Raw genomic sequence first — 115225 nt, 5'->3', positions numbered from 1 at the left:
TCTCAATTGCGTCTAAATTTTGTCCGATAAAATTCGGATAAATTGATTTGTTATTTTGAGAACATCCCAAAATACAAAATGCTAAAAATAATGATGTTAGAATTCGTTTTTTCATATTTGTGCCAACAGAAGTATATTCTTTTGCTAATTGTAAATTTAATGCTACAAGCTGGCAAGTTTCTGGGAATTTAATAAAAGTTTGGTCTAATAGTACCCATATTGGGGTAAAACCTAGAAGTGGTGTAACTTTTGGTGCAGCAATGATAACAGCTAAAAACGGGAACAATATCATAAAAAAACAAGTTAATGTTGGGTATCATCTGTTTACAAACATAACAGAAATACCATCTTCTTCTATAAACCATATTTTACCTATTGCACCTGGTGGGGCAACAGATATTGGTTTAAAACTAAACTTTAATGCTTCTAATACAGAAATAGAAAAAATAGAATGGCAAAAAGTAGGTAGTAACTTTGTATGGTCTCAAGACAACAATTTATATGGTAATGATAATAGAGTTATAATATCTAAAAGTTGTAATGGGCCTATTCAGTTTAAAGTTAGAGTTAAAAATAGTTGTGGTTGGTCTAATTGGCAAGATATTACTTATAATATTACAAGTTGTTCTACCAATTGTAGTGGAGTTGGTTCTGGCACAACTACTGGTGTAAATAGCACAAATTTTGAGGTGTTTCCTGTTCCTTCAACTATAAACTTAACTGTTAAGATAAAAAACCAATCTTCTGCAATTTTACAAAACGGAGAGTTTTTTATGGTTACATTATATAATAAAGTCTTTAGAATTACTAGAGAAGTTAATGGTATTGCAAATTCTATTACGGTACCAACTTCAGATTTACCTACGGGTCTTTATATTTTAACAATACAGTACAATAGTATTTATGAAAGTTATACAATAGCAATAGATTAATAATTGAAAAAGAGAAGTATACTTCAGAAAAGCGTCATTAAAATTTTAATGGCGTTTTTTCTTATTCAAAATATTTTTAAAACAATACTTTTTAATACAATTTCTAATTTACTATCTTGCTTTCAATTCTTTTCTAAAAATTTATGAAGCAATTTTTTACGCTATTTATTTTATCTCTTTTTCTTTCTACAAACGCACAAGACGTTGCTATTTTAAAATACAATGGTGGTGGAGACTGGTATTCTAACCCAACTGCAATTCCTAATTTAGTTGCATTTGCAAATACAAACATTAAAACCAATATTTCTAAAAACCCTCAAACTATTTCTGTCGCTAGTGAAGATATTTTTAATTTTCCAATGTTATTTATGACAGGACATGGAAATATTTTCTTTTCTGATGAAGATTCAGAAAACTTAAAAAACTATCTAATTTCTGGCGGTTTCCTGCACATTTCTGATAATTATGGTTTAGATAAATTTATTAGAAAAGAAATGCAGAAAGTATTTCCGAAGTTAGAATTTAAAGAAATCCCCAGTAATCACCCTATATACAATCAGACTTATAAATTTCCAAACGGAATGCCAAAAATTCATGAACACGATAAAAAAGCAGCACAAGGATTTGGAATTTTCTACGAAGGAAGAATGGTTGTTTTTTACGATTATGAAACCGATTTAAGTGATGGTTGGGAAGATGAAATTATACACAACAACCCAAAAATTGTTAGAGAAAAAGCATTAAAAATGGGCGCAAATATTATTGAATTCACTTTTAAGAATTAGCAGTATGCAGTATGCAGAAATAAAAATTTTAAAACTACACAACTTTGTTTCTAATTTTCACTTTGAAACTTTGAAACTTTGAAACTAAATTAAATAAAATAAATGCAAAACCAAATAGATATAGATTCCATAAAAATAAACTTCGATGAAAGCGGTTTATGGGTTTTAAACATTGCCATTGCCATTATTATGTTTGGTGTAGCATTAGGAATTAAAATCGACGATTTTAAACGACTTTTTAAAAAACCTAAAATAGTTTTTGTAGGCGTTTTATCCCAATTTATTTTATTACCAGCATTTACTTTTTTAGCTATTATCATTATTGAACCTCACCCTAGTTTTGCTTTAGGAATGATGATGATTGCCGCTTGTCCTGGTGGAAATGTTTCTAACTTTTTTAGTAAAATGGCTGGCGGAAACGCTGCATTATCAGTAAGCTTAACTGCTTTTGCAACTTTAATTTGTATTGTAATGACTCCTTTTAACTTGCAGTTTTGGGGAAGTTTATATGCACCTACAAATGAAATTTTAAAAACCGTTTCTTTAAATCCGTTTGATTTGTTTAAATTGGTTTCTTTAATTTTAGGAATTCCACTTTTCTTTGGTATGCTAATAAAACATTACCATTCTGAAATGGCAAAAAAAATAGAAAAAATTTTAAAACCATTGTCAATGCTCGTTTTTATAGCTTTGATTTTTATTGCATTCTCACAAAATTTAGATGTGTTTGTAAATCACATTCATCATGTAATATTCTTGGTTATTTTACATAATATTTTTGCATTCATTTTAGGTTTTTATACCGCAAAAAGTTTTGGGTTAAATGAACAAGATCGTAAAACAATTTCTATGGAAACGGGTATTCAGAATGGTGGTTTAGGTTTGCTTTTAATCTTTGGCTTTTTTGAAGGTTTAGGCGGCATGGCTTTATTGGCTGCTTTCTGGGGGATTTGGGATGTCTTTTCTGGAATTATTTTAGCAACTTATTGGGGAAGAAAAAAGCCAGCTTCAATTAAAAACACATAATTCATGATTCAAAAAATTTGGTTTACACTTGTTTGGAGTTATATAAAGTTCGGATTGTTTTTTTACAGCAAAAAAATAAAGGTTTTAGGTAGAAAGAATGTTCCAAAAAAAGGTGCTGTTCTGTTTGCGGTAAATCACCCAAACGGGTTGGTAGATCCATTATATGTTACCACAACAAACAAGAGACAGAATCATTTTTTGGTAAGAGCAGCTTCGTTTAAAAACCCAATGATAAAAAAAGTTTTAGAATCATTGTATTTAATGCCTATTTATAGAATTCGAGATGGAATTCAGCAACTCGCAAACAATCAAGAAATTTTTGAAAAGTGTTTTAAAATTTTAAATGAAGGTAAAACTTTAATGATTTTCCCTGAAGGAAGTCATGATAAAAAAAGAACAATTAGACCTTTAAGCAAAGGTTTTACAAGAATTGTTTTTGGCGCTTTAGAAAAACACAAAGATTTAGAAATTAAGGTTGTTCCGGTTGGTATTACTTATCAAAACATTTCTAGTTATCCTGTAAAAGTGACTATAAACTATGGTACACCTATTGAAACAAGAAATATTTTTGAAATAAATACTCCTGCAAAAGCTATTAATATTTTAAAAGCTAAAGTAACAGAACAACTAAAAGAATTAAGTGTTTGTATTGATGATGATGAAAATTACGAAATCACTTTACAAAAACTAAATGATGCTCAAGTTGATTTTACTGAAGTAGATAAAGTAAATGAGATGATTGCAAAAAACACTTTTCCGAAGAAAAAGCCACCTCAAAACAACTATTTAAAACCATTACTTTATTTAATTATTTTGAATAGTATTTTTCCTTTTTTACTTTGGAAAAAAGTTTCTAAAAAAATTGATGAAATTGAATTTATTGATACTTTTAGATATAGTTTTAACTTGTTTTTATGTAGTTTTTTTTACTGTTTACAAGGTTTTGTTTTAAGTCATTTTTTTGGAAATACAATTGGTTTATTTTATATAACAATTTCTGCTTTTTGTGTTTTAGTATACACCAAATTGGCTCCTACAAATGCAAAAAAACATATAGAATTTAATGAAGCTGGCAAACAAGTCTAGCCCAGATTGAAAAGGCATCCTTTTTAATTGTCAGTTCTAGTAAATTTTTGAAGAATGAAAAAAATTATATCTATAACAAAATTAAAAAGATATAGTGAAAAGCAGGAAATAACTTCTAATCTATAATTGCATCTTGAATAATCTGTTGAATTTTGGTACGTGCGTTACTTTTAATTAAGCCTCTATTACTCATTGTTGGGTACACTCTGTTAGACAAAAACACATACACAATTTCACTTTTTGGATCTGCCCAAGTATAAGTTCCTGTAAAACCAGAATGCCCAAAACTTTCATCGGAAACACAACCACAAGTAGCTTTCACCTTTGGGTTAAGTTGTGGTTTATCGAACCCTAAACCTCTACGCACCTTTTTATCAGAAAAGTATCTGTGATTAAATTTGTCTATGGTTTCTGTTTTTAAATAACGTTTTCCGCCATAAAATCCTTTTTGCAAATACATTTGCATAATTTTTGCAACATCATTTGCATTGGCAAACAAACCTGCATGACCGCCAACTCCGCCCATCATTGCTGCGCCCATATCATGCACATAACCCTGTAACAATTGGTTTCTGTAATAATCATCTTTTTCTGTAGGTACAATCTCGTTTTTAGTAAACTTTTGCAATGGTAAATAGCTGGTTCTATCTGCGCCTAAAGATTGATAAAATGTTTCGTCTACCAATTTATTAATTGGTTTTTCGTACTTTTTTTCTAATGCTTCTTTAAAAATATAATAGCCTAGATCGCTATATTTATAACCAACTCTCTCTCTTTGGTCTGCTTCTTTTATGTATTTGTAGATACTGTCTTTATAGTTTTTACTCAAGAATAAATTTTCTGCAACCTTTATATTAAATTTATTTGTTTTTTTCTTTCTGTAAAACTTTGCTAAATTTAAGCCAGAAATACTGTCTTGTGTATCTTTATAAAAAGGAATCCAAGCTTTTAACCTACCAAAATGAGATAAAATTTCCTTAACTGTAACCTTACCTTTATTTGAATTCTTAAAGCTTGGTAAAATATCTCTTATGTTTGCTGATAAAGAAATTTTATGATCTTCTTCTGCTTTCATAATTAACGGAAGTGATGCTAAAATTTTCGTTAATGATGCCAAATCATAAACATCAGAATTTTTGACTATAAATTTTTTATCGTCTGTATGATAACCATAACTTTTATTAAAAATAATTTTTCCTTTTCTTGCTACTAAAACTTGAAAACCAGGTGCCATTTTTTTTCTCAAAATGATGTCTGCTATTTTGTCTATTGCTGCTAATTTTATAGAAGATAGTTTTGCATCTTCTGGTATGGTATATTCAAATCTACTTAAACTAGAAGTTATTAAACCATGTCCTTCTGCAAACTCTTTTTTGATAGAAACTGGTAGTTTCCCAGATGCACCAAAAGCGCCAAAAATAAGTTGTGCAGAAAGTTCTTGCGCCAATTTACTATTTTGAAATGATACAACAATCCCTTCTATATTTGTATATGTTTTAAGTTGTAATAAGCTATATGGACTTGTAAAAACATCTAAAATAATTTCTTTTTCCCTGGCAATTTCCTGTAACCAAACCAGTTCTTTAGTAGAAAACTTATAGCTTTTCCAAGGATGTAAATTTGATTTATGAAAACCGATAATCACCAAATTATAAGGCTTTAGTTTTTTTAGAACTCCATCTAAATTTGTATCAGAAATAACATCTACTTTTGTATAATTTTTCATCATTTCTACAAAAGAATCGCTAGAGTCATCACCTAATTTTATATACGCAATTTTCTTTTTTTCTAGATCTCTTATTGGTAAATTACTATTAATATTTTTTACAAGTGTTAAAGAATTTTTAACCAGTTTTCTATGTAATAATTCGTCTTCAACTGAATTTAAATCTTCATGAAGATTTTCTAGTTTTACAGGTTGGTAATTATTTAAGCCTGCCCAATATTTTGCTTTTAAAATTTTACGCACAGAAAAATCTAACCTTTCCTTTGTAAGCGTTTTTAATTCTAAAGCATTTTTCATCAACTTTACAGTTGCTGGAACGTCTTGCGGAATTAATAGCAAATCATTACCTGCTAATATTGCTGCCAAATCAATTTCTGCTGAAGTTGCATAATTAGAAGCACCTTTCATGTTTAAACCATCTGTAATAATCAAACCTAAAAAACCCATTTTTTGTTGCAGCAAATTGGTTACAACATTTTTAGATAATGAAGTTGGCAAACTTGTATCTGACTCTAAACTTGGTATGCTTAAATGAGCAGTCATAACACTTGCAACACCAGCATCAAACACTTTTCTGTAAGGGTATAATTCAATGGAATCTAAACGCGCCATATCAAAATCTAAAAAAGGTAATGTATGATGAGAATCTGCAGCAGTATCTCCATGACCTGGAAAATGTTTTGCATTTGCTAGAACGCCAAAACTTTGCATTCCCTGTGTAAAAGCAATTGCTTTATCGGTTACATTTTCTTTACTTTCTCCAAAAGAACGGTTACCGATAATAGGGTTTTCTGGATTTACATTAATATCTACAACAGGTGCAAAATTTATGTGAATTCCCAATCGTTTACAATGTCTTCCTAAATGCTCTCCAAATTGTTTTACCAAAGAATCGTTTCTAATAGCCCCCAAAGTCATGTTCCAAGGAAACCTGTAAGTGTTTTTTAAACGCATATCTAAACCCCATTCTCCATCAAAACCAATCATTAAAGGAACTTTAGCTGCTGACTGATATTTATTATTAAGTTGAGCTTGTTTCTTTGGTGTACCCTGCATAAAAATCAAATTACCAACATGATATTTTGTTATCATTTCAGTAATAAAATTTTCGTGTTTTTGGTCCAAATTAGAATACGCTTGCACCATAAATAATTGCCCTATTTTTTCATCAATAGACATAGAATTCATTATACTATCTACCCAAACCTGTTGCGCTTCAAAATCTTTAGTTCTTAAAGGATCTACACTTTGCGCAGCAAAATTGTAGCCAAAAGCGATACATAAAACTAATAGTAATATTTTTTTCATTTTAATTTTTTTTGAATATTTTTTTGGACGTTTTAACAGGCTTTCGCTACTCGCTTTTTTTAGGTTTGTTCTCGATACAATTTTTCTTCCTTTGTCAGAAAAACCACTCGAATTAACACCTAAAAAAGAGCTCAAACAAACCGCTCAATCCTTAACGCAGCTTAACTAATAGCTTAATACTATTACTAAAATCAATAGTTATACCAAAAAGCGTTTGTGCCAACTTTGTTTTGCAGGAACTTCCCAATTAGCCTCAAAGTCTTCTATGGTATTTACCATATTGTTAAAAACAATCGTTTCTGAAGTTACTTTTTGTTCTTTTGCAAACCTCTGAAAATCAGATAATTTTACTAGATTAATAGTGTCATTATCTTTAAAAGTAATGTTCATTTTATCCATTAAATCTAATTGTAGTTCTTTTTGTAATTCTTGTACAAAACGAACTGAACTATCTATAGAACAACCAGAAACATTGTTAAAACTCTCGTCTACTGCTAGTACTAAAAACTGATTATACTTTATTGTAAACGATCCTTTTAAATCATCTCCATGACGTGTCCATTGATTTATAAAATTTTCTGCTTTCGCAGAAATAAATACTATTTCTTTATTGGTAAATTCTCTATCGGATTGGTAAATCCAAACGCGAGAATTATTTGGTAAATTTTTATATTCTGTAAACATGTTTGTTATGTAACTTTTAAATTATTTAATTTGTAAGCTTTAAAGAAATTGCTGGAGCGTATTTACGCATCATTTTTATTTTACTTAATGGAGACAATCTCCATTTCCCTTTTACAAAATGATACATATTATCATTTCTATCTTTCTTACTATATTTTGAATATCCTATAATTGGTGTATAAAAAAATTCATTTTCTGTATCTAAATCATTTTCTCCATATTCATTAAAAGGAATAAATAATTTTTCAAAAACTATAAAAACACCATTTTCTGGCATTTCCAAATTATAATTGGAAATATCAATTATAGTCGTTTTTTGTCCTTCTTTAATTTCTATTGGTAGGTTTACATTTAAAATATCTTCTTTAGGTAAACCTGTTTTTTTGTCTTTTTTTAAAATTCTTATTCTAAATTTTGCTTTTTTTCGTTGATTATTTTTTTCAGAAAAATGGATTTCTATTTTTTCTAAATAAGCACAACAATTTGCTCTTTTATCATTCGGAAAATACTTTGCCAACATCCTCATTCCTGAAGTATGAACTCCTTGTACTTTATTTTTCACTTCGCCTAAAACAATAGATTTTTCTATTCTTTTTGTTAAAATAATTTCACCTAACACTTCTGCAATAGGTTTTAAGTACAACGTTTTCTGGTAAATATCTTTTGCTAAAACAACAGTATCTTTATAATTTAAGCAAGAAATATGAACTTTTGAGTTCAAATATCTTTCTTGTAAGTTCATAGAAAAAAGTCCTTCTTCCGTAGTTGAAATTCCTTTATTAGAATCTAGAAAACTAATGTTTGCATATACAATTGGCTCCTTTGTTTCTTTGTCTGCCAATTTTCCTTTAAAATTGACTTTCTGCGCAAATACTTGCGAACTGATAAATAGTAAGAAAATTAGTTTTTTCAAATTGTCAATTTTAAGAAGTTAGCATACTCATTTTTAATAATTTTACCTCAAATTAAACTTTTGCTGCAAAGCTTCTAACTTTTCTTTGTCTGACAGTTGCTTTTTTGGAGCTGTCATTCTTTGCTTAATTTCTTTTAAAACCTTTTTTGTGTATAATGGAAAATCCGCATTCTGCATCCAGTTATTATAACCCGGGTTTTCTTTAAATACTTCTTCTACGGTTCTTCCTTTATACTTTCCGAAAGAGAAAATTTCTTGTTTTTCGTCATTCATCAAAATAAAACCAGCAAAATCTGCTCTTTCTCCGTGTGTAGAATACTCACTTAAAGCATCTACAGTATTTTCTATATCCGTATATTTATCTAATTGTGCTAACAAAATTTCATAGGTTGCATTAGTATCTGCTTCTGCACCATGAGCACCTTCTAGTTCTTTTCCGCAATAAAATTGATAACCAGCACTTAAAGTTCTTTGCTCTTTTTTATGAAAAATTACCTGTACATCAATTGCTTTTCTATTTTTCATATCAAAGTCAATTCCTGCACGCATTAATTCTTCTGCTAATAAAGGAATATCAAAACGATTAGAATTAAAACCTGCTAAATCAGAATCTGCAATCATCTCATTTATTTTTGGCGCTAATTCTTTAAAAGTTGGTTCTGTAACTACTTTTTCATTGGTAATTCCATGAATATCGATAGAACCTTTCGGAATTTCCATTTCTGGATTTACCAACCACGTTTTACTTTCTTTATTCCCGTTTGGAAACACTTTTAAAATTGCTATTTCTACTACTTTATCTGTAGCTATATTTACTCCTGTTGTTTCTAAATCGAAGAATACAATTGGCTTTGTTAAGTTTAATTCCATTACTCGTTGTTTAATTGATTTTTAAATTCCTTCACTTGTTCTTGTACTTTTACAGGAAGTGTAGGTTCTTTAAAATTATATTTTTTTAATTCTTTTAATAAAATTTTTGCTAAAATTAACCTTACTGAAGGTTTATCATCCGCTGGTAATATAAACCAAGGTGCATTTTCTTTAGACGTTCTGTTTAATAAATCTTCGTAACAAAATTGATATTTATCCCACAATTTTCGTTCTTTTAAATCTCCTTCAGAAAATTTCCAATTCTTTTCTGGGATGTTTAATCTTCTTAACAATCTGCTTTTTTGTTCATCTTTAGATAAATTTAAAAAGAATTTTAAAACAATAGTTCCGTTTTTTGCTAAATGACTTTCAAAATCATTTATTCTTTCCATTCTATCATGATAAAAAGCATCGTCTAAATTTTCTAAACTTTTTACAGCAGGGATGTTTTCTCCAAAAACATAACCAGGATGCACTCTTGTTACCAAAACATTTTCATAATGCGTTCTATTAAAAATACCCATTTTTCCTTTTGCTGGCAAAGCAATATAATGTCTCCACATAAAATCATGTTTCAACTCTAGTTCTGTTGGCACTTTAAAACTAGTCACTTCTACTCCACTTGCATTTACATCTTTAAAAACCTCTCTAATTAAACTGTCTTTACCAGAAGTATCCATTCCTTGTAAACAAATTAACACACTATACTTACCTTCTGCATACATTACGTTTTGAAGCTTACTTATTTTTTTTCGAAGTTTCTTTAATGCTTTTTCGGCATCACCTATCACTTCTTTTGTATTAAAACTCTCTAACTGAATTTTACTATTTACTTTATATTTTTCTAAATTCATCTTCCTTATTAATATTCCCTAAAGATAAAAAAAATAGTGGTTTATCTATTGATTTTCTCTTGGCATTTATCAATTAAAATGATAATTATTTCACAAAATATCCCTTTTAATATTGAAATTTATCAAATGAAAAAAACAATCATTATTCAAGGCAGTTCTAAAAGTTTAGGGAACACACATAAAGTTGTAAATTATTTAAACAAAGACAATCAATTTGATGTTGTTGATTTAAAAACAAAAAATATTGGTTCGTTTGATTATGAATTTGCAAATGCTGATGATGATTTTCTACCATTAATGGAAGAAATAATTTCTAAATACGATACTATTGTTTTTGCAACACCCGTTTATTGGTACTCTATGAGTGGAATTTTAAAAGATTTTTTTGATAGAGTGTCCGATTTATTACATTATAAAAAAGAACTAGGCAGACAATTACGTGGAAAAAATTTAGCGATGATTAGCAACTCTACAGAAAATGATTTAAAAAATGGATTTACAATGCCATTTATAGAGAGTGCAAACTATTTAGGAGACACACATTCTTGGCTTTCTAATAACAATATCGCAAACGATGCAAAAGTAAAAATTGATGCTTTTAGAAAAATTATTTCTTAATTTTACTTTTTAATATTTACTAGATGCCAAAGAAAGGAAAAGGGAAAGCAAAAAACACCGTTAATAAAGCGAAACACACAAGGTTGATGAATCAAAAAATCAACAAAGTGAAGTTAGAAAAACAACTAACTAGAGAACGCTTAAAAGCAATTATTAAAAAAGTGAATGAAGAAAAAGAAAATGAACAGTAAATTACAGTACTTTTTAGGTGCTATTGTCTCTGTGCCTTTATTACCCCTTTTGCTTTTTCTGGGCAAAAACATTCGTAAAAAAGTGATGGTTATATGGAAGGTGCCGTTTATAAAGGAGACCAGATTGTAACACAACTAACAAATAAGTTTCAATAAATAAAAAACCTCAAGCTTTAACTTGAGGTTTAAATATACTTTTAAGACAGTAAGAACAATTAATCAATAGAACCTAAAACACGTTTCATAAAAGCATTTAACGCTTCCTTTTTTGGTGTACCTTCTTTGATCATTTTATCTACTTCTATTGCACCGTACATATTAGAAATTAACTCACCAATAACATCTAATTCTTCATCTTTTAAAGACGGAACTTCTGTTAATGCTTCTAATGTTTCAATGGTTTCTAGAACATAATCTTGATCGTTTTCTTCTATAAAATTAGTTAAGTGTTTTATTACAGGTAGTTTCATAATTAAATAACTTCGTTAACTAAATCTTTTAACACTTCAAACTTATTAGTTTGCGTTTGATTTACAAATTTACCATCTACAAAAGTTGCAAATGTTGGTAAATTACTAACGTCTGCTAACTTTCTACTTTCGGGAAATTTTTCTGCATCTGCAATAACAAAAGTAACTCCTTCATTTTCCGAAGAAAGTTTTTTGAATTTCGGCTTCATAATTCTACAATTTCCACACCAAGTTGCAGCGTATTGTACTACAACAGTTTTGTTTTCTGAAACTATACTTGCCAAATTATCTTGATTTAATTCTTGTACCATTTTTTGTTTTTTTTGTCATTGCGAACGTTAGCGAAGCAATCTATTCTTTTAAATGAAAAAGATTACTTCGCTAACGCTCGTAATGACGTAATAGTTAGTGAGAAGCTAAATATTCTGCAGTTCCTTTTGCATTCGGAGACATTGCATCTTTACCTTCTTCCCAGTTTGCTGGACAAACCTCTCCATGAGATTGTACATGTGCATACGCATCAATTAAACGTAAAAATTCATTTACATTTCTACCTACTGGCATATGATTAATTCCTTCATGAAAAACTGTTCCTTCTTCATCTATTAAATAAGTAGCTCTATAAGTTACATTATCTCCTTCTACTTGTATAGTTTGCGAAGCTTCATCAAAAGTTTCATTAGTAATGTCTAAAATACCTAAAATAGATGATAAATTTCTATTACTATCTGCTAAAATTGGATACGTAACACCTTCAATTCCACCATTATCTTTTGATTGACTTAACCAAGCAAAATGTACTTCTGGAGTATCACAAGAAGCACCAATTACAATTGTATTTCTTTTTTCGAATTCACCTAAAGCTGCCTGAAAAGCGTGTAATTCTGTTGGACAAACAAATGTAAAGTCTTTTGGGTACCAAAATAATAACACTTTCTTTTTGTTATTAACTGCTTCTTCTAATACATTTACTTTAAATGTATCTCCCATTTCGTTCATTGCATCTACATTTAAATCTGGAAATTTTTTTCCGACTGCTGTTGCCATATTTTTAATTTTTATATAATTAATATTCTATTTGTTTTTCTATTACAAAGATAGCAATACAACTATTCTAAATGAAAAAAGTTGATGAGAACTTTTTATATCCTCATCAACTTTACTTATACTAACTTATATTTTCTATAAATTTACACTATTTACTTGCGAAAAGTTTTATATCATTCGCTGACACTTCTTTTTCACCAAGAATTATTAAACGCTCTACAACATTACGTAATTCACGAATATTACCTGTCCAATCATATTCTTGTAAAAGCTTAATTGCTGTTAATGAAAATTCTTTTTTAGGTGTTCCTTGTTCTTTTGATATCTTTTCTGTGAAGAAGTTAATTAGTAAAGGAATATCTTCTCTTCTATCATTTAATGAAGGAACTTGAATTAAAATAACTGCCAATCTGTGGTATAAATCTTCTCTAAATCTACCCTCTGAAATTTCCTTTTTTAAGTCTTTATTGGTTGCAGCTACAATTCTAACATTTACTTTTATATCTCTGTCAGAACCTACACGTTGAATTTTATTTTCCTGTAAAGCTCTTAAAACTTTTGCTTGTGCAGACAAACTCATATCACCAATTTCGTCTAAGAAAATAGTTCCACCATTCGCTGCTTCAAACTTACCTGCTCTGTCTTTATTTGCTCCTGTAAAAGAACCTTTAACATGGCCAAATAACTCACTTTCTATTAATTCAGACGGAATTGCAGCACAATTTACTTCAACCATAGGTTTTTTTACTCTATCTGATTTTTCATGTAACCAATGCGCAACTAATTCTTTCCCTGTTCCATTTGGACCAGTAATTAAAACTCTTGCATCCGTTGCTGCTACTTTTTCTATGATATCTTTAATGTGAGAAATAGCGTCACTTTCACCAATCATTTGGTAACTTTTGCTTACTTTTTTCTTTAATCGTTTATTTTCTACAATTAAGACTTTCTTATCCAAAGCATTTCTTACCGTATTTAAAAGTCGGTTTAAATCTGGTGGTTTAGAAATATAATCGAAAGCGCCTAAACGCATTGTATTTACGGCAGTATCTAAATCTCCGTGACCAGAAATCATAACAATTGGTATTTCTGGTTTTATTTTTTTCGCTTTTTCTAACACCTCTACGCCATCCATTTTTGGCATTTTAATATCACATAAAACTAAATCGTAATCATTATTTTTTATCATTTCGATTCCTAACAAACCATCTTCTGCTTCCTCTACATTATAAGCTTCGTTTTCTTCTGAAATGATTTTTGTTAAGACTCTTCTAATTGCAGCTTCGTCTTCTATTATTAAAATCTTTGACATCTTTTTTTTTATTTTATAAGGTGTACATCTCTCTGTGGAAATGGAATTGTAACATTATTTTCTCTAAACTTTTTATCAATTTCAAAACGTAAATCGCTTTTTATTGTTAAATGTTCGTAACTATGATTAATCACAAAAAGTAATTTAAACTGTAAAGCACTATCTCCAAAGTCAGTAAATAACACTCTTGGTAAGGTAGTTTTTAAAACTTTAGGATGTGCTTTTGCTACATCAATTAAAATACTTTTTACTAATTCAACATCAGAACCGTAAGCAACTCCTATTTCTATACCTTCAGTTGTTTGAACTCCATTTTGAGTCCAGTTAAATAAGCTATTCGTTAAAAATTTATGATTGGGTATAATTAAAACTTTATCATCTATAGTAACTGCTCTAGTGGTTCGCAATCTAATTTCTATTACTTTCCCTACTTTGTCTTCTATTTCTATAATATCATTTACATGTAAAGATTTATCAATCAATATAAAAATACCAGACATTATATCTTGAAACAACGTTTGTAACCCTAAACCAATACCAACTAATAAAGCAGCAGAACCTGCTAAAATTACTCCTACTTTTATTCCTGAAGATTCTAAAGCTATTATTAAAACAATTGTATAAACAAAATATTTTACAAAAGAAAAAACGGCTTTAAACTTCCCTTTATCTTCTTCATTTAACTTTCTATTGACAATTTTTTTTATCAATTTCAAGAATAATCCTGTTAAAATAAAAACAACAACTACAAACAGAATTGTCTTTACATCTAGATGAATACTTTCTGTAATATTAAATGAAAAATTAAGAAACTCTATTAGCTTTTCCATTAAATGCTATCCTTTATATTTTAACCATTTATATAAATCTTTATAGGTTGGTTTTTTACCATACATTAAAATACCAACTCTGTAAATTTTTGCAGCCAACCAAACCATAAATACAAATGTAACTATTAATAAAGCCATCGATATTAACAATTCGTACCAAGAAACGCCAAATGGTACTCTCATTAACATTACAATAGGACTCGTAAACGGAATGTGAGAAAACAATACAGCAATTGAACCATGTGGATCATTAATTACTGTTGCAAAACCAACATAAACCCCTAAAACTAAAGGTGCCATTATTGGTAACATAAATTGTTGGGTATCTGTTTCATTATCTACAGCAGCACCAACTGCAGCAAAAAGAGAACTGTATAACATAAAGCCTCCTAAAAAATAAAAAATAAATAACACAAACATTTTTAAAATTGGTAATCTTAAAATTTCTTGAATTATCAATTGAAATTTATCAATATCAACCGCTTTTTTAGCTGCTTCTAATTGTTCTGCGGGTAACTTTGAGGTTTGCATTTCGACCATATCAATTCCAAAAACAGTAGAAGCAACAAACCAAATAATGGTAAGTAAAACTCCCCAAATAAAGAATTGTAATAAACCAGCGGATGCGTTTCCTAAAATTTTACCTAACATCAATTGAAAAGGTTTTACAGAAGAAACAATAATTTCTATAATTCTACTTGTTTTCTCTTCAATAACACTTCTCATTACTGATGTACCATAAATCATAACAAACATCATTAGTAAATAACCAGCAATTGCACCAACACCAATTTTTAATCCGTTTATTAATTTAGATGATTCTTCACCAGAAAAATTAAACATTTTAATATCCGATTGAATTCTAGAAGCTTTAATTTTTTCTAAATCGATACCAAAGTTATTTAGTTTTTCATTTCTAATTTTAGATTCAATTTTATTTTCTAATGAACTTATTACAGACATTCCCGGAGAATCTTTAGAATAGAACTCTATAGATTTTGCTAACAACTCTAAACTATCTTGTTTAGGAATAATTAATGCTCCATAATAATTACCTTCTTCCACCTTTTTCTTGGTTTCATCAACTCCCAAAGCAGTAAAATCTTGATAATGAATAGTTTTAGTATCTTTAAAATCGTCTTTTGTAAATAATTTAGATTCGTCTACATATACAATTTCTTTAACTTTCTCGTCATTCTTTTTCATTAAAAAGAAAACCAAAGCGCCCATACCAACCATTAATAAAGGGCTTAAAAAAGTCATCATTATAAATGATTTATTTCTAACTTTCGCAATAAACTCTCTGTGTATAATTAATTTTAACTTGCTCATTTTCTTACTTATTTTTATTTATTGCTTGAATAAAAATGTCATTTGCACTTGGTATTAACTCCACAAAATGTTGCATTTCTCCGCTATTTGTTAAAAAAGATAATAATTCGTTTGCCGAATTTGTTGCTCCTAATTTTACATTCATCGTCAACTCGTTTCCTAATAATTTAAAATCAGCAGGAAAAACTTCAAAATTCTCTTTTAGCTTCGCTTCAACTTCTTTTGGGTTTACTGTATTTAATCCTACTTGAAACGTATTGGTTCTAAACTCACGCTTAATATCATTCAATTTACCATCTAAAATTTTGTTAGATTCATCAATTAAAGCAATTTCATCACACATTTCTTCAACAGATTCCATTCTGTGCGTAGAAAAAATTATGGTTGCTCCTTCATCACGAAGTTGTAAAATTTCTTTTGCTATTAATTGTGCATTTATTGGATCGAAACCAGAAAAAGGCTCATCAAAAATTAATAGTTTTGGTTGATGTAAAACAGTTACAATAAACTGTACTTTTTGCGCCATTCCTTTAGAAAGTTCTTCAATTTTCTTATCCCACCAAGCTGCAATATCAAACTTATCGAACCAATATTTTAAACGTTTTTTTGCTTCAGATTTACTTAAACCTTTTAATTGTGCTAAATACAAAGCTTGTTCACCAACTTTCATTGATTTATACAAACCACGTTCTTCTGGTAAATAACCAATATCTGCTGTATGTTTTGGCGATAATGCCTCTCCGTCTATAAATATAGAACCGCTATCTGGCATTGTAATCTGATTGATAATTCTTATTAAAGATGTTTTTCCTGCTCCGTTTGGGCCCAATAAACCAAAAACACTTCCTTTTGGGATATGAATGGAAACATCATTTAAAGCTGTAAAATCTCCATATTTTTTTACAACATTATTTACTTCTAATAAATTCTTCATGGATAATTGTTAATTTTCTTGAAAGTCTACTATAATTACAAACTTACATATTTTATAGGTATTAGTATTCTTTCTTACCTATTTGTTACAAGTAAAAAAAATAAATTTACTATGCATGCATAACTTTTTTCGTAATTTACTATGCGTGCATAATAAATTTTTATATCTTTGAGGCAATGGATAAAGATAAATCGATAGATCATCAATTAAGAGCAACGTGGCAAGCTGTTGCAAAACTCTATAATGAGCAAGCTGCAAACCGTGGAAGCACAATGGCTACAGCTTTTGTTTTATTAAATATTGATGCAGATAATGGCACACCTTCTACTTCTTTAGGTCCTTTAATGGGAATGGAACCAACTAGCCTTTCGCGTATTTTAAAAGCGATGGAAGATAAAGGTGCTATTTGTAGAAAAAAAAACCCAGATGACGGTAGAAGTGTTATTGTTAAACTAACAGAATATGGTAAAGAAATGCGAGAAGTTTCTAAAGGATACGTTTTTCAGTTTAATAATAAGATAATAGAAAATGTTACAGAGCAAGATTTAGAATCTTTCTTTAAAGTAACCTCAACTATAAATAAATTAATTGCTGACAAAAAGATTTATGAAGACATCAATTAAAAAGCAATATAAATAAACCAATAACAAATGACAAGAAGAATTAAAAAAGTAGCAATTATCGGTTCTGGAATTATGGGATCTGGTATTGCCTGTCACTTTGCAAACATTGGCGTAGAAGTTCTTTTATTGGACATCGTTCCAAGAGAATTAAACGACAAAGAGAAAGCAAAAGGATTAACGTTAAAAGACAAAACTGTTCGTAATCGTTTAGTAAACGATGCATTAACAGCTTCATTAAAATCGAAACCTTCTCCTATTTATAGTAAGAAGTTTGCTGAAAGAATTACCACAGGTAATTTAGAAGATGATATTGCTAAAGTTGCAGATGTAGATTGGATAATGGAAGTTGTTGTTGAACGATTAGATATTAAAAAAATCGTTTTTGAAAAATTAGAGAAATACAGAACTCCAGGAACTTTAATTACTTCTAATACTTCTGGTATTCCTATTAAATTTATGAATGAAGGAAGAAGTGAAGATTTCCAAAAGCATTTTGCGGTAACTCACTTTTTTAATCCTCCAAGATATTTAAAACTTTTTGAAGTTGTTCCTGGACCAAATTGTGATCCTGCAGTTACTGATTTCTTAATGGAATACGGTGATAAATTTTTAGGTAAAACATCAGTTTTAGCTAAAGATACACCAGCATTTATTGGGAACAGAATTGGAATCTTCGGAATTATGAGTTTATTTCACGTTGTAAAAGACATGGATTTAACTGTTGAAGAAGTAGATAAATTAACAGGTCCAGTTATTGGTCGTCCAAAATCGGCAACCTTTAGAACTATTGATGTTGTTGGTTTAGACACATTGGTTCATACAGCAAATGGTGTAAAAGACAATTGCCCCGAAGATGAAATGAGAGAGCAATTTGTGATTCCTGATTTTGTAAACCACATGATGGAAAACAAAATGTTAGGAAGTAAAACCAAACAAGGTTTTTACAAAATGACAAAAGATGCTAATGGTAAAAGAAACATTTTAACATTAGATTTAAATACATTAGAATACAGACAAAAGAAATCTGCAAAGTTTGCAACATTAGAATTGACAAAAACAATTGATAATGTTACGGATCGTTTTAAAGTACTAGTTGCAGGGAAAGATAAAGCTGGTGAGTTTTACAGAAAGTCTTTCGGAGCAATGTTTGCCTATGTTCAAAATAGAATTCCAGAAATTTCTGACGAATTATATAGAATTGATGATGGATTAAGAGCTGGATTTGGTTGGGAACATGGACCTTTTCAAATTTGGGATGCAGTTGGTATTGCCAAAGGTGTTGAGATTATGAAAGCTGAAGGACATGAAGTTGCCTCTTGGGTTACAGAAATGTTAGAAAAAGGAGAAACTTCTTTCTATTCAGTAAAAGAAGGAGCTACATTTTATTATGACATTCCTTCAAAAAAGCAAATTAAAAAACCAGGTCAAGATTCATTTATCATATTAGACAACATCCGAAAATCAAACGAAGTTTGGAAAAACTCTGGTGCTGTAATAGAAGATTTAGGAGATGGAATTATCAATTTAGAATTCCAATCTAAAATGAATACTATTGGCGGAGACGTTTTAGCTGCAGTTAATAAAGCAATTGATTTAGCTGAAACAAACTATCAAGGTTTAATCGTTGGTAATCAAGCAGCAAATTTCTCTGTTGGAGCAAATATCGGAATGATATTTATGATGGCTGCAGAACAAGAATATGCAGAGTTAAACCAAGCTATAAAATATTTCCAAGATACAATGATGCGTATGCGTTATTCTTCAATTCCAACAATTTCTGCTCCTCACGGAATGGCTTTAGGTGGTGGATGTGAAATTTCATTACATGCCGATAAAGTTGTTGCAGCAGCAGAAACTTATATGGGATTAGTAGAATTTGGAGTAGGTGTTATTCCAGGTGGTGGTGGTTCTAAAGAAATGGCGTTACGTGCTTCAGACACATTCCGTAAAGGAGATGTTCAATTAAACGTATTGCAAGAAAATTTCTTAACAATTGGTACTGCAAAAGTAGCAACTTCTGCTTATGAAGCGTTCGATTTAGGGTTACTTCAAAAAGGAAAAGATGTTGTTGTTGTTAATAAAGATCGTCAAATTGCAGTTGCAAAGAAACATGCAATCTTAATGGCAGAAGCAGGTTATACACAACCAGCAACTCGTAATGATGTATTAGTACTTGGTAAGCAAGCTTTAGGTGCATTTATGGTAGCTACAGATTCTATGCAAGCAAGTAGATTTATATCAGAACACGATCAAAAAATCGCAAATAAATTAGCCTATGTAATGGCTGGTGGAGATTTATCAGAACCGACTAAAGTTTCTGAACAGTATTTATTAGACTTAGAACGTGAAGCGTTCTTAAGTTTATGTACAGAGCGCAAAACATTAGAGCGTATTCAACACATGTTAAAAACTGGTAAACCTTTAAGAAACTAAAATTATGAAAACAGCATATATAGTACAAGGATATAGAACAGCCGTAGCAAAATCTAAAAGAGGCGCGTTCAGGTTTAAAAGAGCTGATGAATTGGCTGCTGAAACTATCCAACATTTAATGAAAAATTTACCAGAATTCGACAAGACAAGAATTGACGATGTAATTGTTGGTAATGCAATGCCAGAGGGCTCGCAAGGATTAAATATGGCACGTTTAATCTCTTTAATGGGGTTAGAAATTGAAGAAGTTCCTGGTGTAACCGTAAATCGTTTTTGTTCTTCAGGATTGGAAACTATTGGTATGGCAGTTGCAAAAATTCAGTCAGGAATGGCAGAATGTATTATTGCAGGTGGAGCAGAAAGTATGAGCTCTGTACCAATGACAGGTTTTAAACCAGAATTAAACTACAATACTGTTGCTGCAGGGCATGCAGATTATTATTGGGGAATGGGAAACACAGCAGAAGCTGTTGCAGACCAATATAATGTCTCTCGTAAAGATCAAGATGAGTTTGCTTTAAACTCTCATTTAAAAGCATTAAAGGCACAAGCTGAAGATCGTTTTCAAGATCAAATAGTTCCTATTGAAGTTGAAGAAACATATGTTAATGCTGAAGGTAAAAAAGTAACAAGAAAATATACTGTAAACAAAGATGAAGGACCTCGTAAAGGATCTAACATTGCTGGTTTAGAACGTTTACGTCCTGTATTCGCAACTGGCGGAAGTGTTACAGCTGGTAATTCATCACAAACAAGTGATGGTGCAGCATTTGTAATGGTTATGAGTGAAGATATGGTTAAGGAATTAAACATAAAACCAATTGCAAGAATGGTAAGTTATGCTGCTGCAGGTGTTCCTCCAAGAATTATGGGAATTGGACCCGTTGCTGCGATTCCAAAAGCATTGAAACAAGCCGGATTAAAACAAGAAGATATTAGCTTAATTGAGTTAAATGAAGCTTTTGCTTCGCAATCTCTAGCTGTAATTCGTGAATTAGGCCTAGATGCAGACATTATTAACGTAAATGGTGGTGCAATTGCATTAGGGCATCCTTTAGGTTGTACTGGAGCTAAATTATCAGTTCAATTATTTGATGAAATGCGCAAGCGTAACATGCAAGGAAAATACGGAATGGTAACAATGTGTGTTGGTACTGGACAAGGTGCTGCGGGTATTTTCGAGTTTTTAAATTAACAAAAAATCAAGATTAAAAGTATATAGAATGGAAGCAAAAGAGAAGGAAATTTTAAGAGGAGGTCAGTTTTTAGTAAAAGAAACTGCATGTGAAGATGTGTTTACTCCTGAAGATTTTTCAGAAGAACAACTAATGATGAAAGATGCCGTTAAGGAATTTAGCGAGCGTGAAATCATTGCACATAGAGACCGTTTCGAAGCAAAAGATTTCAAGCTTACTGAAGATGTAATGAAAAAAGCTGGAGAACTTGGTTTCTTAGGTGTTTCTGTTCCTGAAGAATATGGCGGATTAGGAATGGGCTTTGTTTCTACAATGCTTACTTGTGAATATATTTCTAGCGGAAATGGTTCCTTAAGTACTGCTTTTGGTGCACATACCGGTATTGGCACAATGCCAATTACTTTATATGGCACAGAAGAACAAAAGAAAAAATACGTAACTAAATTAGCTACCGGAGAATGGATGGGAGCTTATTGTTTAACAGAACCAGGCGCAGGATCTGATGCTAATTCTGGTAAAACTACGGCTACATTATCTGAAGATGGTAAATCATACAAAATAAACGGGCAAAAAATGTGGATTACAAATGCAGGGTTCTGTAATTTGATGATTGTTTTTGCTCGTATTGAAGATGATAAAAACATTACTGGCTTTATTGTTGAGTATGATGCTGCAAAACCTAATGGAATTACTTTAGGTGAAGAAGAACACAAATTAGGAATTCGTGCAAGTTCTACTCGTCAAGTATTTTATAATGACACTATTGTACCTGCAGAAAATATGTTATCTGTAAGAGGTGGTGGATTTAAAATTGCTGTAAATGCATTAAACGTTGGTCGTATTAAATTAGCTGCAGCCTGTATTGACTCTCAAAGAAGAGTAACAGAAACTGCTTTACAATATGCAACAGAACGTAAACAATTTAAAACTCCAATTGCAAATTTTGGTGCTATTAAAGCTAAATTAGCTGAAATGGCAACAAACTGTTATGCAGGAGAATCTGCATGTTATAGAGCTTCAAAAAACATTGAAGACAGAATTGCAATGCGTTTAGAAGCAGGAAATTCTCATTCAGAAGCAGAATTAAAAGGTGTAGAAGAATATGCAATTGAATGCTCTATTTTAAAAGTTGCAGTTTCTGAAGACATACAAACATGTGCAGACGAAGGGATTCAAATTTTTGGAGGAATGGGATTCTCTGAAGAAACATCAATGGAAGCAGCCTGGAGAGATGCAAGAATTACCCGTATTTATGAAGGAACTAACGAGATTAACAGAATGTTATCTGTTGGTATGTTAGTAAAAAAAGCGATGAAAGGTCACGTAGATTTATTAGGCCCTGCAACTGAAGTAGGAAATGAATTAATGGGAATTCCATCTTTTGATACTCCAGATTATTCAGAATTATTTGCTGAAGAAAAAGAAATGATTGCTAAATTAAAGAAAGTCTTTTTAATGGTTGCAGGTTCTGCAATTCAAAAATTTGGACCAGATTTAGATAAACACCAACAATTGTTAATGGCTGCAGCAAACATTTTAAACGAAGTGTATATGGCAGAATCTACATTATTACGTACAGAGAAAAACGTTAAACGTTTTGGTGAAGAGAAGCAAGAAGGTCAAATTGCAATGGCAAGATTATATCTATACAACGCTGTAGAAATTATTGATAAAAATGGTAGAGAAGGAGTTATTTCTTTTGCAGAAGGTGATGAACAACGTATGTTATTAATGGGCTTAAAGCGTTTTACTAAATATGCCAATTATCCTAATGTAGTTGCATTGCGTAACTTAATTGCAGAAAAATTGAAAGCAGAAAATAAATACTGCTTCTAACAATATTTAAAATTTTCTTAAAATATCAAGTTTTAAGAATTAGTTGTTTGTTTAAAAGACCATCTTAATTGATGGTCTTTTTTTATATATAAAAACTGTTAATTCTATTTTTCTATTCCTATTAATTTTGGTTTTGTTGTAGATTAGTCCAAATTCCTTTAAAATGAAATCATATATGAAAATTTCTATCCCAATAATTACAAGTCTTTTATTCATTTTTTGTTCAAATATTGATGCAAATAAATCAGTATCAAAAATAAATAGCATCAAAAAAGGCTCAAAATTTAATGAGTATTGGTACAAAGGAAAAGCAGAAATAACTTCTTACAAATTAACACAAGCAAGATATGGAGGTGTTTACGAAGGAACTGCTGTAAATATTTATGTTACTGAAGATTTCCTTCCAGTTAAACAAGTAAAAGCAGATTCTAGAAATGCTAAAAACATTCCAATATTAAAACTAAATAGCACCAAAAAGTTTACAACAGGAATTTATCCATATTCTATAATGACGAGCACCTTCTCTCCTATCGACATTAAAAAACAAGCAATAAAAGCTAGCTTTTCTGCACAAGAGTGGTGTGGAAATACATTTATTCAATTAAATAATAAAGATACGTTTGAGATCGATTTTCATTCATATTTTGAAAGTAATTCAGATAAAAAAGTATCCTTAAAAAAAGATCCTTTAGAAAATGATTTTTGGAATATGTTAAGAATTAATCCTTATTCAATAAAAAAAGGGAGATATAAAGTAATTCCTTCTTTTGAGTTTTTAGCTTTGAATCATCAAAAAATTAAAGCTTATGATGCAGAAGTAAATTTGATAGAAAAAGGAAAGTTTATTAATTTCTCGGTATATTATCCTACGTTAAAAAGAAAAATAACTATAAAATTGATTAAAGATTTTCCACATACTATTGAAAGTTGGGAAGAAACATACACTAAAAGAGGAAAAAAAAGAACAACAAAAGCAGAAAAAATAAAAACCATTTTATCTCCTTATTGGAACAAAAATGGAGTAAAAGACACAAAAGAAAGGCATGAGTTAGGCTTGTAAAACTTGTTCTTCTTAATTAAAAACTAACAAACTATGAAAACCAAATTTTTATTATTATTCCTTTTTACGATTGCAATTATAAGTTGCAATACTGATAAAACAATTACTATTAACAACGCAATGCTTTTAGAAAGCATTAAAATTCTTTCACATGATTCTTTAGAAGGAAGAGGTTTTTCGAAACCAGGAAATTATAAAGCGCAACAATTTATTGCCAATCAATTTAAGGAAATTGGTTTAGAAAAAATAGCTGGACATGAATATGTTCAGGAATTTCCATATACTTTTTCTGGAAAAAGAAGACAAAGAATGTTTCCCATAAAAAATGCGAATGAAGATTTTTCTAATGTTACAGATACTACCGTGATTGGTGGAAATGTAGTTGGAAAAATAGCAGGAAAAATTAAAAAAACCATTGTAATTACTGGTCATTTAGATCATTTAGGAATTAAAGGTGGGAAAATTTATAATGGTGCAGATGATGATGCTTCAGGAACTGCAGCTTTGTTTGCAATTGCAGAATATTTCAAGAAAAACAAACCACAACATACATTAGTTTTTGCAGCAGTCGATGCTGAAGAAATTGGTTCTTTAGGTGCAGATTATTGGTTGAAAAACTATAAAAATAAGCAAGACATTGTTCTAAACATTAATATGGATATGATTGCACACAACGATTCTTTAAGATTATTTGCTGCTGGTTTGTATCATTACCCGCAATTAAAAAAACCTATAGAAAACATAGAATCACCAATTACATTGTTGTTTGGTCATGATAATCCAAAAAATAAAAAGTTAGAAGATTGGACTTTTTCTTCTGATCACAGAATTTTTCATAAAGAAAAAATTCCATTTATTTATTTTGGTGTCGAAGATCACAAAGATTATCATAAACCAACAGATACTTTTGAGAATATCAACAAAGAATTTTATATAGATGCTGTAAAATTGATTATTAATGCCATTGAAAATTATGATAATTCTCTAAATAAAAATCTTTAAAAAATTTCACCAACATAAGTATCATAATTCATTTAATATCAATACTTTTGCACGCAATTTGAAAACACAAGAATGAAACGTATAAAAGAATATAAAAAACTTTTTAAAGTAGAAGGAGCTATTGATCTAAAAGAATTAAAAAAGTCTTACAGAGGCTTAGTAAAAGAATGGCATCCAGATAAATTTACTGATGAAGCTAAAAAAGAAGAAGCAGATATTATGAGTACTCAAATTATTGATGGGTATCATTTTCTAGTAAGTATTGCTCCTGAAACAAAAGCAGCAAATTTAGATGCTTACAAAACTACTATTACAGAATTTCAAGTTGCTGATTGGCATCATAAAAGTATGCTGTTAGAAGTTACTTTTACAGATGGTAATAAATACGAATTCTTTGGTGTTAGCAAAATACTTTTTGGGAAATTTGTAAACGCAAAATCTATGAATAATTTTGGTAAGAGAAATATATTTAATTCTTTTACTTACAGAAAATCTATGAAAGCTTCTGTAGTAGCTTAATAATTTTTCTTAAAATAAAAAAAAGAGATTACTTATAAAGTAATCTCTTTTTTTTATTTTATTATTTGTTGTTACTCTAAAGCACCTAAATAACGTTCTGCATCTAAAGCTGCCATACAACCTGTACCAGCAGCAGTAACAGCTTGCCTATATTCTTTATCTTGAATATCTCCAGCTGCAAAAACTCCAGGTAAATTTGTTTTAGTAGATTTTCCTTTTGTAATTAAATACCCAACATCATCCATATCTAAAACTCCTTTAAATAAATCTGAATTAGGTTTATGACCAATTGCTATAAACAAACCAGTTACAGCAATATCAGTTGTTTTTTTTGTTTGATTATTAATAGCCCTAACACCTTCAACAACATTAGATCCTATAACTTCATCTATCTCTGTATTGTATAAAACTTCAATATTCTTCGTTTTATTCACTCTATGTTGCATCGCTTTAGAAGCTCTCATAAAATCTTTACGAACTAAAATTGTTACTTTATTACAAATATTTGCTAAATAAGTAGCTTCTTCTGCAGCAGTATCTCCTGCCCCAACAACAACAACATCTTGTCCTTTATAGAAAAAACCATCACAAGTTGCACAAGCAGAAACTCCACCACCAATTAAACGTTGTTCACTTTCAATTCCTAAATATTTTGCAGTTGCTCCAGTACAAATAATTACAGTTTCAGCTTCAATATGCTTAGACTCATCCACAATAACTTTATGAATTCCGCCAACCACTTCACTTAATTCTACTTTAGTAACCATTCCAAAACGAACTTCAGTACCAAAACGCTCTGCTTGTTTTTGTAAATCATTCATCATTGCCGTACCATCCGTACCATTTGCATATCCCGGAAAATTATCAACCTCTGTAGTCGTTGTTAATTGTCCCCCCATTTGTAACCCTGTATACATAATAGGTTTCATATCTGCTCTAGCAGCATAAATTGCAGCTGTATAACCCGCAGGTCCAGAACCTATAATTAAACATTTTATTTTTTCTATTGTATCTGACATAATATTTTCTATCGAATTTAGAATTGTAAAAATATAGTTTTTTAACACTTATAAAAGCGAATGTTTATAAGTTTTAACAATGAAAATATAGTTAGATTTAATCGATTAATTACATTTAATAATAATTAATAAATTGGTTGCTTTTTTATAAAAAGGATGTATATTTGCAATCCTTAAATGAGCAATCATTTTCGGGGTGTAGCGTAGCCCGGTCATCGCGCCTCGTTTGGGACGAGGAGGTCGCAGGTTCGAATCCTGCCACCCCGACTAAACCTTCTAAATCTTAAGATTTGGAGGGTTTTTTTTATTTTATTAAAATTTCGCTTGTTACTATAGTTCAAAAACTAAAGTAACAGAAACTAGAACTGTTTTTTTTCTTTTTTAGTTAAAATTTCAAGTAAATAGTAAAATTTAAAATCTTTATAAAACTATCAATAAAATCTATTAATTTAGAATTATATGGTACAGTAATTGAACCAAATAACCTGAAAACTATAAAACCTATTTTCTTTAAAAAAACATATTATTTCTGATTGAAATAAAAAATGTTAGAAAAAATAACGTAGAATTCAAACAAGATAATATAACATAAATAATAAATAATGGAATTAATAAAAAAAGCATTAGAATTTGAAACTAGAAAAATGAGATTTCCAACAACTAGTGACCGTGTTTTAGCTGCTAGAGAGGCAAAATCTTTAATTTTAAGTTTGAATGAAGTTTATAAAGAAAACAAAGATTCTGAAATTATGGACATCATGAAACGTCTAACTGTAATAAAGCAAAGAATTGAAAGACGCTTAAAAGGAAAACCATTAACTGCATAATTAATTCAAATTTACGTTGCTTATTTAAGTTTTATAATTATATTGGAAAAATTATAAAAAAAGACAAGTTAATAGAATGAATTTATTAGAAAGAGCAGAAGAGTTTGAGAATAGAAAGTTCTCATTTAAAACAACAAGTGATAGAATTTTAGCTTCTAGAGAGGTAAAAGCTTTAATTTTAGAACTGAATGAAGTATATAAAGTGGAAAAAGATCCGGAAATCATGGACCAAATGAAGCGATTAACAACTGTTAAACAAAAGATAGAAAAACGTTTAAAAGGCAGAAAATAAATAACTAAAAACTTTTCTATATAACCCTAAACTAAAATGGACAACTCTATTTACAGCATAAAAATCTGCAGTTTACAAGGTAAATCCATTGAACTATCAGACTATAAAAACAAATTTATATTATTTGTAAACGTAGCTTCTAAATGTGGTTTTACACCACAGTATAAAGAATTAGAAGAACTTCATAAAACTTACAAAGATAAAATTGTAGTTATTGGTGTTCCTTGCAATCAATTTGGCCAACAAGAACAAGGAACCGCAAGTGAAATACAAGAATTTTGTGAAGTAAATTATGGCGTTTCTTTTCTTATTACAGAAAAGATTGATGTAAAAGGCACCAATCAACACCCGTTATATGCTTGGCTAACTTCCAAAAAATTAAATGGTAAAAAAAGTTCATCTGTAAAATGGAACTTTCAAAAATATATAGTTTCTCCAGAAGGTAAATTAATAGATTATTACTTCTCTATTACAAAACCATTAAGTTCTAAAATTACAAGACATTTAAATTAAACATTATATTTAATTGTTTAAGAAAAGTTTATTCACAAGATAATTGTAGATCTTCCCCTTCTTTAAATTCAAATAATAAAGTTATTACAAGAAGCTGGAACAAGTTTTATTCATCAAGAATTAGAACGTATTAATCAGCTATTTATAAAAATGGATTATTTACTTTTAATCTTCTGAATTATACCTATAATTATTTTAAAAGAGTTGTCTAAAAAAACAGACACTGTATAGATTTTTTAAAGATTATAATTACAAGCATTCTGCTATAAAAAATGAGTTAAAAAACAAAAGAAACTTCAATCTAAAAATTAATTATTTTATTTTTCATAAACTTAGACAATCAATAAAAAATAAAAATATAATGACACACTCGAAGTAGCAACAAAATGGAAAGAAATGTGTCTAAATGGTAAATTTAGAATGCATTAATGAATTATATGCAGAAAATGTAGTTAGTAAAGAAATACCTGGTGCTCCTCATGGAGAATTTGTTTCTGGCAAATAAAATGCTTTAGAAAAAAGCAAGCAATGGCTAGAAGATGTTGTTGAATTTCATAGCAATGAAACACCCGAGCCAATTATTGCAAATAACCATTTTACAAGTAAAATGAGCTTCGATGTAACTTTTAAAAGTAGAGGAAGACAACAAATGGAAGAAGTTTGTGTCTTTGAAGTACAAGCAGGAAAAATAATAAATGAGCAGTTTTTCTACAGCATGTAGAAAAATATTTTATCGTTAAAAAGCTTCAATATTTATTGAAGTTTTTTTTGTTATAATTTATTGTTTTTTTCTTGCTCAGTTTTAATTTTAGTGTTTAATTTGCCAACTCTTAATTAAAAGCCGATGTAGCTCAGCTGGCTAGAGCAGCTGATTTGTAATCAGCAGGTCGTGGGTTCGAGTCCCTCCATTGGCTCTAAGATTAAAAAGCCTCAATTTATTTTGAGGCTTTTTTTTATTCTTTTAAATTAAATATTCTTTTTCAAAATTAAACCAATTAAAAGTGTTCATTTAAAAACAAATAAAGAAAAAAAGAATACTTATTTCTTATCTAAAAATATTTTTAACCTCAAATTTAAATCGATTTCGCTAAATTCATATTTAGCTATTAAATCTGATGATTTTTATTTATCTTGCAGAGTTGCGTATATATCTTGCAACAATTTTTTAATCAATTTTTGACTTATAGAGTCAGTTAAATTTATTTAAATAAATGGCAAAAAAGGTAATCACTGAACTTCTACAGGACGCAATAGAAACGTCTGCACAACAAATATCGGGACAAGATGCAACTTTTTTATATGCAGACTCACCTTCTAGTCCAATGCATATTGCAACCTTAACAATTGTAGAAGACTCATTAAAGTTTGATGATTTTAAAGAATTAGTTGCATCTAAACTTCATTTAATTCCAAAATTTAGAAAAAGACTTTTAAATGTTCCGCTAAAGTTAGATTATCCTTATTGGGTAGATGACCCAAATTTTGATATTGATTTACATTTAAATCGTGTAAAACTACCAGATCCAGCAAACTGGAAAACTTTAAGAGATCTAACTTCTAATATATTTAGTAGCTCTTTAGACTTAAAAAGACCATTATGGTCTGTTTACTTTATTGAAGGTTTAGATGAAATCTCTCATATACCAAAAGGTTCTGTTGCCATTGTAACAAAAGTACATCATGTAATGATAGACGGTAGTTCTGGTGTAGGAATTATGGGAATTCTTTTTGATAAAGAAAATGATGGTAAAAATACGAAACCGTCGAAACCTAAACCATTTGATCCAGAACCATTACCAGATGAATTAAGTTTACTTTTAAAAAGTACATATGGTTTTTTTAAAAACCCTTTAAAAATTCCGAAATTAATTAGTGAAACTGCAGTTTCCATGATGAAAGGGAAGTTATCAGCACAATTAAAAAATAAAAAAACTTTTCAAAAAAACACATTTCCGGTTCCGAAAACAATTTTCAACAATTCCATTTCACCCAAAAGAACTTGGGGTACAGCTATTTTATCTTTTGATAGAATAAACACGCTTCGTAAAATAATGGAGGTTAGTATAAACGATATCATTTTAGCTATTTGCGCTGGAGGAATTAGAAGATATTTAGAAGAAAGAGATGAGCTCCCTGCACAACCATTGGTAGCAAATGTTCCTATTTCGATTCGCGTTAAAGGCGAAAAACAAAAAATGAACAATCAGATTTCTAATATGATGGTAAGAATTGCCACACATATTAAAGATCCTATAGAAAGATTAGAGTACATACAAGATCAAACAAATTTAGGGAAAACAAGACATAAAGCAGTAGGCGCAAAAGCTTTAGCTAAAATGGCAGATGCAGTTCCTTTTGGTTTGGCAAATTTAGCTGCCGGTTTATATAGTAAATACAATATTAAAGAGTTCCACAGACCTCCTTTTAATGTAACTATAACTAATGTTCCTGGCCCAAAAGGATTACTTTATATTAAAGGTCATAAAATAGTTGGTATTTTTGGATTGACACCCGTTTTAGATGGTTTCGGATTGATAATCGCAGCATTTAGCTACAACGGACAAGTTACAATTACAACAACTTCCGATGCTAAAACAATGCCAGATGCAGATAAGTTTTCGCGTTATATTAGAGAATCTGCTAATGAGCTTGAAGAAATTATTCTTAAAAAAGGTAAAGAAAAAACGATAGAAAAAATTATTAAATTTAAAAGCGCTTCTTTCTTTACTGCTTTTAGAAAACATTTAAAAGAAAACACTTCTTTAAATAAATCGAGAAAAGCTATTTATAATTTCGAAATTCATCAAGGCAGCAATAAAGCATACTGGACTTTAGATTTCTCTAAAAAAGAAGTTTCATTAACAAAAAGAAAGACTTCTAAAGCGAACCTAAACATTATTATTGATGATGCCATTTTATTTGATTTATTTAAAGGAAAACTGTTAATTGAAGAACTTCAAATTCAAGAACGAATAACTTTTGAAGGAACAAAAAAAGATACAAATACCTTCATTAAATTAATTTCAAGTTTTTTAGAGAAGAAATAAATGATGTATACTACAGATACATATAAAACAAAAGATGAAGAAACCATCTTTTACTATAAATGGGAGACAAGTAAAAAACCAATAAAAGGTGTTGTTCAAATTTCTCATGGAGTTGGCGAACATGCTGGCCGCTATCATTCTATTGCAAAAGTGCTTCAAAATGATGGTTATGTAGTATATGCAAATGACCACAGAGTTCATGGTAAATCCGTAGAGAATATAAAAGATTTAGGTTTTTATGATGGTGATAATTACTTTAATGACGCAATAAATGACATGCGTCAACTAACAGAAATAATCAAAAATGAACATCCAAATAAAAAAATAATTCTTTTTGGTCATAGTATGGGATCATTATTAAGTAGAGAATATGTTACAAAATATGGTAATGACCTTGAAGCTTTAATACTTTCTGGCACCGCAAGTTTCATGAAAGGTCTTGGTACTTTCGGGCTTATTAGTACAAAAGTAATAAGTACTTTTAAAGGACGAAATAGAAGTAATGAATTATTGAAGTCGGTATTTTTTACTCAATTCAATAAAAAATTTAAACCAAACAGAACAAAAGTAGATTGGATTAGTCGCGATGAAAATGAAGTTGACATATTTGAAGCTGATCCATACAGAATAGAAGATTTTTCTTTAAGTGTTTTTTTAGACATTTTAAAAGGAAGTAAAAAAATTAACAAACAATATACTTTTAAAAAAACACCAAAAAAATTACCAATATTTATTTTCTCTGGTGATAAAGATCCTGTTGGAGAAATGGGAGAAGGGGTAAAAAGAGTTGTAAAAAACTACAAGAAAGCGGGTATTAAAGACCTTACTTTAAAATTATATAAGGGCGGAAGGCATGAAATGCTGAATGAAGTAAACAAAAAAGAAGTAGAACAAGACGTTATTAATTGGCTAAATACCAAAGTAGAAACCGCAAATTAATTTATGGAAAACAATAAAATATTATATACATCATTTACAAATATTGCTCTGAAGGTAGCCATGTCTAAAGGAATGACTCTTCTAAAAGCAAAAGAAATTGTAGTTCAAAAATTTGAACGTCATCCTTTTGAAAAAATGATTATTAGCCTTATAGATGATAAAAAAATAATTAAAAAAGATGTTAATATATTATTGAACGAATGTATTTCTGTTTGCGAAGATTTTGGGCCAGATAGAGATTATGTAACGTTATTAATTGTTCTTAAAAGAATTGATAAAATAAAAGCAACCAAAAAAGGAACAGATACAGTTTCTTCAAGAATTTTATTGACTTTTAAAAACCAAATTGAAATAATTAACAAACAGATTGAATCTCCTCCACTCTTTAATGTTTTATTAGAAGGAAGATCTGCATTTGAATGGACTACAATGTTTGGAATTTATCCATTTATACCAAAACACAAAGCAAGTAAAAACAAGCCGGTTTTACTGATGCCACCTTATTTAGGTAATGATTTATCTACGACTTTTGTAAGAAAATATTTAAACTCTGTGGGATTTAAAACCTATAAATGGGAATTAGGTGTTAATATGATTAACTCAAAATATTTACCAAAACTGATAGAAAGATTAGATGAAATTTTCGAAAAACACCAAGAGAAAGTAAACCTTGTTGGCTGGTCTGGTGGTGGAATTTTCGCTAAAATAATAGCCAATAGATATCCTGATAAGGTTGCTCAATTAATAACTATTGGATCACCTGTTTGGGGCGTAAAAAACATGAATACTCCATTAGTAAGAATGTTAGAGTTTTTAAGAGGTAAAAAAATAAGAGAAAGAAATGATAAATTTATAAAAGAATTGGAAGAAATTCCTGATGTACCAATTACTTGTATTTACACAAAAACAGATGGACTTTTACCTTGGAAACATTGTATGGAAGCAGAAACTTTAAGAAATGATATCAAAAATATAGAGGTTTTTGGAAGTCATTGTGGTATGGGTGCAAATGCTTCAGTTTTATTAACCGTTGCTAACTCCTTAAACACAAATATTACAGGTAAAAAACCAAAAGGAATTACAACAAAAATTGAAAGTCTATTTTTTCCTAAATTCTGGGAACAAAAAGGAGTATCTAAATTCACTAATTTATTTTTCAATTAATTATGGAGCACAATATGCAAAATATTATTCAGCATTCTGAATTTCAAAAAAACCTAAAAGAGATAGCATTAGAGCTAAAATTAGATGTTTCTGAAGTTCAAAATACTGCCGCAAAATGTATAGAAGAATTATATTCTCAACAACATCCTATCGCAAATATGATGTCTGTAAAAGGGTTTCAATACTTGCTATCTAAAGCATATGATGATAAAATTGATATTGATCCTCAAGAAATAAAAAAGCTAATGAAAATTATGCGACAAAACTCTGTTGCATTCATTTTAACACATAAAACATATTTAGATACAGTTGTTTTAGTAAGTACATTAGCTCGTTACGGAATGCCAATTCCTTTTTCTTTTGGAGGAATTAATTTAGCTTTCCCTGGCTTAAAACAAATTGGAAAAAAGTCGGGTTTAATTTTTATTAGAAGAAGTTTTAAAGACGATAAAATTTACAAAACGGCATTAAGGCACTACATCGCTTGTTTAATTGAAAACGGAGATCATCTTACATGGAACATTGAAGGAACTCGCTCTAGAACAGGAAAAATTGTCTACCCTAAAATGGGAATTCTAAAATACATTCTAGAAGGTGAAAAACAAAGCACCAAAGACATTAAATACATACCAGTTTCTATAGTGTATGATTTAATTCCGGATGTAAAAGAAATGATGGAGGAAGGAAAAGGAAAGGAAAAAGGCTCTGAAAACGTACTAACTTTTGTAAAATACTTTAAAAAATTAGGAAATCAATTTGGTAGAGCAGCCATTCGGTTTGGTGACCCTGTAGATGATAGTGCTCATAAAAATGCTATTATTCCAGATATTGAAGAAGATAGTTACAAAGATAAAAACACATTGCCTCGTTTTGCTTTTGAGTTGATTCATAAAGCAAATATGATAACACCGGTAACTACAGTCTCTTTAGTCTGCAATGTTCTTTTAAGTAGTTTTGCCCTCACAAAAAAAGAATTAGAATTTAGTGTTTTAAAGTTGATGAACTATATAGAACAACGAAAAGAAGATGTTCTAATTGATAGAGGGTATAGCATTGCAGTTACCGTACAAAAAGCACTAAATTTATTAAAAAGTGCTAACATAGTTCAAAAAAATAAAGCAGGTTATAAAACACAATATAGTTTAACTCAAAACGAATTCTTAACAGCAACTTATTACGCAAATATGGCTTCTGGTCATCTATACCATAGAGCTTTTATTGAAATGGCTTTGGTGAAAATTAAAGACGAAAAAACAGATAGAATTTTATCATTTTGGAACGAAATAATGCGTTTAAGAAACTTATTTAAGTTTGAATTCTTCTACACTAATAAACCAAAGTTTAGTAGCGAAATTGAAGCTGAATTAGAATTGTTTGACAAAAACTGGAGAAACATAATTAGTGATCCTGAAGGAAATATAGACAAACTATTATCTAAACAAGAATTATTTGTTTCTAAAGCATTGCTGCAAATTTATCTAGAAGCAAATAAAGTAGTTTGCCACACATTACATACTTGGGATTTAGAAGATGATTTCAATGATAGTGATTTTATAGAACTATGCCTTTTTAAAGGAAAAGAATTACATTGGCAATCTAGAATTAGTAGATTAGACAGTGTTTCTAAACCATTTTTGGTTAGCGCATTAAGATTAGCAAAAAACAGCAACTTTACTCCTATTGATAAAAAAATAAACTTTAAAGAATTAGATATTTGGATGAATTTGTTAGACAATCTAACAGAACGTCTTAATTATTTAAGAAAGCTAGAAATTGTAATCAATAAAAAAAGCAATCAAAAAAGTAATCAAATTGAATCAGAAATTGTTCCTGGTTCAGAAATAAATAGTGTTTCTAAACAAATAGAAAAACAAGAAGAAGGACCTCATATTGCTGCCTTTTTTGATTTAGACAGAACTTTAATTAATGATTTTTCAGCAAAAAAATTCTTACAATCTAGATTATTAAGTGGTAAGTCTACTACAAAAGAATTACTTTCTCAATTTGCAACAATATTAATATATGCAGCTGGTAACAGAGATTTTGAAACATTAACAAAAATATCTGCATCTGGTGTAAAAGGCATTAAAGAAAAGGATTTTTACGATTTAGGCGAAGAAGTTTTTAAAAATCATTTGGCAACTACAATTTACCCAGAATCTAGAGCATTGATTCAATCTCATATAGATAAAGGACATCAAGTTGTTATTATTTCTGCAGCAACTCGTTATCAAATTACGCCAATTGCCAATGAATTAGGCCTTAAAGATATTTTCTGTACAGAAATGGAAGTTAGAAAAGGAAAATTTACTGGTTCAATAAATGAAATGTGTTGGTCTGAAGGAAAAGCAAAAGCTGGAAGAAAATTCGCAAAAACGAATAATGTAGATTTATCAAAAAGTTTCTTTTACACAGATAGCGTAGATGATTACCCGTTATTAGAAATTGTTGGTAATCCGGTAGCAACAAATCCAGATAGTCGATTGTCTCAAATTGCATTTGAAAGCAATTGGCCAATTCTTCGCTTTAAGCAAACTCAAAAGAAACCAATTATTAACAGTGTAAGAACAGCATTGGCTGGTGCAAGTTTATATCCTTCAGCAATAAAAGGTATTGCAAAAGCAGCAATAACCATGTCTCGTAAAGAAGGAGTTAATACAACCATTTCTAGCATTGGAGATTTAGGAACTAAATTTGCTGGGTTAGATATTGCTGTAAAAGGTAAAAATAATTTAGAAGATTTTAGACCTGCCGTTTTTTGTTTTAATCACCAATCGTCTGCAGATTTTTTCATCATTTTAAAATTATTAAGAAAAGATGTTACTGGAATTGCTAAAAAAGAATTGGAAATGACTCCTTTTGGGCCAATATTTAAAGCAATGGGCGCAATCTTCATTGATAGATCTGATAAAAAGAAAGCATTAGCTTCAATGAAAAATGCAGCAGATACACTTAAAAACGGAACTTCAGTAGCAATTGCTCCTGAAGGAACAAGAAGTGGTAGTAAAACTTTAGGTAAATTTAAAAAAGGTGCATTTCATTTAGCTATGAAAGCCGGTGTACCAATAATTCCAATAGTAATAAAAAACGCATATATGGCAATGCCAAAAGGAAGCTCTGTTTTTAAACCTACACATATAGAAGTAGTTGTTTTAGATCCAGTAGATACTTCTGAATGGAAACCTAAAAACATAGACACTTATGTAGATGAAGTAAGAACCCTGTTCTTAAAAGAGTTAGAAAACTAATAAAATAAAAATGCTTATGAAACTTAAAGTAGGATTACTTGGTGGTGGTTCTTGGGGAACAACAGTTGCATCATTAACAGCAAAAAATACTCCAACAATTATCTGGGCCAGAAACCCAAAAGCAGTTAATGAAATTAATGAGTTCCATACCAATGAGAAATATTTACCGAACGCAAAACTCACTAAATCTTTAATAGCATCTAATTCAATAAAAGATACTGTTGAAAATGCAGATGTTATTGTTATGGGTGTTCCCTCTCAAAGTTTGCGTAAAGTTTTAGAGGAAGCAAAACCACACATTAGACCTTGGGTACCAATTATTAATCTTGCAAAAGGGTTAGAAATTAGTACTAAGATGAGAATGACAGAAATTATTGAAGAAATAATGCCTGGTCATCCTACAGGTGTTTTAACTGGGCCAAATTTAGCAAAGGAAATTCATTTTGGTAAAGCAGCAGCGGCAGTAATTGCAATGGTAGATAATACAATTGCTAAAAAATTACAAACTGTTTTTAGTTCTGGTTTATTTAGAGTCTACACAAATAATGATGTTATTGGCTGCGAACTTGGTGGTGCACTAAAAAACATTTATGCAATTGCTACAGGAATGGGAGATGGAGCAAACGCAGGGGACAACACACGTTCTGCTTTAATTACTAGAGGATTAGCTGAACTCACTAGATTAGGAATTGCAATGGGAGGAAAAAAGAGTACTTTTTCTGGATTAGCAGGTATGGGAGATTTAGTTGCTACTTGCTCTAGTTCTAAAAGTAGAAATCATCATGTTGGCTTTCAAATAGGACAAGGAAAAAGCTTGGAGCAAATTATTAATGAAATGAATGAAGTTGCAGAAGGTGTAAAAACAACAAAAGTTGTTATGGAACTTGCAAAAGAGTATAAAATAGATATGCCAATAACTGAAGAAATATACAAAGTTCTCTACGAAGGAAACAATGTAAATGATGCTTTTAAAGGTTTGCTGCAATATGAGATTGGTTCAGAAAAAGAACCAGGATAAAATGAAACGAATTCTAATTACTATTTTACTTTCTTGTTCCAAAGAAAAATTTGATTCAAAAAAGAGGATTACTTCTGATGTAATTTACGAAGGAGCAAGAGCAAAGATGATAAATAATTTAATTGAAAATCATTTAGATTTTAGGATGAGTTACAGTGAAATAAAAAAGAAATTTGGAAACTCTATTAATAAGGATTCCTTAATTTTAAATACCTTATTGAAGAAAAATATGGAAAAGTTGACCTTATTGGACATCAATTTTTTAAATTAGAATTAAGTCAATAGAATATTATTGAAACTGGCTTTAAAGAATGAAAAAATGACAAAAAAACAAGAACAAACTGCATCGTTTATGGTACGTTTTAATCAGCGTATTTTTGAAGAAAATGGAGAATCTTCCGTACAATGGCGTGGAAAAGTCTCACACATTCAAGATGGTGAAGAAGAGCGTTTTACAGATTTTAATGATGCACTTTCTTTTATGCAGAAAAAGTTAGCTGCTTTAACAGAAGAAGCAACAAAACATGAATCTACAGAAAAACAAGAAAGTATTTTAGACAAAAGTCTTTCAATGTGGAAAACCATAAAATATTTTGGCCCTAAAGTAATTAGGGATACTTTAAAGGACCCTAAAAAACAGTTAACACACTTACAAGATGAAATTCAGGATAAAATAAGTTCTTTTGGTGAAGAAATTGGTGATAAAGTACATATTGATCAATGGAGAAATGCCTCAAGATCTGACTTTAATAAAATTCAAAATCAGATTACAGATTTATCATCAGAATTGAAAAATTTGACTGCAAAAATCGACAAATTGAATAAAAAAAAGTAATTCCTATTTATGTCAGATTTACTTCAACAATTACAAAAATTAGAAACCTTTCAAGAGAATGCAATTATTCGTATTCAAACTTTAGGCGGATTTAATTTGTGGAGAAATCAACAAAAAATAGATACTAAAGAATGGGGAAGAGATAAAACCGTTCAACTTTTACAGTATCTAATATCTTATCGTCAACGAAATGCACTTCATAAAGAAAAAATTATGGATCATCTTTGGGAAGATTGGAACGATAGGGATTTTAAAGTCGCATTACACGGAATAAATAAAGTATTAGAACCCAACAGACTACCTAGGACAGAACCTATATATATTACTAGACAAGGAGTAAGCTATCAAATAGAATTAGAATTGGTTTTTATCGATACAGAAGCCATAGAAAAATATATAATTATTGGCAACCAAACTTTTTCAACAGACTATTCTTTGTCAAAAAAAGCTTATGAAAACGCTATTGGTTTATACAACGGTTCTTATTTACCAAATAGAGTTTTTGAAGACTGGACTTCCGAAGAAAGAGAAAAAAGTCAGTTATTAATTTTAGGTGCTTATATTGCTTTGGCAGAAATTTTGATTAACGAAAACCCATTGGAAAGTATACGATTAGCACAAAAGGCACTTTCAATAGATAATACCTGGGAAGACGCTTACAGAATACAAATGCAAGCGTATATCAAAAAAGGAAATAGACCACAAGCTATTAAAACTTACATGAAATGTGAGGTTATTCTTGAAGAAGAATACGGTATTTCCCCACTACCAGAAACAAAAAAACTGCTTAAAGAAATAGAGTCAATCAGCTAGAATATAATCACTTAACATCACTGCAACTCATTTGCAACTTCCGTTTTTTATGTTTGCATCAAAAATTAGTAATTAAAACTAAAATAAGATGAAAACAATTTCTACAAGTAATATAAAAGAAAACACATTAAAATTAAACGAATTGGCATTAAAGTCTACTGAAAAAGTAGCTTTAAAAACAATAAATACTGTTGGAAACTTTCAAAGTTACACTTCTAAAACTATAAAGAACAGTTTAAATTTCACAGCAAAACAACAAGACAACTTCTTTAACAATATAGAAAATGCTAAAGAAATAATTTGGAAAAACTTAAACAAAGGATTAGATTTTTTCAGCAAAAACTAGAATGCAACTCATTTGCAACTCACACAAATTATATTTGCAGTATCAAATAAAAATAAACGCATAAAATTATATATCATGGCAACAAAAAAGTCTAAAAAAGTAAACAAATTAGGAAAAGCAAAAGCAATCGTTAAAAAAATTAATAGCGATTTAATTGATGCTTCTTTCAACGCAATTGAAACTACAGTAAAAACTGGAGAGAAATGGCAAAAATTAACTTCTAAATTAATTAAGAAGGCAGAGCCGTTAACAAAACAACAAATTAATATGGTTGTTGAAACTGCCGAATCTATAAAAGGTCAATTAGAAAACGGAACTGATCGTTTAAAAACATTAGTTGGTTATGACCCAAAAATGTTAGATAATGCAAAGAAAATGATTTCTGAAAATCCTTTAGTTGAAAAAGCTGAAGAAATGAAAGATAAAATTGAAAAAGAAGTTTCTAATAATAAATTAGTAAAGAAGGCAGAAAAAATGACTTCTAGACTTAAAAAGAATATTACAGAAACTATTGAAGATGTAAAAGAAAGAATAGAAGACTATACAGGTGACATTATTGATGATGTAAAAGAGAAAGTAGAAGAAGTTACTGGTACAAAAAAGAAAAAAACTACTTCAAAGAAAAAAGCAGCAACAAAAAAAACTACTCCTAAAAAAGCAGCAACTAAAAAAATAGTGGCTGAAAAAATAGTAGTTGAAAAAACAGATGTAACAAACGACTTAAAAGTTATTAAGGGAATTGGACCTGTATTAGAAAAATCTTTAAACGATTTAAATATTACTTCTTATGCACAGATTGCTAAAATGACAATTAAAGACATTACTAAATTATTAAATGATGCAGGCATTAATGCTAAAATTTATGATTTATCAGGTTGGAAATCTGAAGCAAAATTAGCTTTAAAAGAAGAAACTGTAGTAACTGCTAACTAAAATAAGTTAGGTTTTAAACATTTAAAAAATTATAACATGAGTACAAAAAAAATAAATATTACAGAAAAGGTTGTTAATGTTGTAGAAACAGCAAAAACATCTGTAAAGAAGGCAAACATCTATGCTTTAAACACAACAGAAGATGTTGTTTTAGAAACTATCACTATTGCTACTCAATGGCAAAAAGTAACTCAAAAAGCTTTAAAAGGTAGTGTTAAATTAATGGCAAATCAACAAGATTTAATCTTTGATGCGTTAGATAGTTTTAAAGCAAATCTTTTAGATGGAAAGAAAAAGATAAGCAAAATTTTTGCTTAAAAAAAGTCCCTCAATTTTTATAAAAGACCAAGTTAATTTTTAACTTGGTTTTTTTTGTTTTATACAAGTAGTTCTTCTAAAAACTACAAAAGGTTTCGTATTTTTGATGTATAACTTTAGGTATGGCAAAAAAGAAAAAAGTTTCTAAATTAGACATTTTAACGCTCTATATGGATTTTGTAGTTGAGCAACAAACAAAACCAATAGATATTGATGGTTTTTGTGATATCGTAAACATTGAAAGCACTAATTTCTACAAGTATTTTAAATCTTTTAAAAAGGTTGAGAAAGCTATCTTTAAAGAGCTTTTTAAAAACTCTCTAGAAGTTTTAGATGAAAGTGAAGAATTCCTCTCTTTTGACAAAAAAAACAAACTAATAAGTCTCTACTTTACTTTTTTTGAAAACTTAACACTCAATAGAGCATTTGTAGCAATTGCTTTAAAAGGCTGTGAAAATAAAATAAAATCATTTAGTACGTTTTCTGATTTAAAAAAGAATTTTATAAAATTTGTAGATCAGTTAGATCTTTCAGAAAGTATTCTGCCTATTGAAGGGTTAGAAAAAGTGCAAAGAAAATTTGTAAATGAATCTGCTTGGGTTCAGCTTTTTTTAACCATAAAATTCTGGTTAGACGATACTTCTGAATCTTTTGAAAAAACAGATATTTTAATTGAAAAATCTATCAATACAAGTTTTGAACTTTTAGAGAATAAATTTTTTAAAAACGCTTTAGATTTAGGGAAGTTTGTTTATAAAGAGAAGTTTCAAAAAAATGCTAAATAACTATGAAAAAAGCAAGTAAAATTCCTATTTCTAAAATACAAAGAGCTTCTAAACTAGTTACAACTGGCGCAAAAGTTGGAGTTAATTATTTAAAATATTATGGCGATAAAATTATTAACTCCGAAGAAGTTGCTAGAGAAAAACTAAACAAGAGTAACGCTGAGGATATTTACGACAGCTTAAAGGATTTAAAAGGAAGTCCGCTTAAAGTTGCACAAATGTTAAGCATGGAAAAAAGCATTTTGCCCAGAGCCTATGTAGAAAAATTCTCTTTAGCACAATTTTCTGTCCCACCACTTTCAGAAGCATTAGTTTCTAAAACCTTTAAAAAGAGTTTTGGTAAGTTTCCTAGTGATATTTATGATTCTTTTGACTTAAAAGCTTACAATGCTGCTAGTATTGGGCAAGTTCATAAAGCAGAAAAAGATGGGAAAAATCTGGCCGTTAAAATTCAATATCCAGGAGTTTCTGATAGTATAAAATCTGATTTAGCTTTGCTAAAACCATTTGTTATCAGAATGTTTAACATGAAAGGAAAAATGTCTGATGAATATTTTCTTGAGGTTCAAAATAAATTATTAGAAGAAACAGATTACATTTTAGAAGTACAACAAAGCAAAGAAATTGTTGCTGCTTGTAAACAAATTCCGAATTTAAAATTTCCAAATTATTACGAGGAATTATCGTCTAATCAGATAATTACAATGGATTGGATGTGCGGAATACATCTTTCAGAATTCACAAACATCAACACAGATCAAGAAAAGGCAAATAAACTTGGGCAAGCTTTGTGGGATTTTTATATGCACCAAATTCATAATTTAAAAAAGGTACACGCAGATCCGCATCCTGGAAATTTTTTAATATCAGAAAAAAGTGAACTCATTGCTTTAGATTTTGGTTGCATGAAAACAATTCCTTTAGAATTTTATAATCCTTATTTTGTATTAGCAAAAAAAGAAACACTTTCTAATGAAAAATTATTTGATGAGAAAATGTACGAACTAGAAATTTTAAGGGAAGACGATAGTAAAGAGGAGCTCACTTTTTTTAGAGCTATGTTTCATGAAATGCTTTCTATTTTTACGCAACCATTTCACGAAGAAATTTTTGATTTTTCTGATGTCATTTTTTTCAATAAAATATCTGAATTCGGTGAACGTTATTCTAAAAGCACAGAATTAAAATCTTACAATGGTAGTCGAGGATCCAAGCATTTTATTTACATGAACAGAACCTTTTTTGGACTCTATAATTTAATGTTCGACTTAAAAGCAAAAGATATAAAAATTAATAATTTTAATTCTTTGTAAAATCTTTAGTATTTTAGTGTTTTATTTACAAAATTCATAATTTTTATATGTTAATTATAGGTATTGCTGGTGGAACTGGAAGCGGAAAAACAACCGTTGTAAATCAAATTGTAAAACATCTTCCTACGGATGAAGTCTGTGTAATTTCACAAGATTCATATTACAAAGCCACAGATAATCTTTCTTACGAAGAAAGAACAAAAATTAATTTCGATCATCCAAGAGCCATCGATTTCGATTTAATTGTAAAACATCTAAAATCGCTTAAAGTTGGTGAAATAATAAACCAACCAGTCTACTCTTTTGTTACGCACAATAGAACAAAAGACATCATAAAAACACATCCTAGAAAAGTAATTATTGTTGAAGGTATTTTAATTTTTAATAGTGAAGAATTAAGAGATTTATTCGATATTAAAATCTTTGTTCATGCAGATACTGATGAGCGTTTAATAAGAAGAGTTCGAAGAGATATTACAGAAAGAGGAAGAGATATTGATGAAGTTTTAAATCGTTACCAAAACACACTAAAACCTATGCATCAACAATTTATAGAACCAACAAAGAATTTTGCAGATATTATAATACCAAATGACAAGCACAATACAGTTGCAATAGATATTGTAAGAACCGTAATTAATGAACGCTTATAAATAATATGTCTTTCATTAAAATCAGAAACAATAAAGCAGTAAAAATTTTTACAAATACTTATGTAATTATTTTAACTTTTTTTCTCATTTGGATGTTCTTTTGGGATGACAACTCATACTTTGTACATAGCAGATTTAATGCTGAAATTAACGATTTAGAGCATGCAATTGCCACTTACGAAACCAAAATAAAGGAAGATAAAGCAACCATAAAAAAGCTACAAGATTCTTTACAATTAGAACGTTTTGCAAGAGAGAAGTATTTAATGAAAAAAGAAAACGAAGATATATATATTATAGAATTTGATACCATAAAAAAATAATGAGTAATTTTCTATTTAATGAGTTTGAAGGAAGTTCTGTAACCGCTTGGAAACAAAAAATACAAGTAGATTTAAAAGGCGCAGATTATAATGAAACGCTACTTTGGAAAACTAATGAAGATATTGTTGTAAAACCTTTCTACACTTCTGAAGATAGAACACATCAACAAGTAAATGTATCAAAAAAAGGATTTTCTGTTTGTCAAACTATTTTTATTGATGATGAAAAAATAGTAAATTCATTAGCTGTAAATGCGTTAAAAAGAGGTGCAAATGCAATTCAATTTAAAGCAAATTCAAAATTTGATTATAAAACAGTTCTTCAAAATATAAATATTGAAAAAACAATAATTTACTTTAGTTTTTCCTTTTTACATGATGAATTTCAAATTGAATTATCAAACTTTCTCAATTCAAAAAACGTCTATTTTCAAACAGACATAATTGGTAATTTAGCCGAAATTGGTAATTGGTTTGTCAATTTAAAAGAAGATCATAAAAAAATAGAAAACATTGTAGAAGTTACAAATAACTGCATTTCAATTTCAGGTGATTTATATCAAAATTCAGGTGCAAACATTACACAACAATTAGCTTATTCTTTAGCACATGCAAATGAATACCTAAATCACTTTGGTGGTGATATTGCGCACAAAATTCATTTCAAATTTTCTGTTGGTGGTAATTATTTCTTCGAAATCGCAAAATTAAGAGCCTTCAGAATTCTTTGGAAAACATTATTAAGTGAGTACAATATAGAAAATATAGAAGCTCATTTATTTGTACAGCCAAGTTTGCGTAACAAAACATTGTACGATTATAACGTAAACTTATTAAGAACAACTTCTGAATATATGAGTGCCATTTTAGGAAGCGCAAATACCGTTTCTACAATTTCTTATGATGCTATGTATCATAAATCAAATGAATTTGGTGAACGAATTGCAAGAAATCAGCTATTAATTTTACAACAAGAAAGTGAATTAGCAACCGCGCAAAATTTTGCAGACGGGACATATTATATAGAATCTTTAACTGCACAATTATCAGAAAAAGCACTTGTAATTTTTAAACAAATAGAAAAAGGTGGTGGTTTTTTACAACAGTTAAAAGAAGGAACTATTCAAAAGAAAATTAAGGAAAGTGCTATTAAGGAAGAAAATCAATTAGTTGAAAACAAAATTTCTCTTTTAGGTACAAATTTACAGCAAAATAAAAACGATACAATGAAAGACAATTTAGAACTGTATCCGTTTGTTAAACAACGAAATATAAAAACCTTAATTCCACCTATAATCAAAAATCGAATTTCTGAAAATTCAGAAAAAGAAAGATTAGAGTTAGAAAAAAGATAAATAAAAGAATATGGACAGTAAAGCCCACGAAATAGTTAAACAACAGGCACAGCAAAAAGTATTAAAAAAAGAAGTAGAAAGTATTAAGAAAAAGATGCCGACTTATATTGTAGGTTTTATTTTTTTTACATTTTTAGCACTTTATTTATTTGAAGATAGATTTTACCAATTCTTTGGAAATAGTGTAGATTTTTTTAGAGGAACTATTATTCTTTTAGGAATTTTTTGTTTAATATTTATCTCTAAAAACTATTTCTCAATTAAGAAAAAAGAAAAAGAAATAAAAAACTTAAGTAATAAATTGTATGATTTAATGAAATTAGATACGAAACCTGAAAATGAATAGAAAAGAGGTTCAACATATAAAATTAAAGGATAGCAATACTAAACCAAAAGTAACTTTTTTACACGAAAATTTTATTGCTGGTATTGCACCCAATCTACGTGGACCATACTCTACTATGTATGTTAGAAGGCCTTGGACTATTAGACAATATGCGGGTTTTTCTACAGCAGAAGAAAGTAATGCTTTTTATAGAAGAAATTTAGAAGCTGGCCAAAAAGGACTTTCCGTTGCTTTTGATTTAGCAACACATAGAGGTTATGATTCTGACCATGAACGCGTGCAAGGAGATGTTGGTAAAGCTGGTGTTGCAATTGATTCAGTAGAAGACATGAAGATATTGTTTGACCAAATTCCGTTAGATAAAATGTCTGTTTCAATGACCATGAATGGAGCCGTTTTACCTATTCTAGCTTTTTACATTGTTGCAGCGGAAGAACAAGGCGTTTCTGCAGAACAACTTTCTGGAACCATACAAAATGACATTCTAAAAGAGTTTATGGTTAGAAATACTTATATCTATCCTCCAGCTCCTTCCATGAAAATAATTGCTGATATTTTTAAATATACCAGTAAAAATATGCCAAAATACAATTCAATTTCAATTTCTGGTTACCACATGCAAGAAGCGGGTGCAACTGCAGAAATAGAATTAGCGTATACGCTTGCAGATGGATTAGAATATATTAAAAAAGGAATAGAAGCAGGAATGGATATCGATTCTTTTGCCCCAAGATTGTCTTTCTTTTGGGCAATTGGCATGAATCATTTTACAGAAATTGCAAAGTTAAGAGCCGCAAGAATGTTATGGGCTAAAATTGTAAAAAAATTCAATCCTAAAAATAAAAAATCATTAGCATTAAGAACACATAGTCAAACAAGTGGTTGGTCTTTAACGGAACAAGATCCTTTTAATAATGTTGCTAGAACAACCATAGAAGCAATGGCTGCTGCTTTTGGCGGCACACAAAGTTTACATACAAATGCATTGGATGAAGCAATTGCATTGCCAACAGATTTTTCTGCAAGAATTGCTAGAAACACTCAAATATACTTACAAGAAGAAACTTACATTACAAAAACAGTTGATCCTTGGGCTGGAAGTTATCATTTAGAAAAATTAACAGAAGATATTGCTAATAAAGCGTGGGAACTCATTAAAGAAGTAGAGGAACTTGGCGGAATGACCAAAGCAATTGAGAAAGGAATCCCTAAAATGCGTATTGAAGAAGCTGCTGCAAAAAAGCAAGCTAAAATTGATAGCAATCAAGATGTAATTGTTGGTGTAAACAAATATCAATTAGAAAAAGAAGATCCATTACATATATTAGAAGTTGATAATGAAGCGGTTCGTAAATCTCAAATTGAAAGATTAAAAAAACTAAAATCAGAGAGAGATTCTGTTGAAGTTAAAAAATCTTTAGTAGCTTTGACTGAAGCTGCAAAATCTGAAAATGGTAATTTGTTAGATTTAGCTGTAAAAGCTGCAAAAAACAGAGCTACTTTAGGTGAAATTTCTGATGCATTAGAAGAAGTTTTCGGAAGACATAAAGCTGTTCATAAAACAATTTCTGGTGTGTATAGTAAAGAAATAAAAGACGACAACCTCTTTAAAAAAGCAAAAGAATTAGCAGACAAGTTTTCTGATTTAGAAGGAAGACGACCAAGAATTATGATTGCAAAACTTGGGCAGGATGGTCATGATAGAGGCGCTAAAGTAGTTGCCACTGGTTATGCAGATTTAGGTTTTGATGTAGATATTGGTCCACTTTTTCAGACTCCACAAGAAGCTACAAAACAAGCCGTAGAAAACGATGTTCATATTTTAGGAATTTCTTCCTTAGCTGCAGGTCATAAAACATTAGTTCCACAAGTAATTGCGGAATTAAAAAGACACGGAAGGGAAGATATTATGGTCATTGTTGGAGGTGTAATACCTGCACAAGATTATCAATTTTTATTTGATGCTGGCGCTGTTGGCGTATTTGGTCCTGGAACTAAAATTGCACAAGCAGCTATAGATTTATTAACTATTTTAATTGATAGTGTTGTGGAGTAGTTTAGTTTGTTTCTAAACTTTTAAACTCGTCTTTTTTTTAACATTAAAAAACCGTAAAACCACAACTGTTTTTTGTGCTTTTATCCGTAAATTCGCAAGACTTTTAAAGCAATACTTAAGGATGAAAAATCTATTCAATTTCCTATACTCTACTCGTTTAATGGCTGTATTATTTATTCTATTTGCTACAGCAATGGGAGTAGCTACTTTTATAGAAAACGATTTTGGCACACAAACCTCTAAAGCATTAGTTTACAACACTTGGTGGTTTGAAGCTATTATGATATTCTTTGTAATTAATTTCTTTGGAAATATATTTAGATATCGCTTATATAAAAAAGAAAAATGGCCAGTTTTAATGTTTCATGCATCATTTTTAATGATAATTATTGGCGCAGGAGTTACAAGGTATGCTGGTTTTGAAGGAATTATGTTAATTAATGAAGGAGAAACTACCAACGAATTCCTATCAGAAACCACCTACGTAAATGTGGTTGTAGACAACAGTAAAGTCCAAAAAACAAGACATGAAAAAATTCTTTTATCCGCTTGGGGAAATAATAATTGGTCTTTTTCTGATCAGTTTAAAGGAACAGATTACAAGGTAGATTTAGTAGATTACATTCCATGGGCAGAAAGAAAATTAGTGGAGGACGAAAACGGAATTGAACACTTATTTTTTGTAGAATCTTCAGAAGGAACTAGACATGAACATTGGATTAAAAAAGGAACTTTACAAAACATACATGGAATTTTAGTAGGTTTTGATGCTGAAGATGATAATGCTTCTATCAATTTTAAAACAATTGAAGGTAAGTTAAAAATGTCTGCAAAAGCAGATGGAGATTGGTTTAGAATGGCCGATCAGAAAAAAGGAAATATAACAAAAGATTCTATACAACACTTTCAGTTTTTAACACTGCACAATATTGCTGGTTTGCAATTTGTGGTTCCTAGACCTGCTGAAAAAGGTATTATGACTACTGTTAGCGGACCAAAAGATGATAAAAAATTAGATGTAATTGTTTTAGATATCACTGCAGACGATAAAACCAAGCGAGTAGAACTTACAGGTGGTAAGTTTAGTAATGATAATGCAGAGCAATTTACGGTTGGTGATTTAAATTTTAGGCTTTGGTACGGTGCAAAAATTATGCAAACTCCTTTTAGTGTAAAACTAAATGACTTTCAGTTAGAAAAATATCCTGGATCAGAAAGTGCTGCTTCTTATGCTAGTGAGGTTACTGTTATTGATGGTAAAGATAAATTTGATTATAAAATTTTTATGAATCATATTTTAGATCACAAAGGTTATAAATTCTTTCAATCTAGTTATGATTTATCTGGTGAAACAGAAGAAACACACTTGTCTGTAAATCATGATTTCTGGGGAACTTTTCTTACCTATTTAGGATATTCATTTTTATATACAGGTCTAATTTGTATTTTATTTGCCAAACACACACGTTTTGATGACTTAAAAAACAGGTTAAAAAAAATTAGAAAGAAAAAACTAACAATGTCTATTGTTGCAACTTTATTCTTATCAACTATTAGTTTTGCACAGCATACAGAACATCAGCCAAATAAAATTACCAACCAACAAATAGACTCAATTTTAAAAGCCAATTTAATCTCATTAGAACACGCAGAAAGTTTTAATAAATTGGTAATACAAGATGCTGGTAGAATGAAACCTGCACATACTTTTGCTTCTGAATTAGTTAGAAAAGTAAGTAAAACAGAAAACTTTAAAGGAATGGAACCTAGTCAGGTTTTACTTTCTATTATTGAAAACCCTAGGCTTTGGTTTGATGTTCCTGTAATTTATTTAGAAAAAGGAAACACCAAAATTAGAGAGTTTATTGGAGTTCCACAAACTGCTAAATATGCTGCATTATCAGATTTTATAACACCAAAAGGTGTATATAAAATAAAAGAAAAAGTTGCAGAATCTCAAAAGAAAAAAATAAGAAATAAGTTTGAAAAAGATTTAATTAAAATTGACAGAAGAATTGGTTTACTTTACAGTGCAATTGGTGGTGGAATTTTAAAAATTTACCCAATTCCTAATGATGAAAACAATACATGGGTTTCACAACCAGAAACTTCAACTGCCAATTTTAAAGCTACGGACTCTGTATTTGTCCGTCAATCTTTACCCGTTTATATTCAATTTTTACAAGAAGGAAAAAGGACGAATGATTATTCAAAAGCAAATCAAATTTTAGACGGGATTAAAAAGTTTCAGAAAAAATTTGGTGCAGAAGTTATTCTTTCAGAGAAACAAGTTGATTCAGAAATTTCTTATAATAAATTTAAAGTTTTCAATCGATTAATAAAATATTACGGCTTTACTAGTTTATTACTAATAATATTTGTTGTGATGCAAATTTTCAACAATAAAAAATGGATTAGAACAATTATAAAGTTTTTAATTATTATTACAATATGTTTTTTCTTATTGCATACTTTAGGTTTAATTACTAGATGGTATATCAGTGGTTACGCACCTTGGAGTAACGCATACGAGTCTATTATTTTTGTAGCTTGGGCAACCATGTTATTTGGTTTACTTATAGGTAGAAAATCTGCTTTAACAATTACGGCAACTGTATTTATATCTGCAGTTACATTGTTTTTTGCAAGTCAAAATTGGTTAGACCCAGAGATTGCAAACTTACAACCTGTTTTAAATTCTTGGTGGCTTTTAGTACATACCTCTATAATTGTTGCAAGTTATGGTCCACTTTCTTTAGGTATGATTTTAGGAGTTTTTGCACTCTTTTTAATCATTTTTACTACAGAAAAGAACAAAAATAAAATGGTTTTAAATATTAAAGAAATTACCATAATTAATGAAATGACCGTAACAATCGGTTTAATCATGCTTACTATTGGTAACTTTTTAGGCGGTATGTGGGCTAATGAAAGTTGGGGACGTTATTGGGGTTGGGATCCTAAAGAAACTTGGGCGCTAATTTCTATTATGATTTATGCTTTTGTTTTACATATGCGTTTAATTCCAGGTTTGCGTGGTAGATATACTTTTAATTTATGGACTATAATTGCCTATGCTTCTATTATGATGACATATTTTGGAGTAAACTTCTATTTAGCTGGTTTGCATTCTTACGCAAGTGGAGATAGAGTTATAACGCCCACAGCTATATACTATTCTTTAGGTTTTGTTGCTGTTTTAGGAACATTAGCCTACATTAAACATCTAAAGTTTTACAAAAAATAATTTTAAAGATAAGTAACCAACTATTTTCATAAGAAAATGTATTTTTGCTCCTCAAAATAAATCTTAACAAACACTATGTTTCATAAAAATATAAAATTAATTTTAGCTGGTTTAATTACAGTTTGGTCAGTTTATCAATTTAGTCAAGGTAATATTATGAATGGAATTTCCATCTTATTACTAGCAGGAATCTTTGTCTTATTATACTTTAAAAATGAGTTTATCTTATTAGCATTTTTACAATTACGTAAGCAAAACTTCGAAGGAACTAAAAAATGGTTGGGATATATTAAAAACCCTGAAGCTGCTTTAATTGTAAAACAACAAGGTTATTTTAACTACTTACATGGAATCATCTTAAGTCAAACAAATATTACACAAGCTGAAAAATATTTAAGAAAGGCTGTAAAATTAGGCTTGGCAATGGATCATGATTTAGCAATGGCAAAATTACAATTAGCAGGAATTGCAATGACAAAAAGACGTAAACGTGAAGCAACTAATTTAATGGCAGAGGCTAAAAAACTAGACAAACACGGAATGTTAAAAGAACAAATGACAATGATGAAAAATCAAATGAAGAAAATTTAATACTTCACTTTACTCCATAAAAAAAATCCGCTTTTCAGCGGATTTTTTAGTTTATATATTTAAAATCTATAATTACTTTAGCCTTGTTAAGCTTAAATCATTATTGTATTGTACTATGAACAAGCCTTTGTTTTCAGTTATACCTAAAAGCTTTTTATTATAATCGAATTTAGACTCTACTCTATACGAAGCTCCTTCATTAAAAGTTGCTGTAAGTTTTTCTCCTGATGCCAATCTAATTAAAATATCATAAGTGATATCAAAACCCTTTGTAGCATAAAAAGAAGGCAATGCTTTATTTTTACTATAATATTGTTGGTTAAATAATTGAGTTGTATGAGATGCTTCATCTACATATTCATCACTTACATAAGTAAAACCAATTTTAGCTAGTTTTAAGTTATCTATTCTATCAAAAGCTTTTCCTTTGTCAGCAGTAAAAACCTTAACTTTTGTTGAGTCTGGTAAACTTATTAAACTATTTAAAGCATCTGCAACCATAACATTGTCATTGGTCGTTAATACTATCCAATTTTTCTGGTTTGGTTTTAATATTTTTAAAAAACGTTCTTTATTTATATAACCATTGTTTGGTTTTAATAAATGGACTTTAGAGATAGAATCATGCGCTTCTAAAGACTGAATAATCTTACTACTAGATATGTTTGAACTGGATTTACCATCACCGACAATTATCAAATTTCCTTTTTTGAAATTCTCTTTAATAAAAGAAACTAACTCCTCTCTAAAAACTTCTTTTTCTGGAGTAGTTTTTATCAATTTAGAAGATGAAAAATTAGACTGTTTTTTTGAATAAACAGGAAATACAACTGGTACTTTTACTTTATCAGCTACTATTTCTGCTTCTTCAGAATATAAAGGGCCAATAATTACATCATTACTGTTTAAATCATTTTCTGAAAGAATCTGTCTTATTTTAGTGCTATTTTTTTGAGTATCAAAAACATTTAATTCAATCTTAACCCCTTGTTTTCTTAAAGAATCTACGGCAATTTCTGCCCCTAAATAAAAATCTGTTACATAATTTGCTAAAGCACTCTTGTTAAATATATTTTTATGAGAAATAGAATCAAATTCATTTGCTTTAAAAGGTAATAGCATAGCTACTTTTAATGAAATATCTTCTTCAATAAAATCTTCATAAATAGAATTCTCTACAACTTCTCCTTCTTCAATTGCTTTAATCTTTATTACTTGACCTGTTTTTAATCCTTCAGATAATTCAGGATTTAAAACAATTAATTCTTCTTGAGAAACATTATAAAAACGAGTTAGGCTGTAAAAAGTATCTCCTTTTTTCACTTCATAAATAACAAAGTCCTTTTTTAGATCTACTAAAAGAGTGTCATTAATCTCTTTTTCTGTATTATTTACCACCTCATCTACTACTTCATCAGTAACTATTGTTTTTACCGTTTTATCAGTAGTGATCATTTTTTTATTAGGAACAACAATTACAGTATTTGCATTTGGTTTTCTACTAACATCAGGATTTAAACGAAGTAAATCTCGAGTTTTCATATCCAAATTTTTGGCAATGGTACGCATTGTTTCGCCTTCCTTTACCTTATACTCTATGTACTTTTTCTGTTGTCCACAGGAAACTGTAAACGTTAAAATACACAGAAAAACAAAAAACTTTAAATGTTTCATATATTCTATTCCCATTCTATTGTTGCGGGTGGTTTTGAGCTAATATCATATACAACTCTATTTACACCTTTTACATTATTTATAATTTTATTAGACGTTTTCTGCAGAAATTCATAAGGTAAATTTACCCAATCTGCAGTCATCCCATCTGTACTTTCTACTGCTCTTAAAGCAACTACTTTTTCATACGTTCTTTCGTCTCCCATTACCCCTACAGAGTTTACAGGAAGTAACATTGCGCCAGCTTGCCAAACTTTATCATATAAACCATCTTCTCTTAATCCATTGATAAAGATAGCATCTACTTCTTGCAAAATACGAACTTTTTCTGGAGTAACATCTCCTAATATCCTGATAGCCAAACCTGGACCAGGGAAAGGATGACGTCCTAACAACTCTTTATCAATTCCCATAGAAGCGCCTACTCTTCTAACTTCATCTTTAAAAATCATACGTAATGGTTCTACAATTTTTAATTTCATAAAATCTGGTAAACCACCAACATTATGATGACTTTTAATTGTTGCAGATGGACCACCATTTACAGAAACTGACTCAATTACATCTGGATATATTGTTCCTTGCGCCAACCATTTTACATCTTTAATTTGATGCGCTTCATCATCAAAGACTTCTATAAATGCATTACCAATTGCTTTTCTTTTCTTCTCTGGATCAGATAAACCTGCCAAAGCAGTTAAAAAACGTTCAGATGCATCTACACCCTTAACGTTTAAACCCATTCCTTCGTATTGAGTAAGTACACTTTCGAACTCATTTTTTCTTAAGAGACCGTTATTTACAAAAATACAGTACAAGTTTTCTCCAATTGCTTTGTTTAATAAAACTGCTGCAACTGTAGAGTCTACACCTCCAGAAAGCCCTAAAACAACTTTATCATTCCCTACTTTTTCTTTAATTTCTTTAACCGTTTCATCTACAAAAGAATCTGGTGTAAAGGTTTGAGCAACTTTAGCAATTTTCACTAAAAAGTTCTCTAATAATTGTTTTCCGTCTGTAGAATGATATACTTCTGGGTGAAACTGAATTGCAAAAGTATCTTCTCCTTCAATTTTATATGCGGCATTTTGTACATCTTTTGTACTTGCTAAAAGCGTGCCATTTGTTGGTAAATCTTTAATTGTATCTGAATGACTCATCCAAACTTGACTTCCTTCAGAAATATTTTCAAAGAAAGTTTCACCACTTTTTATAAATGATAGATTTGCTCTACCATATTCTCTTGTGTTTGATGGTGCTACTTTTCCGCCAGAAAAATGGGCTAAATACTGCGCTCCATAACAAACAGCCAAAACAGGCTTTGTACCTCTAATTTCTGATAAATCTGGATGTAAAACATTTTCTCCTCTTACCGAATTTGGGCTTCCTGATAAGATAACCGCTTTAAATTCTGATAAATTTTGTGGTGGTTTGTTATATGGGTGAATTTCACAATAAATGTTTAATTCTCTTACTCTTCTTGCAATTAGTTGTGTGTATTGCGATCCAAAATCTAAAATAAGTACGTGGTGTTGTTGCATGCGCAAAAATACTATTTCAGATTAAATTTTTATACTGAAAATGAGGTTTTTTTACGATTAATTAGAATTCGTAGTTAATGCGAAGTAATTCGTATAAAAAATTAGTATTTATATACGATTGCATTGATATTCATACCTGCTCCTACAGAAGCAAACATAATTATATCACCTTTATTTACTTGATGATTTTCAACTTTACCTTTTAATACCAAATCTAACAAAGTAGGTACAGTTGCTACTGAACTATTCCCTAATTTATGAATACTCATAGGCATAATATTTTCTGGCGATTTTTGCTTATATAACCTATAGAAGCGCTTTACAATAGCTTCGTCCATTTTTTCATTTGCTTGATGAATGAAAATTTTCTTAACATCATCTATTCCAACTCCACTTTTGTCTAAAGCAATTTTCATTGCCGCAGGAACTTTTGTAATAGCAAATTCATAAATTTTTCTTCCTAACATTTTTATATAACGAACATTTTCATCTTCTTCTTTATTAAAAGACTTTCCGAAATACAAATAATTAGCTTCTACTTTAGAGAAAGTTTGTGTTGCATGACTTATAATTCCTGAATCTGCTTCGTTAGTTTGCTCAACAATACAAGCTCCTGCTCCATCACTAAAAATCATTGAATCTCTATCGTGCTTGTCAATAACTCTAGACAAAGTTTCTGCGCCAATTACCAAACATTTTTTTGCAATTCCTGCTTTTATAAATGCTTGCGCTTGTATAACTCCTTCTACCCAACCAGGACAACCAAAAAGAATGTCATAAGCGACACAATTAGGGTTTTCTACACCTAATTTATATTTTACCCTAGTAGCTATACTTGGTAGTATATCACTTTGGATAGTTCCTTGTTTTACATCTCCAAAATTATGAGCTACAATAATGTAATCTAATTCTTCTGGATTTACTTTTGAATCTTCTATAGCTTTCTGCGATGCAAAAAAAGCCAAATCTGAAGTTGTATATTCTGGTTTAGCATAACGTCTTTCTTCAATACCTGTAATGGTTTTGAATTTGTCTATAATTATATCATTTTCTGATGAAAAAGTAGAGCCATCTTCATTTAAAAAATGTTCATTTTCAAATGCTGCATTTTCCTTTTTTAAAGATGGAATATAAGTACCTGTTCCTGTAATTTTAGATAAAATCATATTGTAGATTATATTATAAAACAAAAATAACAAAATAAATCTGCATTAATTTACTATGCACGCATAACAATGGGAAACTCAAAATAGGTTCAGTAGCAATTTCGATTTTTAAAATAGAGAAGTTATTTTTTAAAAACATTCATTTTTAGTTGCATTACAGTAGCTATAGAGGTCGCTCTATTTTTCATGTTGTGTGCAATTATCCCACTAAAGTTAGCGTCAATAGTTTGAAATAAATACGATGTCCAAATTGCAAAATGTTCTTTTTCGAACTTTATAAAAGCATTTTTATCTATGTGTTTTTGCATGGTATTGTTCTTATAAGTAGTTGTATCAAACAAAATATCATTCCAAAAATCTGTAATAATTTCTAAATGTTCTTCTAAATGATTTTGCGCAACAATGTCCTCAAAAAAAGGAATCATTTTTTTATCTACTAATAATAGATCGTAAAATTTAGTGATGATTCGTTTTAAGTCTTTTCGTGAAGAAATATCTGGTTTCATAATTAATTTCTAATTTTTCACTACCAATTCATGAATTTTTGAATTATGAGGTTCCTCCTCATTCTTGGTTCGGAATGACAGCTTACCTCTATAAATAAGAACTATCAAAAGAAAAAGGCAATAAAGAAAGTAAGGACTCTGTTTTTACAATCTCGCCAACTTCACCCATAAAAATTACTGGAAAAGGTTGTTTTTGATTAATTTCATATTCAGACAGTGTTTGTCTACAAGCTCCACAAGGGCCTACAGGTTTATCAACTTTAGAAATTAAAGAACTTGCAGATATTGCTAATTTTTTGATTTTTACTCCAGGAAAACTAGATCCGGCTTTCCAAATAGCAACTCTTTCTGCACACATTCCGGATGGATATGCAGCACTTTCTTGGTTATTTCCTAAAACAATTTCATTATTCTCTAGTAACAAAGCTGCACCTACATTAAATTTAGAATATGGTGCATATGCTGTTTTTCTAATTTCGATTGCTTTATCCATCAACACTTTATCTTCTGAAGAAAGTTCTGTAATATCTTTAAAGATGGTTGCTGATGCTGAAAATTCAATTTTTCTCATAAAAGTATTTTAGTCAAAAAAAGCAGTCTGTAGTTGACTGCTTTTTAATATTTTATAAACTTACTAAATTTTAATGACTTCTAATAATCTTCATAAACCTCGCCTAAATCAAACGATAAAGAAAAACGAAGTGAGTTTTCTAAAGGATTGTTTACATCAGAAGCATTAATTAAATACGATAAATCAATATTTAAAGCGTTGGTTTTAAAACCACCACCTAATGTAAAGAATTGTCTATTTCCTTTCGTTTCACTTTCGTGAAAATATCCTGCACGTAATGCAAATGCATTGTTGTATAAATATTCTGCACCTAAAGCGTACGTAAATTCTTTTATTTCTTCGCTAAATCCGCCTTCTGCATCACCAAAAGAGCTAAACATACCTTCAATCCATCCTTTTGTTTGGTCTGATCCATCTGTTTGTGGACTTGGAACTAAAAGTTTTGTAAATTCAATATTAGTTGAAATAATATTGTAATCGTCTAAAATAAAATCGAAACCACCACCTAATTTTAAGTTGGTTGGTATAAAATCGTTTTGATCAGTTCCCGGAACATAAGAAACTTTTGGACCTATATTAGCAATATTGAAACCCAATCTATAACGCCCGTTAAAGTTTCCGTAATTTTCTTCTAAAGATTGATAATAACCAGAAACATCTACACCAAAAGAACCTATTGGTTTTAAATTACCAAAAACTCCTGTAAGAGTTAAGTTAGAACGTAAATATTTTAAAGAAACTCCCATAGAGAATGTTTCACTTAACTTTAATGCATAAGAACCTGTAAATGCCAATTCATTCGGGTTAATTGTTCCGTTTGATAAACCGTTTTTATCTGTTAAATCTATTTGCCCCAAAGAAAAATATTTTAAATCTGCTCCCCAAGCTGCGTTTTCACTAAAACGGTTCATGTATGTTAAACTTCCAGTAAAAATATCGTCCGTTAAATTACGTAACCAAGGAGAATAGGTAATACCCGCTTTTACTTGTCTATTACTAAATGCCATTTTAGATGGATTGTGAAACAAAGAAAAAGCATCTGCAGAAGTTGCTACCCCCATATCACCCATTCCACCAGCTCTTGCATCTGGTATTATTAATAGAAATGGCATTGCAGTTGTAATTCCGCCAATCTGTCTAGTATCTATTTCTGTTTGCGCATTCATTTTTGCAAATCCAAAAATGCAAATTAGTATACAAATCCCTGTTTTTTTCATCCTCTTTTCTTCTTATTTATATTGTAAATATGTAACTTTTATTGGAGTATTACTAATTTTTCATACTTTTCTGAAACCAAATTACTAATTGTTGATTTTACTTTTAATTTATATATATAGACTCCTTTACCTATTTTATTTCCAAAATCGTCTAAACCGTTCCAATTAATATTTCTTGATAAATTACCCGTTGTCTGTACATTTTGGTTGATTGTTTTTACTAATTTACCAGAAACTGTAAAAACTTGCACTTGAACTTCTAATGGTTCGTTTGGTTTATTATGATTGAACCAAAACTCGGTGTAATTTACAAAAGGATTTGGGTAATTTAAAACATTTTCTAAATTTAATATGGCATCACTAACAACCACGAAGTTTAACGTTGCTTCAGAGGAATTATTGTAAGTGTCCCAAGCTTTTAATTTTAATGTGTGAGGACCAACTTCTAAATCTCGCAACTTGTAATTTACTTTTCCTTTGGTAAAATCATTTAATTCTGTTTGATAAAAATCATTTAAAATTATTGGGTTTGTTGTATCTCCATCTAAAACACCAACAATATCATGATCTACCGCAGTAATAGAAGTGTTAATTCCGCTTGCATCAGATAAAACTGCAATTAAATTAGGAGATGCATTAGTATTTCCTCCATCAATAAAAGACTCATCATTCATAAATAGTTTTATTTCTGGGCCTAAAGTATCTTCTGGTGCATTTTCATTTATACCACCAACAACTACATCAAAGTTATAACCTGCTTTATCAGTTTCACCATTTTCAGCATAAAAGCTCAATTTTCCTTTTCCATAGGCAATTTTAATATCTTTTGGAACAATAAAATCGAATTTAAAAACACCGTTTTCTATGGTAGATTTACCTCTAAATAATTTACTATCTTGTGTGTCAAACGTCATTTTAATTCCGAATCCATCATTATCTAAAGTTGTTTTATCTAAAGATTTGTCAAAAACGGTAGTTGACAAAGAACCATTAAAATCTGTTAAAATCACATCTGAATTATCTACCACAACACCTTCAAAACTGACTTTAGAAAGTGCTTTTAACGTATCTAAAGATTGTGTAATATCTTTATCGTTCATTTTAGTAATACGAACATTTGCTTCTGGAACCGCTAGTTTCATTGCAGGATCTCCGAATGAATAAATAAAGAATTTCTGCGTATTTGAAAACTGATTTTTCACTTTCACTAATGATTCTGCAATTGTTAAATCTTCATTATTAAATTCTAATAAAACTCTAATTAAGTCTTCATTAAAACTTTGTCCAACAGAAATAAAAACCTCTCTTGTTGTGGTAATCATACTTGCTGCTCCACCAGAATTATTCCACAATGTTAATTCTCCTGCAGTAATTCTATTTGGGTTATCGAATCTAGAAAAATCGCAAGTAACGGTAATTAAAAGCGGCAATGTATTTGGGTTGCTAAAATCTTGAATTTGAGGTTTTACTAAGATTCTTTCTGATGCAAAACCATCTTCACCTCCATGACCAAAGTAATCGAAAACTAAAGTTCCTTTTTCAATGGCGTTTGTAATTGCTGCATTTACTTGTGGGTAGCGTTCACCTCCAGAAGCATTTTCTTGTACATAAGCATCTGCATAAATTTTATTAATATTGAAAATTGGCTTGGTAACTTTAATTTCATCAGCAATAGATTCTACTCCTTGTTGTAAAACTTCTTCACCTACTTCATCTATATCATCTGCCAGTAAAGTAATTGTATTACGCCAATCGCCAATTGATTCTTTACTATAATAAGTAAGAATTTTATCTACAACGTCTTTTGCTTGTGTAATAGTAGAAACAGGAATTCTACTAGAAACAACATCGATTGTATGAGATGAAACCATGTTTCCTTCATTATCATCTAGCATAACAAAAAAATCGTCAGTAACATATGAACTTGCTAAATTAAAACTACTCTCGGATAGTTTTACGGGCACAATATTGTTGTTCCCAGAAATTCTGTCTTTATAATCGAAAGAAGCATCACCAAAAAAGCAAACATATTTTAATTTTTTGTCCGCAGATGAATTTGTGTTATAAACATTTTTGATAAAATCTCTGATACCAGTAATATCTTTAGACCCAGAAGAAAACTCGTTATAAATATCATCTAACTGTACCACTTTTGTAGTTAAATTAGAGTTATTTTGATGATAATCTGCTAATCTTTGAGCTTGATTTGATAGTTCAAAATTTGTAATTACAATATAATTGATATCTTTTAATGCATGTAAATTTTGATTTTCAACTTTTGAATTTTCAATTGTTTTAGGAATGTAAAAATCATTTTCATTTAAAACAATGTACTCTTTTAAAATTCCTGCAGCATCTTTAAAGCTAAAATCAGAAGCAGCATTTTCATTTACAATATTTGTAGGATTTATTGAATTGGTAACGTCCCAAATTTGAAAAACATTATTTGCGTTTTTTATTTGAAAACCTACAACTCCTGCTGTATTTGCTTGATCGAAACTTCTAAAAGAGAATTGTTTTCCATCTGCAACTAATTGTTTCTTTCCTATAATTTCAATAAAATCTAAAAATGTATTTGCTGATGGGTTTCCATTATTATTATATGTCATAGAAATATCTATAACATTAGAAGAGTTTACAACACTAGCCGTTCTTTCTGATGTATTTGCTTTTGTTAATGAAGATGGATTTACGGAACTAAATGTAAGATTATATAATTCCAAATTGTTTGCCTTAACATTTAAAGTCGTTGAAACGACAGAAGTAGAAACTCCTCTAACTCTAATTTTAACTTCCTCATTTGGAACTGCATTCGGAAAAAGTATTCTAAAATTCTGTGTATTTTCTATATTAAGATCTTCGTTAAAAAACCATTGTGTACCTGCAGATAAAATATTTTTCTCCTCTTTTTCATAAAAAGTAAAATCATCAAAATTGATAATTTGTGTTGTTGCACTTGCTGTTATTGGCGATTTGGGCTGAATCCTCTTTCCATTGTCATTAGTAACAGTTATAAAATAGTAGGCTTCTTCTGTATAAATATTTTGTCTATGTCTTGCTGTTCTGTTTGTGGCATCAATAGTCCAATCATGAGGTCCTTTAGCGTAAAAAAGAATAAAATCAGAATTATCAAATACACCATCACTTTCTCCATCTATATATATAGCATTCTCTTGTAAATCATCATATCTAAAATCTGAATTTAATGTTGGTAAAAGTGTGCCACCATTACCATAAACATGAATTTTTTTAGGATTTAACCCATTTGTAGAAATACCTATTTGTTGTAGAAGGTTTTTATCAATTTTAAAAACACCTGTTGTATCTACAGAAAACTTAAACCAATCTCCAGAAGATAGTACAGAATTGTTAACTTGAGAGAAAGTTAACTGCATAAAAAAGCTAAAAAAAAGTAGTAAAAAGAGTCTTTTCATAATCGTATTCAAATAACGCAAATTATTTGAAGATATTTTAGTACTAATAAAGATAAATTATACTAAATTTAAAAAGCAATCGTTTAATAATTTGTGAACTAAAAAAAGGAGCGTTAAAATTTATATTTTACTTGTTTGAATGTATAATTATTGTAAATTGCATCGCTATAACAAAACCCTAACACTTTTCAATTAGGAAATGAGAAACTTAATAAAAATATCTTTAGTTGTTTTAACAACTATACTTTTAACTAACTGTAATAGATCTACCTCTGGTAAATCTAAATTAACAGGTTTAGCTTTTAACGACCCTAACAATGGTAACTTCATAAGAGGTAATTCTTTTGAAGGGCAAAAACCGCCTTTAGGCATGGTTGCTGTTGAAGGTGGTTCATTTACAATGGGACAAGTTCAAGACGATGTAATGTTCGACTGGAACACTACACCAAAGAAAATGCACATCCGTTCATTTTTTATGGACGAAACTGAAGTTACAAATTCTGAATACTTTTTATATGTACAATATATGAAGCAAGTTTTCCCTCCTTCGGAAGAGAAATACAAGCATGTATATAGTTCAGTTCTGCCTGACACTTTGGTTTGGAGAAAAAGTTTAGGTAATACAGACATTTTATCTGACAATTATTTACGTCATCCAGCATATGCAGATTACCCTGTTGTAGGTGTAAGTTGGTTACAAGCAAACCAATATTGTAAATGGAGAACTGATGCGGTGAACTTACAAACTTTAATTGCAAAAGGTCATCTTAAAAATATTTTTAAAAATGATTCTATAAGAAACCATTTTGATACGGATGTATTTTTAGCAGATTCAGACAAATTGTTTGATGGAGATACTACCGTTTATAAAAGAGGAGTTGGAAGAACTGCTAGAGGTGCTAATAAAGGTAGTTTTCAAGGAAGAAAAATAACACAAGCAGATGGTATTTTAACTCAAAAATTTAGACTTCCAACTGAAGCTGAATGGGAATTTGCTGCAAAAGCAAATATCGAAAATAGAGAATACAACAATGTTAGAGGTAGAAAAAAATATGCTTGGAATGGTAAATACTCTAGAGAGAAGAATAAAAGGTTTAGAGGAGATCAATTAGCTAATTTTAAACAAGGTCAAGGTGAGTATAGTGGTTTATCTGGTTGGAGTTCTGATGGTTCTGATATACCAATTAGAGTAAAATCTTATCCTCCAAATGGGTTTGGATTATATGACATGTCTGGAAATGTTGCAGAATGGGTTGCAGATGTTTATAGACCAATTATAGATAATGAAGCAAATGATTTTAATTATTTTAGAGGAAACATCTTCACTAAAAAAATGATTAACGAAGAAGGTAAGGTTGTAATTGCTGGTGTTTCTGAAGGAGCTGAAGTAGAATATGATACTTTACCAAATGGAAAAATTATACCAAAACAAATTCCAGGTTCTGTTAAATACATTCCTATTACTAAAGATGATACTACCTTAAGAAGAAATTTTTCAGTGTCAGATAATACAGACATTACAGATGGAGATTTAAACTCATCTCGTTTTTACGAAGATGATGAGGATGAATTTGCATCTAAACCAAGTATGTATAACTCACCTAAAAGACCTACAAGAGAGACTGATGAGAACGGAAGAGAGGTTTTAGTTAATGATTCTAAAAAGAGAACAACTCTTATTAGTAATAGAACTAGAGTTTACAAAGGTGGTTCTTGGTCCGATAGAGAGTATTGGCTAGATCCTGCTCAAAGAAGATATTTACCAGAATATATGGCTACAAACTATATTGGTTTTAGATGCGTTACTGATAAAGTAGGACCAATGACTTATAAAAAGAGAAAAGCTAGAGGCGTTCGTAGATAAAATAAATCTTTCAAAAAAAAATATAACCTCATTGTTCTTTTTACAATGAGGTTTTTTTATATTTAAAAAATGGAAATTAATACACTTTATAATTTATATTCTCAACACTATTTAGTTGATACAGATACACGAAAAATTCGTAAGAGCACTGTGTTTTTTGCCTTAAAAGGAGATAATTTTAACGGTAATAAATTCGCGAAAAAAGCTTTAGAACTAGGTGCAAACTTTGCTATAGTAGATGAGAAAGAATACAAAACAAGTGCTAATATTATTTTAGTTGATAATGTTTTAAAAACATTACAAAAATTAGCAAATTACCATAGAAAACAATTAAAGCTGCCAATAATAGGTTTAACCGGTAGCAACGGAAAAACGACTACCAAAGAACTTATTAATACTGTTTTAAGTGCACAATACAATACAACGGCAACAATAGGAAATCTAAACAATCATATAGGTGTTCCACTTACATTGCTTTCTATGACGCCAGAAACTGAAATTGGTATTATAGAAATGGGTGCAAATCATCAAAAAGAAATTGATTTTCTCTGTAATATTTGTGAACCAGATTTTGGTTACATTACAAATTTTGGGAAAGCACATTTAGAAGGTTTTGGTAGTATTGAAGGTGTTATAAAAGGAAAAAGTGAGCTTTATAATTATATTAAAAATAATGATAAAATTGCTTTTATAAATATTGAAGATAAAATACAGGTTGAAAAATCAAAAAATTTAAAGCTTATTCCATTTTCTGAAACATTAAAATTTGTTGGAGTAAACCCGTTTGTTAAATTATCTTATAACTCAACTACAATTCAAAGTAATTTAATTGGTTCTTACAATTATACAAATATTGCCGCTGCAATTACTATTGGAAATTATTTTAAAGTTAGTTTAATTGATATAAAAAACGCTATTGAAGAATATGAATCTACAAATAATAGATCTCAAATTATAAAAAAAGAATCTAACCAAATTATTTTGGATGCTTACAATGCAAATCCCTCGAGTATGTTAGTAGCTTTAGAAAACTTCAAGAGTTTAAAGGATAAATATAAAACTATAATTCTTGGTGATATGTTTGAATTGGGTTCAAGTAGTTTAATTGAACATCAAGTAATTGTTGATTTAGCAACAGAATTAGATTTTGATAATATTTATTTTGTAGGTGAGAATTTTCATAAAACAAAGACAAATAAACATCAATTTAAAACTTATGATGACTTATTCCTTTTTATAAAAAATAATCCTCTAGAACATCAATCAATTTTAATTAAAGGCTCAAGAGGAATGCGTTTAGAACGAATATTAAAGTTAATTAATTAATATTGTTTTTATGATATTCTAATAAGTTATCAATTGGTCTTTTAATAACGTCAGTAATTTTTAAATTATTTTTTTTAGCAATTTTATCTAAAATATCTCTAAAATAATAAGCAATTGAACCAATAAAGTAAATTGGAGTTTCGGTAGTTTTATTATAAGGTAATATTCGATATTTAAAAAACTCCTGAAACCCTTTTTTAATAATTCTTTTAATATATGTATCTTCTTTAAATTCAAACATAAACTTCGCAAAAGATGCTAAATACATATTGGGGTTTGACTCTCTGTAAAGATTCTTTTTTATATAATCTGCATCTAAATTAAATTCTTTATCAAATTCTTTTGCAATTTTTTTTGGCATTTTTCCATAATAATAATCTATCAATAATTTTTTACCAAAATAATTACCACTAGCTTCATCCATTAAAATATACCCTAAAGACGGTACTAACATCTCCATACTAACTCCATTAAAATAACAACTATTAGAACCAGTTCCAAGAATACAAACTAAAGCTGGGTCTTTACCCGAAGCGGCATAAACAGCAGCTAACATATCTTCTGCAATAAATATTTTAGCATTTACAAAAATAGATTGTAAAATATTTTTTAAAATTTCAATTGGCTTTGGTGTACCACAACCAGCTCCATAAAAATGGATTTCTGTAACATCATCTTTTATACTCGTAAGCTGAAACATATTAATGATTCTGTTATGGAGTTCTTTCTCTGGAACAATAGCTGGATTCAAACCTAGTGTTGTTACTCTAAACTCTTCATTTTTATCATTGTTTAAAGCAATCCAATCTGCTTTTGTAGACCCCCCGTCTGCAATTAAAATCATAATTAAATATATTTTTACTCAAATATATTACAAGTAAACTGCATATACAAGAGTAGAATAAACTTCAATCGTTTTCGTTTGTATTAAAATATTGTAAATTTGTATAAAATAACTTTTAATGATTTTTTTCAAAAAAAAACAGATTCCTTTAACAGATTTTTTTCCGAAAGACTTTGTAGATATTCACTCTCATTTATTACCTGGCATTGATGATGGAGCAAAAAATTTAGATAATTCTATAGAAATGATTTCTAAAATGAGTTCTTATGGAATTAAGAATTTTATTACTACACCGCATATATTGGGTGATGTTTATCCAAATTCTTCAGAAACTATAAAGCAAAAATTAAAAGAAGTTAAAGACGAGTTAATAAAACGAAATATAAATGACATCTCTATAAGTGCAGCTGCAGAATATATGATGGACGAACAATTTTCCAAACGATTGGAAAATGATGATATTCTAACTTTAAAAGACAATTTTATACTTGTTGAAATGTCTTATTTTAGTGCGCCTATTAATTTGTTTGAAATTCTCTTTGAAATTCAATTAAAAGGGTATAAACCAATTTTAGCACATCCAGAAAGATATAATTTTTACCATAATAATTTTGAAGCCTATTACAAGTTGAAAAAAGCGGGGTGTTTGTTTCAGTTAAATTTACTTTCTTTAACTCCTCAATATGGAAAGCATGTTCAGAAAATTAGTAATCAGTTACTAAAGGAGAATATGTACGATTTTGTTGGTTCTGACACACATCATCTTAATCATTTAGAACTATTAAAAACTATTGGAAACAACAATAACTTAAAAAAGGTTAATGATTTATTAAATAATAACAAAAAATTTAAATAAAAAAAGAGCAACTTTATTTGCTCTTTTTTTATTTAAAATATGCAAATCTTCATATATTAAGAGAATATTTTTTTATACCAAGGTTTTTTCACTTCCTCTAGGTAACCGTAACCATAACCGTAACCGTAACCATAGCCATAACCTCTATTCATATCTGTATCATTTAAAACAACAGCCATGTTTGGTAATTTTTTTTCCAAATACAACGTTTGAGGAACAGCTAACATTCTTTTATCTAAATAATTAGCCCTTGCTACATACAAAAACATGTCTGCATATTTAGAGATCAATAAGGTATCAGTTACAAGATTTACTGGAGCAGTATCTACTATTATATAATCATAACCCTTTTTTACTTCATCAAATAACTCTTTAACTTTATCAGTTAAAAGCAATTCTGCGGGGTTTGGAGGAATTACACCAGACGCGATAATATCAAGACCTTTTATTTCTGGAATTGAAAACTTTACATCCTGTAAAGTAATATCATTATTAGTTATAAAATTGGTGATTCCTTTTCTTTCTGGTATACCTAAATATTCAGTAACCTTTGGAGCTCTTAGATCCATACCTAACAAAAGAACTTTCTTATTTGATAATGATAATGCAGCAGAAAGGTTAATAGATATAAAAGATTTTCCTTCACCACTTGTAGTGGAGGTAATAAATATAGTTTTACCTAATTTATTTTCAGATGATTTTGGAAGCATGAAGTCTAGATTCGTTCTAATTAATCTAAATGCTTCAGCTGTACTTGACCTTGAATCATTACCAATGACTATTTTTTCTTTTGTTTCAGAATGAGGAACATCACCCAAAAATGGTACATTCGTATATTCTTCAATATCTTTTCTTGAATGTATTTTAGTATCTAATAAGTTTTTAACATAGATAATAATAAACGGTATTATTAAACCTAATAAAATGGCCGCCAAATATATTATTGTTCTTTTAGGAGAAACGGGAACGTTTGAACCATAAGCAACATCAATAATTTTAGCATTAGCAACTGCAACTGCAAGTGATATAGCCGTTTCTTCTTTTTTCTTTAATAAATAAGAAAACAGTCCTGCTATAATTTCTTGCTGCCTTGCAATGTCTATAAAGCCTCTTTCCGTAAGAGGTATTGCCGCCTTTTTAAAACTTATTTTACTTTGTTCTCTTTTTAACGCCTTATATTGAAGTTCTAAAGAAGTAGTGAGGTTATTTAAATTTTGGTTTAAGTTTAATTTAAGATTAACAATTTGTTTTTGAAGTTCAATTAATTGAGGGTTTTTCTTACCCGCGTTTACAACTAATCTATTCCTATTCATTATAAGCTCATTATAATTACCTATCGATTCGGAAATACTGATATTATCAAAACCTAAATTCGCAGGTAATAAATCTCCGTTAATAGATTGCTTTTCTAAATTTTCTTTAACCCACTTTGCTATACTCAATTGAGTTTGAAGAGATAAAATACTCTCATGATTTCTAGATAAACTTTCTAAAATTAATTCCCCTTCATTAGTTACTCCTGTAAAACCAGTTTTACTCTTAAAATTTTTTATACTATCTTGAATTAAATTAAGTTCTCTTCCTACACTTCCAATACGGTCATCAATAAATTCTTTTGTTTTACGAGAAACTTCATTTTTATCATTAATTGCGTCAATATTATATTGTCTAACAAGTTCATTTAAAAAATCTTCAGCTTTTGTTCTTATTGGATCGTTTAAAGACAAGTTTATAACAGATGAATTTTTGTTAACTGTTGAAACACTCACTAGATACCTGTAACTACTAATAACTTTATATCTTGGAGTAATTTTTATTATTAATTCATAATCTTTAACTTCTTTATTTTGAGCATTCGTATTTTTTTGAATTTTAAAAGTTCCTAATTCAGAATTTAAGATTTCATCAAAACTTCCTTGGGATACAATATCTCCAATTTCATTCTTTAATTTTAAACGATTATTAGATACTAATATTGATATCAAGGTATCTTTCACTAAAAGATTTGGGTTTTTCTCAATAAAAACTAATTTAATAGGAGAACTTTTATAAATCTCTTTCACCTTAATCCTTCCTTGAATAAAATACGAAATATCAAAATTAAGGCTATCAATAACACTTCCGATAATCTTTCTAGATTTCAATATTTCAATTTCGTTATCAGTATTATTACTTGAACCTCCACCAACAATCCCTAAATCTTCAAAAGCAGCTAATTCAGCAGAAATCCCAGATTTATTATTATCTTTTATTAAAATAGAAGTTGAAGCTTTATACTTTGGTGTTGAGTAACGTAAATATATAAAAGCAAAAGCAATTGAGAGCATTACAAAAACAACAAACCATTTCCAATGAATTAAATACTTTTCTAATTCTTCACGAAGATTTAATGTATCATTCTGTGTTTGTAGAATATGAGAATTTATAGAATCTTTATTCATCGTAGCTTATCGAGTTAAAATAGTTATTAATGATATTAATATAGAACCTATAGAAATAAACAAACCGGTATTTTGATTGTAACTTGCTGATTGAGACGCAGCATAATTAGGTTCAATATAAACAACATCATTTTGCTGTAAATAATACACTGGAGAAATATTTATTTTATTAGACAATAGATTAACTCTGTACTGAACTTTTTTACCTTCTTCCTCTCGTTGAACCATAATATTATTACGCTGACCTGATATGTTTATATCACCTGCCAAAGCAATAGCTTCTATAATAGTAATTCTTTCGTTGGGTATTGTATAACTACCAGGTTTCCTAACATCTCCTATAACACTAATCTTATAATTTGCAATTCTAATATTAATATTCGGGTTTTTAATATAGTCCGGTTCCAGTTTATTTTTTAATAAATTAATAACGTCATCTCTAGATAAACCACCAACTTTCAATTCCCCTATAACTGGAAAATCAATTTCACCATTATTATCTACTAAATAATTTTGTTGCTGTGCAACACCAATTGCCGAATTTGACGTTGTCGAATAAGTAACAGCAGACAAGTTAAAAGGTTTAACAGCTTCAGCGTCTTGAGCTGTAATCGTAATTTGTAATAAATCATCAGGTTTGATAATCGTCTTGTAACTATTACTTACTTTAGACTGGTCTATTTCATCATTTTGAAAATAAACGATATTCTTTTTTGAAACACACGATGTAAAAAAAAGTAATAATAAGAAAACTCTAATAAAATATTGAGTTTTAATTTTAATCCTAATCATAATTATTTTATTTTGGCAAAAATACTATAAAATTTAAATTCTAACTAACTTTATCTAATTTTTCAAATTCAGAATTATTAGAAACATATTCAGGAACTAAATCCTTCATTAATAATACAAGTTCTTTATTATTTAGTTTATTAAAATCACTTGATAACTCTTCTATCTTTAATCTTAATCTAGAATCATCAAATTCTTGAGTTTTCGCAATCATAATTTTTTTATGATAAGTCTTTGTTGTATTCTCACCGTCTGCCAATAACTCCTCGTATAATTTTTCTCCAGGTCTTAAACCTGTTATTTTTATATCTATATCTTCCGGATATTTTAACCCAGATAAATAAATCATTCTTTTCGCTATTTTAAAAATCTTAACAGATTTCCCCATATCAAAAATGTAAATCTCCCCCCCTTTGCCCATTGTACCAGCTTCTAAAACTAAACTACATGCTTCAGGAATGGTCATAAAGTACCTTGTAATATCTTTGTGGGTTAACGTTAAAGGTCCTCCATTATCTATTTGCTTTTTAAATAAAGGAATAACAGATCCATTGGATCCTAAAACATTACCAAATCTTGTTATTGTAAACTTTGTTTCCTTGGATTTCTTACTCAGGCAACCAATATATAATTCTGCAATTCTTTTAGATGCCCCCATAACATTAGTTGGATTTACTGCCTTATCTGTAGACACCATAACGAACCTTTCTATATTGTTTTCAATTGATAAATCAGCTAAATTTTTTGTCCCTAAAACATTTACTTTAATTGCTTCATAAGGAGATTTCTCCATTAATGGCACATGTTTATATGCAGCTGCATGAAAGACTCTTTGCGGATTATATTTTTTAAAAATCCTAGACATTTTTTGTTTATCCCTTACGTCAGAAACAATAGCGACAAAGTTTGTAATCTTTTTTTGAATTAACTCTTGTTGAAGATCATAAAGCGGAGATTCTGCTTGATCTATTAAAACTATTAGTTTACATTTATATAAACTTAACTGTCTAGAAATTTCACTTCCTATTGACCCTGCAGCTCCAGAAACTAATACTACTTTATTATTAACTTCTCTTTGTATAATTGGGTTATCTATAACTATTGGAGCCCTGTCTAATAAATCTTCAATATTAATTTGTTTTATTTGATTAGCTTGTAAATCCCCACCTATCCATTTAGATAAGGGAGGAACAATCTTGACCTTCAAATTTAATGCGATCAATTTATCAGTGATATCTAGAAGCTTACTTGGTTTTATTTTTTGAATTGAAATAATAACTTCACTTATATCGTTTTTCTCTATAAACTCTTTATTAATTTTTGAAAGATTATAGATTTTGGTTCTATCAATTTTTTTATTTATTTTATTTTTATCATCATCAATAAAACCTAAAATCTCATAATTACTTTCTCTTTCTCTATTTAAAGCTCCATAAGTTATAATTCCAGAATCTCCTGCACCGTAAATTAATGCATTTGTAATAATATCTAGTTCTGTTGAAATAACTTCATAAAAAGCTTTAAAGACATATCTACTGATAATCAATATAAAAACCGAGACTAAATAATGAATTAATATTATTGATTTTGGGATTGTAAAACTTTGATCGATTTTAAATAATTGATTTATAACGACAACAAAACTAATAATTAAAGTAAAAATGGTAACCCCTATGAATACATTAAAAGCATCTTTTGTACCGGTATGTCTTATAATACCTTTGTAGGATCCAATTGTTAAAAAACTAATAGTAGCTGTTATTCCAACAAGTATTAATTGAAATATTAAAGTAGAAAAATCAAAATTAAAACTAATATCAAACCTGATTGAATATGCTAAAATAAATGAAAAACAAATAAGTAAAATGTCTATAACTAAAACAATCCACTTTGAAGCATATTTATTAAGTGCTTTTAAAAAAAAATTTCTTATCATTGTTTTCTAATAGTTTGCGACAAATTTACAAAATTTTCTTAATTGAATTTGTAATTCGTAAAAAATCATTTTTCGTAAGATTAGAACTAGAAGGTAAACACAAACCAATATTAAACAAGTTATCACACACTGAGTTCCCATAATAACTATATTTCATAAAAACAGGTTGTAAATGCAATGGTTTCCATAGAGGTCTAGATTCTATATTATCTTTCTCTAGTTGTAATCTTAAATCTTCTCTAGAAAAACCAGTAATATTTTCATCAATTAAAATACAACTTAACCAATGATTAGAAAAAAAAACATCATTTAGTTCTTTAAAAACACTAATTCCTTCAATTCTGTTAAAAAAAAATTGGTAAAGCTGATTATTACTTCTTCTTGCAGTAACATGTTTTTCTAACAAATCTATTTGATCAATTCCTATTTTAGCTAATCCTGTACTCATTCGATAATTATAACCCACTATAGAATGTTGATAGTGAACAGATGTGTCTCTAGATTGTGTTGCTAAAAAAATTGCTCGCTGTTTTTCTTTAACGTTTTTACATATTAAAATCCCCCCACCTAAAGTAGAAATAATCTTATTATTATTAAAAGAAAAAATTCCAAAATCACCAAAAGTACCACATTTTCTCCCTTTATATTCTGCACCTAATGCCTCAGCAGCATCTTCAATTAAAACTATTTGATACTTATTAGCTATTTTAACAATTTCATCAATCTTGGAAGGCATCCCATATAAATGAACGAAAATAATTGCTTTTGGTTTTTTTCCTTTTAAAATCCTATCCTTTATTGCTAATTCTAAATATTTAGGGCAAATATTCCATGTTTCTTTCTCACTATCAATAAAAACAGGTGTTGCATTTTGATAGATAATTGGGTTCGCTGATGCAACATAAGTAAATGACTGACATATAACTTCATCGCCTTTTTTTACACCGCTTAAAATTAATGCCAAATGAATTGCAGATGTTCCTGAGTTTAAAGCTACAACCTTCTTTTTATTTTCTAAATATGTCTCTATTTTTTCTTCAAACTTTAAAATAGGTTTTTTGTTATTGGTTAGAATTCCTGAAGATAACTTCAAGAAAATTTCTGAACTTGATAAATCAATCCTGTCATACATTTTTTAACAATTCTTTTTTCTTAAGACTCTAAATAGTATTACATAAATTAAAATAAGTAGAAAAACCAATCCGAAAAAAATTGAAAATTGAATTGGTAAATCTAACTTATAAGTTTTAAAAACAATCCAGTTAACAATTAATTGTAATACCCCATATGTGACAGAAATTTTTAAATGAGAAATTTTATAAATATCTGCTATTTTTTGATATACGTGATACCTATGTGGTTCAAAAATACTTTCATTAGTATAAACCATTCTATAAAAAACAGTACATGCAACATCTGCTCCATAGACTATAATCAATAATAAAATTAATGGAGAAGATAATTTTATTGCAAATAAAAACCCAATAAAAAAGATAAGTACACCTATAGCAATACTTCCAATATCTCCAGCAAAAAAGAGTGCTTTTTTTCTGAAATTATAAAAACCAAAAATAAGTAAAGATAGTATTGAAAAGACAATTAAATCTTCATTAACTAAATGCTCATCTAAATTAATAAAATACAAACCAGACAATACTGTCATACTATAAATACCAGTTATACCATTAATACCATCCATAAAATTGAACATATTAATAATTCCAATTCCAATAAATAAATAAAGACCCCATAAATGTAACGGAGAAAAAGGTAAACCTACCTGATATAGAATTAAAAATATGGCTAAAAACTGAAATGGAAATCTAAATTTAGAACTTAATGTATAAATATCGTCTAAAAAACTGACAAACGATATTAGAAAAACCCCAAGAACAAAGTAAGGATACTCGTAATCATTAAAAAAAAAGAATAACAAAATTGCTATTGGGAAAATAATTCCCCCTCCTCTAACTGTTATTTTTGTATGAGAACTTCTTTGGTTAGGTTTATCAATAATTTTAAACTTTATAGCAAGTTTTAAATAGATAAAAGAAGCTATAGTCAAAATAATAAAAATCGATATATATAAAATCATAAATTACGGGTAAATAAGAATTATTTATACATAGCTTCATAATATTTAGCATAATCTCCAGAAGTTACATTATCTAACCAAACTTCATTATCTAAATACCATTTAACAGTCTTAGCTATCCCTTCTTTAAATTGTAAAGAAGGCTCCCAACCTAATTCATGTTTTAATTTAGTAGAATCAATAGCGTACCTTAAATCATGCCCTGCTCTATCTGTAACATAAGTTATTAATTTTTCTGAAGCACCTTCTTCTCTACCTAAATACTTGTCTACTGTTTTTATAATAACTTTAATTAAATCGATATTTTTCCATTCATTAAAACCACCAATATTATAAGTTTCACCTAATTTACCTTCATGAAAAATTACATCAATAGCTCTTGCATGATCATCTACGAAAAGCCAATCTCTTACATTTTCACCTTTTCCATAAACTGGTAATGGTTTGTTTTGACAAATATTATTGATAAATAAAGGAATTAATTTTTCTGGGAATTGGTATGAACCATAATTATTCGAACAATTAGATATCACAGTAGGAAATTGATAAGTGTCTTGGAAAGATCTTACGAAATGATCTGATGATGCTTTAGAAGCAGAATAAGGAGAGTGTGGATCGTAAGCCGTCGTTTCTAAAAAGAAGCCTTCTTTTCCTAAAGACCCATAAACTTCATCTGTAGAAACATGATAAAACAATTTATCCTTAAAGTCATCATTCCAATATAATTTAGCTGCTTGTAATAAACTTAAAGTTCCCATTACATTTGTTTGAGCAAATGAAAAAGGATCTTTAATAGACCTATCTACATGAGATTCCGCTGCCAAATGAATAACATTATTTATTTTATAATCGATAAAAACATTTTTAACTTTCTCAAAATCACAAATATCACATTTTACAAAAGTATAATTTTCTTTATTTTCTATATCTTTTAAGTTTTCAAGATTTCCTGCATACGTCAATTTATCCATATTAATAATATTATAATTGGGATATTTATTAACTAATAGTCTTATTAAATGAGAACCTATAAAACCTGCACCTCCAGTAACTAATATATTTTTTTTCATTTTAATTTTATTTGTTTTTCAATTTTGATATGCAATCCGTTAAAGAATCTCTCCAATAAGGGATTTCAATTCCAAAATCGTTTTTTATTTTTGTTTTATTTAAAACAGAGAAATGTGGTCTTTTTGCTGGTGTTGGATAATCTTTTGTTTCAATTGGTTTCACATTACACTTAACATCTCCTATAAACATAATTGCTTTTGCAAAATCATACCAAGAAGCAACACCTTCGTTAGAAAAGTGATACATTTTTCCGTTTGAACTAATCTTATTTTCTTCACTATTATCTAAGATATTTAGACAAGCTAAAGCTAAATCTCTAGCATATGTAGGCGAACCAACTTGATCAAAAATAACACTTAATTCATCTCGATTTTCTCCTAAACGCAACATTGTTTTTACAAAATTATTTCCATATGAAGAATAAAGCCAAGAAGTTCTTATTACAAGTCCATCAACATCTGAATTAAGAACAGATAATTCTCCCTCTCTCTTGGTATTTCCATATACTCCTATTGGGCTTACACCATCTATCTCTTTATATGGTATAAAGCTCTCACCATTAAAAACGTAATCGGTAGAAATATGAATTAATTTTGCATTTATTTTTTTTGATATATTAACAAGGTTCAAAACACCTTCTTCATTTACTTTTTTAGCATTTAGAATATCTTCTTCTGCTTTATCGACAGCTGTATAAGCTGCACAATTAATAATTGAATCAATTTTATTTGAATTAAAAAAAACATCTAATTCCTTTAAGTTACAAATATTTAAATCTGATGAACCTTTAAAAAAAAACTTTAAATTGGTAAAATGATCAGTTAAACTCTTTATTTCTGAACCTAACAGTCCGTTAGCTCCTGTTACTAAAACATTCATTTTTAATAGTTAAAAGGTGAATCTAGGTCAGAGAAAAAAGTTAAGCTTTTATCTTTATCAGATAATTTAACCTCGCTATCCTCTATACCCCAATCAATATTTAAATCTTTATCATTCCATCTAATTCCGAAATCATACTCAGGAGCATATGTGTTATCTACTTTATATGCAAAAACAGCAGTTTCACTTAAAACAGAAAAACCATGAGCGAACCCTCTAGGTACAAACAACTGTTTTTTATTCTCTCCTGTTAACTCAACAGCAACATGTTTACCATATGTAGGAGAACCTTTTCTGACATCTACTGCAACATCCATTACACGTCCCTCTACACAACGTACTAATTTAGCCTGATTAAAAGGTGGTGTTTGAAAATGTAAACCTCTTAAAACTCCTTTAGAAGATTTAGACTCATTATCTTGAACAAATTTTATTTTACAAACGTTTTCTTCAAACTTTTCTAAATTAAAAGATTCTAGAAAATAACCTCGTTCATCACCAAATATAGGTGGTTCTATAATAAAAACATCTGGAATTTTTGTTTTAATAAATTTCATTTTTTTTATTTAGCTAATTTTAATAAATATTGACCATAACCATTCTTTTTTAATGGTTCTGCTAACTTTTTCAATTGAGTTTTATCTATATAGTTCATAAAGAAAGCAATTTCCTCTAAACAAGCAACCTTTAAACCTTGTCTTTTTTCTATTGTTTCTATAAATTGACCTGCTTCCATAAGAGAATCGTGGGTACCTGTATCTAACCAAGCAAAACCTCTTCCCAATAACTCTACTTTTAACCTTTTCTTTTTAAGATATTCTTGATTTACAGTTGTGATTTCTAATTCTCCTCTGTGAGAAGGCTCAATTTTTTTTGCTATTTGAACGACATCATTTGTATAGAAATACAAACCAACCACAGCATAATTAGATTTTGGTATTTCTGGCTTTTCTTCAATAGAAGTCACATTCCCATTCTTATCAAACTCTGCAACACCGTATCTTTCAGGATCACCAACATAATATCCAAAAACAGTAGATTTTTTTTCTTCTTCTACATTTTTTCTTGCAGATTGTAGCATCTCTGTTAGCCCATGACCATAAAAAATATTATCTCCTAACACCAAACAAACATTATCATCTCCTATAAATTCTTCACCAATAATAAATGCTTGTGCTAAACCATCTGGATTTGGCTGAACTTTATAACTTAACTGTATCCCTAAATCAGTACCAGAGCCAAGTAATTTTTCAAAATTAGGTAAATCTTCGGGAGTAGAAATAATTAATATTTCTTGGATTCCAGCTAGCATTAATACCGATAAAGGATAATAAATCATAGGTTTATCATACACTGGTAACAATTGTTTTGAAACACCTTTGGTAATTGGGTATAAACGTGTACCACTACCACCTGCTAAAATTATTCCTTTCATTTTAATTTAATTTAGATATTTTCTCTAATAACGATTTATTCATTTTTCTACGTTCTACATCAAAAACCCAACCATATTTGTTAAAGTATTTAATTGCTGATATAATCAAAGCCTTTAAAAGTTTTTTATTAACTCTGGATTCACTTCTAAAGCCATGCAAAATTTTCACTTCTGGAAAAAAAATAGTTTCAAAGTGTCTATGAAAACTTCTAGACAAATCTAAATCTTCCATATACATAAAGTACCTATCATCAAATAAGCCTACTTTATGAAAGCAACTTACTCTACAAAACATAAAACATCCAGATAAATAAGGAACATTAAGTATTTGATTATAATCAAAATTATGCAACTCTAGACGATTGTTAATGCTTTTTTGAAGAGATTTAAACGGTAATCTTTTTCCAAACAGTTCAAATACTGTAGGCACTTTTTTACATAAATATTGTAAATCTCCATTTTTATATAACACTTTAGGCATAGTCATTCCACATTTTAAATTACCTTCCATATATGAGTGTAATTTTTCTAAAACATTTTCCTTAAACTCTACATCAGGGTTTAAAATAAGGTGATACTTAAACCTTTCTTCTTCTGATAATTTAATTCCAATATTATGAGCTCTACCAAACCCCAAATTTGAATTCTGAAACAAATACACAATCCTTTCAGTGTCCAATTTTATTAATTTTTTTAGAGCATTAGTAGGTGAATTATCAATCAAATAAACTTTGCCAACAAGACTCGATTTAAGCGCAGAATTTATTGCCAAAGTTAATTCAACTATATCATTGCAATACATAACTAGTGAAACTGAAAGTTCTTTTTTATACATTAATCTATATTTTAATCCATTTTTTTTGTGTGTGATTAAACTGCTTAATTACCTTTGCTGGGCTACCGACTGCAATTGAAAAAGGTGGAATACTTTTATTCACTACAGACATAGTACCTATTATAGAACCTTCTCCAATTGTTACACCTGGTAAAACAGAAACAAATTCACCTAACCAAACATTCTTCTCTATAATAATTCCTTTTGAGTAAATTGGTCTTTCTTGTGGTATACTATCAGGTGAGTCCTGGTTTTTACCTGAATAATTTCCGTGATTGTGGTCCGTGATAAAAACTTTACTAGCAATAAGTACATTGTCTCCAATACTTATACTATCAACTGCACCAATATGTACATAATCATTAATTTGAACATTATTTCCAATATTAATTACAACTTTATTATCATTTACATTGTAAGCATCTATTCTACAGTTAAAACCAGTTGTAAATCCTTTTCCTACTTTTATTAGTTTACGGCCTCTAACTCTTATTGGAAATCTAATTATTCTTGCATTGGCAAATACAAATTTGGTTCTAAATTTAAAGATTATTAATTGAAGGACTCCAAAAAGCCCGTAGGTGTTTAACATTTTTTTCATCTTAAGATTTATTTCTTGCAATTTCTTGACATATTTTTATGTACTTTTCTGCCTGACCTCTCGAATCATCAAAAATCTCCAACCTTTCTTTTCCTTTTTTCACTAAACTATTATACAAATCTTTATCATGAAAAAGGTTTATTATTTTTTCAGAAACATCTTTAGCATTTAAATTATCAAAGTATAAAGCTGAATCTTCGCAAACAGTTTTTGCAAATGAAAGGTTAGATGTTAAAATAGGTCTCTCCATTTTCATGGCTTCCGGATATGATGCTGAAAAACATTCTAAATGCGCGGGTAAAAACATTGCGTCACAATCATTATATAATTGTGGGCAATCTTTTGTTAAAACATGTCCATGATTTTTAACCCATTGTTCTTTACCTTTGAAAACTCTTTCATAATCTTCTTGTTTTATCGTTATGTGAAATTCATAATTGAAAAAATCATTTTGTAAATAAGGTATTACCTTATTTATAATTTCAAAATTTTTACTAGGTCTAAAGGTACTAATCATCAACAGTTTTTTAACTCCCTTATTATCGGGTGCTTTTACCTTAACCCCCTTGTATTGAGCTCCAATACCATTAGAAACTAAATATATCTTAGCAGAGTCTACATTTATTTTTTTTGCCAACCGTTCTGCTACATCTTGTGTTTGAACAACATAGAAATCTGCTTCTTTTTTTGTCCAATACTTCTTATAAAACATTTCAAGTTTTATCTTAAGTGAAGATTTTTTTACATATTTATAATCATCATAGACTATATGCGGAACACCAAAACCAACTAAATGAGGACTTTTGGCCCTCCAATAGCATGGGCCTACAAAAGAAAAAACGACATCTGGCTGCACTTTATTTTCTATGGTATTAAACCTTTTAATTATTTCTTTTCTAAATTTTAAAGAAGCAGGTGTTTGTTTAAAAAAATAAAACTTAAAGTTATAAGGGAAACCATTTACATCTATTTGTTTGCCTATATTTTCATTGTAAAAAACATGATAGTCATCTTTACCAATCTCTTTTAATTCTTTTAAGAATGATATAGAGCGTTGAAATGCACCTCCTATTTTAAGATTTACAGTATTAATAATTAATTTCATCCTCTAATATAAAATTTAAATACTTATCAGTTATAATTTTCAACGAATACTTTTCTTTTACTTTTTTAGCCTCTTTCGAAAAAGCTTCTCTTAATGCTTCAGAATTCATTAAGTTATTTAACTTTTCTTGAAACTGTATTTCATCACTCAAATCTACTAAACACCCATTAACATTGTCTATAATAACCTCTCCAGGTCCAGTAGGGCAATCATATGACACGCAAGGTAAGCCATGCGCCATTGCCTCAATTAATGCATTTGGAAAACCTTCATACAAAGAGGTAAAAGCAAATACATTAGCTTCAGAATAAAAAGTATCAACATCTTTACTAAAACCCAATATCTGCACATGCTGTTGCAAATTTAATTCTTTAATTTTAGCTATTAACTCTTGATGTAAAGGACCATTACCTAAAATTTTTAATTCCCAATTTTGATAATTACATTTACTAAAAATTTCTAATAATTCGAGTTGGTTTTTTTGAGGGACATTTCTACCAACATTTAAAATTACTTTTTTCGAATTTGAATTAATGTGTTTATTTACTGAATTAATTTTACGCAGTGGATTAGGTATTACTCTTATATTTTTATTCTTTGTATTAGTACTTAAAACTTTTTTTGCAGTTTTAGTTTGAGCAATTACCCCAGAAATATTTCTATACAAAATGTTTCTTAAAAAATGATGAACTTTTCCAATATTCATAAAGGGATTATTTCTGTCTGAAACAAAAATTTTAAATTTTGTAAATAATAAGGCTAGCAATACAATATTGTTATACCGCTCATTAAAGCTTAAAACAGTTTTAGTTTTAATATTCATACATGTAAATCTAATGTAATATAATATCCATAATTTATAAAAGATCTTACTTAAAATATTTTTTTTATATTTTTTTTTTGGTGTAACTACTTTTACGCGAGAATCTATTTCATAGAAAATTTCTTGATTCGTCAACAAAATTAAAAAAACTTCAATATTCTCTTTTCTACACCAACTATTTGCCAGTTCACTCATCACTCTCTCCGACCCACCATTTCTCATCGAAGGAATAATAAGTACTATCTTTTCTTTTAAATTAATCTCATTCATTACTACTGATTATTAAAATATTTTTGTATTCAGGTTCTTTTTAATGTAATTCTTATTACTAATGAACCAAAATAACAAAAATGTCCAAACTATACTTCTCAAAGGGAAATCAAACCCGTAACGTGATAATTCCGAATAATACCCAATTAAAATTAAATAAATAAAAATCCATTGTGCATTATTTGGCTCGTTTATAAGTTTATACTTAACAAACCCACCAAAATAACCAAATAAATACATAATTACAACAACACCAATAATTCCAAAATCTAAATAAGCATCAGATATAATATTTGTACCTGTACCCCAAGAAGCATTTGACCCAATCATATCTTCTTTTAAAACATTAGAACTACCAGTATAAGGGTCATTCTTATCGAGAAAAAACCTACTAGAATAAGGCACTATAGATGTTAGGGAAACAAATTTAAACTTCCCTAAAAAAAAACCTTGATTCTTTTCAATAATTTTGAAAGTAGCTCTTAAACCTACGGTTGTAATTCCAAAAGAACCTATGTCGAGACCCTCTTCTTCTACATTTGTTTCTGTCATTGCAAGCCATATTGCTTCTAAATTCCTTTCTTCACTTACTCTACTCACTTCTACAACTTGGTACAAAAAAAGAACTGGAAAAAGAAATAGAATTATTTTTTTTCTTGTAATACCTCTTATAAAAGTAAAATAACCAGAACCAATTACAATAGCAATAATAAAGAAGGTATTTCTATCTCCAATAACCAATAATGCAAGACACCATATTACAGAGATACTCAATAAAATAATTGAAATCAAATTCAATTTTCTAAAATTTATAAAATAAAACAATACTGCTATAACGGAAAGTATAATGAAATAAGTGACCAAATTAAATATTGCATCATAGGTCACATCGCCAGTTTTAGACCCTGCATAAGAACTAGCAAACATGGCAACCATACCCGTTTTAGCATACAGGGCTAAAATAAAAACTGTAAATACTGCTACTATTCTATTTAATTTTTTAAAATATTTTTTAGGATATACTATTGAAATACTAACCTTTTTAAATTTAAAAACTTTATGAAAACCAATTTGAAAGGATACTAAACCAATAGTAGCTGATAAAATTGCTGGGTTCGTATATTGAGCATATGCTTTATATAAAAAATCACTATAACTTAAGTCTTGTATATTTAAAACATGAAGTTGATAAGGATAAAAAAAAATAATGTAATAAAACATCATAAAAAACAAATCTATTTTCATAAATGTTTTTATGTGTGGCAGAATAGAAATAGGTTTACTTACAGACTTTATAAAATAAATGTAAAATATTAATAAACAAAACCAGATGACTCCTTCATTAATACCCGTAGGATATAAAGTAAACAAAACAAAAAGCACCGTTAATAATGTTAAGTTTATAATAAAATATATTTTTTTTTTCATTTAATAAGTTTAAAACTTGTTAAAAGTTCATATTTAAAAAATCAACAATGCAAACTTCTGTTTATAATCTATTAATTATTTTTATCCCAGCAATTTCCATTATTTTTCTTTTACTATGCTTCGACAAAAACAAATTAAAAGAGATTAAAAATAAAAATAAACAAGTTAATACTCCTATAACAATGAACAACAACCAGCTTTCTACGTACAAAAACACTTTACTTAAAAAGAATAATAACAATAAATAGATGTACAGAATTATTTTTTTGTTTGATCTCATAACCAACATTTTATCAACTAATTTTTGAAAAACAAAAACATGTAATACTCTTCCAATCAATATTCCAAGAAAAATCCCTTCGATACTCTCTCCTAACAATTTGAAACCTATTAAACCCAAAACAAAGCATAACACAGCAAATAAACCACCATAAATAACCTTATTCTTTATTTTTAAACTTAAATCTTGTACCTGTCCCTCAATACGGAACATTACTAAATGCACCATAATTAAAACAATTAATAGATTAGAATACTCACCTATAAAATAAGCTTCTCCCATCCATAAAGAAACAAAGTTTTTATTGAGCAATAAAATTACACCTCCAAAAAAGGCAGCAATAAACATAATAACGTCTCTTAAACTTCTAGTAATCCCTCTGGCTTTATCAAGTTCTTTTGCTCCAATAATTTTCCCAAGACCGGGTGTAATTGCACTTCCAGTAATTAAAGATATAGATATGGCTAACTGCACAATGTAAGTTGTAAAAACATAATTAGATACTATTTCTGGTGTTAAAAGGAAACCAATTAGTAAAATCTCTGTAGACAATATTAATTTTTGAACAAATGACCATAAAAAAACCCAAAAACTAAAACCAAAAAAATTTTTTACTTGGTGTTTACTTGGCTTTTCAATACCAAACCATGGAATGTTTTTTTTACAAATAAAAAAAATTAACACTGCATTCATTGCCGTTATTAACAGTATTACTGAAGCCAAACCAACAACTCCGTAACCTAAATAGGCTACATATACCATTAAGCAATTAGAAAGTACGACGCCAATTACTTGAATACTTGTAGACTTATATCCGTTATTGGTTCCTACCAGAATAGCGTCTGGTATTGCTAATAAAGGGTTTATTAACATGTTTACCCCCAAAATCAATCCAACCAAATAGACCGATTCATACATGTTACTATCCAAATTATTAATCAAATATGGCAAATTCCAAACCAATAAAGCAATGATTAAAAGCATAAAAGGTAAAAAAAACGCCCATACTTTTAACGAACTACCAATAGCCTGTTGTTTTATTCTATAGTCATCATTATCTTCTTCATTTGCAATTACCCATTTTAAGGCTTGTGTGGCTCTACCATCTGCAACGGTTGCAAACGTTAGTATTTTTTGAATGGATTTCCAAACACCAAAACTATAACTTCCCAAGAAACTTACTAAATAAGGGCTTAATAGAAAAATCAAGATTGAACTAATACCAAAATTCAAATAACTAGCTATAGCATTCCATTTAGCTTTAAACAAAAGATTTGATGCTGCCATATGCTTTTTTCTTAAAAGATTTATACACTTCTTTAATGGACTTTCCCTCTGTATTTATTTTTTTTGAAAATCTAGATTTCTTACGAACAAATTTATAGCTTTTTTTATAATTGTTACAAAAATTACAAAAATCTTCAAAACACATATGCTGTCCTCTGCCGTCTGAACTTTTTCTATTGTTTACTCTTTCATACAAAACTTCATTGGAAGCTGTAAGTGTAAAAATTAGTGGAAAAATTTCTTGTAATTCTGATATGTATTTTAAGTATAGACTTTTGCTAATACATTTTTCTTTATAAAGAAGAGCTGCCTGAAAATAAGGACCTTGATCAAAAATAAAGTTTTTAGAAGGTATCCTATTTTTTTTATTCCAAAATTTTAATAACTGTAGAGAAATTATCAGGTGAAAATAATTTCTTAATAAAGAAGTGTTTTTTGTTTTAAAATACATTTTAAAAGCAGGTGAAAAACTAAAAAACAACCCTTTAATGATTAAAAAAGGATAATCTTTAACTGGCATTGATTTTATAACATTTGGGTTTTTTTGTTCAATTTTTTTAAACAACGTAGATTTTCCAGTTCCATTAACACCAATAATTTCCGCACGAATAAAAGGAGTATTAAGATTTTTCCAAACCTTTTTTAGTAAAATGTTTTGAACTTGTTCTTGATTATTTTCACCAGTATTAATTTCATAAGCAAAAGGAGCTACCCAGTTATTATTCCATATCTGTCCAGATCTAATTCTTAATTCATCTGGATCATCTTCAGGGCGTCTTTGCAAAGCTATTTCTGGGTCAAGCTTCATTACAAAAAGCATATCAACACCTTTTATTGATTGATATTGCTTTTTTTCAAATTTAGAAAGCTTCTTATATTTTCCATTTAGCAAGGTATGCACTCTTGGGCAATCCATAGCAGTAATACCTTCTAGCGGTATTCTATCTTGCAAAACAATAACCCCTTTATCTCTTAATTTACAAGCTTTTTTAAATTCATTTTTTCTATTAATAGCGATAGAAACATAAAATAAGGCTTTTGAAAGATTTTTTAACCTAATTATAGAGAACATTTTACTAATGACTCTAAAAACTAAACCTTTTAAAGTCATATTTGGTTTCCCAACATGGATCGATTTTAAAGAAAATTGGCTTTTTATGGTTTTTCTTAAATTAGAAATTGTTGTTGTTTTTCCTGCACCATCTCCGCCGACAAAAGCAATAATTCTCCCTCCGTTTTCAGCTTTCTTTCCTTCGATTTTATTATAAATACTAAATCTCCTCAACAAAGAGAAAAAACGAATGGAATATAGTCTAACAAATGCTTTCCTTATTGAAGTAAACTCATTATAATCTCTATATTCTTTAAGTTCTTTTTTCAGTTTTCTACCTGCTTTAAAAAAGGCGAAGACACTTGAATTATCATTTAGTATCAATTCTAAATAATTGAATGTTTCTTTTGATAAAAAACTGAAATTATTTTCTAAACAGTTTACAATTTTTCCAGAGTCAATTTTACTTCTTAGATCAATGAACTCCCTGTAACCTCCTCCTTGAATAACACCTAGTGATTTGGCGTATTTAAACAAATTAATTTGCCTGTGAGGCAGCATTAATAAAAAAGGTGTTAGAGCATTTTTAAGCACCAACCGTATAATTAAAATACAATACTCATTTTCATAACTAGGTAAGAAAACATTATTCTTGTAATTTACACTGTTCTTTATGTATTTCTCAACAATTGGGAGCTTAAAACATTTATCATAATCATAACCAAGGGACAGTTTATAGTGCAAATGAACGTGAACTAATTTTTTAGAAGGAATATCTAATCCTATATAATGAGTTATCCCATCTTGCCATTTATCTTTCGTAGAGAATGCTCTCAAAAACATCAAATCATTAAATACAATTTCTAATTTATTTTGATCAGCTGGGTCAACCAATATGTCTAAATCATCAACTCCTCCAAGAGCTTGTTCAATATTTGTATTACTCTTCCAATGAACATATTTAATATTCGAAGACTCCAAGGTTTTTAAAAAAGTACTTATCATTTTCATAATAACTAAATCAGTGCTAATTTAATTTAATTTGACTCGTTATACAATTTAAACCATTGTACGAAATTTTGAACACCTTCATTTATTTTGGTTGTACTTTTATATCCTAATTTTTCAATTTCAGATATATCCGCCCATGTTTTTGAAACATCACCAGCTTGCATTGGTAAAAATTCTTTTTTAGCTTCTACCCCAAAACTAGCTTCAATAGCTTTTATAAAATCACCTAAAGATTCTGGGCTACCATTACCGATATTAGACACTCTATAGGCCGGGTTTTCAAAAGATTTTTCCGGAGGGTTTGCTAATAAAATTTCAATACCACTAATAATGTCATCAATAAAAGTAAAGTCTCTACTCATATCACCTTTATTGAATACCTTTATTGCACGATTCTTCGAAATTGCATCTGCAAATAAATAAATTGCCATGTCTGGTCTTCCCCAGGGGCCGTATACAGTAAAAAAGCGAAGACCGGTTGTAGTTATATTAAATAAATGGCTATAAGTATACGCCATTAATTCATTACTCTTTTTAGTAGCTGCATACAAACTAATTGGACGATCTACATTATCTGAAGTAGAAAAAGGAATTCTTTTATTTTGCCCATAAACACTAGAACTACTTGCATATAATAAATGTTGAATATCGTTATGTCTACAACATTCTAAAACATTTAAAAAACCAACAACGTTACTATCAATATAGGTTTCGGGATTTTCTATACTGTATCGAACTCCAGCTTGCGCAGCTAAATTACAAACAACATCAAAATTATTTTCTTTAAAAAGAATTGGTAAATTTTCACGATCTTCCAAATTCATTCTAATAAATTGGAATGAATTATTATATATTTCCCCTATTGATTTATTTAAAAACGTCTCTGCTTTACTTCGAGCTATTCCTAACTCATTTAGGCGAGCAAATTTTAAATTTATATCATAGTAATTATTAATATTATCTATACCAACAACTGTATGACCTTTACTTAATAAAGATTTTGATAAGTGAAAACCGATAAAACCGGCAGCACCTGTTACAAGTATTTTCATTATTATTGTTTTCCTATTTGATGATATTCAAAACCTTTCTCTTCTAGGTTAAAAGCATTGTATTGATTTCTACCATCAAAAATAATTGGAGATTTCAATTGTCTTTTAATTTCCTCAAAATCAGGAGAACGGAATTCTTTCCATTCAGTCAACAAGATCAAAGCTGATGCATTTTTCAAGACCTCATATTTAGATGAGCAGTAATTAACACCTTCAACATCTTTTAAGTAAAACTCCTGTGCTTCTTCAATTGCTTTTGGGTCATAAGCTTGAATTTTAGCTCCTCGTTTCACCAATTCTTTTATTACATAAATAGCTGGTGCCTCTCGCATATCATCAGTTCCTGGCTTAAATGCCAACCCCCATAAGCCAAAAGTAAGACCTGTTAGGTCATTCCCATATTTTTTAATTATTTTATTTGCTATCACTAATTTTTGTGCATCATTTACATTCTCTACTGATTCAATTAGTTTAGCTTTATAGCCATTTTCTTCAGCTATTTTTTTTAGAGCTTTTACATCTTTTGGAAAACAAGACCCTCCATAACCTGCTCCGGGATAAATAAAACTGTACCCTATTCTGGCATCAGAGCCTATACCAATTCTAACTTGATTAGCATCAGCACCAACTCTTTCACAAATATTAGCAATTTCATTCATAAATGAAATTTTAGTAGCCAACATTGCATTTGCTGCATATTTTGTCATTTCAGCTGAACGTATATCCATTGCAATGAACCTATCATGAGACATACAAAATGGATGATAAAGCTGTTTCATTTTTTCAATAGCATAATCATTATCCGAACCAATAATCACTCTATCTGGCTTCATAAAATCAGCTATTGCGGCACCTTCTTTTAAAAATTCTGGATTTGAAATTACATGAAATTCTAATTCGGAATTTCTAGCATCTAATTCTAACTGAATAGTTTTTTTAACTTTATCCGCAGTACCTACAGGAACAGTAGACTTATCTACTATTATTAATCTTCTCTGCATTGTTAGCCCAATGGATTTAGCAACAGCTAGAACATATTGTAAATCCGCAGAACCATCATCTCCCATCGGAGTACCAACTGCTATGAAAACAATATCGACATCACTAATCGCTTTACTTAAATCCGTAGTGAAAAAAAGATTTTTATTCTTCACATTCTTTAACACCATTTGTTCTAAACCAGGTTCAAAGATTGGAATAATTCCGTTTTCAAGTTTTTCTATCTTTTTGAGATCTATATCTACACAAGTTACTTTATTTCCCATTTCTGCAAAACAAGTCCCAGATACTAAACCAACATAACCTGAACCTACAACAGCTATATTCATGCCTTTTTATCTTTTAATTTTAAATTTTCTTTTTCTTGAACCTCTTTTCTCAATCCACTGCTTGAAAAACGATGCTCCCTTTTATTGAAATATAGATCTATCCCTTTTTCTTCGCAATATTGTTTGCCTGTAAACTTTTTACTGGCATATTCATCTCCAATAACTCTTACATCTATTTTAAACGAACGTAATATATCTTCTAAATCCTGTTCTGTTGCATAAGGTACAATCTCATCTACATATTTACAACCTTTTAATTGAATATATCTTTCGACAACAGACTGTACTGGTCTATTTTTTTCTGGTCTATCTATGGTAGGATCTGTTTGTAAAGCACAGATTAAATAGTCGCATTCTCGCTTTGCCTCTTCTAACATTTTTACATGTCCAGCATGAAATAAATCGAATGAACTAAAAGTAATTCCAATTTTCATTTAACTTTTTTTTTGCAAATATAGATTATTTTTTTTTCAAAAAAAAAAGTATTCTCTATTACTAAATTAGAACTTGTCTAATATAATTTTAAATTCCACAAAAGTTTAAAACGATTTTATCAGAATCAATAATTAATCTTTTAAACTCATTATGTCCGACCAAAAAAACAATAATATCAGATTTCTCAATAGCTATTTTATAATCGGTTAGCTTAAAAACTTTATGTTCTTTTAAATTTGGCTCTACAATAAAGCACTCACCATTATTGTCATTTTTCAGAACCTTGTTTACAATGTATTTTGCTGGAGATTCTCTTAAATCATCAATATTTGCTTTAAAAGAAAGCCCCATTAAGGCAATACTTGGTTTTCTACCATGCTTTAATTCAAACTTTAATTTTTCTGTTTGAATTTTTTCTGCGCACCAAAAAGACTTGTAATTATTTACTTCTCTAGCTGTTCCAATAATTTTTGATTCCATTGGATAATCTGAAACAATAAAATAAGGATCTACTGCTATACAATGCCCTCCAACGCCACATCCAGGCTGAAGAATATTAACTCTGGGATGTTTATTCGCTAAACTAATTAGTTCCCAAACATTAATATCTGCTTTATCGCAAATTAATGAAAGTTCATTAGCAAAAGCTATTTGTACATCTCTCGAAGAATTCTCTATTAACTTGCACATTTCAGCAGTTCTAGAATTCGTTGCATGTAGTTCTCCTTTTACAAATTGCTTATAAAACTTTAATGCTTTCTGAGTAGACTTTTCATCAACGCCTCCAATAACCCTATCATTATGAACCAATTCATGCATTACATTTCCTGGCAAAACTCTTTCTGGGCAATATGCTATATTAAGCTTTCCTTTTAATTCTGGTCTTTCATCAAAAATTAATTGCATCATCTTTTCTGTAGTACCAACTGGTGAAGTCGATTCAATAATATATAAATCAGCTTCTTTTAGTAATGGAATAATATTTCTAGTGGCTGATTCCACATAAGAAATATCTGGCTCATGATTTCCTTTAAAAGGCGTTGGAACAACAATTAAGTAAACTTCAGCCTCAACTGGCTTAACATCAGCTTTAAAAAAGCCTTTTCTCACTGATTCTTCAACTGCAACACCTAAATCTGGTTCAACAATATGTATTTCACCTTTATTAATTATATCAACTACTTGTTGATTGACATCAACGCCGTGAACTCGAATTCCATTTTGCGCAATTAACGCAGATGTTGGCAACCCAATATACCCTAAACCTATAGTTACTACTTTTACCTTATTCATATTTTTATAAACTTGCGATAAATTCGATTATCCGTTGACATGCTTTTCCATCTCCATAAGGGTTATGTAAAGAACTCATAGAATTGTATTTATCTAAATCATCTAACAACCCTTGTGTTTCTGTAATAATTTTTTCAGTATTAGTCCCTACTAAAATAACGGTCCCTGCATCAACTGCCTCTGGTCTTTCTGTAGTTTCTCTCATTACCAAAACTGGTTTACCTAAACTTGGTGCCTCTTCCTGCACACCTCCACTATCCGTAATAATTAAATAAGACCTACCCATTAACCAAACAAACGAAGGGTAAGAAAGTGGTTTTATTAAGTGAATATTATTTACATTCCCTAAAAGCTCATTTACAGGCTTTAATACATTCGGGTTTAAATGTACAGGGTATATAATTTCAACATCTTGATTTCTAATTGCTATTTCTTTTAAAGCTGCACAAATATTAATAAAACCTTGACCGTGATTTTCTCTTCTATGACCTGTAATTAGAAGTACTTTATTTTTAAAATCTACTTTTGACTTTAACTCAATAACTTCTTTATTTTCTAAATCCTCTACTTTATTTGAACTCTCTAATAATGCATCAATTACCGTATTACCAGTAATCAAAACATTCTCTTTTTGAACATTTTCTTTTAGTAAGTTTTCTTGAGACTTTATTGTTGGTGCAAAATGATAATTTGCAATTCTACTAGCAACTTGCCTATTCATTTCTTCTGGAAAAGGGGACAACATATTATTTGTCCTTAAACCAGCTTCTACATGACAAACTTTTGCACCGGAATAAAAACCAGCTAGACTTGCCGCCATAGTTGTAGTTGTATCTCCGTGAACATAAACAAAATCAGGTTTAAAAGATTCTAAAATTGGTTTTAATCCAGAAATAACTTCGCCAGTTAAATTATAAAGATTTTGATTAGGCTTCATTAAATTTAAATCGTAATCTGGCGTAATTTCAAAAAAACTCAAAACCTGATCTAACATTTCTCTATGTTGACCGGTTACACAAACTTTAGTTTCAAATCTATTATCTTTTAAAAACTGATTAACAAGTGGAGCCATCTTAATTGCCTCTGGTCTTGTTCCAAAAATTATAAGGTTTTTTTTTCTTCTCAATTTTCTATTTTTTAGAGACAAATGGATGATATTCCCCCTTTAACCTGATCAGTTCAGAGTTTCTGATTTCATGTACAATATCTATAGATCTTCTACAATCTACCAAACCAAATCCTTTTCCTTTTAAAATCTCTTGATAACTTTTAGTATGTAAATCTGTAAAACCAGAACTAAACTCTAATTCTTCTCCATCAATTTCAATAGACCTAAAAGTTTTTTGCCCTACAACCTTTACTCTACCTGGTAAATCATTTTCATCTATTGACAAAAACCACCTCACTCTAGCATTTTCAAATTCTAAATACCCAGCTGATTTATGACTCTCCCTCAAATGAACAATATTTTCTTGTACATCACCAAAAATCCAAGAAAGCATATCGTAAAAATGAACTCCAATATTTGTTGCAATTCCACCAGATTTACTTTCGTCTCCTTTCCAAGAAATATCATACCATTTACCTCTAGAGGTTATGTACGTTAAATCTATATCATATTTTTTATTTTTACTACCTGAAGTTATTTTTTGCTTAAGCTTAATAATACTTGGATGCAATCTTAATTGTAAAATTGTATTAATTTTATTTTCAGATTCTTTCTCAATATCCATTAATGCTTCCAGGTTCCATGGATTAAGAACTATTGGCTTTTCACAAATTGCATCAGCTCCTCTTCTTAATGCCATTCTAATATGTGAATCATGTAAATAATTAGGAGTACAAATACTTACATAATCTAAATTAACGTTATTACGTTTTATTTTTTCAATATATCTATCGAATCTTTCAAATTCAACAAAAAAATCTGCATTAGGAAAATAACGATCCATTACACCTACACTATCAAATTTATCCAGTGCCGCAATAAGATTATTATTTGTATCTTTTATTGCTTTTAAATGTCTTGGAGCAATATAGCCAGCTGCTCCTATTAAAGCGAAGTTTTTCATTTTTATAATGATTTGTCTACAAGTTTTGATGGAAGAAAATTCTTAACATCATATACTATAGCATTATCTTTCTTCAATGATATTATATCTAACTCTAAAAACTCCTTATGTGCAACTGTTAAAACAATTGCATCGAATTTTTTATTTGGAATTTTATTTTCTGATATAATATTGTATTCTTTTTTAACAGCAATTGGATCAGCATTTGGGTCAAAAACTGTAACTTCAATTCCAAAATCTTCTAATTCTCTTACTACATCTACCGATTTTGTATTCCTAACATCTGGGCAGTTTTCTTTAAAAGTAATACCTAAAACTAACACATCGGCATCTTTAACAACACTGCCTTTTTTAATCATTAGTTTCACTACTTCAGAAGCAACATACACTCCCATACCATCATTCATCTTTCTACCTGCCAAAATAATTTCTGGATGATAGCCGTGTTCTTGTGCTTTTTGCGCTAAATAATAAGGATCTACACCTATACAATGTCCACCAACTAAACCAGGTTTAAATGGTAGAAAGTTCCATTTTGTACCAGCCGCTGTTAAAACATCTTGTGTATTAATATTCATTAAATTAAATATTTTTGCCAATTCGTTTACAAAAGCAATATTAATATCTCTTTGAGAGTTTTCTATCACTTTTGCTGCTTCTGCAACCTTAATATTAGGTGCTAAATGTGTACCCGCGATTATAACTGACTTATATAAGTCATCAACTTTTTTACCTACCTTAAGAGTTGAGCCAGAAGTTACTTTTAGAATTTTTTCGACCGTATGTTCTTTATCCCCGGGGTTAATTCTTTCTGGCGAATATCCTGCATAAAAATCTTTATTATAAACTAAACCTGAAGTTTTTTCTAAAACAGGTACACAATCATCTTCTGTTGCTCCTGGGTAAACTGTAGATTCATAAATTACAATATCATCTTTTCCCAAAACCTTACCTACTGCTTCACTCGCTTTTAATAATGGTGTTAAAACTGGTCTGTTATTTTTATCAACTGGAGTTGGTACAGTAATAATATAATAATTACAGTCTTTAAGGCTCCCTAATGAAGTGGTACAAAAAAGTCCATTTTTATCAGAAATCTCATCAACTAAAACAGATTGTAATACTTGATTAGAAACCTCTAAAGTAGTATCTATACCAGAAACTAATTGAGCAACTCTTTCTCTATTAATATCAAAACCTACAACAGAATACTTTGTTGCAAATAATCTTGCTAAAGGCAAACCAACATAACCTAACCCTAAAATTGCAATTTTATTTTTTTTCATTTTTATTTTATAAATTACCCCAATACCATTTAATAGCTTCTTTCAACCCTTTTTGTAAGGAAAACTGTGGATTATATTTTAATAATTCTTTGGCTTTATTTATGCACGCATGAGAGTGCGGTATATCTCCTTGCCTTTTTGAACCATAAATAATTTCAACATCTTTAATCTTTGGATTATATTCTGATAAATACTCTTTTAAATAACTCATTAAATCATTTAAAGTATTTCTATCTCCATAAGCCACATTATATACCGTATTTACTGCTCTTACATCTGCAACTAAACTTAAAATATTTGCCTGTATTACATTATCAATATATGTAAAATCTCTAGAATAATTTCCATCTCCATATATTGTTGGTGATTCTAAATTCATTAATTGACTAACAAATTTAGGTATCACTGCAGCATATGCTCCATTTGGATCTTGTTTTCTACCAAAAACATTAAAATAGCGTAAACCAACAGTTTCCAAGCCATAGGTTTTAGAAAAAACATCTGCATACAATTCATTAACATATTTTGTAATTGCGTAAGGAGAAAGCGGTTTACCAATTACATCTTCAACTTTTGGTAAAGATTCAGAATCGCCATAAGTTGATGAACTTGCAGCATATACAAAACGCTTAACACCACTATCTCTAGAAGCAAGCAACATATTTAAAAAACCATTTATGTTTACATCGTTAGTAGTAATAGGGTCTTTAATGGATCTTGGGACAGAACCAAGTGCAGCTTGATGCAATACATAATCAACTTCTTTAGATGCCTTTAAACAGTCTTCTAAATTTCTAATATCACCTTCTATTAAAGTGAAGTTAGTATTATTAATTATAGTGGATAAATTTTCTCTTTTACCAGTAGAAAAATTATCAAGACAAATAACTTTATTATTTCTCTTAAGGAGTTCTTCACACAAATTAGACCCGATGAATCCAGCACCTCCAGTTATAAGAATTCTCTTTTGAGAAAGATTTATATTCATTTTTAGAATTGTATTTTTCTTAATTATGCTTTAAATATGAATAAAACAAATAACCCTTTAGAGAACTTAAAGTATCTTTCTATTATTCATTAAAATAATTCAATCTGAATAACAATTACTCTAATCTACCCACTAAACTATTTTCTAATTTATATTTTTGCTTACTTTCTTTACAAGTTGCAATGTTGTTATCATTAAAATCTAATCTATGTCCGTATTCACTAACCCAGCCAATTTGCTTTGACGGATTACCAACAACTAACGCAAAATTAAGGACTTCTTTCGTAACAACACTACCTGCTCCAATAAAAGAATACTCACCAATATTATTTCCGCAAACAATAGTAGCATTTGCACCGATAGTAGCTCCTTTTTTTACTATTGTTTTTAAATATTGATTCTTTCTATTTATCGCACTTCTAGGGTTAATAACATTTGTAAAAACCGCAGAAGGGCCTATAAAAACATCATCTTCACAAGTTACACCTGTATATATAGAAACGTTATTTTGTACTTTAACATTGTTTCCTAAAATTACCTCAGGAGAAACCACAACATTCTGCCCAATATTACATTCTTTACCAATTATACAATTACTCATTATATGAGAAAAATGCCAAATTTTAGATCCTTTTCCTATTTGACAATTATCATCAACAACAGAAGTTTCGTGAGCAAAGTAATGACTTTCTTTCATTTCTATATTTTTGATATCTAATAAACCTTATTGATTGCACATCAAAAATACGAAAACGTATTATTCTTAAAACTATAAACAAAAAAAAACTTCTACATTTCTGTAGAAGTTTTAACTAAGTGGGCAATGAGGGATTCGAACCCCCGACCCTCTCGGTGTAAACGAGATGCTCTGAACCAACTGAGCTAATTGCCCTTAGCGGGTGCAAATATAACACACATTTTAATATCTCCAAAATAAAAAGTAACTTTATTTTAAATTATTTCTGCAACAACAAATGTACTTCCTCCTACATAAATTATATCTTGTTGATTTGCATTAAGTAACGCACTTTTTAATGCTTTTTTAACAGATGAATATTTTTCTCCAAATAAATTAAATTCTTCCGCTTTTTCTTGTAAAACAACTTCAGAAAGCCCTCTTGGTATGTTTGGCTTACAAAAATAGTAGCTTGCATCTTTTGGAAACATTGGCAAAATTTCTTCCAATTTCTTTTCTGAAACTAATCCTAAAACAATATGAAGCTTTTTAAATTGTTCTTTTTTAAGCTGATTTAATACAATGCTCAAACCTTCTTTATTATGAGCTGTATCACAAATTACTTTTGGTTTGTCTTGTAAAATCTGCCAACGCCCTTTTAAATTAGTGTTTTTTACAACATTTAAAAGTCCGTTTTTTATATTTTCTTCAGAAACTTGAAATTCTTGAAGTTGTCTTATTGCGACTACAGCCGTTTTTGAATTATTTTTCTGATAATCCCCCAACAAATCTGTTTGATAAACTTCTCTATTATTAGAAGCAAAGTAAACTGATGCTTTTTCATCTTTGGCTTTAATAATAAAAACCTCTTTAACTTCTTTTTGCTCTTCTCCAATAATTACAGGAATTTTGTTTTTTATGATTCCTGCTTTTTCAAATGCTATTTCCGGCAACATTTCACCTAAAAACTGTGTATGGTCTAAACCTATGTTTGTAATTACAGATATTTCTGGAGTAATAATATTTGTAGAATCTAATCTTCCTCCTAAACCAACTTCTACAATAGCAATATCTACATTTTCGGAAGCAAAATAATCAAAAGCCAGACCAACTGTCATTTCAAAAAAAGACAATTTTTGTTTCTCTAAAAAATCTTTTTGTTGATTTATAAATGATGATACTTTTCGTTTTGGAATTTCTTTACCATCAATTCTAATTCGTTCTGTAAAACTCTTTAAATGTGGCGATGTATATAAACCAACTTTATAACCAGCTTCTTGTAAAATTGAAGCTAACATATGGCTTGTAGACCCTTTACCGTTAGTCCCACCAACATGAATCGACCTAAACTTCTTTTCTGGATAATTTAATTCTTCAGAAAAAGCTAAAATGTTCGTTAAATCTTTTTTGAATGCTGCTTTACCTTCTCTTTGATACATTGGCAATTGCGCAAACATCCAATTTAGAGTTTCTTTATAATTCATAGAAATAACTTGTGAATCTTATTTTAAAGTTTTTTTTCTTTTATAATTAAATTTTCCTTTTCTTGAACCTCTCTCCTCAAACCACTGCTAGAAAAACGATGTTCTCTTTTATTAAAATATAAATCCACACCTTTATCTTCACAATATTTTCTACCCGTAAATTTCTTACTGACATATTCATCTCCAATAATTCTAACATCAATTTTAAAAGAACGTAAAATATCTTCTAAATCTTGCTCTGTAGCATAAGGTATAATTTCATCCACAAACCTACACCCTTTTAACTGAATGTAACGTTCCACTACAGATTGTACTGGCATATTTTTCTCTGGACGATCTATAGTAGGGTTTGTTTGTAAACCACAAATTAAATAATCACACTCTTGTTTTGCTTCTTCTAACATCTTAACGTGACCCGCATGAAATAAATCAAACGAACTAAAAGTTATACCTACTCTCATATTCTTACTCTTTATTTAATAACCAAGATGATGATTGTATTTTATCGCCAAGACCATCTATTAATTGAATTTTTAATTCTTTACATACTGGAGCTTCTGGAATTGAGTTATTATCTTGATCACCACCGTTTGCAAATCCTAATTGATATTCTTCATCATATGTTTCGAAAACAGTACGAATCGACTCACAAACAGTTCTATCTTTATCAACTGAAATCATTGCTCTATCTACAGCTTTAATATTCTGTACAATAAACAATCGTTCTTCTTCTTTTTGAAACTCTTTAGATCCTTTTAATTCTCTTTGAAAATCGCTATTAACAATTACAAATAGTTCATCTGCTAATGCTTTTGCGTTATTAAAATACTCTAAATGTCCTTTATGAATTGGGTTAAAGTACCCAGAAACTATAATTACTTTTTTCTTCATTATGTGTGTATTCTTTTTTTTTTAATAAATACTAATTATTATAATACAAATATCTAACAGTATTTTTTGAATAAAAGCTCAACTATCTATGAAGAGCAAATTAGATTAGTTGATTCGCTAAACACTTACGCTCAACCTACAAGTTATAAAAGTAAGAGGTTTCTTAAGAAGGTTGATTATTTTGACAAAGTAAACTTATAAATAATAGTTCCTGTTTGAACTTTAGGCGCATCTTTATCTGAATTCCATTTTGTTTTTAAAGCCGCTTCTTTTGCTGGCTTAAACAAGCAAGGTGCGGAATTTGTAGTTCCTTTTACCCCAGGAGTAGCTCTAATTACTCTTCCGTTCTTATCAACCGTAATTCTAACAACTACTATACCTTCTTCTTGACAATCTGGTTGTTCTTTAGGTTTAGATAATGCTTTTCTTCCTGCTAGATTATAATTTCCTCCAGAACCATTTCCTGTATTTCCATAATACTTATTAGAAGTAGGATCGCCATCTTTTTCACCCTTTACACCTTCAACCTCATCATCTCCTTCACCTTTTGGTTTACCATCTGAAGAATTTCCATTTAAAAGTTTATTCAATGCATCTTGATTTTCTTTAGATGGCTTTGGCTTCACTTTTGGTTTTACTTCTTCTTTAACAACTTCTTTTATTGGCTCTTTCTTTTCTTCTTTTACTTTTTCTACAACAGGAACATCTTTAGAAGTATCATTTGTAATAATTTCTTCTTTGATAATTTCTTTAGGTGTTTCTTTTACCTCTTCTACAACTTCTTCTTTTTTTACAACTTCTTTTGAAGCTGCCTTTTTTGATGTTACAACTGGTTTTCCGCTACCAACATTTGAGTCACCAAAATTTATTGTCAAACCATATTCTTCTGGAGGATCTAAATATTGCATTCCGTAATTAAAAATACCGAAGATTAAAAGCAACAGAATAAGCGCAGTAATTACTGCTGATTTACGTTTATGTTTGGTATCTAGAACTGGCATTTTATTTACCTTTTACAGCTAAAATCATTTTTAATTTATTCTTATTTGCAATATCAATAACTTTCATAACATTTTTATAAGGCGCATCTTTATCACCTCTAATAATAATAGTTTTCTTCTTATCTGTACCAACTTCTTTTAAAATTTCACTTTCTAAATTAGCTGAACTAACTTTTGTTTTATTAATATAAAAAAGCGATTTATTTGTAATTGAAATTGCAACAGATTTACTGTTTTCAGTTTTTCCACCAGCTTTTGGTAATAAAACATCAATAGCACTTACAGTAACTAATGTTGAAGTAAGCATAAAAAATATCAACAATAAAAAAACAATATCTGTCATGGATGACATATTGAATGTTGGGTCTACTTTATTTCTTCCACGTAAGTTCATATTTATACTGGTTCGTTTAACAAATCTAAGAACTCAACAGATTTAGCTTCCATTTGATATACAACTTTATCCGTTCTAACCACTAAATGGTTATAGGTTATGTAAGCAATAATACCTACAATTAACCCCGCAACTGTTGTTGTCATAGCAGTATACAAACCATCTGAAAGTAATTTTATATCAATCTGACCACCAGCGTTTGCTATTTCGTGAATTGCAACAATCATTCCAATAACAGTTCCTAAAAAACCAATCATTGGTGCTGCGCCAGCAATAGTTGCTAAAACACTTACATTTCTTTCAAGTTGATAAACTTCTAACTTACCTGCAGTTTCAATAGCAGTATTTATGTCGTCTAAAGGTTTTCCTATTCTTGAGATTCCTTTACCAATCAAACGTGCCGTTGGTGTATTTTTACTTTTGCAAAGCGCGTCTGCAGATTCTAATTTCCCATTAGAAACATATTCTCTAATTTTATCCATAAAGTTTTTATCTACTTTAGAAGCTGCTTTTATGGCGAAGAATCGCTCAAAATAAATATACAAACCAACAGTTAATAACACAAAGAGGATTGCTATTATTATTTGCCCTCCTAAACCTCCATCCATAATTAATTTATAGATTGATAATGTTTTTTCTTCGGAAACTGCTTCTTCTAACAATTCTTTATTTTCTTGGAAAAATGACAACATTTATTATTATTTTTTAGTTCTTACCTACTAACGACTTTTATTTTTTAAAATTGTTTTAAAAATTAAAGAATCAATTTTTCTTAATATCAAAAAAAATGCCATTCTGTAATTTTACAAAATGACATTTTAAATTTATTTTATTTCTTTTAGACAAATGATCTAATTATTACAAAAGCTAATGAACCTACTAAAAAACCAATTAGTGCTAACCAAGATATTTTCTTAATATACCAGAAAAAATCTATTTTCTCCATCCCCATTGCAACTACACCTGCTGCAGAACCAATAATTAACATAGAACCTCCTGTACCAGCAGAAAAAGCAATAAAGTGCCATAAAGGATTATCTAACCCTTCAGAAAACATTCCTAAACTTGCTGCCACTAGTGGTACATTATCAATAACTGCAGAACCGATTCCTAATAAAATCACTACTAAATCAGAAACAACTGTTCCATCTAACTCTGAACCAATTAATGGAATCCCTTGTTTTAAACTATCTGCAAAGTTAAATAAAATCCCTAAAGACTCTAAAGCTGCTACTGCCATTAAAATTCCCAAGAAAAATAAAATACTTGGCATTTCAATTTTAGATAATGATGCATGAACTGGACTATGATGTGCTTCTGAAGCATGTTCTTCTGCCTCTTCTCCTTCTATACTAGAAATAGAAAATTTAGAATTACTATAAATTTCCGCAAATGTAGCTACAATCCCTAAAGACAACATCATACCCACATAAGGTGGTAAATGCGTAACTGTCTTAAAAACAGGTACAAATAAAATTGCTCCTAAACCTAAATACAGCATTCTTGCACTGTGTTGGCTTTTTGGTTTTTCAACTTCATTTTCATCAAAATCTATTTCACCTTTAAATGCAGGTAAAAAAGTTGCAATGAAAGTTGGTACAACCATACATAACAATGAAGGAATAAATAAATAAGTAAATAACATTCCTGTACTTACTTTATCTCCAATCCAAAGCATTGTGGTTGTTACATCTCCAATTGGAGAAAAAGCTCCACCTGCATTTGCAGCTATAATAATCATACCTGCAAACCAAATTCTATCATCTCTTGTTTTAACAATTTTTTGTAAGATTGAAATCAATACAATAGTTGCTGTTAAGTTATCGATAATTGCAGATAAAATAAATGCTAAAATTGAAAACATCCACAAAAGTTTCTTTTTACCCTTAAAGTTTACATACCCTTTAATAGTAGAAAAACCATCGAAATAATCTATAATTTCAACAATAGTCATTGCTCCTAAAAGGAAAACTAAAATTTCTGCAGTTTTTCCTAAATGATGTAATAACGTTTCTTCAACTAAATGTAACTTATCATCATGCGCCATTGATGCAAAACCATCAACTAAACCATGATTAGCGGAATCAAACCAATTAGAAAAATTATCAACTCCAAGAGATACCAAAGCCCAACAAACTGCCATCATAATTAAGGCAGGAATTAATTTATCTAATTTTAAATTATGCTCTAGTGTAATGGCTAGATACCCCATTACAAATACAATAATAATTACTGATTCCATTTTTAGTAAGTTTAGTTTATATTAATTGTTTTAATGCTATTTCAAATGCTGTTGAACAAATTTTAGTTTTTGACGCACTTTTATTAAATGTTTTCTGCAAAGCCTTTTTAATGATATTTGAAGTATCATCAAAAATTGCTTTGTCTTGCATTGGTAATTCTACTCTTGCTTCCATTAAATATGCAAAAACTCTAGCAATACCACAGTTAGAAATAAAATCTGGTAACAAACTTAAATGTTTATCTGTATATTCCATAATTGGGCCAAAGAAAATCTCTTTGTCTGCAAAAGGAACATTTGCTCCTGGAGAAATTACCTCTAAACCAGTATCAATCATTTGCTGAACTTGGCTTTGAGAAACTAACCTTGATGCAGCTGCAGGAATAAAAATTTCAGCAGGTAAACTCCATACTTTTTGATTGATTTCATCAAAAGGAATCATATTTTCTGAAACTAATTTATTACCGTCTTTAGACAAAAATAAAGCTGTCATTTCTTCCATAGAAAATCCTTCCTCATTAATTACACCACCATCTCTATCTATAATTCCAACAACTTTAGCACCTAATTGTGTTAAATAATAAGCTGCTGCGGAACCTACGTTTCCAAAACCTTGTACGATTGCTCGTTTTCCTTCAATTTTCCCTCCGTAAATATCGTAATAATGCTTTACCGCTTCAGCAACACCGTAACCAGTTAACATATCTGCAACTGTATATTTTCTTAATAAATCTGGCGAAAACTGTTTGTCTTCAAGTACTTTTATAACTCCTAGACGTAATTGTCCGATTCTATTAATTTTATCTGCTTCAGATGGTTTAAAATGTCCATTAAAAATTCCTTCTTGCGGATGCCAAACACCACAATCTTCTGTAATAGGAATTACATCTTTATCTGCATCCACATTTAAATCTCCTCCAGTTCCATAATAATGTTTTAACAAAGGTGTAACCGCTTTATACCAGCGTTCTAAAACACCTCTTTTTCTTGGATCATTTGGGTCGAAATTAATTCCTGATTTTGCACCACCAATTGCGGGTCCAGAAACGGTAAACTTCACTTCCATTGTTTTAGCTAAAGATAAAACCTCATTTTTATCCAAACCTTTTCTCATTCTTGTTCCACCACCTGCTGCTCCACCTCTCAATGAGTTTATAACTGTCCAACCTTCTGCATTCGTTTCTTGGTCTTTCCAATGAAAAACGATTTCTGGTTGCTTATTCTCGTATTTTTTAAGTAATTCTTTCATTTCTTTATTTAATGGTATTCAACTTTTAGTTTAATTTTTTTCTTACAATTTTCCGAGTTATTATATCTTTAAAAAGTTAAAGTTGATTCATAATTATAAAATAATTTTAATTAGTTTAAATTAATTCTAACAAACTTACTGTAAAAAAGTGATTGTTCAAATTATTTATTTTAATAATTATTTAGGCATAAAAATAACACCTGAAGAGTGATTCTCTCTTGCGCCGGTTACCGATTTTAAACAATTAACCTGATTATCAATACGTAACAGCCCTAAAAGAGCAAAAATTAATGCTTCTTTAAAATTAATTATTTTTGCTGAAGGAATAATTAAGGTTGTTTTTTTCTTTTGTTTAATTTTTGAAATCAAATAATCGTTAAATGCACCACCACCTGTAACCAAAATTTTTGCGTTTTTTGGCAGTTCATTTGCAACTGCCCAAGCTATATGATCTGTAAATGTTCTTAACAAATCTTCTGGTTTTTGATTTGATGATTCTAACCTTGGGAAAATTTCTTTTTTAACCCATTCTAAACCTAAAGATTTTGGCGGTTTCTCTTTATAATAAGACAATAAACGCAAATCAGACTCCAAAGCCATTAAAAATATTCCGTTAGATGCAATTTTTCCTTTATCATCATACTCAAAACCTAATTGTTCTGCATATTTATTCAACACAATATTTACAGGACAGATATCATAAGCAATTCTTTCATTTCCTTTTTGGAAAGAAACGTTTGCAAAGCCACCAAGGTTTAAACAGTAATCATATTCAGAAAATAACAACTCATCACCAACTGGAACTAAAGGTGCTCCTTGGCCGCCTAATTTTACATCTTGAGTTCTAAAATCGCAAACTATTTTTTGCTTTGTTATATCTGCAATAATTTGCCCATCACCAACTTGAAGCGTAATTCCTTTTTCTGGTTGATGCAAAACAGTATGCCCATGAGAAGCAATAAAATTGATATTATCAATATTAAATGTATTAATAAAATTATTTATTATTCCTCCTAATAATCTTCCATAGTCAAAATCTAATTTTTTTAATTCTTTATCAGAAAATGAAATTGCATTTTGAAGTTTATTTTTCCATTCATCAGAATAAGAAACCGTTTCTGATGCTAAAATATCAAAATCTGAAAGTTTTTTTTTATCAAATTTCACATACACTAAATCTAAACCGTCCAAAGAAGTTCCAGACATAACTCCTATTGCAAAAACTTCATTTTCAATCATATCTGTAAAAATAATAAATCATCACCTAAAATACGTTACGAAATCTATATATTTGTACTCGAATATTACGAATAAAATAAAAATACAAAATGGATTTTAGCCTAACAGAAGAACACATCATGATACGTGATGCTGCAAGAGATTTTGCACAAAACGAGTTATTACCTGGCGTAATAGAAAGAGACAACAAGCAAGAATTCCCACAAGAATTAGTTAAAAAAATGGGGGATTTGGGCTTTTTAGGAATTATGGTAGACCCAAAATACGGAGGAAGTGGAATGGACGCTATTTCTTATGTATTAATTATGGAAGAATTATCAAAAATTGATGCTTCTGCTTCCGTAATTGTTTCTGTAAACAACTCTTTAGTTTGTTATGGTTTAGAATCTTATGCAAACGAAGAACAAAAACAAAAATATTTAACAAAATTAGCTACAGGAGAATTTGTTGGTGCATTTTGTTTAAGTGAGCCAGAGGCAGGCTCAGACGCAACTTCACAAGCAACTACTGCAGAAGACAAAGGAGATCATTATGTAATTAATGGTACAAAAAACTGGATTACAAGTGGTGGCCGTGCAGATGTTTATTTAGTAATTGCACAAACAGACAGAGAAAAAGGACATAGAGGAATCAATGCTTTTATTGTCGAAAAAGGAACTGAAGGTTTTCATGTTGGCCCTAAAGAAGATAAATTAGGAATTCGTGGTTCAGACACACATACTTTACAATTTAACGATGTAAAAGTACCAAAAGAGAACAGAATTGGTGAAGATGGTTTCGGATTCAAATTCGCTATGAAAACACTCTCTGGAGGTAGAATTGGTATAGCTGCACAAGCTTTAGGTATTGCTGCAGGTGCTTATGAATTGGCTTTAAAATATTCTAAAGAGCGTAAAGCTTTTGGAACTGAAATTTGCAATCATCAAGCAATTGCCTTCAAATTAGCAGACATGCACACAGAAATCGAAGCTGCAAGAATGTTAGTTATGAGAGCCGCTTGGGACAAAGACCAAGGCAATAATTACGACATGTCTTCTGCAATGGCAAAATTATATGCCTCGAAAGTTGCAATGGAACACACTGTAGAAGCTGTTCAGATTCACGGAGGAAACGGTTTTGTAAAAGACTACCATGTAGAACGCCTAATGCGTGATGCGAAAATTACGCAGATTTACGAAGGAACTTCAGAAATTCAGAAAATTGTAATTTCTAGAGGAATTATCAAAGGATAAATTTAACCTTATATATAGTATTCAAAAATCCATCTTTTAAAAAGATGGATTTTTCTTTTGGGCGTGTTTTTGTGAAAAACAAAAACCGCGCTTTCCACTATATCTTTTTTTCATACTTCAAAAAAGGATGTCACTTCAATCGCTCACGCAAGCTTATTTAAAACTATAGTTCAAGCTCAATATCAAATAATTGCAAACCAGAAGAAGGTGCAATATTTCGCAGGAATTTTCTATCATTATCTTCTTTTAAATAATCTTCTATAAATTGCAAACCTAAATTTCCTTTACCAACTTCAAACAAAGTAGCCATCATTAATCGAATTTGATATCTCAAAAACCCTTTTCCTTTTACCTTTAATATATAAGACGTTTCAGGAAAGAAGTTAGCAGTTAAAATATCATTTTCTACAATTTCACAAGAATCAATAATTCTTTTAAAAATTGTTTGCTCGCTTGGTTTGGTGCAATATTTATGAAAATAATGCTCGCCTTCAAACAACTTTGCAGCAGTTTTCATTAATTCAATATTCAGGATTTCATCAATATTTACAATAAAAGGCGCAGCAAAAGGATGATTCTTATCACCAAAAGAGAAGTAATAATGATACTCTTTAACTTTAGAAGACTGTATAATATTAAAACTAGTGGCAACTTTTTGAACCGAAACCGCTCTAAAATCAGGCGAAAAGTTAGAATTCAATGACTTTAAGAACTCTTTTTCTTCAATTTCAGAATCTATAAACAATTGTAAGTAGTAAGAATTGGCAGAAACCTTTGCATCTGTTCTACCCACACCAATTGTTTTAAAGTTAAAGTCCTCAAAAACAAAAGACAACGACTTATCAACCATATCATGCAATGTCTTTGCATTGGTCTGTTTTTGCCATCCAGAAAAACGAAAACCTAAAAATTGCAAACAAACTATATAAGAAAATGAGTATTTCATAATGCAAAAGTACAATAATTACATTTTTTTTTACAAAACATGCATTTTTATGAATATCACAAAATTTCATCACACTTATTTAACAACCCTATAATTATAACCCTTAATAAGAATAAAAATAAACATATCTTAAAATATACCTATATTTTTTGACGGTTAAAATTCAGTATATATTGTTTTTAAGAAACACACCCCAAAAAATTAAAACAAAAAATATACATTTGCCACGTTCAATTAAAATAAAAACAAAACTTAAAAGAACTAACATTATGAAAAAAATCATTTTTACTTTATTATTAGTAAGTAGTTTAATAATAACTGGTCAGGAAAAAGAAGACAAAGGAACTTTCACATTAAGTGGAACAGTAGACGTATATCACAGTAGTAATCTTAAAATCGGATCTTTAGGTTCTGTTGGAGTTTTATCTGATGTACCTGCAAACGGTTTTGGTTTAGGTATGGTAAACACCGTTTTTTCTTACGAAAAAGGAAAAGCAGGAGTTGTAGCTGATTTAGCTTATGGTCCAAGAGCAAATGCAGCAAATGCATACAACGGGGCTATCAACCAATTATATGCTTATTATTATGCAACTGATAAGTTAAAAATAACTTTAGGACAATTTAATACATTTTATGGTTATGAGGTGATTTCTCCCGCAGGAAACTTCAATTACTCTGTATCTTATTTATTTAATGCAGGTCCTTTTTCACATACAGGGTTAAAACTTGATTATGCAGCATCTGAAGATTTATCTTTTATGCTTGCGGTTACAAATCCACATGGAATTACAGCTGGTGCAAACACAACAAGCGATTATCAATTAGGTTTTCAAACTGGTTATAAAGATCAATACTTCAACCTTGCCTATGGTGCAGATGGTTTTGGATTTACAGATGTTTTATATTTAGACTATACAGGTGGATTCGATTTATCAGGTTCTTTCTTTTTAGGAATTAATGCAGGGTACGCTAACTCAAGTGATGCAGATTCTGGCTACCAAGGTGTAGCTTTATATTTACAAAACACATTCTCTGACACTTTCTCATTAGGATTAAGGACAGAATTTTACACAACAACTTCTGGAACTAGAAATACTAGTCAATCTGCTTACACTCTTACAGCTAATAAATCTTTAACTTCTAGCTTAAATTTAATTTCAGAAGTAAGATACGACACTTCTAATGACGTTACTTTCTTTGGAAAAGATAATGTTACAGGAGCAACTTTAGCTGCAGTTTACTCTTTCTAAAACTATTAAAACAAACCTACGAGGCTATAATACCCTCGTAGGTTAATATACAAACAAAATTAAATTATTTATAATGAAAAAAATCGAAGCGATTATAAGAAAATCAAAATTTCCTGCTGTTAAAGAAGCACTACTTCAAGTAGATGTAAACTTCTTCTCTTATTGGGATGTAACAGGTTTAGGTAATGAAAAAGAAGGTCATGTTTATAGAGGTGTTAGCTATAGTACAAGTGACATTCAACGTAGACATATTACAATAGTAGTTAATGATGATTTTGAACAAATTACCATAAACGCATTGCTAAAGTCTGCAGCTACTGGAGAAGTTGGTGATGGTAAAATTTTTGTATCAGATATTTCTGAAGTATACAGAATACGAACTGGGGAAAAAGGTGGTGAAACTTTAAAGAAAAAATCTAAATAAAAAAAAATGGAATTACTTACAACAAATAACGTATGGATGATGATCTGTACAGCTTTAGTTTTCTTTATGCACACAGGTTTTGCATTTTTAGAAATAGGTTTAACAAGACAAAAAAATACAATTAACATTTTATTTAAAAACATCTTTATCATTACTGTAGGTTTGCTACTTTATTATATTGGTGGTTTTAACTTAATGTACCCTGGTTTCGCAGAAGGTTCTGTAGGTATTATTGATTTTGCTGGTTTTGGTATTACTCCTCCAGAAAATGGAATGACAGCAGAATATGCAGAAGGTGGTTATACTTGGTGGACAGACTTCTTATTTCAAGGAATGTTTGCAGCTACAGCCGCAACAATAGTTTCTGGTGCAGTAGCAGAAAGAATGAAGATTGGACCATTTATGATTTTTACAATTATTTATGTTGGTTTAATATACCCAATTGCTGGTTCTTGGAAATGGGGTGGTGGATTTTTAGACCAAATAGGCTTCTATGATTTTGCTGGCTCTACATTAGTACACTCTGTTGGTGGATGGGCCGCTTTAGTTGCTGTATATCTTTTAGGCGCACGTATTGGTAAATTTAAAAAAGGTAAACCACAAGCAATTCCTGGTCATAATATACCATTAGCAACTGCTGGAGTTTTAATTCTTTGGTTAGGTTGGTTTGGTTTTAATGGTGGTTCAGTTTTATCTGCAGATCCAGAATTGACTTCTTTAACTTTAGTTACAACTTGTTTAGCTGCTGCTGCAGGTGGTGTTGTAGCTGCTTTAGTCTCTTTCATTAAATACAAGAATTTAGATTTAACAATGTTCTTAAACGGTATTTTAGGAGGGCTCGTTGGTATTACAGCTGGTGCAGATGTTATGACACCAGAAAGCGCTATTATTATTGGAGCAATTGCTGGAATATTAATTGTGTTTGCTGTTTCATTTGTAGATGCAATTAAATTGGATGACCCAGTAGGAGCAATTGCTGTACACTTAATTTGTGGTATTTGGGGAACATTAGCTGTAGGTATTTTCTCTACAAATCCAGAACACACATTCTTAATACAATTATTAGGGGTAGCATGTTATGCCGCATTCTGTATAGCGTCTTCTTTCATTATTATTTTTACACTTAAGAAGACTGTAGGAATTAGAGTAAGTGAAAAAGAAGAATTAGAAGGTTTAGATGCCCATGAACACGGTATGGATGCTTATCCAGATTTTCGTTTAAACGAGCATTAATCAATAAAAACACTTATTATTTTACCTGCAAATGATAAATTTGCAGGTTTTCCTATTTATTACCATTTTCTCAATATTAAATGCTTTAATTATTATTAGTGAATTATTTATAGCAAAATTTTGATTTCATCATAAAAATTATATTTCAACCTTGAAAACACTGACTTTTTCTCAATAAAAAATATAAATTAGCCAATATAATTCAATAGAACATGGAGAAACAAGGCTTATATTTACCCGAATTTGAACACGAAAATTGCGGTGCAGGATTTATCTGTAATTTAAATGGAGAGAAGACAAATCAAATTATACATGACGCCCTAGAAATACTAGTAAAACTAGAACATAGAGGTGGTGTTAGTTCAGACGGAAAGACAGGAGATGGAGCTGGTTTATTAATAGATATTCCTCATACATATTTTAACCGTGTTTGTAATTTTCAAATACCCGAACAAAGAGAATATGCAGTTGCTATGGTGTTTTTACCTAAAAACACAAATCAATATAATTTTTGTAAAACTACATTTGAAAACGAAATAAAAGAACAAGGACTTTCTATTTTAGGATGGAGAGAAGTACCAGTAGATTCTTCTCAATTAGGAGAAATTGCTTTAGCATCAGAACCAAATATAGAACAACTTTTTGTTGGAAAAACTGAATATATAGATGAAGCAACTTTTAAAGCGAAATTATATATCGCTCGTAAAGTAGCAGAACATGAAATTAGAAATTCTAAAGTTTCTGAAAGTAAATACTTTTATGTTTCTAGCACCTCTATAACAACCATTATCTATAAAGGTATTATTATGCCTGAAGATATTGGACCTTACTATAAAGATTTACAAGAAAAAGATTTAGTTACTCGTTTAGCTCTAGTTCATCAACGTTTTTCCACCAACACAATGCCAACTTGGGAATTAGCACAACCATTTAGACACATGTGCCAGAATGGGGAAATTAATACTTTACGTGGTAATGTAAGTAGAATGCGTGTTCGAGAAGAAATCATGAAAAGTGATGTTTTTGGGCCACAAATAGATAAATTATTTCCAATTATATTACCAGGGAAATCAGATTCTGCTTCTATGGACATGGTTGTTGAGTTATTAACTCACACCGGTCGTTCATTACCAGAAATTATGATGATGATGATACCTGAAGCTTGGGAAAAACATAAAACCATGTCTAAAGAGCGTAAAGCTTTTTATGAATACAATGGTTGTATAATGGAACCTTGGGATGGACCTGCATCTGTACCTTTTACAGACGGTGATTATATAGGAGCTTTATTAGATAGAAACGGTTTAAGACCATCTAGATATACAGTTACAAAAAGTGGAAGCTTAATTATGTCATCAGAAATTGGTGTTGTAGATGTTGCTCCAGAAGATGTAAAAGAACATGGTAGATTAGAACCAGGAAAAATGTTCTTGGTAGATATGAATGAAGGAAGAATCATTCAAGATGAAGAAATAAAAAGTAAAATTGTTTCAGAAAGACCTTATCAAGAATGGTTAGATAAAACGCGTTTACATTTAAAAGATGTTCCAGATACTAATGAAACTTGTCCAATAGAAACTATTGATGTTAAAACGCGTCAACGTTTATTTAATTATACTTTTGAAGACATTCAAGAAGTAATTACACCAATGGCAATTGTTGGTAAAGAAGCTTTAGGATCAATGGGTATTGACACTCCTTTAGCAGTATTATCTGATAGACCTCAATTAATTTCAAACTACTTTAAACAATTATTTGCACAAGTTACAAATCCACCTTTAGATGGTATTCGTGAAGAAATTGTTACAGATATAAGTTTATCTTTAGGGAAGGATAGAAATATTTTCAGCATTACAGAAAGACAGTGTAGAAAGTTAAAAATTCAGAATCCTGTTATTTCTAATGGTGATTTAGAAAAAATTAGAAATATAGATATTGATGGTTTCAAAGCTGAAACAATCGAGATTTTATATTCAAAAGACAAAGGTTTAAACGGTCTAGAAGACGCTTTAGATGCAATTATTATTAAGGTTGAAAAGGCATTAGAACGAAAAACAAATATTATTATTCTTTCTGATAGAGGCGTTAATCAAGAACTAGCACCTATTCCTGCTTTGTTAGCCTGTTCTTTTGTAAACCATCAATTAAATCGTTTAAGAAAACGTTCTTTTTTCGACATTATTATTGAATCGGCAGAACCTAGAGAACCACATCATTTTGCTACTTTATTTGGGTATGGCGCAAGTGCTATTAATCCTTATATGGTTAATGAAATCATTAGAACTCAAGTTAAAGAAGGTTTTATTACTGGTATGGATGAGCAAGGTGCTGTTGATAATTTCAACAAAGCTATCGGTAAAGGTGTTTTAAAAGTAATGAACAAAATAGGAATCTCTACATTACATTCTTATAGAGGTTCTCAAATTTTCGAAATTGTAGGTTTCAACTCTCAATTTGTAGAAAAATATTTCCCTTATACAGCTTCAAGAATTGAAGGTATTGGTTTATATGAAATTGAAAAAGAAATCGATCAACGTTACAAACAAGCATATCCAGATAATCAAATTGATAAAAATTTAGGTTTAAATGTTGGTGGAGATTATAGATGGAGAAGAAATGGAGAACGTCATTTATTTAACCCAACAACTGTTGCCAAATTACAACAAGCTGTTAGATTAAGTGATCAAGCAAGTTATGATGTATATGCGAAAGTAATTAACGAACAGTCAGAAAGTTTAATGACAATTCGTGGTTTGTTTCAATTTGACAACCTAGATCCAATTCCATTAGATGAAGTAGAACCTTGGACAGATATAGTAAAACGTTTTAAAACGGGTGCAATGTCTTATGGATCAATTTCTAGAGAAGCGCATGAAAATTTAGCAATAGCCATGAACAGAATTGGTGGTAAATCTAATTCTGGTGAAGGTGGAGAAGACAGAAAACGTTTTCAAAAAGACATAAATGGAGATAGTAGAAACTCTGCAATAAAACAAGTCGCATCAGGTCGATTTGGGGTTACTTCACACTATTTATCTAGTGCAAAAGAAATACAAATAAAAATGGCTCAAGGAGCTAAACCTGGTGAAGGTGGTCAATTACCTGGGTCAAAGGTTTTACCTTGGATTGCTGCAGCAAGAAACTCAACTCCTTTTGTAGGATTGATTTCTCCTCCTCCACATCACGATATTTATTCTATTGAAGATTTAGCACAATTAATTTACGATTTAAAAAATGCAAATCGTGAAGCAAGGATTAATGTAAAATTAGTTTCTGAAGTTGGAGTTGGTACAATTGCTGCTGGTGTAGCAAAAGCAAAAGCTGATGTTGTATTAATTGCTGGTTATGATGGTGGAACAGGAGCTTCTCCTTTAACATCTTTAAAACATGCGGGATTACCTTGGGAACTTGGTTTAGCTGAAGCACAACAAACGCTGGTTTTAAATAATTTAAGAAGTAGAATTGTTGTTGAATGTGACGGTCAGTTAAAAACAGGTAGAGATGTTGCAATTGCAGCATTATTAGGTGCAGAAGAATTTGGTTTCGCAACAGCTCCTTTAGTTGCTTCTGGTTGTATTATGATGCGAAAATGTCACTTAAACACCTGTCCTGTTGGTATTGCAACTCAAGATAAAGAATTACGTAAGAACTTTAAAGGAACACCAGAACACGTTATTAATTTCTTCTTTTATATTGCTGAAGAATTAAGAAGTATAATGGCTCAACTTGGTTTTAGAACTTTAAAAGAAATGGTTGGGCAAACGCATAAAATTAATTCTAACAAGGCAATAAAACATTATAAAGCAAAAGGTTTAGATTTATCTAGCATATTACACAGACCAGCTGCTTATAGTAAAATGCCAATTAGGAATACAGAAAAACAAGATCATAATTTAGAAAACGTTTTAGATTTCACTATATTAAAAGACTCACACAGAGCCTTATATAGAAAAGAAAAAATGAATTTAGCATACCCTATCAAAAACACAAACAGAACTGTTGGTGCAATTGTAAGTCATGAAATTTCAAAAATATATGGTCATTTAGGTTTACCAGAAGATACTTTAAACATCAATTTCACTGGTTCTGCAGGACAAAGTTTTGGAGCATTTGGTGCACATGGATTAACATTTACTTTAGATGGAAATACAAATGATTATTTAGGAAAAGGTTTATCCGGAGCAAAATTGATTATTAAAAAACCAGCAAAAGCAGACTTTCTAGCAGAAAACAATATCATTGTTGGTAATGTTTGTATGTTTGGTGCAGTAGCTGGTGAAGCATACATTAACGGAATTGCGGGTGAACGTTTTGCGGTTCGTAACTCTGGTGCAACTGCAGTTGTAGAAGGTGTTGGAGATCACTGTTGCGAATATATGACTGGAGGTAAAATAGTTGTTTTAGGAAAAACAGGACGAAATTTTGCTGCTGGAATGAGTGGTGGAATTGCTTATATCTATGATCCAGAGAAGAAATTTACAAACGGGCTTTGTAATACAGAAACTATAGAATTTGAAGAAATTTCTGAAGAAGTTGCTGCAGAATTAAAAGCAACTATAGAAAAACACGTTTTATATACTGATAGTAGAAAAGGTGCTGCTTTATTAGCAGGTTGGGATACCAGTTTAAAAAACTTTGTAAAAGTGATGCCGATTGAATACAAAAAAGCATTAAAACGTTTAAAAGCAGAAGAACCAATGTTTGAAGAATTAACAAAAGCATAATGTCATGGGAAAAGTAACAGGATTTAAAGAGTTTGAAAGACAAGATGAAACATACACTTCTGTAAAAGTTCGTGTAAAAAATTATAAAGAATTTACAGTTCCTCTTTCAGAAAAAGAACTTACCAAGCAAGGTTCTCGTTGTATGGATTGTGGAATTCCTTTTTGCCATAGTGGTTGTCCATTAGGTAACTTGATTCCAGATTTTAATCATATGGCACATCAAGGTGAATGGAAAAAAGCTTCATGGATATTACATTCTACAAACAATTTTCCAGAATTTACAGGAAGATTATGTCCTGCTCCATGTGAGCAAGCTTGTGTGTTAGGTATTATTGAAGATCCAGTATCAATTGAAAATATTGAAAAAAATATTGTAGAACGTGCTTTTAAAGAAGGGTGGATAAAACCACAACCTCCAAAGAACAGAACAGGAAAAAAAATTGCTATTATTGGTTCTGGGCCAGCAGGTTTAGCAACAGCACAACAACTAAACAGAGCTGGTCATACAGTTACAGTTTTCGAAAGAGATAATGAAGTTGGTGGTCTATTGCGTTACGGAATTCCTAACTTTAAATTAGAAAAAGGGATTATTGATAGAAGAATTACAATATTAGAAGCAGAAGGAATTATAATTAAAACAAATATTAATGTTGGTGTCAATTATGATGTAAAAGATTTAAAAGATTTTGATTCAATTGTTTTATGTGGTGGTGCTACAGAAAGACGTAGTTTACCAACTCCTGGTATTGATGCTGATGGTGTTGTACAAGCAATGGATTTCTTAACACAACAAACAAAAGTAGTATTTGGTAAAGAAGTAAAAGATCAAGTATTAGCTACAGATAAAGATGTTATTGTAATTGGTGGTGGAGATACAGGTTCAGATTGTATTGGTACTTCAAATAGACATGGAGCAAAATCTGTGGTTAATTTTGAAATTATGCCAAAACCTCCAGGACATCGTTCACCAACAACTCCTTGGCCTTTTTGGCCTTTGCAATTAAAAACTTCTTCTTCTCATAAAGAAGGTGTAGAACGTAATTGGTTAATAAACACAAAAGAATTTGTTAAAGATAAAAACGGAAAGTTAACTGCATTAAAAACAGTTAATGTAGAATGGAAAATGATTCCAGGTCAAAGACCTCAATTAATAGAAATTGCAGGCACAGAAAAAACGTGGCCTTGTGATTTAGCTTTATTAGCTCTTGGTTTTACAGGGCCAGAAAGTACTTTGGCTGATAAATTAGGTGTTGAAAGAGATGGGCGTTCTAACTATAAAGCAGCGTATGGTAAATACCAAACGAATGTACCAAACATATTTACTGCTGGAGATATGCGACGTGGACAATCACTAATTGTATGGGCAATTTCTGAAGGTAGAGAAGCAGCAAGACAAGTAGACGTTTATTTAATGGGTAAAACAGAATTACCTTCAAAAGATGTTTCTGGAGATTTAGTTGCTATATAAAACATAGTAAACTTATATATAAAGACAGTGTTACAAAATCTGTGGAAGTTTAAAAGTTTCAATACAATAGCTAGAATAATGTCAATACATTATAAAAAATACTCAACTACTTTGATAATAGAAGTACAAATGCTTCTGCTGAATATTTTAATGCCAAAATTAAAGCCTTTAGAGCACAATTTAGTGGCGTTAGAAATATAGAATTCTTTCTCTTTAGACTATCTAATATTTATGCCTAATCCTAAAAATTCCACAAGTTTATGACTTGATCCATTATATCCTAATATATAAATTATTTTCATAAAAAAAGCCTCAATTCGTAAAGAATTGAGGCTTATAAAATCTTAAATAAATAAGATTAAGAAAGGCGGCGACCTACTCTCCCACATAAATGCAGTACCATCGGCGCTA

102 protein-coding genes, 3 tRNA genes and 1 pseudogene are annotated in these 115225 nt (G+C 29.7%); 49 read left to right on the top strand and 57 right to left on the bottom strand.

Translation table 11 applies throughout. The features are described from left to right. The first annotated feature begins 119 nt into the window (after positions 1-119). From V3V28_RS14325 to V3V28_RS14310, 4 genes are all read left to right on the top strand, one after another. A complete protein-coding gene (locus V3V28_RS14325) occupies positions 120-932 on the top strand; it encodes a hypothetical protein (RefSeq protein ID WP_331365698.1) in 813 nt (270 codons plus the stop codon). Between the two features lie 143 nt (positions 933-1075). Beyond that, a complete protein-coding gene (locus V3V28_RS14320) occupies positions 1076-1717 on the top strand; it encodes a DUF4159 domain-containing protein (protein ID WP_331365697.1) in 642 nt (213 codons plus the stop codon). Positions 1718-1819: 102 nt separating this feature from the next. Then, on the top strand, positions 1820-2743 hold the full coding sequence (locus V3V28_RS14315; RefSeq protein ID WP_331365696.1) for a bile acid:sodium symporter family protein: 924 nt from the start codon (positions 1820-1822) through the stop codon (positions 2741-2743). A gap of 3 nt (positions 2744-2746) precedes the next feature. After that, entirely contained in the window at positions 2747-3829 is a 1083-nt protein-coding gene (locus tag V3V28_RS14310) for a 1-acyl-sn-glycerol-3-phosphate acyltransferase (RefSeq protein ID WP_331365695.1), read from the top strand. Positions 3830-3944: 115 nt separating this feature from the next. Here V3V28_RS14310 and V3V28_RS14305 read toward each other — a convergent pair whose 3' ends face one another. The 5 genes from V3V28_RS14305 to V3V28_RS14285 all read right to left on the bottom strand — a co-directional run bounded on the left by V3V28_RS14305 (position 3945) and on the right by V3V28_RS14285 (position 10184). Further along, positions 3945-6863, bottom strand: a complete 2919-nt coding sequence (locus V3V28_RS14305; protein ID WP_331365694.1) for a glycoside hydrolase family 3 N-terminal domain-containing protein — start codon at positions 6861-6863, stop codon at positions 3945-3947. A gap of 198 nt (positions 6864-7061) precedes the next feature. Next, positions 7062-7547 (bottom strand): ABC transporter ATPase, encoded by a 486-nt coding sequence (locus tag V3V28_RS14300; RefSeq protein ID WP_331365693.1) that lies wholly within the window; start codon positions 7545-7547, stop codon positions 7062-7064. 25 nt (positions 7548-7572) lie between these two features. Then, on the bottom strand, positions 7573-8460 hold the full coding sequence (locus tag V3V28_RS14295; RefSeq protein WP_331365692.1) for a hypothetical protein: 888 nt from the start codon (positions 8458-8460) through the stop codon (positions 7573-7575). Between the two features lie 42 nt (positions 8461-8502). After that, positions 8503-9330 (bottom strand): 3'-5' exonuclease, encoded by an 828-nt coding sequence (locus V3V28_RS14290; RefSeq protein WP_331365691.1) that lies wholly within the window; start codon positions 9328-9330, stop codon positions 8503-8505. Next, positions 9330-10184, bottom strand: a complete 855-nt coding sequence (locus V3V28_RS14285; RefSeq protein WP_331365690.1) for a PPK2 family polyphosphate kinase — start codon at positions 10182-10184, stop codon at positions 9330-9332. The genes V3V28_RS14290 and V3V28_RS14285 overlap by 1 nt, the downstream gene beginning before the upstream one ends. Positions 10185-10310: 126 nt before the next feature. Between V3V28_RS14285 and V3V28_RS14280 the strand changes: the two genes are divergently transcribed. Both V3V28_RS14280 and V3V28_RS14275 read left to right on the top strand, forming a co-directional pair. After that, positions 10311-10802 carry a flavodoxin family protein gene (locus tag V3V28_RS14280; RefSeq protein ID WP_331365689.1) on the top strand — a complete coding sequence of 164 codons (492 nt, stop codon included), beginning with the start codon at positions 10311-10313 and terminating at the stop codon, positions 10800-10802. Positions 10803-10825: 23 nt separating this feature from the next. Beyond that, a complete protein-coding gene (locus tag V3V28_RS14275) occupies positions 10826-10993 on the top strand; it encodes a hypothetical protein (protein ID WP_331365688.1) in 168 nt (55 codons plus the stop codon). 215 nt (positions 10994-11208) lie between these two features. Here the strand turns inward: V3V28_RS14275 and V3V28_RS14270 are convergent, their stop codons facing one another. The 7 genes from V3V28_RS14270 to V3V28_RS14240 all read right to left on the bottom strand — a co-directional run bounded on the left by V3V28_RS14270 (position 11209) and on the right by V3V28_RS14240 (position 16918). Beyond that, positions 11209-11463, bottom strand: coding sequence for a DUF6952 family protein (locus V3V28_RS14270; RefSeq protein WP_331365687.1), 255 nt, complete (start codon positions 11461-11463; stop codon positions 11209-11211). A gap of 2 nt (positions 11464-11465) precedes the next feature. Next, positions 11466-11774 carry a thioredoxin family protein gene (locus tag V3V28_RS14265; RefSeq protein ID WP_331365686.1) on the bottom strand — a complete coding sequence of 103 codons (309 nt, stop codon included), beginning with the start codon at positions 11772-11774 and terminating at the stop codon, positions 11466-11468. 94 nt (positions 11775-11868) lie between these two features. Further along, the gene (locus V3V28_RS14260) at positions 11869-12510 is read right to left on the bottom strand and encodes a peroxiredoxin (protein WP_331365685.1); all 642 of its coding nucleotides are present in this window, start codon (positions 12508-12510) and stop codon (positions 11869-11871) included. 148 nt (positions 12511-12658) lie between these two features. After that, positions 12659-13822, bottom strand: a complete 1164-nt coding sequence (locus V3V28_RS14255; RefSeq protein ID WP_331365684.1) for a sigma-54-dependent transcriptional regulator — start codon at positions 13820-13822, stop codon at positions 12659-12661. A gap of 8 nt (positions 13823-13830) precedes the next feature. Beyond that, a complete protein-coding gene (locus V3V28_RS14250; protein ID WP_331365683.1) occupies positions 13831-14652 on the bottom strand; it encodes a mechanosensitive ion channel family protein in 822 nt (273 codons plus the stop codon). A gap of 6 nt (positions 14653-14658) precedes the next feature. Continuing rightward, positions 14659-15984 carry an ABC transporter permease gene (locus V3V28_RS14245; protein ID WP_331365682.1) on the bottom strand — a complete coding sequence of 442 codons (1326 nt, stop codon included), beginning with the start codon at positions 15982-15984 and terminating at the stop codon, positions 14659-14661. A 4-nt stretch (positions 15985-15988) separates the two neighbouring features. Then, positions 15989-16918, bottom strand: a complete 930-nt coding sequence (locus V3V28_RS14240; RefSeq protein WP_331365681.1) for an ABC transporter ATP-binding protein — start codon at positions 16916-16918, stop codon at positions 15989-15991. A gap of 176 nt (positions 16919-17094) precedes the next feature. On the opposite strand from V3V28_RS14240, the gene V3V28_RS14235 reads away from it, so the two are divergent. The 7 genes from V3V28_RS14235 to V3V28_RS14205 all read left to right on the top strand — a co-directional run bounded on the left by V3V28_RS14235 (position 17095) and on the right by V3V28_RS14205 (position 25587). Then, complete coding sequence (locus V3V28_RS14235; RefSeq protein ID WP_331365680.1) at positions 17095-17541, top strand: MarR family winged helix-turn-helix transcriptional regulator; 447 nt, start codon at positions 17095-17097, stop codon at positions 17539-17541. Between the two features lie 27 nt (positions 17542-17568). Beyond that, a complete protein-coding gene (locus V3V28_RS14230) occupies positions 17569-19974 on the top strand; it encodes a 3-hydroxyacyl-CoA dehydrogenase/enoyl-CoA hydratase family protein (RefSeq protein WP_331365679.1) in 2406 nt (801 codons plus the stop codon). A 4-nt stretch (positions 19975-19978) separates the two neighbouring features. Continuing rightward, the gene (locus V3V28_RS14225; protein ID WP_331365678.1) at positions 19979-21169 is read left to right on the top strand and encodes an acetyl-CoA C-acyltransferase; all 1191 of its coding nucleotides are present in this window, start codon (positions 19979-19981) and stop codon (positions 21167-21169) included. A gap of 28 nt (positions 21170-21197) precedes the next feature. After that, complete coding sequence (locus V3V28_RS14220; protein ID WP_331365677.1) at positions 21198-23006, top strand: acyl-CoA dehydrogenase family protein; 1809 nt, start codon at positions 21198-21200, stop codon at positions 23004-23006. 175 nt (positions 23007-23181) lie between these two features. Next, positions 23182-24066, top strand: a complete 885-nt coding sequence (locus tag V3V28_RS14215) for a septum formation inhibitor Maf (RefSeq protein WP_331365676.1) — start codon at positions 23182-23184, stop codon at positions 24064-24066. Positions 24067-24099: 33 nt separating this feature from the next. Continuing rightward, positions 24100-25068 carry a M20/M25/M40 family metallo-hydrolase gene (locus V3V28_RS14210; protein ID WP_331365675.1) on the top strand — a complete coding sequence of 323 codons (969 nt, stop codon included), beginning with the start codon at positions 24100-24102 and terminating at the stop codon, positions 25066-25068. 72 nt (positions 25069-25140) lie between these two features. Further along, positions 25141-25587: a KTSC domain-containing protein gene (locus tag V3V28_RS14205; protein WP_331365674.1), complete on the top strand. Its 447-nt coding sequence runs from the start codon at positions 25141-25143 to the stop codon at positions 25585-25587. A 71-nt stretch (positions 25588-25658) separates the two neighbouring features. On the opposite strand, the gene trxB is transcribed toward V3V28_RS14205, so the two are convergent. Next, complete coding sequence (trxB, locus tag V3V28_RS14200) at positions 25659-26606, bottom strand: thioredoxin-disulfide reductase (RefSeq protein WP_331365673.1); 948 nt, start codon at positions 26604-26606, stop codon at positions 25659-25661. Positions 26607-26798: 192 nt separating this feature from the next. Between trxB and V3V28_RS14195 the strand changes: the two genes are divergently transcribed. The 26 genes and pseudogenes from V3V28_RS14195 (at position 26799) to V3V28_RS14070 (ending at position 51568) form a co-directional block, all read left to right on the top strand. After that, positions 26799-26873, top strand: a tRNA-Pro gene (locus tag V3V28_RS14195). Positions 26874-27208: 335 nt separating this feature from the next. Further along, complete coding sequence (locus V3V28_RS14190; protein WP_331365672.1) at positions 27209-27433, top strand: hypothetical protein; 225 nt, start codon at positions 27209-27211, stop codon at positions 27431-27433. Between the two features lie 76 nt (positions 27434-27509). Further along, positions 27510-27725, top strand: a complete 216-nt coding sequence (locus V3V28_RS14185; RefSeq protein ID WP_331365671.1) for a hypothetical protein — start codon at positions 27510-27512, stop codon at positions 27723-27725. A gap of 36 nt (positions 27726-27761) precedes the next feature. After that, on the top strand, positions 27762-28238 hold the full coding sequence (locus tag V3V28_RS14180) for a glutathione peroxidase (protein WP_331365670.1): 477 nt from the start codon (positions 27762-27764) through the stop codon (positions 28236-28238). 574 nt (positions 28239-28812) lie between these two features. Beyond that, positions 28813-28959 (top strand): annotated as a pseudogene (locus V3V28_RS14175) (SnoaL-like domain-containing protein); the annotation flags it as partial. 119 nt (positions 28960-29078) lie between these two features. Continuing rightward, a tRNA-Thr gene (locus tag V3V28_RS14170) sits at positions 29079-29152 on the top strand. Positions 29153-29449: 297 nt separating this feature from the next. Then, positions 29450-31285 carry a WS/DGAT/MGAT family O-acyltransferase gene (locus V3V28_RS14165; RefSeq protein WP_331365669.1) on the top strand — a complete coding sequence of 612 codons (1836 nt, stop codon included), beginning with the start codon at positions 29450-29452 and terminating at the stop codon, positions 31283-31285. Beyond that, the gene (locus tag V3V28_RS14160) at positions 31286-32224 is read left to right on the top strand and encodes an alpha/beta hydrolase (protein WP_331365668.1); all 939 of its coding nucleotides are present in this window, start codon (positions 31286-31288) and stop codon (positions 32222-32224) included. A 3-nt stretch (positions 32225-32227) separates the two neighbouring features. Then, positions 32228-33388 carry an alpha/beta hydrolase gene (locus V3V28_RS14155; protein WP_331365667.1) on the top strand — a complete coding sequence of 387 codons (1161 nt, stop codon included), beginning with the start codon at positions 32228-32230 and terminating at the stop codon, positions 33386-33388. Between the two features lie 14 nt (positions 33389-33402). Continuing rightward, positions 33403-36636 (top strand): HAD-IB family hydrolase, encoded by a 3234-nt coding sequence (locus V3V28_RS14150; RefSeq protein ID WP_331365666.1) that lies wholly within the window; start codon positions 33403-33405, stop codon positions 36634-36636. Between the two features lie 16 nt (positions 36637-36652). Next, positions 36653-37654 (top strand): NAD(P)H-dependent glycerol-3-phosphate dehydrogenase, encoded by a 1002-nt coding sequence (locus V3V28_RS14145; protein ID WP_331365665.1) that lies wholly within the window; start codon positions 36653-36655, stop codon positions 37652-37654. A gap of 1 nt (position 37655) precedes the next feature. After that, complete coding sequence (locus tag V3V28_RS14140; RefSeq protein ID WP_331365664.1) at positions 37656-37925, top strand: hypothetical protein; 270 nt, start codon at positions 37656-37658, stop codon at positions 37923-37925. A 48-nt stretch (positions 37926-37973) separates the two neighbouring features. Beyond that, positions 37974-38489 (top strand): hypothetical protein, encoded by a 516-nt coding sequence (locus V3V28_RS14135; protein ID WP_331365663.1) that lies wholly within the window; start codon positions 37974-37976, stop codon positions 38487-38489. 9 nt (positions 38490-38498) lie between these two features. Beyond that, positions 38499-39302: a bacterial transcriptional activator domain-containing protein gene (locus V3V28_RS14130; RefSeq protein WP_331365662.1), complete on the top strand. Its 804-nt coding sequence runs from the start codon at positions 38499-38501 to the stop codon at positions 39300-39302. An 88-nt stretch (positions 39303-39390) separates the two neighbouring features. Beyond that, positions 39391-39648 (top strand): hypothetical protein, encoded by a 258-nt coding sequence (locus V3V28_RS14125; RefSeq protein ID WP_331365661.1) that lies wholly within the window; start codon positions 39391-39393, stop codon positions 39646-39648. Between the two features lie 75 nt (positions 39649-39723). Continuing rightward, positions 39724-40581 (top strand): hypothetical protein, encoded by an 858-nt coding sequence (locus V3V28_RS14120; protein ID WP_331365660.1) that lies wholly within the window; start codon positions 39724-39726, stop codon positions 40579-40581. Positions 40582-40617: 36 nt separating this feature from the next. Then, the gene (locus V3V28_RS14115; RefSeq protein WP_331365659.1) at positions 40618-40899 is read left to right on the top strand and encodes a hypothetical protein; all 282 of its coding nucleotides are present in this window, start codon (positions 40618-40620) and stop codon (positions 40897-40899) included. A 122-nt stretch (positions 40900-41021) separates the two neighbouring features. Beyond that, positions 41022-41684, top strand: a complete 663-nt coding sequence (locus V3V28_RS14110) for a TetR family transcriptional regulator C-terminal domain-containing protein (RefSeq protein ID WP_331365658.1) — start codon at positions 41022-41024, stop codon at positions 41682-41684. Positions 41685-41686: 2 nt separating this feature from the next. Further along, the gene (locus tag V3V28_RS14105; protein WP_331365657.1) at positions 41687-42997 is read left to right on the top strand and encodes an ABC1 kinase family protein; all 1311 of its coding nucleotides are present in this window, start codon (positions 41687-41689) and stop codon (positions 42995-42997) included. A 47-nt stretch (positions 42998-43044) separates the two neighbouring features. Then, the gene (udk, locus tag V3V28_RS14100) at positions 43045-43650 is read left to right on the top strand and encodes a uridine kinase (RefSeq protein ID WP_331365656.1); all 606 of its coding nucleotides are present in this window, start codon (positions 43045-43047) and stop codon (positions 43648-43650) included. A gap of 5 nt (positions 43651-43655) precedes the next feature. Beyond that, entirely contained in the window at positions 43656-43973 is a 318-nt protein-coding gene (locus V3V28_RS14095) for an FtsB family cell division protein (RefSeq protein ID WP_331365655.1), read from the top strand. Then, a complete protein-coding gene (locus V3V28_RS14090; RefSeq protein WP_331365654.1) occupies positions 43973-45328 on the top strand; it encodes a methylmalonyl-CoA mutase subunit beta in 1356 nt (451 codons plus the stop codon). The genes V3V28_RS14095 and V3V28_RS14090 overlap by 1 nt, the downstream gene beginning before the upstream one ends. A gap of 10 nt (positions 45329-45338) precedes the next feature. Further along, complete coding sequence (locus V3V28_RS14085) at positions 45339-45674, top strand: hypothetical protein (protein WP_331365653.1); 336 nt, start codon at positions 45339-45341, stop codon at positions 45672-45674. After that, complete coding sequence (gene scpA / locus V3V28_RS14080) at positions 45667-47730, top strand: methylmalonyl-CoA mutase (protein WP_331365652.1); 2064 nt, start codon at positions 45667-45669, stop codon at positions 47728-47730. The genes V3V28_RS14085 and scpA overlap by 8 nt, the downstream gene beginning before the upstream one ends. A 121-nt stretch (positions 47731-47851) precedes the next feature. After that, entirely contained in the window at positions 47852-50977 is a 3126-nt protein-coding gene (gene ccsA / locus V3V28_RS14075; RefSeq protein ID WP_331365651.1) for a cytochrome c biogenesis protein CcsA, read from the top strand. A 75-nt stretch (positions 50978-51052) separates the two neighbouring features. Continuing rightward, entirely contained in the window at positions 51053-51568 is a 516-nt protein-coding gene (locus V3V28_RS14070; RefSeq protein WP_331365650.1) for a DUF2892 domain-containing protein, read from the top strand. Between the two features lie 72 nt (positions 51569-51640). Here V3V28_RS14070 and V3V28_RS14065 read toward each other — a convergent pair whose 3' ends face one another. From V3V28_RS14065 to porU, 7 genes are all read right to left on the bottom strand, one after another. Then, positions 51641-53257 carry a LysM peptidoglycan-binding domain-containing protein gene (locus V3V28_RS14065; protein ID WP_331365649.1) on the bottom strand — a complete coding sequence of 539 codons (1617 nt, stop codon included), beginning with the start codon at positions 53255-53257 and terminating at the stop codon, positions 51641-51643. After that, positions 53248-54783, bottom strand: coding sequence for a glutamine-hydrolyzing GMP synthase (guaA, locus tag V3V28_RS14060; RefSeq protein ID WP_331365648.1), 1536 nt, complete (start codon positions 54781-54783; stop codon positions 53248-53250). Before guaA ends, V3V28_RS14065 begins: the two co-directional genes overlap by 10 nt. A gap of 101 nt (positions 54784-54884) precedes the next feature. Next, entirely contained in the window at positions 54885-55949 is a 1065-nt protein-coding gene (locus V3V28_RS14055) for a 3-oxoacyl-ACP synthase III family protein (protein WP_331365647.1), read from the bottom strand. 122 nt (positions 55950-56071) lie between these two features. Further along, positions 56072-56455, bottom strand: coding sequence for a group III truncated hemoglobin (locus V3V28_RS14050; protein WP_331365646.1), 384 nt, complete (start codon positions 56453-56455; stop codon positions 56072-56074). Between the two features lie 88 nt (positions 56456-56543). Then, positions 56544-57026: a cytidine deaminase gene (cdd, locus tag V3V28_RS14045; protein ID WP_331365645.1), complete on the bottom strand. Its 483-nt coding sequence runs from the start codon at positions 57024-57026 to the stop codon at positions 56544-56546. Positions 57027-57106: 80 nt separating this feature from the next. Further along, positions 57107-58243, bottom strand: a complete 1137-nt coding sequence (gene porV, locus V3V28_RS14040; protein WP_331365644.1) for a type IX secretion system outer membrane channel protein PorV — start codon at positions 58241-58243, stop codon at positions 57107-57109. A 38-nt stretch (positions 58244-58281) separates the two neighbouring features. Next, positions 58282-61677 (bottom strand): type IX secretion system sortase PorU, encoded by a 3396-nt coding sequence (gene porU / locus V3V28_RS14035; RefSeq protein WP_331365643.1) that lies wholly within the window; start codon positions 61675-61677, stop codon positions 58282-58284. A 199-nt stretch (positions 61678-61876) separates the two neighbouring features. Here porU and gldJ point away from each other — a divergent pair, with 199 nt between their 5' ends. Further along, on the top strand, positions 61877-63541 hold the full coding sequence (gene gldJ / locus V3V28_RS14030) for a gliding motility lipoprotein GldJ (RefSeq protein WP_331365642.1): 1665 nt from the start codon (positions 61877-61879) through the stop codon (positions 63539-63541). Between the two features lie 69 nt (positions 63542-63610). Beyond that, complete coding sequence (locus tag V3V28_RS14025) at positions 63611-64867, top strand: UDP-N-acetylmuramoyl-tripeptide--D-alanyl-D-alanine ligase (protein WP_331365641.1); 1257 nt, start codon at positions 63611-63613, stop codon at positions 64865-64867. On the opposite strand, the gene V3V28_RS14020 is transcribed toward V3V28_RS14025, so the two are convergent. Then, a complete protein-coding gene (locus V3V28_RS14020; RefSeq protein ID WP_331365640.1) occupies positions 64860-65711 on the bottom strand; it encodes an N-acetylglucosamine kinase in 852 nt (283 codons plus the stop codon). The two genes, V3V28_RS14025 and V3V28_RS14020, sit on opposite strands and share 8 nt — an antisense overlap. A gap of 118 nt (positions 65712-65829) precedes the next feature. Between V3V28_RS14020 and V3V28_RS14015 the strand changes: the two genes are divergently transcribed. Then, complete coding sequence (locus V3V28_RS14015) at positions 65830-66567, top strand: tyrosine-protein phosphatase (RefSeq protein WP_331365639.1); 738 nt, start codon at positions 65830-65832, stop codon at positions 66565-66567. Between the two features lie 56 nt (positions 66568-66623). Here V3V28_RS14015 and V3V28_RS14010 read toward each other — a convergent pair whose 3' ends face one another. From V3V28_RS14010 to V3V28_RS13840, 35 genes are all read right to left on the bottom strand, one after another. Beyond that, the gene (locus V3V28_RS14010; RefSeq protein WP_331365638.1) at positions 66624-69008 is read right to left on the bottom strand and encodes a GumC family protein; all 2385 of its coding nucleotides are present in this window, start codon (positions 69006-69008) and stop codon (positions 66624-66626) included. A 6-nt stretch (positions 69009-69014) separates the two neighbouring features. Continuing rightward, entirely contained in the window at positions 69015-69800 is a 786-nt protein-coding gene (locus V3V28_RS14005) for a polysaccharide biosynthesis/export family protein (RefSeq protein ID WP_331365637.1), read from the bottom strand. A gap of 40 nt (positions 69801-69840) precedes the next feature. Further along, positions 69841-71736 (bottom strand): polysaccharide biosynthesis protein, encoded by a 1896-nt coding sequence (locus V3V28_RS14000; protein ID WP_331365636.1) that lies wholly within the window; start codon positions 71734-71736, stop codon positions 69841-69843. A 25-nt stretch (positions 71737-71761) separates the two neighbouring features. Beyond that, positions 71762-72868 (bottom strand): DegT/DnrJ/EryC1/StrS family aminotransferase, encoded by a 1107-nt coding sequence (locus tag V3V28_RS13995; protein WP_331365635.1) that lies wholly within the window; start codon positions 72866-72868, stop codon positions 71762-71764. Positions 72869-72871: 3 nt separating this feature from the next. Then, positions 72872-73831 (bottom strand): UDP-GlcNAc--UDP-phosphate GlcNAc-1-phosphate transferase, encoded by a 960-nt coding sequence (locus V3V28_RS13990; RefSeq protein ID WP_331365634.1) that lies wholly within the window; start codon positions 73829-73831, stop codon positions 72872-72874. 20 nt (positions 73832-73851) lie between these two features. Further along, positions 73852-74901, bottom strand: a complete 1050-nt coding sequence (gene rfbB, locus V3V28_RS13985) for a dTDP-glucose 4,6-dehydratase (RefSeq protein ID WP_331365633.1) — start codon at positions 74899-74901, stop codon at positions 73852-73854. 7 nt (positions 74902-74908) lie between these two features. Further along, entirely contained in the window at positions 74909-75781 is an 873-nt protein-coding gene (gene rfbD, locus V3V28_RS13980; RefSeq protein ID WP_331365632.1) for a dTDP-4-dehydrorhamnose reductase, read from the bottom strand. A 2-nt stretch (positions 75782-75783) separates the two neighbouring features. Continuing rightward, on the bottom strand, positions 75784-76338 hold the full coding sequence (gene rfbC, locus V3V28_RS13975; protein ID WP_331365631.1) for a dTDP-4-dehydrorhamnose 3,5-epimerase: 555 nt from the start codon (positions 76336-76338) through the stop codon (positions 75784-75786). 5 nt (positions 76339-76343) lie between these two features. Next, on the bottom strand, positions 76344-77216 hold the full coding sequence (rfbA, locus tag V3V28_RS13970) for a glucose-1-phosphate thymidylyltransferase RfbA (protein WP_331365630.1): 873 nt from the start codon (positions 77214-77216) through the stop codon (positions 76344-76346). Position 77217: 1 nt separating this feature from the next. Next, entirely contained in the window at positions 77218-78051 is an 834-nt protein-coding gene (locus V3V28_RS13965; RefSeq protein ID WP_331365629.1) for a glycosyltransferase, read from the bottom strand. Between the two features lie 4 nt (positions 78052-78055). Further along, entirely contained in the window at positions 78056-78652 is a 597-nt protein-coding gene (locus V3V28_RS13960; RefSeq protein ID WP_331365628.1) for an acetyltransferase, read from the bottom strand. Position 78653: 1 nt separating this feature from the next. Beyond that, on the bottom strand, positions 78654-79757 hold the full coding sequence (locus tag V3V28_RS13955; RefSeq protein WP_331365627.1) for a glycosyltransferase family 4 protein: 1104 nt from the start codon (positions 79755-79757) through the stop codon (positions 78654-78656). After that, positions 79741-80850, bottom strand: a complete 1110-nt coding sequence (locus V3V28_RS13950) for a glycosyltransferase family 4 protein (RefSeq protein ID WP_331365626.1) — start codon at positions 80848-80850, stop codon at positions 79741-79743. Before V3V28_RS13950 ends, V3V28_RS13955 begins: the two co-directional genes overlap by 17 nt. 12 nt (positions 80851-80862) lie before the next feature. Next, positions 80863-82278, bottom strand: coding sequence for an O-antigen polymerase (locus tag V3V28_RS13945; protein WP_331365625.1), 1416 nt, complete (start codon positions 82276-82278; stop codon positions 80863-80865). 61 nt (positions 82279-82339) lie between these two features. Beyond that, the gene (locus tag V3V28_RS13940) at positions 82340-83845 is read right to left on the bottom strand and encodes a lipopolysaccharide biosynthesis protein (RefSeq protein WP_331365624.1); all 1506 of its coding nucleotides are present in this window, start codon (positions 83843-83845) and stop codon (positions 82340-82342) included. After that, on the bottom strand, positions 83820-85901 hold the full coding sequence (locus tag V3V28_RS13935) for a hypothetical protein (RefSeq protein WP_331365623.1): 2082 nt from the start codon (positions 85899-85901) through the stop codon (positions 83820-83822). Before V3V28_RS13935 ends, V3V28_RS13940 begins: the two co-directional genes overlap by 26 nt. A 32-nt stretch (positions 85902-85933) precedes the next feature. Next, positions 85934-86959, bottom strand: a complete 1026-nt coding sequence (locus tag V3V28_RS13930; protein ID WP_331365622.1) for an NAD-dependent epimerase/dehydratase family protein — start codon at positions 86957-86959, stop codon at positions 85934-85936. A 2-nt stretch (positions 86960-86961) separates the two neighbouring features. Then, complete coding sequence (locus V3V28_RS13925) at positions 86962-88287, bottom strand: UDP-glucose dehydrogenase family protein (RefSeq protein ID WP_331365621.1); 1326 nt, start codon at positions 88285-88287, stop codon at positions 86962-86964. Beyond that, the gene (locus V3V28_RS13920) at positions 88284-88721 is read right to left on the bottom strand and encodes an adenylyltransferase/cytidyltransferase family protein (protein WP_331365620.1); all 438 of its coding nucleotides are present in this window, start codon (positions 88719-88721) and stop codon (positions 88284-88286) included. The genes V3V28_RS13925 and V3V28_RS13920 overlap by 4 nt, the downstream gene beginning before the upstream one ends. 88 nt (positions 88722-88809) lie before the next feature. After that, positions 88810-90015: a UDP-N-acetyl-D-mannosamine dehydrogenase gene (wecC, locus tag V3V28_RS13915; RefSeq protein ID WP_331365619.1), complete on the bottom strand. Its 1206-nt coding sequence runs from the start codon at positions 90013-90015 to the stop codon at positions 88810-88812. 4 nt (positions 90016-90019) lie between these two features. Then, a complete protein-coding gene (gene wecB, locus V3V28_RS13910; RefSeq protein WP_331365618.1) occupies positions 90020-91141 on the bottom strand; it encodes a non-hydrolyzing UDP-N-acetylglucosamine 2-epimerase in 1122 nt (373 codons plus the stop codon). 4 nt (positions 91142-91145) lie between these two features. Beyond that, positions 91146-92087, bottom strand: a complete 942-nt coding sequence (locus V3V28_RS13905) for a Gfo/Idh/MocA family protein (protein WP_331365617.1) — start codon at positions 92085-92087, stop codon at positions 91146-91148. Between the two features lie 2 nt (positions 92088-92089). Continuing rightward, a complete protein-coding gene (locus V3V28_RS13900) occupies positions 92090-93373 on the bottom strand; it encodes a nucleotide sugar dehydrogenase (protein WP_331365616.1) in 1284 nt (427 codons plus the stop codon). A 7-nt stretch (positions 93374-93380) separates the two neighbouring features. Continuing rightward, positions 93381-94361 carry an SDR family oxidoreductase gene (locus tag V3V28_RS13895; protein ID WP_331365615.1) on the bottom strand — a complete coding sequence of 327 codons (981 nt, stop codon included), beginning with the start codon at positions 94359-94361 and terminating at the stop codon, positions 93381-93383. Positions 94362-94476: 115 nt separating this feature from the next. Then, positions 94477-95058, bottom strand: a complete 582-nt coding sequence (locus V3V28_RS13890) for an acyltransferase (RefSeq protein WP_331365614.1) — start codon at positions 95056-95058, stop codon at positions 94477-94479. 120 nt (positions 95059-95178) lie between these two features. After that, positions 95179-95253, bottom strand: a tRNA-Val gene (locus tag V3V28_RS13885). Positions 95254-95312: 59 nt separating this feature from the next. Beyond that, a complete protein-coding gene (locus V3V28_RS13880) occupies positions 95313-96521 on the bottom strand; it encodes a bifunctional folylpolyglutamate synthase/dihydrofolate synthase (protein WP_331365613.1) in 1209 nt (402 codons plus the stop codon). A 23-nt stretch (positions 96522-96544) separates the two neighbouring features. Further along, positions 96545-96982 carry an adenylyltransferase/cytidyltransferase family protein gene (locus V3V28_RS13875; RefSeq protein WP_331365612.1) on the bottom strand — a complete coding sequence of 146 codons (438 nt, stop codon included), beginning with the start codon at positions 96980-96982 and terminating at the stop codon, positions 96545-96547. A gap of 4 nt (positions 96983-96986) precedes the next feature. Beyond that, a complete protein-coding gene (locus V3V28_RS13870; RefSeq protein ID WP_331365611.1) occupies positions 96987-97412 on the bottom strand; it encodes an adenylyltransferase/cytidyltransferase family protein in 426 nt (141 codons plus the stop codon). 176 nt (positions 97413-97588) lie between these two features. Continuing rightward, positions 97589-98413, bottom strand: a complete 825-nt coding sequence (locus V3V28_RS13865) for an energy transducer TonB (protein WP_331365610.1) — start codon at positions 98411-98413, stop codon at positions 97589-97591. A gap of 1 nt (position 98414) precedes the next feature. Continuing rightward, on the bottom strand, positions 98415-98807 hold the full coding sequence (locus V3V28_RS13860; RefSeq protein ID WP_331365609.1) for an ExbD/TolR family protein: 393 nt from the start codon (positions 98805-98807) through the stop codon (positions 98415-98417). Between the two features lie 2 nt (positions 98808-98809). Beyond that, positions 98810-99499, bottom strand: a complete 690-nt coding sequence (locus V3V28_RS13855; RefSeq protein WP_331365608.1) for a MotA/TolQ/ExbB proton channel family protein — start codon at positions 99497-99499, stop codon at positions 98810-98812. 146 nt (positions 99500-99645) lie between these two features. Next, complete coding sequence (gene nhaD / locus V3V28_RS13850; protein ID WP_331365607.1) at positions 99646-101049, bottom strand: sodium:proton antiporter NhaD; 1404 nt, start codon at positions 101047-101049, stop codon at positions 99646-99648. Between the two features lie 16 nt (positions 101050-101065). Further along, entirely contained in the window at positions 101066-102298 is a 1233-nt protein-coding gene (locus V3V28_RS13845) for a Glu/Leu/Phe/Val dehydrogenase dimerization domain-containing protein (RefSeq protein WP_331365606.1), read from the bottom strand. Between the two features lie 177 nt (positions 102299-102475). Further along, positions 102476-103537 carry an anhydro-N-acetylmuramic acid kinase gene (locus V3V28_RS13840; RefSeq protein WP_331365605.1) on the bottom strand — a complete coding sequence of 354 codons (1062 nt, stop codon included), beginning with the start codon at positions 103535-103537 and terminating at the stop codon, positions 102476-102478. 89 nt (positions 103538-103626) lie between these two features. Here V3V28_RS13840 and V3V28_RS13835 point away from each other — a divergent pair, with 89 nt between their 5' ends. Further along, positions 103627-104769: an acyl-CoA dehydrogenase gene (locus V3V28_RS13835; RefSeq protein WP_331365604.1), complete on the top strand. Its 1143-nt coding sequence runs from the start codon at positions 103627-103629 to the stop codon at positions 104767-104769. Positions 104770-104932: 163 nt separating this feature from the next. Here V3V28_RS13835 and V3V28_RS13830 read toward each other — a convergent pair whose 3' ends face one another. Next, positions 104933-105715 carry a tRNA pseudouridine(38-40) synthase TruA gene (locus tag V3V28_RS13830; protein WP_331365603.1) on the bottom strand — a complete coding sequence of 261 codons (783 nt, stop codon included), beginning with the start codon at positions 105713-105715 and terminating at the stop codon, positions 104933-104935. A 269-nt stretch (positions 105716-105984) separates the two neighbouring features. Here V3V28_RS13830 and V3V28_RS13825 point away from each other — a divergent pair, with 269 nt between their 5' ends. The 6 genes from V3V28_RS13825 (at position 105985) to V3V28_RS14700 (ending at position 115053) form a co-directional block, all read left to right on the top strand. Next, positions 105985-106965: an outer membrane beta-barrel protein gene (locus tag V3V28_RS13825; RefSeq protein ID WP_331365602.1), complete on the top strand. Its 981-nt coding sequence runs from the start codon at positions 105985-105987 to the stop codon at positions 106963-106965. Positions 106966-107038: 73 nt separating this feature from the next. Then, positions 107039-107389, top strand: a complete 351-nt coding sequence (locus tag V3V28_RS13820; RefSeq protein WP_331365601.1) for a P-II family nitrogen regulator — start codon at positions 107039-107041, stop codon at positions 107387-107389. Between the two features lie 6 nt (positions 107390-107395). Then, positions 107396-108622 (top strand): ammonium transporter, encoded by a 1227-nt coding sequence (locus V3V28_RS13815; protein ID WP_331365600.1) that lies wholly within the window; start codon positions 107396-107398, stop codon positions 108620-108622. Positions 108623-108834: 212 nt separating this feature from the next. After that, complete coding sequence (gltB, locus tag V3V28_RS13810) at positions 108835-113346, top strand: glutamate synthase large subunit (protein WP_331365599.1); 4512 nt, start codon at positions 108835-108837, stop codon at positions 113344-113346. Between the two features lie 4 nt (positions 113347-113350). Beyond that, on the top strand, positions 113351-114814 hold the full coding sequence (locus V3V28_RS13805) for a glutamate synthase subunit beta (protein ID WP_331365598.1): 1464 nt from the start codon (positions 113351-113353) through the stop codon (positions 114812-114814). Positions 114815-114912: 98 nt separating this feature from the next. Next, complete coding sequence (locus tag V3V28_RS14700) at positions 114913-115053, top strand: transposase (protein WP_442957532.1); 141 nt, start codon at positions 114913-114915, stop codon at positions 115051-115053. The last annotated feature ends 172 nt before the right edge of the window (positions 115054-115225 follow it).

Origin of the sequence: Polaribacter sp., from assembly GCF_036480315.1 — a bacterium.
Classification (GTDB): domain Bacteria; phylum Bacteroidota; class Bacteroidia; order Flavobacteriales; family Flavobacteriaceae; genus Polaribacter.
This window is presented reverse-complemented; position numbering and strand designations above follow the sequence as displayed.

Coding starts and splice junctions, on each gene's coding strand:
- V3V28_RS14320 (WP_331365697.1), top strand. CDS start 1,076: ATGAAGCAATTTTTTACGCTATTTATTTTATCTCTTTTTCTTTCTACA.
- V3V28_RS14315 (WP_331365696.1), top strand. CDS start 1,820: ATGCAAAACCAAATAGATATAGATTCCATAAAAATAAACTTCGATGAA.
- V3V28_RS14310 (WP_331365695.1), top strand. CDS start 2,747: ATGATTCAAAAAATTTGGTTTACACTTGTTTGGAGTTATATAAAGTTC.
- V3V28_RS14305 (WP_331365694.1), bottom strand. CDS start 6,863: ATGAAAAAAATATTACTATTAGTTTTATGTATCGCTTTTGGCTACAAT.
- V3V28_RS14300 (WP_331365693.1), bottom strand. CDS start 7,547: ATGTTTACAGAATATAAAAATTTACCAAATAATTCTCGCGTTTGGATT.
- V3V28_RS14290 (WP_331365691.1), bottom strand. CDS start 9,330: ATGGAATTAAACTTAACAAAGCCAATTGTATTCTTCGATTTAGAAACA.
- V3V28_RS14285 (WP_331365690.1), bottom strand. CDS start 10,184: ATGAATTTAGAAAAATATAAAGTAAATAGTAAAATTCAGTTAGAGAGT.
- V3V28_RS14280 (WP_331365689.1), top strand. CDS start 10,311: ATGAAAAAAACAATCATTATTCAAGGCAGTTCTAAAAGTTTAGGGAAC.
- V3V28_RS14275 (WP_331365688.1), top strand. CDS start 10,826: ATGCCAAAGAAAGGAAAAGGGAAAGCAAAAAACACCGTTAATAAAGCG.
- V3V28_RS14270 (WP_331365687.1), bottom strand. CDS start 11,463: ATGAAACTACCTGTAATAAAACACTTAACTAATTTTATAGAAGAAAAC.
- V3V28_RS14265 (WP_331365686.1), bottom strand. CDS start 11,774: ATGGTACAAGAATTAAATCAAGATAATTTGGCAAGTATAGTTTCAGAA.
- V3V28_RS14260 (WP_331365685.1), bottom strand. CDS start 12,510: ATGGCAACAGCAGTCGGAAAAAAATTTCCAGATTTAAATGTAGATGCA.
- V3V28_RS14255 (WP_331365684.1), bottom strand. CDS start 13,822: ATGTCAAAGATTTTAATAATAGAAGACGAAGCTGCAATTAGAAGAGTC.
- V3V28_RS14250 (WP_331365683.1), bottom strand. CDS start 14,652: ATGGAAAAGCTAATAGAGTTTCTTAATTTTTCATTTAATATTACAGAA.
- V3V28_RS14245 (WP_331365682.1), bottom strand. CDS start 15,984: ATGAGCAAGTTAAAATTAATTATACACAGAGAGTTTATTGCGAAAGTT.
- V3V28_RS14240 (WP_331365681.1), bottom strand. CDS start 16,918: ATGAAGAATTTATTAGAAGTAAATAATGTTGTAAAAAAATATGGAGAT.
- V3V28_RS14235 (WP_331365680.1), top strand. CDS start 17,095: ATGGATAAAGATAAATCGATAGATCATCAATTAAGAGCAACGTGGCAA.
- V3V28_RS14230 (WP_331365679.1), top strand. CDS start 17,569: ATGACAAGAAGAATTAAAAAAGTAGCAATTATCGGTTCTGGAATTATG.
- V3V28_RS14225 (WP_331365678.1), top strand. CDS start 19,979: ATGAAAACAGCATATATAGTACAAGGATATAGAACAGCCGTAGCAAAA.
- V3V28_RS14220 (WP_331365677.1), top strand. CDS start 21,198: ATGGAAGCAAAAGAGAAGGAAATTTTAAGAGGAGGTCAGTTTTTAGTA.
- V3V28_RS14215 (WP_331365676.1), top strand. CDS start 23,182: ATGAAAATTTCTATCCCAATAATTACAAGTCTTTTATTCATTTTTTGT.
- V3V28_RS14210 (WP_331365675.1), top strand. CDS start 24,100: ATGAAAACCAAATTTTTATTATTATTCCTTTTTACGATTGCAATTATA.
- V3V28_RS14205 (WP_331365674.1), top strand. CDS start 25,141: ATGAAACGTATAAAAGAATATAAAAAACTTTTTAAAGTAGAAGGAGCT.
- trxB (WP_331365673.1), bottom strand. CDS start 26,606: ATGTCAGATACAATAGAAAAAATAAAATGTTTAATTATAGGTTCTGGA.
- V3V28_RS14190 (WP_331365672.1), top strand. CDS start 27,209: ATGGAATTAATAAAAAAAGCATTAGAATTTGAAACTAGAAAAATGAGA.
- V3V28_RS14185 (WP_331365671.1), top strand. CDS start 27,510: ATGAATTTATTAGAAAGAGCAGAAGAGTTTGAGAATAGAAAGTTCTCA.
- V3V28_RS14180 (WP_331365670.1), top strand. CDS start 27,762: ATGGACAACTCTATTTACAGCATAAAAATCTGCAGTTTACAAGGTAAA.
- V3V28_RS14165 (WP_331365669.1), top strand. CDS start 29,450: ATGGCAAAAAAGGTAATCACTGAACTTCTACAGGACGCAATAGAAACG.
- V3V28_RS14160 (WP_331365668.1), top strand. CDS start 31,286: ATGATGTATACTACAGATACATATAAAACAAAAGATGAAGAAACCATC.
- V3V28_RS14155 (WP_331365667.1), top strand. CDS start 32,228: ATGGAAAACAATAAAATATTATATACATCATTTACAAATATTGCTCTG.
- V3V28_RS14150 (WP_331365666.1), top strand. CDS start 33,403: ATGCAAAATATTATTCAGCATTCTGAATTTCAAAAAAACCTAAAAGAG.
- V3V28_RS14145 (WP_331365665.1), top strand. CDS start 36,653: ATGAAACTTAAAGTAGGATTACTTGGTGGTGGTTCTTGGGGAACAACA.
- V3V28_RS14140 (WP_331365664.1), top strand. CDS start 37,656: ATGAAACGAATTCTAATTACTATTTTACTTTCTTGTTCCAAAGAAAAA.
- V3V28_RS14135 (WP_331365663.1), top strand. CDS start 37,974: ATGACAAAAAAACAAGAACAAACTGCATCGTTTATGGTACGTTTTAAT.
- V3V28_RS14130 (WP_331365662.1), top strand. CDS start 38,499: ATGTCAGATTTACTTCAACAATTACAAAAATTAGAAACCTTTCAAGAG.
- V3V28_RS14125 (WP_331365661.1), top strand. CDS start 39,391: ATGAAAACAATTTCTACAAGTAATATAAAAGAAAACACATTAAAATTA.
- V3V28_RS14120 (WP_331365660.1), top strand. CDS start 39,724: ATGGCAACAAAAAAGTCTAAAAAAGTAAACAAATTAGGAAAAGCAAAA.
- V3V28_RS14115 (WP_331365659.1), top strand. CDS start 40,618: ATGAGTACAAAAAAAATAAATATTACAGAAAAGGTTGTTAATGTTGTA.
- V3V28_RS14110 (WP_331365658.1), top strand. CDS start 41,022: ATGGCAAAAAAGAAAAAAGTTTCTAAATTAGACATTTTAACGCTCTAT.
- V3V28_RS14105 (WP_331365657.1), top strand. CDS start 41,687: ATGAAAAAAGCAAGTAAAATTCCTATTTCTAAAATACAAAGAGCTTCT.
- udk (WP_331365656.1), top strand. CDS start 43,045: ATGTTAATTATAGGTATTGCTGGTGGAACTGGAAGCGGAAAAACAACC.
- V3V28_RS14095 (WP_331365655.1), top strand. CDS start 43,656: ATGTCTTTCATTAAAATCAGAAACAATAAAGCAGTAAAAATTTTTACA.
- V3V28_RS14090 (WP_331365654.1), top strand. CDS start 43,973: ATGAGTAATTTTCTATTTAATGAGTTTGAAGGAAGTTCTGTAACCGCT.
- V3V28_RS14085 (WP_331365653.1), top strand. CDS start 45,339: ATGGACAGTAAAGCCCACGAAATAGTTAAACAACAGGCACAGCAAAAA.
- scpA (WP_331365652.1), top strand. CDS start 45,667: ATGAATAGAAAAGAGGTTCAACATATAAAATTAAAGGATAGCAATACT.
- ccsA (WP_331365651.1), top strand. CDS start 47,852: ATGAAAAATCTATTCAATTTCCTATACTCTACTCGTTTAATGGCTGTA.
- V3V28_RS14070 (WP_331365650.1), top strand. CDS start 51,053: ATGTTTCATAAAAATATAAAATTAATTTTAGCTGGTTTAATTACAGTT.
- V3V28_RS14065 (WP_331365649.1), bottom strand. CDS start 53,257: ATGGGAATAGAATATATGAAACATTTAAAGTTTTTTGTTTTTCTGTGT.
- guaA (WP_331365648.1), bottom strand. CDS start 54,783: ATGCAACAACACCACGTACTTATTTTAGATTTTGGATCGCAATACACA.
- V3V28_RS14055 (WP_331365647.1), bottom strand. CDS start 55,949: ATGATTTTATCTAAAATTACAGGAACAGGTACTTATATTCCATCTTTA.
- V3V28_RS14050 (WP_331365646.1), bottom strand. CDS start 56,455: ATGAAACCAGATATTTCTTCACGAAAAGACTTAAAACGAATCATCACT.
- cdd (WP_331365645.1), bottom strand. CDS start 57,026: ATGAGAAAAATTGAATTTTCAGCATCAGCAACCATCTTTAAAGATATT.
- porV (WP_331365644.1), bottom strand. CDS start 58,243: ATGAAAAAAACAGGGATTTGTATACTAATTTGCATTTTTGGATTTGCA.
- porU (WP_331365643.1), bottom strand. CDS start 61,677: ATGAAAAGACTCTTTTTACTACTTTTTTTTAGCTTTTTTATGCAGTTA.
- gldJ (WP_331365642.1), top strand. CDS start 61,877: ATGAGAAACTTAATAAAAATATCTTTAGTTGTTTTAACAACTATACTT.
- V3V28_RS14025 (WP_331365641.1), top strand. CDS start 63,611: ATGGAAATTAATACACTTTATAATTTATATTCTCAACACTATTTAGTT.
- V3V28_RS14020 (WP_331365640.1), bottom strand. CDS start 65,711: ATGATTTTAATTGCAGACGGGGGGTCTACAAAAGCAGATTGGATTGCT.
- V3V28_RS14015 (WP_331365639.1), top strand. CDS start 65,830: ATGATTTTTTTCAAAAAAAAACAGATTCCTTTAACAGATTTTTTTCCG.
- V3V28_RS14010 (WP_331365638.1), bottom strand. CDS start 69,008: ATGAATAAAGATTCTATAAATTCTCATATTCTACAAACACAGAATGAT.
- V3V28_RS14005 (WP_331365637.1), bottom strand. CDS start 69,800: ATGATTAGGATTAAAATTAAAACTCAATATTTTATTAGAGTTTTCTTA.
- V3V28_RS14000 (WP_331365636.1), bottom strand. CDS start 71,736: ATGATAAGAAATTTTTTTTTAAAAGCACTTAATAAATATGCTTCAAAG.
- V3V28_RS13995 (WP_331365635.1), bottom strand. CDS start 72,868: ATGTATGACAGGATTGATTTATCAAGTTCAGAAATTTTCTTGAAGTTA.
- V3V28_RS13990 (WP_331365634.1), bottom strand. CDS start 73,831: ATGATTTTATATATATCGATTTTTATTATTTTGACTATAGCTTCTTTT.
- rfbB (WP_331365633.1), bottom strand. CDS start 74,901: ATGAAAAAAAATATATTAGTTACTGGAGGTGCAGGTTTTATAGGTTCT.
- rfbD (WP_331365632.1), bottom strand. CDS start 75,781: ATGAATGTTTTAGTAACAGGAGCTAACGGACTGTTAGGTTCAGAAATA.
- rfbC (WP_331365631.1), bottom strand. CDS start 76,338: ATGAAATTTATTAAAACAAAAATTCCAGATGTTTTTATTATAGAACCA.
- rfbA (WP_331365630.1), bottom strand. CDS start 77,216: ATGAAAGGAATAATTTTAGCAGGTGGTAGTGGTACACGTTTATACCCA.
- V3V28_RS13965 (WP_331365629.1), bottom strand. CDS start 78,051: ATGTATAAAAAAGAACTTTCAGTTTCACTAGTTATGTATTGCAATGAT.
- V3V28_RS13960 (WP_331365628.1), bottom strand. CDS start 78,652: ATGAAAAAAATGTTAAACACCTACGGGCTTTTTGGAGTCCTTCAATTA.
- V3V28_RS13955 (WP_331365627.1), bottom strand. CDS start 79,757: ATGAAATTAATTATTAATACTGTAAATCTTAAAATAGGAGGTGCATTT.
- V3V28_RS13950 (WP_331365626.1), bottom strand. CDS start 80,850: ATGAATGAGATTAATTTAAAAGAAAAGATAGTACTTATTATTCCTTCG.
- V3V28_RS13945 (WP_331365625.1), bottom strand. CDS start 82,278: ATGAAAAAAAAAATATATTTTATTATAAACTTAACATTATTAACGGTG.
- V3V28_RS13940 (WP_331365624.1), bottom strand. CDS start 83,845: ATGGCAGCATCAAATCTTTTGTTTAAAGCTAAATGGAATGCTATAGCT.
- V3V28_RS13935 (WP_331365623.1), bottom strand. CDS start 85,901: ATGATAAGTACTTTTTTAAAAACCTTGGAGTCTTCGAATATTAAATAT.
- V3V28_RS13930 (WP_331365622.1), bottom strand. CDS start 86,959: ATGAAAATACTTGTAACAGGTGCTGCCGGTTTTATCGGTTTTCACTTA.
- V3V28_RS13925 (WP_331365621.1), bottom strand. CDS start 88,287: ATGAATATAGCTGTTGTAGGTTCAGGTTATGTTGGTTTAGTATCTGGG.
- V3V28_RS13920 (WP_331365620.1), bottom strand. CDS start 88,721: ATGAAAATTGGAATTACTTTTAGTTCATTCGATTTATTTCATGCTGGA.
- wecC (WP_331365619.1), bottom strand. CDS start 90,015: ATGAATAAGGTAAAAGTAGTAACTATAGGTTTAGGGTATATTGGGTTG.
- V3V28_RS13905 (WP_331365617.1), bottom strand. CDS start 92,087: ATGAAAAACTTCGCTTTAATAGGAGCAGCTGGCTATATTGCTCCAAGA.
- V3V28_RS13900 (WP_331365616.1), bottom strand. CDS start 93,373: ATGAAAAAAAATAAAATTGCAATTTTAGGGTTAGGTTATGTTGGTTTG.
- V3V28_RS13895 (WP_331365615.1), bottom strand. CDS start 94,361: ATGAATATAAATCTTTCTCAAAAGAGAATTCTTATAACTGGAGGTGCT.
- V3V28_RS13890 (WP_331365614.1), bottom strand. CDS start 95,058: ATGAAAGAAAGTCATTACTTTGCTCACGAAACTTCTGTTGTTGATGAT.
- V3V28_RS13880 (WP_331365613.1), bottom strand. CDS start 96,521: ATGAATTATAAAGAAACTCTAAATTGGATGTTTGCGCAATTGCCAATG.
- V3V28_RS13875 (WP_331365612.1), bottom strand. CDS start 96,982: ATGAGAGTAGGTATAACTTTTAGTTCGTTTGATTTATTTCATGCGGGT.
- V3V28_RS13870 (WP_331365611.1), bottom strand. CDS start 97,412: ATGAAGAAAAAAGTAATTATAGTTTCTGGGTACTTTAACCCAATTCAT.
- V3V28_RS13865 (WP_331365610.1), bottom strand. CDS start 98,413: ATGCCAGTTCTAGATACCAAACATAAACGTAAATCAGCAGTAATTACT.
- V3V28_RS13860 (WP_331365609.1), bottom strand. CDS start 98,807: ATGAACTTACGTGGAAGAAATAAAGTAGACCCAACATTCAATATGTCA.
- V3V28_RS13855 (WP_331365608.1), bottom strand. CDS start 99,499: ATGTTGTCATTTTTCCAAGAAAATAAAGAATTGTTAGAAGAAGCAGTT.
- nhaD (WP_331365607.1), bottom strand. CDS start 101,049: ATGGAATCAGTAATTATTATTGTATTTGTAATGGGGTATCTAGCCATT.
- V3V28_RS13845 (WP_331365606.1), bottom strand. CDS start 102,298: ATGAAAGAATTACTTAAAAAATACGAGAATAAGCAACCAGAAATCGTT.
- V3V28_RS13840 (WP_331365605.1), bottom strand. CDS start 103,537: ATGATTGAAAATGAAGTTTTTGCAATAGGAGTTATGTCTGGAACTTCT.
- V3V28_RS13835 (WP_331365604.1), top strand. CDS start 103,627: ATGGATTTTAGCCTAACAGAAGAACACATCATGATACGTGATGCTGCA.
- V3V28_RS13830 (WP_331365603.1), bottom strand. CDS start 105,715: ATGAAATACTCATTTTCTTATATAGTTTGTTTGCAATTTTTAGGTTTT.
- V3V28_RS13825 (WP_331365602.1), top strand. CDS start 105,985: ATGAAAAAAATCATTTTTACTTTATTATTAGTAAGTAGTTTAATAATA.
- V3V28_RS13820 (WP_331365601.1), top strand. CDS start 107,039: ATGAAAAAAATCGAAGCGATTATAAGAAAATCAAAATTTCCTGCTGTT.
- V3V28_RS13815 (WP_331365600.1), top strand. CDS start 107,396: ATGGAATTACTTACAACAAATAACGTATGGATGATGATCTGTACAGCT.
- gltB (WP_331365599.1), top strand. CDS start 108,835: ATGGAGAAACAAGGCTTATATTTACCCGAATTTGAACACGAAAATTGC.
- V3V28_RS13805 (WP_331365598.1), top strand. CDS start 113,351: ATGGGAAAAGTAACAGGATTTAAAGAGTTTGAAAGACAAGATGAAACA.